Raw genomic sequence first — 82392 nt, forward strand, 5'->3', positions numbered from 1 at the left:
GCGCTGCTGCGCGCCGAGGCCGCGACCGCCGGACCGGCCACCGCTCTGGCGCGCTACGAGACCTACCGGGCCGACCTGGCCGAGCGGCTCGGCGTCGACCCCGAGGCCGCCCTGCAGCGGCTGCACGCCGAGCTGCTGGCCGCCGACGACCCGGTGCGCACCGGGGTGAGGTACGACGCGACCGGGCTGCTGGGCCGCGAGCAGGACCTCGACCGGCTGCGCTCGGCCCTCTCCGCGTCCCGGCTGGTCACGGTGCTCGGTCCCGGCGGCATCGGCAAGACCAGCATCGCCCAGGTGCTGGCGCGCGAGTCGATGCTGCCTCGCGTGCACGTGGTCGAGCTCGTCGGCGTGGGCGCGGGCGATGACGTCGTGGTCGCGGTCGGTGCGGCCCTCGGCGTCCGGGGTTCGGTGACGACCCGGCTCGCGCTCACCGCGACCCAGCAGGCCGACGTACGCAGCCGGCTGGCGCAGGAGCTCGACGCGGGGCCGACCCTCCTGGTCCTCGACAACTGCGAGCACGTCCTCGAGCCGGTGGCCGCGCTGGTGGCCTTCCTGCTCGCGACGACGCGGGACCTGCAGGTGCTGACCACCAGCCGGGCGCCGCTGCGGCTGGCCGCCGAGCGCGCGGTCCCGCTGAGCCAGCTCTCCGAGGTCGACGCGGGGCAGCTGTTCGTGCAGCGCGCCACGGCGACGCGGCCGGACGCCGTGCTCGAGCCCACCGCGGTGCGCGACGTCGTCGAGCGGCTCGACGGGCTGCCCCTCGCCGTCGAGCTCGCGGCCGCCCGCGTCCGGACGATGACGGTCGCCGAGGTGGCTGCTGCGCTCGACGACCGGTTCGCCGCCCTGCGCAGCCGCGACCGCACCACCCCCGACCGCCACCGCACGCTGGAGGCGGTCATCGCCTGGTCGTGGGACCTGCTGGGCGCCGACGAGCAGCGGGCGCTGGCGTGGCTGTCGGTCTTCCAGGACGGGTTCGACCGGGCGACGGCCGTGTCGGTGCTGGGCGCCGACGGCTCCGACCTGGTCGACGCGCTCGCCGAGCAGTCCCTGCTGGTGGTCACGGAGGACGGCGGCACCGCGCGCTTCCGGGCGCTGGAGACGATCCGCGAGTACGCCGCCGCGCGACTCGCGCGCAGCGGCGAGGAGGAGGCCGCCGCAGAGGCGCAGCTGAGGTGGGCGCGCGACCTGTCCGAGCGCTCCCAGGACCTCGTCGTCAGCGGCGACCAGGTCGCGCTCGTGGACCTGCTCGTGCGCAACCAGAACAACCTCACCGACGTGTTCCGACACGCCCTCGCGACCGGAGACCGCGAGACGGTCGCGCGACTGGTGGCGCTGCTCGGCAGCCTGTGGACCGTCACGGGTGACCAGCCGAGGATCTTCGCGGTCTGCGACGCCGCGACCGAGCTGCTCGCCGGTTGGGACGTGCCGCCTGACCTGCGACGGCCCGCCCAGGAGGCCGCCGGCGTCCTGATGCTCCACCTCAGCTGGATGCCAGGGGCCGACCTCGGCGGCTTGCGTGACCTCCTCCTGCAGGGGGACAGGCCCGTCGGTGTGTGGGGACTGATCGCGCACACGGTCCACGTCGCCGACGGACCGGCGCCCGCCCGCCTCGCCGAGGTCGCCGCGCACCAGTCGAGACCCGCGATGGCCAGCGCGCTGCTGCTGTGGGCGGCGATCGTCTCCGAGAACGAGGGCGACGTGGACGCCGCACGGACGTACGCCGAGGCGGCCCTGGACGGGCCGTTGCCGCCCTACCTCCGCGCCTCGCTCCACGCCGAGCTGGGCCAGCTGGCGATGGCCGTCGGCGACCACCACCGGGCGGCGCGCCACGCGGAGGTGGCGTGGCCGCTGCTGGAGCGCATCCACTCGATGACCGACGCCTACAGCCTCCAGGTGGCGACCGCCATCGCGCCGCTGCTGGACGGCGACGTCGACGAGGCGGCGGCCCTGCTCGAGCGGTTCGGCCCGCCGGACGGCGAGACCGCCCAGATCGGCGCCCGCCTGACGTGGCAGACCGCCCAGGCCGAGCTCGCGCTGGCGCGCGGCCACCACGCGGACGCGGTCCGCCGCTACGACGCCGTCGTCGACCTGGTGACCGACGGCGACCTCCCGGGTGGGGGACCGGCCGCCTCGCCGTGGGTCGCCCTGGCGGCGTCCGCAGCCCTCGTCAGCCGGGTGCGCTACGGCACGAGCTCGCCCGACGCTCGCGCCGACGAGCTGCGCGACCTCGTCGCCGGCCCGTCCGGCCGCTCCCCCGAGGGCACGCTGTGGTTCACCGACCTCCCGCTCAACGGCATGCTGCTGGTGGCGCTGGCCGCGTGGGTGCTGAGGTTCGGGCCTGCCGAGCAGCACGTGGACGCCGTGCACCTGCTCGCGGTCGCGCACCGCTGGTCCTACAACCGCAGCATCCCGGTGATGGCGTGGGAGCCGATGGTGGCGCTCGCGGACGCGGTCGAGCCCGGACGGCTCGGCCCGCTCGTCGTGGAGCTGGCCGGTCGTCCGGGCCCTGACCTGGTGCCCGGCGCGGCTGCAGCGGTGGACCGGCTGCAGCGCGCCTGGCAGGTCACATCCGCCGGTTGAACGCCCGGACCGACAGCGGGGCGAAGATCGCGATGATCACGGTGCAGCCGAGCAGTGCCCAGCCGACGCCCGCGGTGACGGCACCTTCGTTGGCGAGGTCGCGGAGGGCGGTGATCACCAGCGACACCGGGTTGAGCTCGGCGAACGTCTGGAGCGGCTCCGGCATGGTGTCGGTCGGGACGAACGCGTTGGACAGGAACGTCAGCGGGAACATCACGAGCAGGGAGATCGCCTGCACGCCCTGCGCATTGCGGCCGAGGATCCCGAAGAGCGTGAAGATCCAGGCCAGCGACCAGCCCGCCAGCATGGCCAGGAGCACGGCTGCGGCGACACCGGGGACGCCACCGCCCGGGCGGTAGCCGATCGCGATGCCGACGGCGAAGGTCAGGACCGACGCGATGAAGTAGCGCAGCAGGTCGGCCACCATCGGGCCGGCCAGCGGCGCGATGCGCGAGATCGGCAGCACCTTGAACCGGTCGAAGACGCCAGTGTCCATGTCGGTGCGGAGCTGGACGCCGGTGGCCACGCACGCCGTCAGCACGGTCTGGCCGATCAGGCCGGGGATGATCAGCGGCAGGTAGCTCTGGACGTCGCCCGAGATCGCGCCGCCGAAGATGTAGGCGAACATCCCGGTGAAGATCAGCGGCTGGATGGTGACGTCGAACATCACCTCCATGCTGCGGCGCATCTTCATCGTCGCCCGCCAGGCCAGGGTCATCGTCTGGGTGACGGTGTCGGCCAGGCCGACGCGGACGGTGCCGAGGTCGGCAGGGTCGGTGGCGGTCGTGGTGCTCATCGGGCGTTCTCCATCTGCAGGTCGTGGTCGTCGGCACCGCTCGCAGGCGTGCCGTCGTGGGTGTCGTGGCCGGTCAGCGCGAGGAAGACCTCGTCCAGCGACGGCTTCTGGACGGTCACCGACTCGATGACGACACCGCGGTCACGGAGCGCGACGAGGACGTCGACGGCCTGGTCGGTGCGGGTCAGCGGCACGTTGGCGCGTCGCGCCTCGGGGGTGAGGACCGCCTCCTCGCCCACCAGTCGCCGGGCCTCGTCCGCGACGACCGGCAGGTCGGCGGGGTCGGCCAGCTGGAGCTGCAGGGCGGACTGCCCGACGGACGACTTCAGCTCGTCGGCGGTGCCCTCGGCGACCTTGCGGCCGCGGTCGATGACGGCGATCCGGTCGGCGAGCTGGTCTGCCTCGTCGAGGTACTGCGTGGTGAGCAGGACCGTGCACCCGGTGCGGACGAGGTCACGGATCGTGTCCCACATCTGCCCGCGGGTGCGCGGGTCGAGGCCCGTGGTGGGCTCGTCGAGGAAGATCAGCGGCGGCCGGGTGAGCAGGCTGGCGGCGAGGTCGAGACGCCGGCGCATGCCGCCGGAGAAGGCGGAGATGGGCTTCCTCGCCGCCTCGGTGAGGTCGAACTGCTCGAGCAGCTCGGCGCCGCGCGTGCGGGCCTCGGTGCGCCCGAGGCCCTGGAGGCGCGCGAAGAGCCAGAGGTTCTCGGTGGCGGTGAGGTTCTCGTCGACCGAGGCGAACTGCCCGGTGACGCCCAGCAGCCGTCGTACGGCGTGGGGCTCGGCGTGGACGTCGTGGCCGAAGATCTCGGCCCGGCCCTCGTCGATGCGGAGCAGGGTGGCGAGCATGCGCAGCATCGTCGTCTTGCCCGCGCCGTTGGGGCCGAGGACGCCAAACACCTCGCCGTGGTGGACCTGCAGGTCGATCCCGTCGACGGCGCGGTGGTCGCCGTACTGCTTCACGAGCCCGGAGGCACGGACCGCGAGTCCTGGTTGTGTGGTCATGGGAGGAACTGTCCGCGCCCGCGGTTTCACCACGGTTCCACGCCGCCTGCCCCGCTGAAACCGGTGGATGGTTGGATCGACGCATGCCGGATCCAGTGCGCCTCGACACGCGGGTCCGGACGGGCGCGGACCCGGACGCGGTCTACGACGCCTTCACCGGCTGGGTGGCCGACCAGGGGCTCGACCTCTACCCGCACCAGGACGAGGCGGTCATCGAGCTGCTCGGCGGCAACCACGTCGTCCTCGCGACGCCGACCGGGTCGGGGAAGTCGATGGTCGCCATCGGCGCCCACGTCGCGGCACTCGCCCGCGACGAGGTGAGCTTCTACACCGCCCCGATCAAGGCGCTCGTCAGCGAGAAGTTCTTCGCGCTCATCGAGGTCTTCGGCGCTGACAACGTCGGGATGCTCACCGGCGACGCCGCGGTCAACCCGGACGCGCCGATCATCTGCTGCACCGCCGAGGTGCTGGCCAACATCGCGCTGCGCGAGGGTCGCGCGGCCGACGTCGGGCTCGTGGTGATGGACGAGTTCCACTTCTACTCCGAGCACGACCGCGGCTGGGCCTGGCAGGTGCCGCTGCTGGAGCTGGTCGACGCCCAGTTCCTGCTGATGTCGGCCACGCTGGGCGACGTGTCCTTCTTCGTGGAGGACCTGAAGAGACGCACCGGCCGCGACACCGCCGTCGTCGACGACGCCGAGCGTCCGGTGCCGCTGAGCTTCCGGTGGTCGATGGAGCCTCTGGACGACACCCTCGAGGAGCTGGTGACGACCGGCCAAGACCCGGTCTACGTCGTCCACTTCACGCAGGCAGCCGCTGTCGAGCACGCGACCAACCTGCTCAAGTCCCGGCTCGGCTCGTCGGGTGGCGGGCCGAAGGTGGACAAGGAGGCGATCGCCGCCAAGATCGGGGCCTTCCGGTTCGGCGCCGGCTTCGGCAAGACGCTGTCGCGGCTGGTGCGCAGCGGCATCGGCGTCCACCACGCCGGGATGCTCCCGAAGTACCGCCGGCTCGTCGAGACGCTCGCCCAGGCCGGTCTGCTGCGCGTGATCTGCGGCACCGACACGCTGGGCGTCGGCATCAACGTGCCGATCCGCACTGTGCTGTTCACCGGGCTGGCCAAGTTCGACGGCACCAAGCAGCGGGTGCTCCGGACGCGGGAGTTCCAGCAGATCGCCGGCCGCGCCGGCCGCGCGGGCTACGACACGGCCGGCTACGTCGTCGTACAGGCGCCGGACTTCGTGATCGAGAACGAGCAGGCGAAGGCCAAGATCGCCGCGCGCCAGGCCGCGGGCAAGAAGAAGTCCAAGGCCCAGCTCAAGAAGGCGCCCGAGGGCACCGTGGTGTGGACCGAGCAGACCTTCGACAAGCTCGTCGCGGGGGTGCCGGAGCGGCTCCAGAGCCGGATGAAGGTCGACAACGCGATGCTCGTCAACGTCGTGACCCGCGAGGAGGACGCCTTCGCCGTCCTGCGCCGGCTTGTCACCGACAACCACGAGGAGCGGCGCGGGCAGCTGAGGCTGGCCCGCCGCGCCCTGCGCCTGTCCCGCTCGCTCGTCCGCACGGGCATCGTGACCCGGCTGCCGGAGGTCGACGAGTTCGGCCGCCGGTTCGTGATGACCGTCGACCTGCCCGACAACTTCGCGCTCAACCAGCCGCTGGCGCACTTCGCGCTGGCCGCCTTCGACGTGCTCGACCCCGAGGCGGAGACGTACGCCCTCGACGTGGTGTCGATCGTCGAGTCGGTGCTGGAGGCGCCGCGCCAGATCCTGATGGCGCAGCAGCACGCGGCCCGTGGGGACGCGATCGGGCAGATGAAGGCCGACGGCCTGGAGTACGACGAGCGGATGGCGCTGCTGGAGGAGATCACCTGGCCGCAGCCGCTCCGCGAGCTCCTCGAGGCGCTCTACGAGACCTACCGCCAGACCCACCCGTGGCTCCCCGACGACGCGCTGTCGCCGAAGTCGATCGTGCGCGAGATGTGGGAGCAGGGCATGGGCTTCACCGATTTCGTGGGTCGCTACCAGCTCGCCCGCTCCGAGGGCCTGGTGCTGCGCTACCTGACCGACGCCTACCGGACGCTGCGCAACTCGGTGCCCGACGCCCACCACGCGCCCGAGGTCGAGGACGTCATCGAGTGGCTGGGGGAGACGGTGCGCCAGACCGACTCCTCGCTCCTCGACGAGTGGGAGGCCCTGTCGGACCCGGACCACGCCTCCAGCGCGGTCGCGCACCACGAGCCGCCGCCCCCGCCTCGGCCGCTGTCGCGCCAGGAGCGCCCGTTCCGGGTGATGCTGCGCAACGCGATGTGGGCACGCGTCGACGCCGTGTCGCGCGATGACCTCGACGTGCTCGTACGCCTCGAGCGCGCGGCCGCCGACCGCACCGACCCGCCGCGGCAGGTCGTCATGGGCCGCTCGGTGTGGGACGCGGCGCTGGAGGACTACTACGCCGAGCACGACCGCGTCCTGACCGACGGCGATGCACGCGGGCCGGACCTGCTGGTCGTGGGGGAGGAGCGGACCGGGGAGCCGGTCGGCGCCGAGGAGGGCACCACGGCCCGCCTGCGCGACGTACGCCAGACGATCCACGACCCCGAGGACCACCACGACTGGGTCATCGAGGCGGTGGTGGACTGCGACGCCACCGACAGCGCCGGTGAGCTCGTGCTGGCGACCGTCGCCATGCGTCGGCTCGGGGACGGGTGACCGGCCACCCTGATGTACGCCGCCGCGAGGGTGGCGGCAGATTGCGCTGGGAGATTGGCCCCGGCTGTGATGTGCCGCCACCTTCCGGGCTGGGATCGCCAAGGTGGCGGCAGTTCGCGTAGGGGGGCCGCCCTTGGCTGGGATGTGCCGCCACCTTCAGGCCCGGGTGAGCGGGCGCGTAGAGTCCCGCGCGGTGCAGGGCAGGATCGGTCTCCGAACCTCTCGTCATGCTCGCAACTGGTGCAGGAACTGTCGACGTGTCGACAAAGTTCGAGGCGTCCGGCGTGGTCCAATCGGGGTCCAGGCCGATGCACGACGGGTGCGCGACAGGTGCGACGAGGAGCAGACATGAGCGGCGCGGGATTCCCCGGTCACGACACGGGCAGCAGTGCCCCGCAGATGCCGCCCCTCGTGCGACCACCGCACCCGCACCAGACCCCCCACCCCGGCCCGACCCCGCGAGACGAGCAGACCGTGACCCAGCCGATCCCCTTCGAGCGCCCGCTCGAGACACGCGCCACGACGACCCTCGAGGCGGAGACGCCCCTCGGTCCGACCGGGCGTCCGATGCCGGTGTTCCCCGAGCCGCGGCCGCTGACCGAGCACGGTGGCGCCCGCGTGATCTCGATGTGCAACCAGAAGGGCGGGGTCGGCAAGACCACCACCACGATCAACCTCGGCGCCTCGCTCGCCGAGCTCGGGCGCAAGGTGCTGCTCGTCGACTTCGACCCCCAGGGCTCGCTGTCGGTGGGGCTCGGCCTGCACCCCCACGAGATGGACCTGACCATCTACAACCTGCTGATGGACCGCGAGACCGTGCTCGACGAGGTGGTGGTCCCGTCCGGCATCGAGGGCATGGACCTGCTGCCCTCCAACATCGACCTGTCGGCCGCCGAGGTGCAGCTGGTCCACGAGGTGGCGCGCGAGCAGACGCTGCAGCGGGTGCTCGCCCCGGCCCTCGAGCACTACGACGTCATCCTCATCGACTGCCAGCCCTCGCTCGGCCTGCTGACCGTCAACGCGCTGACCGCCTCGGACGGCGTCATCGTGCCGCTGGAGTGCGAGTACTTCGCGCTGCGCGGCGTGGCCCTGCTGAAGACGACGATCGACAAGGTGCGCGAGCGGCTCAACCCCAAGCTCGAGATCGAGGGCGTGCTGGGCACGATGTTCGACGGACGCACCCTCCACAGCCGCGAGGTCATGGAGCGCCTCGTGTCGGCGTGGGGCGACAAGGTCTTCCACACCGTCATCCGCCGCACCGTGAAGTTCTCCGACGCGACCGTCGCCGGCGAGCCGATCACGGCCTACGCGTCGTCGTCGACCGGTGCCGAGGCCTACCGCCAGCTGGCCAAGGAGGTGGTGACCCGGTGGCCCGCCGAGTGAGCATGCCGGCCGCGGACGACCTGTTCCGGCCGACGTCCGAGCCCGCGCCCGTCGACCCTGGTCCCGAGCAGCGCCAGCGCCGCGTCCGGGCCGTGGCCGACGACGCCGAGCCCGCCGGACCCCGCAAGCCCAGCGGCCGCGTGCGGCACGACGAGAAGATGACGGTCTACGTCACCTCCGACGAGCTGCTCGACATCGAGCACGCCCGCCTGACGATGCGCCGCGACCACGGCCTCGCCGTCGATCGTGGCCGCCTCGTCCGGGAGGCGCTGGCAATCGTGCTCGCCGACCTCGAGGCCCAGGGCGCCGACAGCGCGCTGGTGCAGCGGCTGCTCGACGAGTGAGCACCGCCCGCCCCGCTGTCCCGGACTCCGCGCCCGGAGACACGCTCGAGCCGGGCAGCGATGCCCCGGCGTTCGCCGTACACCTGGACAACTTCGAGGGCCCCTTCGACCTGCTGCTCGGACTCATCTCCAAGCACAAGCTCGACATCACCGAGGTCGCGCTGTCGCAGGTCACCGACGAGTTCATCGCCCACGTGAAGAATCTCGGCGGCGCCTGGGACCTCGAGCAGACCACGTCGTTCCTCGTGGTGGCGGCGACCCTGCTCGACCTCAAGGCTGCCCGCCTGCTTCCGCAGGGCGACGTGGAGGACGAGGAGGACCTCGCGCTGCTCGAGGCGCGCGACCTGCTCTTCGCCCGGCTCATGCAGTACCGCGCCTTCAAGCAGGTGGCCTCGGTCCTCGAGGAGCGACTGTCCTCGGAGTCGCGCCGGCACCCGCGGGCGGTGGGGCTCGAGGAGCAGTTCGCGACGCTGCTGCCCGAGGTGCTGATCGGGATCGGGCTCGACGAGTTCGCCCGGCTGGCGGCGAGGGCGATGGAGCCCAAGCCGGTGCTCGAGGTGTCCCTGCAGCACATCCACGCCGCCAAGGTGAGCGTTCGCGAGCAGGGCCAGCTCGTCGTCGACCGGCTGCGCCGCAGCGGCACGATGACCTTCCGGGCGCTGTGCGGTGACTCCCCGGACCGGCTCACCACCGTGGCTCGCTTCCTCTCGCTGCTCGAGCTGTTCCGCGAGGGGGCGGTGTCCTTCGACCAGGTGACCCCGCTCGGCGAGCTCACCGTGCGCTGGACCGGCGCCGAGGACGGCGAGGTCGACATCCACGACGAGTTCGACGGCGCCCCACCGGGCGACGATGATGCACCCATGCCGTCGGCAGCCGCCGACGAGCCCGAGGAGGACCAGTGAGCGAGCAGCCCGACAGCACCCAGCCGGACCCGGGTCCCGTCGAGGACGCCGGGGACGACACGCTGGACGTGGCGGTCGCCGAGCTGCGCCCGGCACTCGAGGCGATCCTGATGGTCTCCGACGAGCCCCTCGGCACAGTGCGCCTGGCCTCCGTGGTCGGGCACCCGGTCGAGGCGGTCGAGGCCGCCCTCGAGGCGCTGGCGGGGGAGTACGCCGAGCAGGGCCGCGGGTTCGACCTGCGATCCGTGGCCGGTGGGTGGCGGTTCTACTCGCGTCCGGAGTTCGCGGGCGTCGTCGAGTCGTTCGTGCTCGAGGGCCAGCAGGCGCGGCTCACCCGGGCCGCCCTCGAGACGCTGTCGGTGGTCGCCTACAAGCAGCCGGTGTCGCGTGCGCGGGTGTCGGCGATCCGCGGCGTCAACGTGGATGGCGTCATGCGCACGCTGCTGACCCGCGGGCTGGTCGAAGAGGCCGGCCAGGACGAGCTGAGCGGCGCGAACCTCTACCGGACCACGTCCTACTTCCTCGAGCGCATCGGCGTCACCTCCGTCGACGAGCTGCCCGAGCTCGCGCCCTACCTGCCCGACATGGACGACCTCGAGGACGAGCTGGCCAGCGTCGCCGGGCTCGACGCCGAGCCGGTGCCGGAGCCGGCTGCTGAGCCCGCTCCCGTCGACGTACCGCCCGCTCCCCAGCAGCCGCAGCCGGCTCCGCGCCACGCCTCGCCCCACTCCGGCGACGGCACCGAGCCCGACGGCGGGACCGAGATCTCTTGACCACCCCACGAAACCACTCGCTTCGCTCGCGCTTCCGCAGGGACCCCCAATGAGACCGCACGACGCACCCGACAACGACCAGCCCGCCTCGCAGCGCCCCGACACCGACGAGGACGGCCTGATCCGGCTGCAGAAGCTGCTCGCGCAGTCCGGCGTCGCCAGCCGCCGCAAGTGCGAGGAGCTCATGCTCGACGGCCTCGTCGAGGTGGACGGCGAGGTCGTCACCCGGCTCGGCACGAAGGTCGACCCGCGCACCGCCGTCATCCGGGTCGAGGGCAAGCGCCTGCCCCCGATCAGCGACAAGGTCTACCTGGTGCTCCACAAGCCGCGCGGCGTCGTCTCGACGATGTCGGACCCCGAGGGCCGGCGCACCCTGGGCGACCTGGTCGCCGAGCGGCCCGAGCGGCTCTTCCACGTCGGCCGGCTCGACACCGACACCGAGGGCCTGATCATCCTCACCAACGACGGCGACTTCGCACAGCACCTCGCCCACCCCTCGCACGAGGTCGACAAGACCTACGTCGCCGAGGTCGACGGCGAGGTCCACGTCCGGACGATCCGCGAGCTGCTCGCCGGCGTGACGCTCGAGGACGGCCCGGTCACGGTCTCCCAGGCCCGGGTGCTCGGCGGTGACCCGCGGCGCGAGGGCAGCAACCGGTCGATCGTCGAGCTCACCATCCACGAGGGACGCAACCGCATCGTGCGGCGCCTGCTCGCCCAGGTCGGCCACCCGGTGCGCCGGCTCACCCGCACGCAGATCGGGCCGGTCACCCTCGCCCGCCTGCGGTCGGGGGAAATGCGCGAGCTCACCGTGGCCGAGCTGGGCGAGCTGATGGACAGCGCGCAGCTCTGACTCCGGACGCGGCTAGGCTCGTCGCGTGGCAGTGAGAGCAGTGCGTGGGGCGACCCAGCTCGAGGAGGACACCCGCGAGCACATGCTGGACCGGGTCGCCGAGCTGGTGACGGACGTGATGGAGGCCAACGACCTCGAGGTCGACGACTTCATCTCGATCATCTTCACCGCGACCAGCGACCTGACCAGCGAGTTCCCGGCCTATGCCGCACGGCAGCTCGGCTTCTCCGACGTCCCGCTGGTCTGCGCCCGCGAGCTGGAGATCGCCGGCTCGATGCCGCGGGTGGTCCGGCTGATGGCGCACGTCGAGACCGACCTCCCGCGCTCGGAGATCACCCACGCCTACCTCCACGGCGCGGCCAACCTGCGCCGCGACCTCGCCCGGACCACCAGCCATGACTGACGACGACCTGCCGGCCCTGACCGGGCCGGTGGAGGTCGTCGGTGCTGGCCTGATCGGCACGTCGATCGCCCTGGTGTGCAGCCGGCTCGGCATCGAGGTCGTGCTGCGCGACACCTCCGGGGAGAACCTGCGCACCGCCCATGGCCTCGGGGCGGGACGCGTGGCGACGCCGGACGACCGACCTCAGCTGGTCGTGGTGGCCGTGCCGCCCGCCTCGGTCGGCGACGCCATCGTCGACGCACTGAGCCGCACCGATGCCGTCGTCACCGACGTCGGCAGCGTCAAGGCCGCCCCCTTCGAGGAGGTGGCCGGCCGGGTCGGACCGGACGACCTCGCCCGCTACGTCGGCTCGCACCCGATGGCCGGGAGCGAGCGCTCCGGCCCCCTCGCCGCCAGCGCGGCCCTCTTCGACGGACGGCCCTGGGCCGTCACGCCGCACCGCTACGCACGCCCCGACGCCGTACGCCTCGTCGAGGCACTGGTGCTCGAGTGCGGGGCCGCGCCGCTGGTGATGGAGCCGGGGGAGCACGACCGGGCCGTCGCCCGCATCTCCCACCTGCCGCACCTCGCCGCCGTGCTCGTCGCCGGACGCCTGGCAGCGGCCCCGGCCGAGCACCTCGCCCTCTCGGGCCAGGGCGTCCGCGACGTCACGCGCGTCGCGGCGAGCGACCCGGAGCTGTGGCAGCAGATCCTGGAGGCCAACTCCGAGGCCGTGCTCGACCTCCTCGCCGAGGTCCGCGCGGACCTCGACGCCCTCATGACGGCCGTCGCCTCCGACGGGTCCCCGGACCTCGTCGAGATCCTCACCCGCGGCAACGCGGGGACGGCCGCGATCCCCGGCAAGCACGGCGGCCCGGCGCGACCGACCCGCTCGGTCTTCGTCGCGGTACCCGACCACCCGGGCGAGCTGGCGCGTCTCTTCGGCGACGCCGGCGAGATCGGCATCAACATCGAGGACGTCCACATCGACCACGACCCGGGACGCCCCGTTGGCCTCACCGAGCTCGTCGTCGAGCGCGGCAGCGCCGAGCAGCTGCTGGCCGCTCTCGAATCCCGCGGGTGGACGACCCACCGGTAACCTTCTCGCCCGTGAGCACCGTCGACAGCACCGCACAGACCGGGTCCCTCGTCATCGCCGTCGACGGCACGTCCGGCTCGGGGAAGTCGAGCACCTCGCGCGGCGTGGCCGACCGGCTGGGCCTGCGCTACCTCGACACCGGCGCGATGTTCCGGGCCATGACGTGGTGGCTGCTGCGCGAGGGCATCGACGTACGCGACACGGCGGCGGTCGCGGCCGCCGCGGGACGTCCCACCATCGAGTCCGGCACCGACCCGCTGGGCCCGACCATCACCGTCGACGGCACCGACGTCTCCGTCGAGATCCGCGCCGACGAGGTCAACGCCGCGGTCAGCCCGGTCAGCGCTGTGCCGGAGGTGCGCGCCCGCCTGCTCGACCTGCAGCGCGAGGCCATCGGTGGGGGCGGCATCGTCGTCGAGGGCCGCGACATCGGGTCCGTCGTGTGGCCGCAGGCCGAGGTCAAGGTCTACCTCAGCGCCGACCCCGACGCCCGCGCCCAGCGTCGTACGGCCGAGCAGGGCGGCACGGACGTCGCCAGCACGCAGCAGTCCCTCCTCGAGCGCGACCGCATCGACTCCGGGCGGGCCACCGCGCCGCTGACCATGGCCGAGGGTGCGGTCCACGTCGACAGCACGCACCTGACGCTCGCCGAGGTGATCGACCGGATCGTCGCGCTGGCGGAGGCACGACGAGCGTGACCCGGGCGGACCTGCCTGCCAGCGCCGAGGAGCACCCCGCCACCCGGCTGCTGAACCTGCTGCGTCCACCCGCCGCGCGGCTGGTCCGCACCCGGTGGCCCGTGGTCGTGCACCACGCCGACCGTGTGCCGGAGGCGGGCGGCGTGATCCTGGCGAGCAACCACATCGGGATCATCGACGGGCCGCTCCTCGCGGTCTTCTCGCCCCGGCCCGTCCACGCGCTGACCAAGCAGGAGATGTTCGAGGGACGGCTCGGACGCTTTCTGCGGGCCTCCGGTCAGATCCCGCTCGACCGGTTCCACGCCGACCCGGGCGCGATCCGTTCGTGCCTGCGCGTCGTCCGCGACGGGGGAGTGGCGGGCATCTTCCCCGAGGGCACCCGCGGCGACGGCGAGCTGCACCGCTTCCACCACGGTGCCGCCTACCTCGCCCTCGTCACCGGCGCCCCGGTCGTGCCGGTCACGATGCTCGGCACCCGTCCGCCCGGCGGCGGCGGCAACGCCCTCCCGGCGCGCGGCGACACCGTCGACCTGGTGTTCGGGCAGCCGTGGCGGACGACACAGCAGCCCTGGCCACGCACCCGGGAACACGTGGCGGCCACGTCGGTGTTGCTCCGGGAGCACCTGCTGTCCGAGCTGGCCACGGCGCTCGGCGACACGCGCCGATCCTTGCCCGGGCCGCTTCCTGCGGGACAATCCGAGGACGACCCCGACACCGGGCTCGTCGAGCCATCCAGAGAGCTGTGATCACCCATGACTGAGTACGACGCCGGCGTCGACGCCGCGTCCACCGACGAGCCGACCGGACCCACCCCGGTCCTGGCCGTGGTCGGGCGACCCAACGTGGGCAAGTCCACCCTCGTCAACCGGATCATCGGGCGCCGCGAGGCCGTCGTCGAGGACCGCCCGGGCGTGACCCGGGACCGCGTGTCCTACGACGCCAACTGGAACGGCCGCGCCTTCACCGTGGTCGACACCGGCGGCTGGGACCCTGACGCCCGCGGCATGGCCGAGCGCATCCGCGCCCAGGCCGAGGTGGCCGTCTCGCTGGCCGACGCCGTGCTCTTCGTGGTCGACGCGACCGTCGGGATCACCGACGCCGACGAGGCCGTCGTACGCATCCTGCGCGCGTCGGGCAAGCCCGTCGTCCTGGCCGCCAACAAGGTCGACGACCAGCGCACCGAGGCCGAGGCCTACGGCCTCTGGAACCTCGGCCTGGGCGAGCCGTTCGCGGTGTCCGCGCTGCACGGCCGCGGGTCGGGCGACATGCTCGACGCGATCCTCGCGGCGCTCCCGGAGACGCCCAAGGAGTCCTTCGAGGAGGTCGGCGGCCCGCGCCGCATCGCGATCGTCGGCAAGCCCAACGTCGGCAAGTCGTCCCTGCTCAACATGCTGGCCAAGGAGGACCGGGTCGTCGTCGACAACGTCGCCGGCACCACGGTCGACCCGGTCGACGAGCTGATCCAGCTCGGTGACCGCACCTGGCGCTTCATCGACACCGCCGGCATCCGCAAGCGCGTCAACCAGGCGTCCGGCCACGAGTACTACGCCTCGCTGCGCACCACGACCGCGATCGACCGCGCCGAGGTGGCGGTGCTCGTGCTCGACGCCAGCGAGACGGTCTCCGAGCAGGACATGCGGATCATCCAGACGATCCGCGACGCCGGCCGCGCCATGGTCATCGCCTTCAACAAGTGGGACCTCGTCGACGAGGAGCGCCGCTACTACCTCGAGCGCGAGATCGAGCGCGACCTCGTCCAGCTGAAGTGGGCGCCGCGGATCAACTTCACCGCCCGCACCGGCTGGCACGTCGACCGCCTCGTCCCGGCGATCGACAAGGCGCTCGAGGGCTGGGAGACGCGCATCGGCACCGGCGCGCTCAACACGTTCCTCGGTCGCCTGGTCGCCGAGCACCCGCACCCCGTGCGCAGCGGCAAGCAGGCCAAGATCCTGTTCGCGACCCAGCCGTCGGTGGCCCCGCCCACGTTCGTGCTCTTCACCAGCGGCAAGCTCGACGCCTCCTACGAGCGCTTCATCGAGCGGCGCCTCCGCGAGGAGTTCGGCTTCGTCGGCACGCCGATCGTCATCGAGCAGAAGCCGCGGGAGAAGCGCAAGCGCTGACCCGCGGGTCAGGTCACGGGTCGAGGCCCTGGGCCTGCAGCCAGTCCATCGGGTCGACGGGGCTGCCGGCGGCCGGGCGCACCTCGAGGTGGAGGTGCGGACCGGTGGAGTTGCCGGTGGAGCCCACGCTGCCGATGACGTCCGTGATGCCGACCTGCTGGCCGGCGACGACGGTCGTGTCGGTCTGGTGGCAGTACCAGATCTCGGTGCCGTCGGGGAGCGTGAGGATCGTGCGCAGGCCGTAGGGCCCGGCGTACGCGACCTCGGTGACGATGCCGTCGGCGACCGCGACCAGCGGCTCGCCGGCGTACGCGCTGAAGTCCTGTCCACCGTGCTCGGCCTCCCACAGCGGGCCGGTCAGCCCGAAGCCGGCCGAGAGGTCGTACGACGCCAGCGGTAGCACGGCGTGCACCGCGTCCGGGTCGCCGTCGTAGCCATAGCGGGCCAGCACGGCGCGGTATCCGATGAGCGCCCGGTCGCGGGCGTCGGCGGCCTGGTTGAGGGTCGCCAGGCTCTGCTGGCGCTCGGCGAGCTGCTCCGCGAGGGCGGCGGCCTGCGCGACGGCCTCGGCCTCACCGCTGTCCTCACGCACGACCGCCTCGGGTGCGGCCTGCGCTGCGGGCGCGACGAGGCCCGTCCCGACGATCGCCGCGAGAGCGGCGACCACCAGGCCGATGCGTGGCACAGCTGGCATCAGGGAACCCCCACAGGTCGACGGTCCATGGTCGGACCGCGCGGGTCGGCACTCATGGGGTTCGGCGACAAATGGCCCACTCGGACTACGTCCGTTTCCACCCGGCGAATCGTCGCGAGGACGGGGGAGCGGCGAGGTTGGCGGGTCGATTCCGTGACCGCGGAGGCCCTGCGGTAGTCTTCCCATCGCTCCGCAGGCCTCGTGCCAGGAGCACTCGGGCTGTGGCGCAGCTTGGTAGCGCACTTGACTGGGGGTCAAGGGGTCGCAGGTTCAAATCCTGTCAGCCCGACCGAGAGAACCGGCTCTGAGCAGCGGAAACGCTGGCTCAGAGCCGGTTCGGCATTTGAACCCGAAAACCCACTCATTCACCAAGTATTCGAGCCAGCCTCGGGATGAGCGGCGGCCAGCTCGTCCAGGACGTGAGCCACGTCGGCCGCGATCGCGGGCTTCGAGATGTAGAACTCGTGCCCGCGTCGTCGACGACGACGGCGACTGGTACTTCGAAGGTCGGCTACAGCACCGGCATCGCCGAGAACCGCATCGGCACCTTCCCCGCCGTCTGGGCCCGCCGCCCCGAGCTCACCGACCTCGACGGCATCGTGCCGCCCGCGGAGCTCGAGCACATGCGACGCGAGCCCCGGCGCGACCCGGTGGTCTAGCCCTCATTCACCCCGAACGGTGAAGTTCGAAGCCGACGCCGCTTCGCGGCCCGTCGCCGCGCGTACGGTCACCACGCGATCACTCGTGGGGCGTTGAGGTTGTAGGCCCCGCCGGGCCCGGGCGCCTGGCGGGGCTGACCACCGCCCGGGCGCAGGGGCGACCGCAGAACGCGCCGACGCGGCAAACAGCGGCGCGACCTCAAACGGGGGGATTGGTCGCGCCGCTGCCTCCTGCTGGAGCGACCGCGGCGCCATCCGCATCTCTGCGGGAGGTAGAGACAGGCGGCAACGCGGGGCACTCATTCCCTCCAGCGTCACGGGGCGGGGAAGTGTTACGCATCCGCGGTCCGCGGCCGCAGTGGCGCTGATCCTTGGACAGAGATTGCCCATGCCAAAGGGCGGTCCATCCTTTGGTAAGCATGACCGCGCCGTACCTCGCCCGGCGGCTCGAGCGGATCTGAGCCTCCTGTCGAGGAGATCAGCGGATGAGCCGTTTCGCGCGGTCTACGCGCCGGATTGCGCGGCGGGTCGCCGGACGACGCAGCTTGCGCCGCGGCCGGAGCCAGACTGAGCCAAGGGTCTTTCGCCGTGGCCCTCGTAACGCCTTGCGCCTGCCCCCGTCAGGCAGCAAGGCGCCACTCGACCCGCGCGACGTGTCCACCCCCCTTGAAGGCCTACGACACGGAGCGAGGTCGGCGGCGTACCAACGTTCCTTCAACCGATAGGTTTGCAGCGTGAACTCAGATGATGGGTCACTGCGCTTCCTCGTTGTCGATGACAACGAAGACATCCGCGACGTCCTGGTCCGTATGGTCGAGCGCCTTGGACACACAGCGTCGACCGCTGCTGACGGCGTCGAGGCTGTCGAAATTCTCGCTGAACATCGCTTCGACTTCATGCTGCTGGACCTGACCATGCCACGGATGACTGGCGACGACGTCGTCCGCTGGCTCAGGGCGCACCCGGAACGCGGTGAGGGATTGCGCGTTGTCGTGGTCAGCGCATGGGTGGGCGAACAACGGGGTCACCTGCAGGAGCTCGGCGTGCACGCGGTGCTGCCGAAGCCCTTTCGGGCACAGCAGCTGCGTGACCTCATCAGTGGCACCCTGCCGCTTCGGAACTCGTGACCGATCCAGTCCGTCGGCCGCCTGGCGTGGCTGCATGACCGGGATGATGAAGTCCCACGCACGGCAAGCACAGGTATCAGCGGGGCCGCGCTTACGATCGACGTGCGCCGCAGCCGCAGATGGTGCTGCCCGACAAGTGAGGTAACGGTGAATCAGCCCGACATTGAGGCTGTGTTCGTAGATGCTCTGCAGAACATTGCCGAAGGCGTGACAGAGTTGTTGGGCTTCGAGGTTGCCGCCATCAGCATCGCCCGGGACGACCAGACCTTGGAGATGGTCGCAGTCGCCGGTAGCCCAGCGGCGCGCGACCAGCTGCTGGGTCGCCGCACGCCGATCGCGGAGATCGAGCGAGAGCTCGCCACCGCTGAGGAGTGGGGCGATCTTCGATTCGTTCCGCACGAACGGATGAGCATCGAGGTGGAAGATCTGGGTTGGGTCTCAGATCTCGAACCCACCGATGACCCGGACGCATGGCACCCGTTGGACCTGCTCCTCGCGCCCATCTACGACGAACATCAGCGGTTTCGTGGGCTGCTGTCAGTGGACCTGCCGCACGACGGCAGGCGTCCAGGCGCAGCGCAGCGCGAGCAGCTGCAGCGCTACGCGCGGCATGCCCGCCGCAGTGTCCTCACCGCTGTGGAGCGGGCGGAGCTCGCCGAGCATGTGCGGCTGGCTGATGCCGCCCGCAGGATCGTCCAAGAGGTCAGTTCAGAGTTGTCCATAGGACGGATCGTGGAACTGTGCCAACCGGCGATCACCACGGGGTTCAGCGCCGTCGGCATGTGGCTACAGACGTTCGACGTTGCTGGGGGAGGAGCCGACGCGGTCTACGGCGCCACCGAGAGTGAAATCGTCGTGCCGGATGAATTCAAGTTGGTCGGCCGCGAAGCGGCCCGGCTGCTGTGGTCGCGCCAGGAAGTGGCGGTGATCACCCTTGTCACTGTGCCTGATATCGCGGGCCTCGTCCTGGACGAGGGCCAGGTGCGGCGGCTTCATGAGTTCATGGCCGGCACACTCGAAGCATCCTCGATGCTCTTCGTTCCGATTGGTGCGGGTCTCGAGTGTCTGGGGAGCGTGGCGTTGACGCGACGCGGACCCGGCACCGACTGGAACGCGATGGAGGGACGGACCGCGCTCGAGATCGGTCACGACCTGGGGCGTGCACTGGTCAACGCCCGCACCTTCGAGCGCGAGCGGGAGCTGCTGGAGGAGCTCCGGGAACTGGCCGGCTACAAGAGCCGGCTCATCGCCACGATCGCGCACGAGCTGAAGAATCCGTTGGCATCGATCCTCGCTCACCTGGACCTGGTGGAGCTCGAACCCGACCTGACCAGCTCGGTGACCGCGTCGACCCAGGCGATGGGACGAGCGGTCGACCGGATGCGCAGCATCATTGACGACTTGCTCCTTCTCGCCCAGGTCGCCGACCCCAACACTGCGCTCGACGCGGCACCAGTCAACCTCACGGCTGTCGTCAACGAAGTGCTCGACCTGCTAGGTGTGACCGCCAAGCAGAAGAACCTCAGGATCGTCCTCGACGTGCCCTCCACTCCCGTGTCCGCCTGGGGCGAGACCCACGAGCTGTTCCAGGTGTGTGCCAACCTCATCAGCAACGCCGTGAGATACACGCCCAGCGGTGGAACGATCACCATCGCGCTGGCCCGCATCGCCAGCGGCGTCGAGCTCAGCGTGACCGACACGGGAATCGGCATCTCTGCCACCGACCAGCACCGGCTGTTCGATGAGTTCTTCCGCTCCACCAATCCCGCGGCACTGTCCACGCCAGGCACCGGGCTGGGGCTGAGCATCGTCCACCGCATCGTCGAGCGGCACGATGGGCGGATCGCCGTCGAGTCGGAACTCGGCTCGGGAACAACGTTCAGGGTCACCCTGCCAGCGGAGCCCCGGGAACCATCTGAATGACCCGCGGGGCGGGCACGCAGGTGTTTCGTGCCCGGCCCATCCCGGCGGCCGGGTGCAAGCTTGCCCAAGGTCTGGACACCGGGCAAAGGTTTGCCCCAGATTGCGTTTCCGACCGCGCCGGGGGAGGACCCGCGCTGTCTGGCTCGCTACGGTCCGAGCACCCCACGAGTGCGCGCCTCCGTCCCTCCCCCTCGGGACGGGGGCGCGCGGCTTGAGTCCAGCCGCAGAGACCCAGTCAGTCTTTGCACCGTCGTCGGCCACCGTGCCGTGCCTAGTCTGGGGGCGTGCCCGACCCCGCCGAGATCGATGACCGGCTCGACCGCGCGAGCGCGCGACCGTTCGGACGACGGTTCCACCTGCGCGGGCGCGAGCGGGCCACGGCCGAGCTGCGCGGTCCGCAGACCATGCGGGCTCACGCCGCGGAGATCATCGCGGAGCGGCTGGCGCCGGCCGAGCCGCGCAACGACGGCCGGCAGACGCCGTACCGCAACCACCCGGTCTTCGTGGCCCAGCGCGCCCCTGTCCCCTTGGTGAGGCGCCGCGGCCTGCTCCGTGGCCGACCGGCCTGTCATTCAGGCGGACCGCGGTCCGAACAAAGGACTCCTGTCGTGGCGCCGGGCCTTCGGTGTTGTGCCAACCCGGTCTCGGCAGATCCGCGCTGATCGCGGCATGTGCGGAAACCAGCGTCCCTGGCGCAGGGTGACGGTGCATCCGATACATGGCCTGCAGGAGTCAGAACGCCCAGTCCTTTTGGGCTGGCTTGGCCACCCCAGAAAGGTGATGTGGACGACGACCATGGCGGGGACAATCCGCAACGTGAACGCGCTGCCTATCCGCGTCGCGGTCCTGAGTCCGCAGGCCGTCGTCGTTGAGGGCCTGCGCGCAATTCTTGCCACTAATGACGATGTGAAGTTCGTCGACCTCAACCGTGACGAGACAACTCCCGACCTCGTCCTGTACGACGCAATGTGCTTGCTGGGGGGTGACTCGACCGAACTGGCCAGCATGGTGCACGAGACAAGTACCGCTGTGCTCGTCGTCTCCCGTGACCTGCGGCCGGGCTTAGCCGCACAGGCACTCGCAGCCGGGGCCGACGGACTCGTTTCGGTGGGTGCCTGCCCCGATGAAATCTTTGAATCCATCAGTACAGCACTCACCGGCCGTCGACTCCGCGACGCAGACCGGCGTCCGGGCATCGACACAAGGCCACCAGTGACTCGCGAGAAGCGACGAGACGGACTCCCAAGATTGACTCAGCGGGAGGCACAAGTCCTGGCCATGCTGGGCCGGGGCTGGTCGAACGCTGAAATCGCCGGAACACTCCAGATGAGTCGCAACACAATCAAGACCCACATCCGCATGGCCTACCGCAAGATCGGCGTCAAGGACCGTGCCGAGGCGATCGCGTGGGCACGAACACATCAAACGCACCACGAGTCAGCGACCTGACGCCGCCAAGCGCCAATCAGCTGGTCACCACTTGCGACGTGCCACATGGCCAGCGCAAGGAATGCGACGCCGATGAAGAGGTCCTCCGGTTGCGGTCGCGTCATGTCGGCGACATTCCCACACGCCAATCGCCATGCCGAGCGCCGTGCCCTCGGCTACAAATGGCGGTTGCTGACCGTGCTCGCGGGCGGGGGCACATTTGTCGCCATCGGTTTTGAGGGCGACCGCTCATCGGCATGATCGGATGCGCGCATCGCGGCATGAGCGTGCACTTCGATCTTCGACACCGGCCACAGTCTGACGCGGGACGACGGTTTCCTGGCACGGTGCCCGATCCGTCACCCGCGTCGCGACCAAGCACCTCCGATGGGTGGCCGGAGGTCCTAGGGTGACGAGTAGCCGCTGTGAGGAGATGGCCATGCGGGAAGCGTGGGAGTTGTTGATCGCGGGACCTGAGAATGCGGACCGATCGGTGCTCCTCCTTCCGGGCGGAGCGAACGCTGCCCGCTCCTACGACCTGGTGATGGCCGATCCGGCGCTGTCTGGGGTGCGCCTGCTCGCCACGACCCTGCCGGGCATGGCGGGTGCAGCGCTGACCGGCGACGTGTCCGTCCCGGGACTGGCGCGTACGGCGGGGAAAATGGCCAAGGAACATCGTTGCGACGTGGTCGTGGGCTTCTCCCATGGCGCCACCGTTGCGCTGGAGATGGTCCTGGCCGGTCACTTCCGGGGCCCGGTCGTGCTGCTGGGCATCAGCCTGACCTCTGAGGACGACGCAGCGTTCTTCCGTGCCGCCGTACGGCTGTCGCAGAGAGTGGGGCGCTGGCCGCTGGCGATCCTGCTCCGACTGCTTCCTCTGATGGTCCGGTCCGCCAAGACAACTGAAGCGCACAAGCGGGACCTGGTCGCGGACCTCAAGCAGAACCGGGCCGGTGATTCAGTCCGGGTGAGCGCCGAGTACCTCGATCACATCGCCGCCGACAGGAACTTCGCCGCCCAGCTCGCCGCGTCGAGCAGCCCCGCGTGGGTCGTCCACGCCGAAAAGGGGGGTGACGGCGGCCTCACCGATGCCGAGCGAGCCACCCTCGACTCGGCTGACAATGTGACCCTGGTGACGGTCCCGGGCTCAGTGTTCCTCCTTCCGGACGAGGCTCCTGACCAGACGGCAGCAGTGATCGCCACCGCCCTATCGACGCTGGACTGACCGCGCTCACCGCTCTGGGATGCATCGGGTCCCGGGGCGTGGCCCTGGCCTGGTTTGGGCGAATGGACCTTTCCGCTCATCGGCAGGTCCGGATACCCGACCGACGGCCAAACGACGCAAAGCCGCGACTCCACACCAAGCCAGATGTCGGCGGCGAATGACAAGATGGCCATGTGGCGTCGGACTCCCGCATGGTGGCACTGGGCTTCGGCAAGTTCGCGCGTGCCGACCGCATCTTCGCTTTGGAGCGGATCACAGGGGAGGAGCGCGGAGATGGCCGGCGCACGCGCGTTTGGATCGATGGGGTCACCGATCCCTTGATCGCATCCCGGACGGAGGTCACGATCCTCCGCGACATGGGCCAAGAGGCCGCCGTCGCTGCACCCGTGCTCGATGAGGCAATGGACCTTGCCAGCCGACTAGCGGCCGCGGCCGAAGAGGGTCGTGTGGACTTGAGTGACCTGGGTCGTCGGGCGCGCCGCCTCCTCGCCTCGACAACCTCATCGCCGTAGCGACAGAGTGTCGCGCCTCTCGCGGCGGAATGACGTACATCGGGTCGTACGGATAGCCCTGAGTTCTCATTCGAGTCTTCGGCCATCCCTTGGTCGCTGGCAGCCAGGGCTTGCGAGTGAGGCGGATCGTAATCGGTTTGGGCGACGTAAACTGGAGGACGAGGCGGTACCCATCCCCGGAGGTCGTCATGGACGTCCTGCTCTTTGTACTCGCGACAGTGCTCGTGTTCATCGTCGTGGGCCTGTCGGCCAGCGTTCGCGTGGTCAAACAGATCGAGCGTGGTGTGGTGTTTCGGCTGGGGCGCGCCCAGCCAGAGGTCCGGCGGCCCGGCCCGACCATGCTGATCCCTTTCGCGGACCGGATGACGCGGGTCAATATGCAGGTCGTCACCATGCCGGTCCCCGCCCAGGACGGCATCACCCACGACAACGTGACCGTGCGGGTAGACGCGGTCGTCTACTTCCGAGTGATGGACCCCGTGCGTGCGGTCGTCGAGGTGCAGGACTACCAGTACGCGATCTCGCAGGTGGCGCAGACCTCGCTGCGATCGATCATCGGCAAGAGCGAGCTCGACGACTTGCTGTCCGACCGCGAGCGCCTCAATCAGGGCCTCGAGGTGATGCTGGACAGTCCGGCCGTTCCGTGGGGTATCGAGGTCGACCGCGTGGAGATCAAGGACGTAGCGCTGCCCGAGGCGATGAAGCGGTCGATGTCGCGGCAGGCGGAGGCCGAGCGGGAGCGTCGCTCCCGGGTTATCACGGCCGACGGTGAGTACCAGGCGTCCAAGAAGCTCTCGCAAGCCGCGGCGGCGATGACGGCGACGCCGGGTGCCCTGCAGTTGCGCTTGATGCAGACGATGGTCGAGGTGGCGGCTGAGAGGAACTCGACCCTCGTGCTGCCGTTCCCGGTGGAACTACTGCGCTACTTCGAGGCGGCTGCCCACGCCGCCGACCCCGCCGTGCCTCGGGCAGGCATCCCAGATCGGGAACCTGCGCGGGGGGAGTCCGTCCCAGACCTGGCGTCCGCCGCAGACGAGCAGATCTTCGACATTCCGCCGGACGCGGTGCGCGCTTCGCTCGACCAACTCGGCATTTCACACGTGGAGTGAGCGCTCTATACGGCTCGACGCACCGGTCACGTCCCGATCGGAAGGAGTGACCTTGACTCCTCGGGAAGTTGCGCGCGTCCATGGCCCAGAGTTGTCAGTGCCGATCTCGGGAGCTCGAATAGTCCCCTGTCGCGGCGAAATGACGCAGCCCCGTTCATCGGGTGTGGATGGGGTATCGCAGGTGCGTGACCCCGACCCCCTGGATCGATGACGGGCTGCCGAGGACCGCGGGCGTGCCGTCGAGGTGGTCGAAGAGCCGCACGCCTGAGCCGAGCAGGACCGCGGCGATGTCGACGCTGATCTCGTCGAGCAGGCCGGCGTTGAGCAGCTGCTGGATGGTGTCGGCGCCGTGGACGCCGACTGCCTTGCCCCCAGCGGCGGCCTTGGCTTGTGCCACGGCGCTCTCGATCCCGTCGGTCACGAAGGTGACGGTTGAGTCGGCTCGTGGCCAGCCGGCAGGGATCTCATGAGCTAGGACGAACGCGGGTCCCCACGCATGGTTGCCTCCCCAGCCGCCGGCGACGTCGAACGTGCGGCGACCAGTGAGCACGGCGCCGAGCTCGGACGTGAGCTCCCGGACGTGCTGGGCGCTCGACTCGGACATCGAGAACGTCATGGGGTTCGATCCGCCGGTGTGGATCTGGACATCTCCCGAGCTGGCGTACCAATCGAAGACCGCGGCCACGCCGTCGTCGGGATCGGCAACGAACCCGTCTAGTGACATGGACATGATGGCGACAACCTTGGACATGGCAGTGGTCCTTCCTGTGGTGGAGGTGGAGGCAGCTCGTCGCTCGCCCCTGTCCATCCCACGAACGAAGGTCCGCGGATACGACACGGTAAGCCCGGTCAGATCCACCCCTCACGCGACGAGGAGCGGCGCTAGAGATCCGAGCAGCTCAATGCGCACCAGCTACCGCGGTCGTTGGCGGCGGAAGGACGCGCCTGAGCGGATCGCCCTGAAGAGCTCGCCTCGCCGCGGTCAGCAGCGGGTCACATGTAGGTGGCTGATGCTTCGACGCGCTATGTAGTCATCCGCTAGGTAGGCCACCACGTCTGGGTCGGACGTGTAGTTGACGGGAGGACCGCCTGGTACACCCCGAACACCATCATCAAGTTTCCTCAGGCGAAGAACGGCACCCACGCGCCGGTTTGCGTCGCGCCCGGTGATGGCGGGTTCATAGGGATCTCCAAGTATCTGAATGGGGCGGTGAGCGAAGGATGCGTTACGGCCGAAGGCCTTCATTGATCGTGACGCCATGCTCGTCCGACGCCAAGGGCGGCCGACACACGCGGCCGGGAGTTTCACCACGAATCCGGCGGCGTTTGGTGTGGGTCGGAGGACCGGCGCCAAAGGCGTAAATGCAGTGAGCTTCTCGCTTTAGAATGGGCAGTCGCCGCTCTCGAGGGGTCCCATGTCACCTCGAGGATGCGGTTGAAGGCGTGCGCCGGCACGCGGCGGAAGCACGCTGACCAAGTTCCCGCTCTGCCAGTGGATGGCGCGGGGGTCCGGTCGCGAGGTGGTCGACGGCGTCGGGACATGGTCAGGACATTGCGGCGATGGAATCGGGACTGTGGTTGCGGGACGGTCGGGACGTTGGTTCGAAATCACCCGAGAGGATCCACCATGTCGTCCCACACTGTCTCCTACCCGGTCGTCACTGCGCCGGCCCGCAAGCCGGGAAGGCTCCGCCGTACCGGACTGGGCATCGCCGGCCTCTTGGCCTGCGCCCTGCCGGTCGTCTGGACCGTCAACCTCAGCCGGATGCTGCTGGTCGGTGAGCTCGACGAGCACCGCTTCCACCAGTTGACCGGCCAGGGCCTGTTCCTCTGTGCACTCTGGCTGATCGGCCTGGTTCCGCTGCTACGTGCGGGGTGGGTCGGCCGCCGACCGTCCTCCGCGGCAGGACTGCTTCATCTCACCTTCGTCGGTACGGGGACCACGTGTGCGGTCGCGGCGACGGGCGGCGGCGCCCCTGCGCTGATGGTGGTTATTGCGATCACCGGCGCACTGGTCTGGCTCGCGCTGCCGGTGCGGCCGCGGCTGCGGCTGGCCGTCAAGGTCGACCCGCTTCTCGCTCCGCTCGCGCTGGTCGCCGCGGCGGTGAGCACCCCGTACGTCATCGATCAGATCGCGCTGCAGAACGCCGCGACCGGAAATCACGCGCACAACCCGCACCTCTTCGACATGGCGTGGATGGTGAGCGTCCTGGTCGTCCTGGGGATCTTGGCTGCGGTCTTCCCGGCCGTGCGGAGGCTCGGTCTGCTCGCCGGCGCGGGTTTCGCGTGGACTGGTGCCATGGGGCTGCTGCTCGGCGCGGACCGGCCGTTCACCGGGCTCGCGATGGCGGTCGGGGTCGCGATGGTCGGCGTTTCGGCCCGCCGCGGCCGCGCGCTGATCTAGGCTCACGCGCCATGGCCAGCACCCGCGTGGCGGTCGCGTCCGCGCTGTTCGCGGGGGTGATGACCTTCGCCGCCTTGTGGCTGGTCACCGACGCCGGCCTGTGGGGGCTCACGGGGGCCCGTGAGCTCCCCATCGACGTCGCCATCGGTCTGTCGTACTCCGCCGCGGCCGTCCTGGTGGTCTCGGGCACCGGCGGCAGACCGATGGGCTGGCTGCTGCTCTTCATCGGCCTGTGCGGAGCTACCGCGTCGCTCGGCACAGCTGTGGCGTTGACGTCCACCGGTCCGGCGGCGTTGGTGAGTGCCGCGGCGAACGTCCAGAGCTGGATCTGGGTCGGCGGATTCGTGCCGCTGTTCACCCTGGTGCCGCTGCTCTACCCGGACGGTCGTCTCCCCGGCCCGCGCTGGCGGCCATGGGTCGCCGCCTCCGTCGTCGGGATGGGCCTCCTCGCGGTCGGGTCCGCGACGTACCCAGGCCCGGTGGCGCAGGGGGTCTTCCTTCTCGGGGTGGGACTGCTGGTGCCGTCGTGCATCGCGGGTTTGACCGCGATCGTCGTCCGCTGGCGCCGGTCGGACGGGTTGGTGCGGCGCCAGGTAGCGGTGCTGCTGGTGACGGCCACCATCCTGGTTGTCGACGTCGCGCTTCAGCCGCTCCTCGGTTGGCCCGTGGGTGCGCTCACCCAGGCGGTCGCGGTCGCGCTCGTGCCGGCTGGCATCGCCGTCGCGGTGACCCGGCACCGCCTCTACGACCTCGACCTCGCGGTCTGCCGCGCGATCAGCGGGCTCAGCCTCGCGGTGTGCCTGGCTGCGATCTACGTAAGCCTCTTCCTGCTCTCATCCAAGGCGCTCCCGGGCGGTCCCACGGTTGGAGCGGCGACCGCCGCAGCGGTCACCGGGCTGCTGTTGCATCCGCTCGGCGTGCGACTCAACCGAGGCGTCGACCAGATGTTCTACGGCGACCGCGCGGATCCCGCACGGGTGCTCGAGGCGACTGCGTCTGGGTTGCGTGAGGGCGTCGACCTCGCCGAAGTGCCCGTCCGGGTCTGCCGGGTCGTCGTGGAGTCCCTGCGGCTCGGGTCGGCCGCGCTGGTTCTCGGCGGCGACCGGGAGACGACCCCGCTGGCGGTGGCCGGCACGCCGGCCGGCCCGGTCACCGAGATGCCGATGCGGCACCGCGGCGAGGTCGTCGGCGCCCTGCGGGTCACCGCCCGCCCGGGCGAGCCTGGGCTGACGACCCGGGACGCCGAGATCCTGGCGGTCGTGTGCGACCAGGTGGCACCCGCGGTGGCCGCACTTCGGCTCTCCGAACGGCTCCAGCACAGCCGCGCGGCCCTCGTCACCGCTCGCGAGGAGGAGCGGCGACGACTACGACGCGACCTGCACGACGGCGTCGGCGCCGTTCTCGCCGGCGTGCGCCTGCAAGTGGAGACGGCCCAGTCGCTCGTCTCCGACCCGGCGGCGGGCGGACTGCTCCGGTCGGCGGCCAGCGGCGTTGCCACTGCCGTCGAGGACCTGCGGTCCATCACCGATGACCTGCGACCGGCTGCCCTCGACGACCTGGGGTTGGCCGAGGGCTTGCACGCGCTGGCAAACCGGATGAGCACACCGGGCACGGCGATCGCGGTCGAGGTCCATCTGGAGGGCGCCCTTCCGGCGGCGGTCGAGGTCGCCTGCTACCGGATCGCAGGCGAGGCATTGGCGAACGCCGTGCGTCACTCCGGCGCCCACCGCGTCACACTGCGCGCGGAGGCGACGCCCCACTGGATGTCGCTCCGGGTCGAGGACGACGGCGCCGGCCTGCCCGAGAAGATCCGGGCCGACGGCCTGGGCCTTGCGTCGATGCGCCAACGTGCGGAGGAGATCGGCGGCAGGCTGGGCGTCACAAGCACCGGCACTGGCACGGTGGTGCACGCCGAGTTGCCGATGGAGGCACGATGACCAGGATCCTGCTCGTGGACGACCACCCGTTGTTCCTCGACGGCGTGCGCGCCGCTCTGACCGGTACGGGCGACCTCGAGGTCGTCGGCGAGGCACCCAACGTCGCCGAGGCCGTCGCCCGGGCCGCCGAGCTCGTCCCGGACGTGGTGCTCATGGATCTGAACCTGCCCGACGCCTCCGGGGTAGAGGCCACGGCGCGGATTCTCGCAGCCAGGCCGGAATCCAGGGTGCTGATGATGACGATGAGCGCCGACGACGACGCCGTCGTCGCCGCGATGCGTGCGGGCGCACGGGGGTACATCGTCAAGGGCACCGGCCGCGACGAGCTGCTCCACGCGATTCGGACGGTCGCGGCCGGTGGAGCCGTGTTCAGTCCCACCGTGGCCGACCGACTCGGGCGGTTCTTCACCGGACTCGCGGTCGGTGGCGGCCGAGAGGCGTTCCCACAGCTGACCGGCCGGGAGCTCGAGGTCCTCGACCTGGTCGCCCGCGGCCTCGAGAACCGCCGGATCGCCCGGGAACTGCACTTGTCCGACAAGACGGTGCGCAACCACGTCTCCAACGTGATGGCCAAGCTCGACGTCGAGGACCGCTCCGCGGCCATCGCCCGGGCACGCGCGGCCGGATTGGGCGACGTCTAGCGCAGCACGTCTGCGGCTCGAGCTCGGCAGCAGCGTCATTCTGGGCGCTGTGCAGCGCCTACGGGGCAGGTCCTGTCGGGAGGGTCGGCGCAGGTCCCAGCGGGGGAGTGACGCCCCGCCGGCAATCCGGAGTCGGCCGCAGCTTTCGCCGGCGCGTGACGCCGTTCGAGGTGTCGCCCCTGGCCTGCGGAGACGCGGGTCAGGGGCTGGGCTCATTTCGAGCGGACGTTCGGTGATCGCCTACGCGGTGTCGTCCGTGGGCTTGGGCCGCCGCCGGAACTCAGCGCGAATGCCGCGCGTCAGGTGCCACGAACCGATGACCAAGAAGGCAATCGCTACGACGTTTGCCGCGGGGTCTGTGTCCCACGAGACCCCGCCGAGCACGTATGCCAGGAAGAGCAGCGCCAGCCCGGTCAAGATCGAGTACCAGCCATCGCTCAGCAGCCCCACCGTCATGAGACGCGAGGCGGCGGCACGCAGGGACTTCACGCGCTGCAGGCTAACGGTGGCCGCGCGGCCGCAACACCCATCTGGGAAACGAGCTCGACTCGGCAGATCCGGTCATCCGGACGTTCGAGTCGGCGCCACACGCGAAGCAGGCAACGTCATGGTGTGCGGCTGCTGAGACGACCAGGACCCATGACGTTCCGGCCCGACGATCAGCCGCGCCGCCCGATCACGGGGGAGTGGCGGTATCCGAGCTCGTCGTGCGGCTGGTCGCGGAGTGAGGCGCCCGCGAACGAGTCGCGGCTTGCGAACCGGGCCAACGCAAGCAGGCCGAGGAAGATGATGGCGACGGCGATGAAAGTCATGGCAGGTCCTTCCGTGTGAGTCCCCGCCGGGTGCGGGAAGTGATCGTTAAATACGAAACGCAGCCCGTATCGTTATTATTCCGACGACGTGCACGCTCACGCCCCGAACACGTCCGGAACCATTGCCAGTCCCGACGAGCTCTGCGATGCCCTCACCGCCCAGCCGGTCCTGTCGCAGCAGTCCTTCTCACGGGCGGTACGGCGCTGTACGCGCCAACTGGCATTCGGCGCGAACGTTGCTATGGTCGAGGCCATGGAGGCGAACATGGTGCTCGTGGCGGCTGCGCCCGACCTCGCCCACCTGCCCTCCCACGTGCCGTCCGGCGCCGCTCTGCTCGCCCTCGAGCTCAGCGAAGAAGCGCGCGGCATCCGTGGTCTCGACGTGCTGCGTCGCAGCGTCGACCGCGCCCCTCCCGTCCGCTGAGCTGACCGTCCCCGGGTGCGCCGCGTCGCGGCACCCGTTCCTCGACGCGCTCGACGTCCGGATCGTCCGCCAGCTCCAGGACGCTCGCATCCCTCGTACAGGACGGCACCTCCGGGACCTGCACCCGCTGCGTAGCCCGCGTGAGCCAGCTGCGCTCGAGACCGTCCCGTGGCAGACGACGTGAGCCGGCTGCGCCCACCTCGTCGCCTGCTGTCGTCCACCCGACCCCGCTCGTCTCCACCCTCACGAAAGCCCCTCAGCCATGCCCCAGTCCGTTGCCATCGTCGGAGCCGGAATGGTCGGACTCGCGACCGCCTGGCACCTCCAGGAACACGGCATCCACGTCACCGTCCACGAACGCCATCACGTCGCTGCCGGCTCCTCATGGGGCAACGCCGGCTGGCTCACCCCCGCCCTCACCGCACCCCTGCCCGAACCTGCCGTCCTGCGCTACGGCGTCCGTGCCGTCGTCAGCCCGTCCTCACCCGTCTACGTCCCGCTTCGGCCCGACCCGCGGCTGCTTCGGTTCCTCACCGGGTTTGCCCGCCACAGCACGGAGCGGCACTGGGGACGCGGCATGCGCGCCTACGCCCCCATGAACCGCCGCGCCCTCGAGGCTTTCGACGAGCTCACCGACAACGGTGTCGCGGCCACCACCCGGCCGGCGGAACCGTTCCTCGCAGCCTTCCGCACGCCTGAGGAGCGCGCAGGACTTGTCGACGAGCTCGAGCACATCCAGGACGCGGGCCAGGCCGTGAAGTACGACCTCCTCACCGGCCACGAGGCCCGCGGCATCGAACCGGCCCTGTCCTCAGCAGTCGGGGCAGTCATCCGCCTGCACGACCAGCGCTACATCAACCCGCCGGCCTTCGTCGGAGAGCTCGCTCGAGCGGTCGTGGACCGCGGGGGCCGGATCGTCGAAGGCGCTTCCGTCTCCGGCGTCCATCCCGGGAACGGCGGCGCCTACCTCACCACCCGCGAAGACGTCGACGGCACCAACCGCTACGACGCCGTCGTGCTCGCCAACGGCGCTTGGATCGGGCGCCTCGCTCGCCAGTTCGGCGTACGGCAGCCCGTCCAGGCTGGCCGCGGCTACTCCTTCAGCGTGGCCGGCGAGCACCTTCCGTCCACGCCCGTGTACTTCCCCTCCCAACGAGTAGCCTGCACGCCGCTCCACGGCCCCGACGGAACGCGGCTGCGCGTCGCCGGGATGATGGAGTTCCGCGACCCCGACGCAGCACTCGACCAACGGCGTATCGACGCGATCGTCAACGCCGCGCGCCCTTTGCTGAACGGCGTCGACCTCGACGACCGTCGTGACGAGTGGGTCGGGTCCCGCCCGTGCACCGCAGACGGCCTGCCGCTCATCGGGGGCACCCGCGCACCCGGCGTGTACGTCGCGGGCGGGCACGGCATGTGGGGCATCGCCCTCGGACCGCTGACCGGCAAGCTCCTCGCCCACCAGATCGCCACCGGAGTCGCGCCGCCAGAGCTCGTGGCGTTCGACCCGCTGCGCTGACCCACCCCAGACCGCCCCGAGCCTGACCGTCATCCAGCCAGTACGCCTCGTACCCCGCTGGCAACGCAGGCTTCGCACCGCCGCCGCTCATGGACCGTGAGCGACGCGCGGCGTGAATCTGCCCGCGCCCCCACGACCTCGCAAAGGACATCCGCGTGCGTACGCACACCCATCAGCACCAGCTGGCCACCCCCGTTCCGGACTCGACGCCACCGGAGCACAGACCGAACACCGAGGGCATGCCCGGCGATTGGGATCACTTGGGAGCCCGCGCACATGGGCGGACGGCGGATGCTTCGACCACACCGTTGGACGCGACACTGGCCGCGCTCGAGCTCGAGCGACGAGAGCAGCTCTGCGACTGAGGCCCTCGGCAGGCGCAAACGGCTCTGGTCCGCGCGTGTACGGGGAATAGTCCCCGTTCGCGTGTGTTCAGACTGGGTGTGCGCGCCATCGACCCTTCTGCTGCCGCTGTGACGCGAGGGTCGATGCCCTCGGCGCGTGACACGAGCCGAGCGGGGAACATCCTCGGCACGCGCTACCAGCGGATGCTGGCTGAGCTGGGCCGGTTCCTCACCGTGGGGGGCGTCGCCACGATCGTCGCCTTCATCCTCTTCAACGGGCTGGTCCACGGCTTCAGCACCGGCAACCACCCGCTCCTCAGCGATCGACCGATCCTTGCCTACGTGCTGGCCAACACCGTCGGCATGGTGATCAGCTACCGCGGCGCCAGGAGCTGGGCATTCCGAGACCGCCCGCCGCGTCAAGCCGACGGCGGCCGGTCGGCGTACGTGCTGATCAACCTGGTCACGATGTCGCTTCCCATCGCGTGCCTCATCGTCAGCCGCGACGTGCTGGGTCTCGACGACCCGTTGTCGGACAACATTTCGGCCAACGTCATCGGTCTCGTGCTCGGCCTCGGTGCGCGGTTCTACCTCTTCCGCCGATTCGTCTTCCGGCGTCCGGTCACGCGGCGCAACCAGGTGGCACAGAGGTCGGAGCTCGTCGACGCGCCGTAGATCATCACCGACCGGCGCAACCAGTTTGGCCGGGATGATCTACGGAGAGCATCCGGATCTCGCCAGATCCGCGCACCACCAGCGGCGAACGGGGGTGGAGGAGCGCACGCGCGACAAGTTTGGAGACCGTCGACCTTCCCAGACCGGAGCTGGCGCGCCTACCCAGCACGACAGCGGTCAGTCGTCGAGTACATCCCCGTCGTCGCGGGTCCGCACCCAGGGCGGCGGTCCGAGACCACTGCCGCCCGGAAGGGTCACGGAGACGACCGCGATGGCTCCGTCGTCGTCCTCGAAGAGGTCGATCGTGAGCTGGCACCCGAGCTCCGGTCCGTCGCCAGGACCGGCGCCGCTGACCGTGAGCACGACGCGAGTGGGAGCGTCAGCGACGCCGGCCGGGCTCGACGTGGGGAGGCCGCAGGTGGTGGGCGGTGGTGGTCCACTGGTGATCGAGACGACTGGCTGTCCGAGGTCGTTGGCCACGGGGCGCACCGCGTAGGCCACGACGGGGTCGCGCACGCGCCAACGCCAGTCGGGCGAGGTGGCCGAGTGGGTCCCATCGGCGGTCCCGGCCGCCTCGCCGTCGACGTAGAGCCGCACCTCTGGCGCGAGGCGCGGGCGGGCCGAGCCGGAGACGAGGAAGCGCAGGAACGCCCACGCCTGGACGCGTCCGGCGGCGTCGGCAGGGCAGCTCCACGACGGGGTCGCCGTCGCGATGACGACCACGACCTCGTCGAGCCGGACCGTGTCGCCGGAAGGCGGCACGGACCCCAGCACCTGCCCGGCCGGATCACACTGGGGCACTGGGTCGACCCGCGACGAGATGCCGGCGCGCCCCAGCGCGCTGACGGCCTCGGCGGAGGTGAGGCCTACGAGGGCAGGCACCGTCGCGGCCCTCCGCTCGACCTTCTCGGGGTCGGGCGGACCGGTCAGGATCGTGACCGTGAAAGCCGCCGCGACGACGGCGATGAGCACGACGACGGCGAGCAAGGGGCGGCGAGACGGCCCGCCGAGCACCTCCTCACGCAGGGCGGGAACGACGACCTGGTCGGGGTCGGCGGAGCGCACGATGCGGCGTCGCTGGTCCTCGATCACGCGATCGACCACCGCCGCGGCGCGGTCCGCCGGCACGCCGAGCTCCGTCGCCATCTCGACGAGTCTCCGGTGGCGCGCAGCTCGGTAGTCCTGGAGGTCCATCTACCGCTCCTGGCCCTGGCGTCGGGAGTCGTCGAGCGCGTCGGCCGGGATTGCCGGTTCGGTGCGCGGCCAGCGCCGGCCGTCGACGACGAGCCACTTCTCGTCACCGGTGCGCGCCATCCGTTGAGTTTCGCAGAACTTGGCGGCGCTCCGGTCGTGATCGCCAGCGCCAGCTCGGTCGCCGGGTACCTGGTCGGCATGGGCATCGGCGGCGTCGGTTCGGCATCTGGAGTGGAACGATCCCGGCTACCGCCAATCCGCAGCGATCCACGCCCGCCTCCGTCAGGTCCATGACCTCTTCCGGACAGGCCCGCTCCACAAACTGCGCAACCCGGAACGCAGGACGAGCACGAGTACGGCTTCGTGACGGGCAACGGGGGATCCCACGAGTTCGCTGTGATCGACCGATCCTCCAAACGGCTGCAATTGGTCGTCGCCTCCGACAACCAACAGGACGCGCGCACCGCTCGCTCATCGGCAGATCCGGTCATCCGGACGTTCGACTCGACGCCACAGGCGAAGCCCGGTCGTTCGGGGACCCATGAACTTCGTCAAGCGCACCGTCCCGCCGCCGCCGCCCCCTACGAAGTCAGCTCCTCGAGAACGCTCCACTCGGGGTGCGGGCGCGTCCCCGAGCCAAGTCGACGGCCCGGGTCCTATCCATCGTCGGGGCTCGTTGCACGGAGCAGCACGTGTCTAGAGCGTGCCTGCGCTGGCTGTGTGGCCGATGACGGTGACCGGGATGCCGAGGTGTCCCAGGCGGTGCTGGAGGTCTTGGTGCAGACGGATCGTGAGCGCGTGTTCGTGGACTGCGAGCAGGATCTCGTCGATCGGTTCCGCGTGCAGGACGTGCTCCAGGGTGTCCATCGGATCGTGCTGGACTGAGACGGAGCCGACGACGTGGCCTGCGGCGGCTCGTTCGAGCTCGGGGAGCGTGGCACGCAGGACCTGCTCGGCTGCGGCGGCCTTGTCGTGGCGTTCGGGGTGGAGGAGGTGGACCTCGGCGCGAGCGGGGTTGGGGACGACGACGCGGAACTGCGTCGGGGTCTGCGCCGTCTTGTGCCGGATCGCGTCGAGCAGCTCGGGGGTGGGTTCAGCGGTGTCGGTGACGATCAGCACGCGGCGGGGGTGGGTGTCGTTCACGGGTCTTCTCCTGGTGATCAGGTGGTGTCAGGTGGTGGGCCGGTCCTCGATGAGTCGCGGTTGTTCCTCGGTGCGGTCGACCTTGGTGATGGTGAGGTAGACCACGGTGGCGGTGATGGCTCCCAGGAAGAGCAGGGAGGTCCACAAGGTGCCGAGGCCGAGTCCGCCCTCGTCGCGGGGGGCGGAGAGGAAGTCGCCGATGTTGGCACCCAGCGGGCGGGTGAGGATGTAGGCCAGCCAGAAGGAGAGCACCGGGCCCATGAGGCCGGTTCGCCATCCGATGAAGACGGCGGCGATGAGACCCGCGGGGAGCAGGATCGAGGGGCCGGGGCCCCAGCCGGTGAGCTCGAGGGTCCAGTCGCCGACGGCGGTGCCCAGTGCGAAGGTCACGAGCACGACCAGCCAGTACCAGGCCTCGCGCTGGGTCGTGTTGATCGAGTGGATCGACAACGTGCGCTCACGGGCGTACCAGAGGCTGAAGACGGCGGCGAGGAGGACGGAGAACGTCACCGAGCTGATCCACAGCGGTACGCCTCGCGCGTCGGTGAGGTTGTCGGTGAGCAAGGTGCCCACGACGCTGATCAGCACCACCGCGAGCCAGTAGATCCGCGGGACGTAGCGCGCCTGTCGGAACTGGATCACCAACGCGATGACCAGGGCCGCGCCGAAGAGCAGCGTGGTGTTGGTCAGGCCGAGGCCGAGGGTCTCGTTGATGTAGTCGGCGAGGCTCTCTCCCACGGTGGTGCACAGGATCTTGATGACCCAGAACCAGAGGATGACCTCGGGGACCTTGTTCGCCAGACGGTGGGTGGCGGTGTCGGTGCTCATGCGCACCACGATGGAGCTCGCCACCTGACCGCAACCTGACTGGGTACGACGCGGACTCCAGCGCTCCGTCGCCGACCCTGCGACGCCGGGTCCTCGGGACCGAGTGGTTCCGCGAGGTGGGCCGCACACCCGGGAAGGAGCTCCTCGGCGACATCTTCGCGTCCTGCTCCACCGAGCAGTGTCGGTGAACGCCACAGCGGGCAGGAGCCCGAAGCCTCCTGCCCGCTGTGGGTCTGCTGCCTGCTGCTACTTCAGCCGCACCGTCCGGGGTGAGGCCTTGCTGGAGGAGTAGCTCCCGGTGGCGGCGAAGCTCGTCCGGACGACGACCTTCGCGGGCCTGAGCTTGCCGCCCTTGCCCTTCGCCTTGGTGGGCATGGTGACCGTCACCTTGCCCGAGGCCGGCAGGGTCACCGTCCGCGTGACCAGCCCGCCCCGGAGACCCACCCTCACCGTGCCGGTGGTCGGCACTCCGCTCACGGCGCCGGCGACGGTCACCGTGACCTTGACCTTCTTGCCGCCCTTCCTCGAGACCGCCTTCACCCGGGTGCTCGTCGCCTTCGGCGAGACCGTGTAGGGCGCGGAGGTGACGGCGGACGCGTCCGCGTCGGCCGAGCCCAGGTAGCGGGCCGAGACGACGTACGAGCCGGCGGCGAGCGTGTCCGGCAAGGCGTACGACGCGCGGCCGGCGCCGTCGAGCGGGACGGTCACGGTCGTCGTACCGACGCTCAGCTCGACGTCGCCCCCACCCACGGCTCCGCCGACGGTGACCGAGGCCGTGGCCGCGGGCGAGCCGAAGACCGACGAGGCGTCGCTCAGGGCGACGACGGTCGTCGGCGTCGCCTTGGCGAGGGTGAACGCGACCGGGGCGGACGTCGATCCGGTCGTCACCGCCGTCTCACCGAAGGCAGCCGTGAGGGCGTGCGCGCCCGCACCGAGGCCGCCGGGCACGGTCAGGGTGGCGACCCCGTCGGCGACCGGGCCCGTGCCGAGCACGGTCGCGCCGTCGGTGAAGGTCACCGTGCCGCCGGTCTCGCCCCCGGCCACCGCGGCCGTCAGGGTGAGCGCCTGACGGAGGGTGGGGGCTTCGGGCGAGACCTCCAGCGTCGTCGTGCTGGTGTCGCGGACGCGGAGCTCACCCGTGGCGACCCGGCCCGTGGCCGAGGCCGTCGCCGTGAGCGTGAGCGCACCGCGAGGCGTCTCCGCGGGCACCACCAGGTCGGCGGTCGCGGTCCCGTCCGCGTCGGTGACCGAGGTGACCGACGCCAACCCGGTCCCCGTGAAGGTGACCGCCTCGCCGGCGCGGAAGCCGGTCGAGGAGACGCTCGCGGTGGTGTCCGGGGTCGTCGTGGCGGGCACGGTGATGGTCCCGCCGTCGAGCACGCCCTCGAGCTCGGCGCAGACCGGACCCGGGGTGCCGACCGGAGGCAGCGGGCTCGGCGTGGTCGGCGGCGTGCCGCTCGGCAGCAGGCCGTCGTCCTCCCGGATGCGGGTGAACACGATCGCCTGCTTGCCCTGCACCGCACCCGAGACGTTGATGATGCTCGCCTTCACGCTGGTCGAGGCGCTGGTGCTGTCGGCGCGGTCGCCCTGCACGGCCGCGGTGACGACCTGGCAGGTCTCGCCCGGGGCGAAGGTGACCTTCTCCATGGTCGCGCCGGCCCGGGACGTGGTCGACCCGAGGAGGGAGACCCACCCGGTGACGGGAACCGTCGCGGGCGCGTCCAGGTAGGCCGCCAGGTCGACGGTGCCGGGAGCCGAGCCCTCGTCGACGCTCGGTGCGTAGACGTTCACGACCGGCTCGGTCCTGTTGTCCGCCGTGCCGACCGACGAGCTCTCGAACGCCAGGTCGGAGAGGTAGGCGCCGCCGGTGGCGACGGCATCCACCCCCTCCGCGGCCGTGAACTGGACCTCGCGGATGTCGCTGGTGTCGAGGCCCGCGGTCGCGAGGTCGGCCACCGGCACGTTGACCTGGTGCAGGACGACCTTCTTCAGCGTGCTCGTCGCAGCGGTGCTCGCGGACGTCGGCATCCGCACCAGGGCGTACGGGTTGAGCTCCGAGACGAGCGAGCTCCAGCTCTGGCCCTGGCCGTCGACGACGGTCATGGTCAGGTCGGTGCCGGTCGTGACCGTCTCGTCGGCGGCCATCTTGACCGAGAGCCGCTCGAAGGCGCCGGCGTCCCGCTTGCCGGCAGGCACGGTGACGCGGATCGCGCCGGTCGCGCTGGACCACACCATCCGGGTGACCGGGGTGGCCGGCACGTTGCCGCCGTTCGACGCGGGCGTCCAGTGGGGCAGCTGCGAGCTCGCCATCGTGGTCGTGCACGCCGCCAGGTCCTGCGGGGTGGTCCGACCGCTCATGCTGGCGCACGGGTTGGCCGTCGCGGTCCCGAAGGTCCGGACCAGCGAGGACGCCTTCTCGAAGGTCGTGATCGTCGCGCGTGAACCCGACGGAGCGGTGGCCGTGGTGCGCACGTCCTCACCGGCCAGCGCCTCGGGCACCGACCCGGTGCCGTCGAACATCGGCAGGAACTGGTCCTCGCCGCCGAGGGTCAGTCGGAACCATGCGGCCATGTACGACGTGCCCTGGTCGTACTGCTCGGCCGGGGTCATCCGGATCGAGGTCGCGGACACGGTGGCGTCCGTGCCACACGTGGGCTCGGTCCGCCGGGCGGCGCTGTTGCTCCAGTCGTCGCTGACGCTGTAGGCGTACTCACCCGGCGTCCAGACGGTGTTGTAGAAGTTGTGGTTCGCGCCCATCACCCACGTGCCCGTGCGCAGCACGTCGTCGCCGTACGCGTAGCGCGAGTCGTCGAGCATGTGCTGGCCCTGCTGGTTGGAGACGTCCCCGTCGCAGTAGGGAAGGATCACGTTCATCGGGACGTGGGGCACCGTCATCCGGCCGAAGTCGACCGGCGCGAGCGGCAGGATCGACTCGATCGACCAGGGGTCGGCCAGCGCCTGGTTCAGGGTCGCCGCCGAGGTCACCCCCTCGCCGCCGCGCGAGTGACCCATCATGCCGATGGTGCTGAGGTCGAAACGGCCGACCAGCGATGCCGGCGTCACGGTGTCGAGCTCCGGGGCACCGTTGACGAAGCCCGGTGCGCGCAGGGCGTAGGACGCGGAGCCCTCGGTGAGCGCCTGGGCGAGGGAGACGTCGCGGCCGGTGAAGGCGTCGTGGTAGCTGACGGGCTCCCCGGCGGTGGCCTTCTCGAGCATCGTCAGGGTGTCGAGCAGCAGCTGGCCGCGCGCCTGCGCGCCCTGGTCCGCGGAGAGCTCGTTGTCGTTGGAGTTGACCGCATTGGCCGAGATCGAGACGACGGCGTAGCCGCGGCTCGCCAGCGCGCGGGCGGTGCCGTCGTAGCCGGCGTAGCTCGGGATCGACATCCGACCCGTGTCGTACGGCGCCTCGGCGGGACCGGGCGCGGCCGTGCAGGGCCACCGGGCCGGGTTCGACGGTGTGCCGGCAACCGCGGTGTAGCAGGAGGTGTGACGGCCGTGGAGCAGGATCACGGTGGGTCGAGCCCCGCCCGTGGTCGGGAGGTAGACCTTGCCCTCCATCTCGCCACGCACGCCGCCGATGGCGGACAGCGCGACGGCCTGGTCACCGAACTTGTAGATCGATTCAGTCCACTCGAAGTCACCGGGCGCACTCGGGTCGGCAGCCAGCGGGTCCGCGACCGCCGCGGCGTCGGGCACGGTGACCGCGCGCGACGGCGTACCGTCACCGACGGGCGCCTGGCTGGCCCAGCCCGCCTCGGCGGACGACGCGTCGAGCACCGCCGGGTCGGTCGTGAACGTGGTGAGCGAGCGGCCGTCGGGGGACTGGGTCGCGAGTCCGATCGACTCCCCGTCGACGACGAGGGTCGGGGCGTCCGACCTCATGGGCAGCGGACCGTCGAGGTCCACGGTGACGAGATAGCCGCCCGGGGCACGGGTGACGGACCAGCCGTCTCCCGAGGCGGATGTCCCGGTCGGTTCGGCGGATGCCGGTGCCGCGGTGAGTGCGGCGAGGGGGGCGACGAGGAGGACGGCCGACAGGCCGACTCCTGCTCGACGTCGGAGGGTGAGGCGCACGTACAACTCCTGGGGAGTCCGGTCGCCACGGCTCGCGGCTGCATCGACGCGAGCCGAGAGCGAGACTTGGTGTCGAGGTTGAAACGTTATGAGCGGCCGTTTACGGGCGCGTTTCGTTCCGTTGACGGCGGGGTCACGCCACCGTCGCTCGTGTGAAGATCTCGGTCCTGCGACCTGCGCGCCGTCCGCCCACGAGCGACCCGACGCCGGGTTCGGGGACCGGTGCCTCGAGCACGGGGTGCCGGGGGAGTGGTCAGCCCTTGCCGGCCTGCGGTAGGTCCAGCTCGTGCTCGTCGATGAAGGCGTCGATGTCCGCTTGGCTCGTCTGGCCGTCAGCCAGGGCCTTCCTGGCCGCTAGCAGGTGTTCGTTCGGAGCTGACAGCTCCAACGCGATGTTGTCGGGGTCCCGGAAGTTGAGGTGGAACCCGAACTCCATGTCGCGGATGGGTGTGTAGGTCACGCCCAGCTCGTCGAAGCGACGCTCCCACTCCTCCAGGTCAGCGCGCGACGCTGCGGTGAGGCCGAGGTGATCGAGTCCCGTCGTCAGCTCGGTGAATGCACCGCCGAGTGCCTTGTCGTGCTTCATCAGCGACAGGGTGAACCCGGTGCCGGGGTGCATGAAGATGCGTCCGTAGCCGACGTCCAGGACCAGCACGAAGTCGAGCACGGAGGTGTAGAAGTCCTGGCTCGTGTCGAGGTCGGAGACGGTGAGAGACACGTGGTCGACCCCTGCGAACGTCACCATCGAAAGCCTCCCTCTCGACCAGCGGCGCCTGCCACCACGAGACGTGGCGCGGCAGTCCATCATGACCTCCGGAGGTGCCAGACGGATAGGCACGAGCCGGAGGAGGCCGGGTGCTGCTCCTGGTGGCGCTGGCCATCACGCTCGTGGTGCCAGTGACGAGCTACGCACCCTTGCTCCTGCTCCTAGACGCCGATCCAGCAGCGCGGGCCTGGCGACGACTGCGTACCTGACTGGACCTGCCGGGGAGCGATCTCAGGAGGTCGGGAACGGAGCGGCGTCCGCGGCCCGCTCGAGCCGCCCACGCCACAACGTGCTGCCGGTGCGTGCGAGGGCGTCCAGCCCGGCTGCCGCGGCCTTCGCCGCCCGGTCCGGGTGACCGGTGGCTGCCTCGGCCTCGGCCAGCATCGTGTAGACGATCGGGTCGTGCATCCGGGTGCCCGTCGCGCGGTATCCCTCCGTTGCTGACCGGGCGAGCTCCACTGCATCGGATGCGTGGGTGGCGCCGGCGATCGCATCGCCCCAGCTCTCGTTGAGCGCGGCGAAGTGCCCGAGCAGGTCGGCTCCGGCGAGTCGCCCCAGCCTCGCGCCCTCGACGCCGTCGTCGTGGGCCTTGTGGGGCTCCTCGAACGCGGCGTACATCATCCCGCGGGTGGCGAGGGCGTCGCTCTCGTCCGCCGGTCCCGAGAGGTTCGCCTGGTGCACCATCTCGTCGGCGACGGCGATCGCGTCGTCCCGGCGTCCCGCCTCGGCGAGCGCATGGCACAAGAACATCCGGATGCGTACGGCCGGGTCCCCGAAGGCCATGACGAGCACGCCGACCCCAGCGCCTTGCGCGAGCTGGAGGGCACGCTCGAGCTCCTGCACGGCGGGCTCGGCGTCGCCGAGGCACCACAGGACCGAGCCGCGGGCGAGACGGCCCAAGAGGGTGAAGCGATCGGCGGCCTCCGGACCCTGTGCTGATGCGGCGTGTGCCAGTACGACGTCGGCGAGCTGCTGGACGGCGGCGAAGTCGCCCGCCATGAGCAGCCACAGGTAACGGCGGTAGATCGCTGCGAACACGTCGGGCCCGGGCTCGAGCCCGAGCGCGAGCTCGAGGGCACGTTCGAGAGCGGCGCCGGCCTCCGGCGCGCCGAGACCGAGCCGGGTCATCGCGAGCGTCCCGCGGCGCGCCTGCAGGGCCAGCTCGAGGCCGTCGCGCGCGGCGCCTGCCGGGACCCGCTCGAGAAGGCCGAGGGACTGGTCGATGAGCTCGTCGGCGTGGTCGAAGGCCAGCTGCGTCATCGCCCGGTCGACGGCCTGGGTCGCGGTGGAGATGACGAGCCCTGGTTCGACGAGGTCGCCCCCCGCCATGAGCTGGTGGACGAGGTCGTCGACGTCCACCTCGGGGCGCTGCGCCATTGCTTCGCCGACGGCCGCGTGCAGGCGCATCCGTGCGCGGGCGCCCAGCTGCGCGTACAGCGCCTCACGGATCAACGCGTGCTGGAAGTGGAGGACCGGGGCGGGGGAGCCGACCTCGACGGTGAGTCCGGACGCCACCGCCGCGGCAAGCCCGGCGTCGACGTCGTCCGGGGGCAGTCCCGAGACCACCTCGAGCAGGCCGAGCTCGCAGTCCCTCCCCACCACCGCTGCGACGTCGAGCAGCCGCCGGGCCTGGACCGGCAGCCGGCTCAGTCGATGGGTGAGGACGTCGTGCACCGTCTCGGGGATGTCGTCCCACGCCAGGTGCGGGTGGGTGGAGTCCCGCACCAGCCGGGCCAGCTCCTGGAGGAAGAACGGGTTGCCGCCCGTGCGCGCGGCGGCCCGGGCAGCCAGGGCCTCGTCGGGCTGCCAGCCGAGACGTACGGCGAGCAGGTCCCGCGACGCCTCCTCCGGCAGTCCGGACATGCGGAGGCGTTCGGTGGCCGGCGTCCGCGCGAGCCGAGCGAGCATCGATCCGAACGCTCCTGCTGGCGCTGCGTCCTCCACGCGGTAGGTGCACAGCAGCACGATCGGGGCGTCGCTGACCATCCCGGCGAGCGTCGACAGGAGCAACAGGCTCGCCTCGTCGGCCCAGTGGAGGTCCTCCAGCACGACCAGCAGGGGGCCGGACCGGCGCGCCTCGCCGACGAGGAGGTCCGCCACCGCGTCGTGCAGCGCCGCCTGGGTGAGGTTGGACCCCTCGGCCATCCCAGCAGTGCCCATCACCACACCAGCCGGACCGTCACCCGGGACGCCCGGCAGGTTGCGAAGGACCTGCGCCCACGGCCAGTAGGGCGTGCCGTCGCTCGTCTCGTTGGTCCGGCCGACGGCCACCACCGTGCCGGCGGCACGAGTCCTCGCGGCGACCTCCTCCACCAACCGGGTCTTCCCGATCCCGGCCTCGCCCGACACCACCCAGACCGCACCGTGGCCCTGCGCGCCGCGACGTACGGCCCGCTCGAGGAGGTCGACCTCGGCGTCGCGACCCAGGAGGGGGTGCCTGCCCGCCGGTCCCGTCGTTCCCGCTGCTTCAGGTGGACTGGCCGGCACACCTTCCACGACGGCTGCGGTCCGCAGCGGGGACCAGTCCAGCGTCGGGTCCTGCTGCAGGAGCTGGGCGTGCAGGCGTCGAAGCGCGGGACCGGGATCCACCCCCACGTCCTCGGAGAGCTGGTCGCGCAGTGCGTGGTAGGCGGCCAGGGCGTCGGTCTGTCGACCGCTCCGGTAGAGCGCCAGCAGCCGCAGGGCGTGGAGGCTCTCCCGCAGCGGCTCGCCGACGAGCAGGTGCTCCGCCGCGGTGGCCGCGTCCGGCGCCCGTCCGACCCCGAGGAGGGCCTCCACCCGTGTCTCCCGGGCACGCAGCACCAGGTCGGCGAGCCGCTGTGCCTCGGCGGCTGCCACCGGCCCGAGCGCGTCGACCACATCGCTGAGCGGGTCTCCCGTCACCAGGGCCAGCCCCGCGTCGAGCAGCTCGAGGGCGGCGCCGGGATCGGTGGTCACCCGGGCGCGAGCCGCGTCGGCCAACCGGGTGAGGCGCCAGGCGTCGAGGGCGCCCTCGGGCAGCTCGAGGACGTACCCGGGCGCACGACGCGTCACCCGGACCGACGGGGGCTCGACCCTGTCACCGCTGGCGGTGTCGCCGAGAGCGCGGCGCAGGCGGGACACGCACACCTGCAACGACGAGAGCGCGGACTCGGACGTCGAGTCCCCCCACAGCTCGGTGAGCAGTCGGTCGACGGACACGACCCGCCCGGCGTCGGCTGCCAGCAGTCCCAGCAGGCCGCGCTGCAGCGGCGAGGAGATGCCGCACGCGCGCCCGTCGACCGTGGCTGACACGGGACCGAGCACGCGTACGAGCGTCTGCGGCGCGGGTGCCGCGCCGGGCTCCAGTGTCACGCGATGCTCCGATCGGGGTGCACAGACCGAGACACTAGGGTCGCTCGGGCCTCGGCGGAAGCCGATTCGCACCGCACGTACGTCGAAGGAACGCCGAGGTGGCCACCACACGCCCCCCGACGTGTGGTGACCACCTGGTGGAGCCGGTCAGACGGGCCGGTTGCTGCGGAACACGCCTGCCGGGTCGGTGGAGGCCTTGACCTGGCGCAGGCGCGCCCGAGAGGTGACGGAGAAGGTGGACCCGAGGTCGGACTCCGCGCCCAGGAAGTTGAAGAGCGTCCGTCCGCTCCGCTGCCCGGCCAACGCCGTACGCACCTCGCCGAACGCTGCCTCGATCGCCTCCGGCAGGCCAGGAGCCACCGGGACGCCGAGGCAGAACACGGAGTACTCCTCCGCGATCGCGCCATTGGGTCCGTCCGCGGGGGTGGCCCGGGTGAGGGCGCCGCCGAGGTGGCGGATCTGCACCACCGCCAGGGGGATGTCGGCGTCGGCGCCGGCTGCATCGACCAGCCGGTCCAGCGTCGCGTCGTCCAGACCTCGCAGCAGCTCGGAGTACTCCTGGGTCGGCATCGGGTCGACCGGCTCGGCGGCGATCCCGCCCAGCTGCGACAGCGGGACCACGCCGACCGTGTCGATGACCTGTGCGGGCAGCTGCCGCAGTCGGCTGAGCAACCGGTTGGCCTCAGTCTCCGAGCCGAGGAACGTCAGGTCCACCGACACGAAGGAGCGTCCCCGCAGAAGCTCGGGAAGCTCCGGCATCGGCGGGAACCTGAACAGGTGTGCCCACAGGGTGAGCTCGTCGGGAGCATCCGCCGTGATCTGCCGGAACGCGCGCAGGACAGGGCGGGCCATCTCCAGCGGCCACAGCATCCTGCCGCCGACGATCGGACCCACGTGGTCGAGCATGATCTCGACGGCGAGGACGACCCCGAAGTCGCCGCCCCCACCGCACATCGCCCAGAAGAGCTCCGGGTCGGCGGAGGGCGAGATCCGTCGACGGGCCCCCGTTGCGTCGACGATCTCGAAGGCGACGACGCTGTGCGCGGTGAGCCCGAGGGCACGGCTGAACCAGCTGAGCCCGCCACCGAGGGTGAACCCGACGACACTCGGGTCCGGGCTGCTCCCGGCCAGGGCCATCAGCCCGGTCGGCTCCAGAGCGGCGAGCAGGGTGCCCCACTTGACCCCTGCGCCCACGCGGGCGACGCGACGCTCGACGTCGATGGTGAGGTCCTGGAGCGCGCCGGTGCGCAGCAGGACGGTCCCGGTGAGGGCGGTCGTGGCCCCGTGGCCGACGGGCTGGGTCGAGACGCTCAGGCCGTGGCGGGCCGCGCACCCGACGGCGACGACCACGTCGTCCGGGGTGTGCACGGTGACGACGGCGATCGGGTGCTGGTCGACGTTGACCGACCAGCCCAGCCGGGCCAGGTCCCAGCCCTCGTGCGCCGGCAGCAGCACGCGTCCGGGCAGGAGGGTCTGCAGCTCGTCCAGCGCGGGGCCCACGTCCTCGTGGGAGGGCAGGGGTCGGAGGGCGGCGAGCGGCGAGCGGCTGTCGAGGTCGGTCATGGCAGTGCCTTTCGGGTGGGCGGGTCGCGAGCAGGAGTGAAGGCGTACGCGCAGAGCTGCGGGTCGCGCCCTTCGTGGTCGGCTCCAGGGACTCGTGCCGATCAGATGTCCGGAGCCTGTCGGCACCTGCTTGCCGTCGGCTGACCGATCACTTGCCGCCCGCCAACGTCGGCCCGCGGACCTGATGACGTGCTGGTCGACCGTCGATCCGTACTTCTCGATGGTGCGGAACGGATGGTCTAGCGCTGTTCCACCCCCAGCGGTGAAGTTCTGGGAGTGGCCCGCGTGGGCGCGGGCGCCGACGTACGGTCGCGGCACGACCCCCGCGGGGGCGTTGGGGTCGAGGCCCCGCCGGGCCACGGGGCTTGGCGGGGCTGGCCTCCGAGCATCCGCCTTGCCGATGTCACGGCGGACCAACGGACCTTGTCGGGGCGCTCTTCCGGGACGCCGAGGGGCTCGACGTACCCAAATTGTGGTGGAACGCTGGACAGACGCTCGTCTGCGTGGCGGTGCGTCGTGACCATGGGTGGATCGTGGGTCGCTTCCCAGCCGTGGGCAACGTTGGGTACCGGTCTGGATTGTGCCGTTGAGGGACGGGAGGGCACTCGGGGTGCTGACGTTCTTCGCCGTCATCATGGCGGTTGCCGGGGTTGCGCACGCCGGGCTCGCGACGTACGTCGCCTGGCGTCGGAACGTGCGCATGGGGTGGAGCCTGGCGGTGCTGCTCCTGGCGGTGGCGTGGTGGGGTGTGGCGTACGGGATGGAGCTCGCCGTCGACGACATCGCGCTCAAGAGTCGGTGGGGTGACCTGAAGTATCTCGGCGTCGCGATGCTGCCGCCGGCGTGGCTGACCTTCGTCCTGCAGTACACCGGGCGGGACCGGTGGGTCACCGGACGGTTGCTGTGCCTCCTGGCCGTCGTGCCGGTGTTGACCAACGTGATGCTGGCACTCCCCGCGACCCACGACCTCGTGCGGTCCTACCCACCGTCGGCGGCCCTCGACCCGACTCCGGAGGTGGTGGCGGGACCCGCCTTCAACCTGTTGCTGGCGTACAACTACCTCGTCCTCCTCGTCGCGACGGTGTTGTTCGTCGCCAGCATGGGGCGCCTCGCACGCAGCTATCGCCGGATGGCCGCGGTGATGCTGGCCGCCGCCCTGGTCCCGTGGGCGGCCAACGTCCTGTACAACGCGAACGTGGGCTGGTTCGCCACCGTCGACCTCACGCCCTTCGCATTCACGGTCACTGGCGTGGTGCTGGTCTGGGGGCTCTTCGACGAGCGCCTCGTGGACCTCACACCGCTGGCACGCAGCGCCGTGCTCGAGAGGATGTCGGACGCGGTCTACGTCACCGACCTCTTCGGCCGCATCGTCGACGCCAACCCCGCCGCTGCGCGGCTGATGGGGGCAAGCCGCGCTGCGCTGCTCGGGCGACGATTGGCGGACATCGTCCCGATGGGAGGTGCTGACACTGCGCTGGACGAGGTCAGCCTGCCCGGAGGAGACGCCGACGCGGGAAGCCGCACCTTCGACGTCTCCCACGAACGACTCGTCGACGGGTCGGGGCGGCCGGCCGGGACGGTGGTGGTGCTGCACGAGATCACCGAACGTGTGCGCGACCGCCGGCGCCTCCAGGAGGTCCTCGACGACCAGTCCCGCGTCGCCTCGGAGCTGCAGGCGAGCATGGTGCCCCCAGCGCTTCCCGAGATCAGCGGCATCGAGCTCGCCAGCCAGTACCGTCCGGCCGGCGATGGTCGAGAAGTTGGCGGTGACTTCCTCGACGTGTTCGACCTGGGTGAGCACACATGGGGCTTCGTGCTCGGCGACGTCAGCGGGAAGGGTGCAGCTGCCGCGACGGTGAGTGCGGCTACTCGCTACTCGCTGCGGGCCTTGGCCGACGCGCGCTCCCTGCCCAGCGACACGGTGCGCAAGGTGAACTCGACCTTGCTGAGCCAGACCGACCTGGAACGCCACTGCACGCTCGTGTACGGGACCCTGCGACCCGAGGACGACGGATTCGCTGTGGTGTTCACGCTGGCCGGTCACCACCCGCCCATCGTGCTGCGCGCCACCGGAGAAGTGGAGGAAGTCGGTGCCCTCGGCACCGCCATCGCGCTGTTCGACCAGCCCGACCTCCACGACACCGCCCTCCACCTGGCCCCCGGAGACCTCCTGTGCGTCTTCACCGACGGTCTCGTGGAGGCCAGGCAGCGGGGACGCGGGATGTTCGGTACCGAGCGGGTGGCCGAGATGCTCCGCAGCCACGCGGACCGGCCCGCCGTGGAGCTCTCCGCCTTGCTCGTCGACGCCGTCCAGCAGTTCCACGGCGACCAGCTCGCGGACGACCTGGCCATCCTGATCCTCGGCTGCAGCAAGGACGTCTCGGGAGTGTCCAGCACGAGCACGGCGCGCAGGTGCTCGACGCCGGCGTGAGCCTGGCCCCGACGGTGCTGCCGGCCCTTGCAGGTGCACCCCGGCGGCCTCACTCACCGAGGGTGAGGTGCGCGGCGGTGCATGCGGTGACGCTGGACGCGATCGCCCCCTCGAGCGAGGACACCAGATGCCAACCGTTCGCGAGCTCCCACGACCTCCGCGGCGCCCCGGGGGAGCGCGATGAACCTGGTGGTCGGGATCCTCGTGGTCGTCGTTGCCACGGCGGTGACCGTGACTGCGATGCTGGCGGTCCGTCGTCGCGCTCCGGCCGGCAGCTACTTCCAGGACGGCGACCGCGCGTCCGGTGTCTTCGGGGTGCTCGCCACGGGCTTCTCCGTGCTGCTCGGCTTCATCATCTTCCTGTCCTTCCAGTCGTACGACTCCTCCCGTACCGGCGCCGACCTGGAGGCGACGACGGTCCTGCAGCAGACGCAGACCGCGCAGTTCCTCCCGACCGAGGTCTCCGGTGAGCTGACCGCCGAGCTGGCCTGCTACGCCCGATCGGTCGCTGGTCCCGAGTGGGAGGCGCTCGAGGCCGGGACGCTCGGCGATCGCATGAACCCCTGGGGCGTGGAGATGTTCCGGACCATCTCGGACGTGGTGCCGCAGGAGGCTACGGAGCAGTCGGCGTACGACCGCTGGATGGACCAGACGATCCAGCGCGAGCAGGCGAGGATCACCCGGGTGCACGGTGCCGAAGGCATCATCCCGCTCCCGCTGTGGCTGGCCCTGTTCCTGATCACGGCCGTCATCTTCGGCTACCTGCTCTTCTTCGCGGACCCGACGGAGGGACCGGTCACCCAGGGGATGCTCATGGGGAGCTCGACGGCGGTCATCGCACTGCTCCTGCTCCTGCTGGCGTTCTTCGACCATCCGCACGGCGGCGGCATCGGACGACTGCATCCGACTGCGATGGAGCGGACCGTGCGGTTGATCGACACCGAGCTCGAGATCCTCGACCTCGACGTCCCGCTCCCGTGTGACGCCGATGGCAACCCGCTCTGAGGCGGCGACGGACCGCCGTCGCGACTGGCAGGAGGGCGTGGCGACGGTGCTCCTCGTCGTCGCCGCCGTGGCGACGTCGTGGAGCAGCTACCAGGCGACGCGTTGGAACGGCGAGCAGGCCGCCGCTGCGGGGCGCACCAACGCCATCAGGATCGAGGCGTCGCGCGCCGACAGCCTCGCTGATGCGCAGACCGAGATCGACGTGGCCACGTTCATCGCGTGGGCCGAGGCCGACGTGACCGGCGACCGCGAGCTCGCCGACTTCGTGATGGATCGCTTTCGCGCCGAGTTCCGCCGCGCGTTCGACGCCTGGACCGTCACCGCTCCGCTGACGAACCCCGACGCTCCGCCCACTCCCTTCGCGATGGACGAGTACCACCTCGTGTCCCAGCAGCAGGCTGACGAGCTGGACGCGCGAGCCGAGGCGTCAGCCGCCGAGGTCCGCGCCAACATCCAGCGGGCCAGCAACTACGTCCTCACCGTGGTCCTGTACGCCGTGGCCCTCTTCTTCGCGGGCATGAGCACGCGTGTCAACGCGCCTCGGCTGCGGTGGGTCCTGACACTGGCCGGCTGCGCCGTCTTCCTCGGCACGCTGGGCTGGATCGCCACCTTCCCCGTGAGCATCGCTGTCTGACCCGCGGGCTCGACCACGTGCATTGACCCGTGGACCCCGTCGGGCGAGGCTGGAGCCATGGACACGCCGCGGCTGGTGCGCTGGACCCGCAACCTCGAGGACACCGCAGCGCTCGACGGCGCCGTGCGCGCGCTCGAGCCACTCGTCGACGCCGCGTTCGCGACCGGGAGGCGGGGCGAGGTCCTGCGCGGCGACTGGCTGGGGCACGCCGTCCACCCGGTGCTGACCGACGTCGTCCTCGGGACCTGGACCTCTGCGACCATCCTCGACCTGGTCGGCGGTCGCGACTCGCGGACCGCCGCGCAGCGCCTGATCGGCGTCAGCCTGCTGGCCGTCGGCCCCACGGCCTGGACCGGCTGGGCCGAGTGGGCGAGCGCGGCCGATCGCGACAAGCGGGTCGGGGTCGTGCACGCGGCGACCAACGCCGTGGCCATCGGGATCTTCGCGTCGTCCTGGCTCGCCCGCCGACGCGGCGACCACGCTGCGGGCGTACGCCGATCGCTGACGGGCGCGGCGGTCGCCACCGTCGGTGGCTACCTCGGCGGACACCTGGCCGCCGCTCGCAAGGTCGGGACGCACGACCCCGCGTACGCCGACTGAACCCGCGGGCCCGACCGGCCCCGCGTGATCACGACGAGGGGCGCGTGCCCGGGCCCGCCGTCGTTCCCGACGTCCTGAGCCGGGAGTCCCGGTCCGCACCGGGATCCCAGGACGCCGGGACGGCGCGCGGCCGACGGGGGTCGTCGACCGAGACTGCCCACCCGGGTGCGTCCGAACCGTCCCGCGGCAGGCGAGACCGTAGGCCCGTGCCCGGGGAACGTCCGCGGCGGGACTGTCGATCCACGGGGCAGGAAGCCCCCGTCAACGGGATCGGGTGGTCGGGATGCGAACCAATCTGCTGGTGGGAACGGTGGTCCTCGGCGTCGCGGCAGCGGTCGCCACCCCGGTGCTCGGCGCAGCGTTCGGGGGAGCGACGGCAGGCTCGGCGCAGCACGCGGACGGCGCACGCCTGTCGGCCGCCGCGGCTGCCGAGGTCGTCCTGGCCCCCGCGGCAAGCGTGCTGTTCAACGACCCGACCGGAGGCGTGGCCGCCCAGGACCGGATCGCCGACCACGTGCTGGAAGCCATCGACGCCACGCCGGACCGCGGCACGATCCGCATGGCGGCCTACAGCTTCGACCGTCCCGACATCGCCGACGCGCTCCGCCAGGCGTGCACCCGCCGCCAGGTCACCGTCCAGGTCGTCCTGAACGACAACTTCGTCTCTCCACCCGTCCGGCGCCTGCAGCGGCTGCTGGGCACGGCCCCGGACGCGAGCCTCGGCGCCTGCGACGCGTCGGGCCGGACGGGCGCGGAGCCCAGCTTCGTCAAGGTGTGCCACGCCAGCTGCCGGCTCGGCGACCGCGGCAACCAGCACATGAAGGTCTACCTGTTCTCCGGAGGAGGCGATGAGGCGGACGACGCGTCCGACGTCGTGATGCTGGGATCGGCCAACCTCACCGGCTACGCCGCGGGTGTGCACTGGAACGACCTGGTGACCTTCACCGGGAGCCCGCAGCTGTACGACGACTACAGCGGGGTCTTCGCCGAGCTGGCGGCGGACCGCCTGGTCGAGGCGCCGGCGGTCGACGTCACCCACGGCGACGTGACGACGAGCATCTCGTCCGGACGGCCCGCGGACGCAGACGACGACCCCGTCGCCCAGCGCTTGGCGCGGGTGGACTGCCGGGCGCTCCCCGGGAGCGGCGTCGCCGGGCGGACCGTGCTCCGCATCAGCATGTACGGCTGGCGCGGCGCCCGTGGCGCGGACCTGGCCCGGCGGGTCGCGGGACTGCGTGCCCAGGGGTGCCGGGTCCAGGCCCTGGTCAGCGCCGCGGGACCGGACGTCGTCGAGATCCTGCTCGCGGCCGGCGTCCGCGTCCGGAGCGCCTCGCTGGACGTCGACGACAACGTGGCGACGGGGTTCGAGACCTCCGGGTGGGAGCACTTCGTCCACGAGAAGTGGATGTCGGTCGACGGCACCTGGGACGGATCGGCCACCCGGGCGGTGTGGACCGGCTCGGAGAACTGGTCCGACGTGTCGCTGCTCAACGACGAGCTCGTCGTGCTGATCCCGCGGGCAGCCATCCACGACGCCTACGTCGCGCACTTCGACGCCGTCTGGGCCGACCACTCCATGTCTATGCATCTGACCGCCGCCGGGATGTGAGCCTCGTCTCGCCAACCAGACACCCGGAGCCGACAACTTTGTCGGCCCGGGCGTCGTCACCCCATGGACGGGACCGGACCAGCGCACGCCGCGGGTCCGGTCGACATGCCCTGCCCGCGCCCGTGACAGCGGATCCGCGCGTCGGGGCCCGAGCGTGACGACGCCACCGACGGTGGCGGTCGGGAAGGCGAGTTCGTGCCGAGGTTGTTGGTCCTGTTCACCCTGTGCCTGGTCCTGGGCGCCCCACTGGCCGCGGTTCCCGCAGCGGCGGCCCCGGTCGGGGGGGTGGCTCCGACGGTCGCCCCGGCCATGGCGGCCGCGAAGGCGGCGCCGTCCGCTCGCAAGCGGTGGAAGGCACCGCAGGGCCCGTTCTTCAACGATCCACGCCGCAAGAAGGGCTGGTTCCGCATCGAGCGGAGGGTCATCGACACGATCAAGCACACACCGCGGGGTTCGACGATCCGGATCGCGGTCTACTCGTTCGACCGGATGCCGGTCGCGAAGGCGCTCATCGCTGCGCACCGTCGCGGAGTGAAGGTGCAGATGATCCTCAACGACCACCAGTACACCAAGGCGATGCGAGCGATCCGCAAGGAGATCGGAGCCAAGCGCTATCGCTCGAGCTTCATCTACCGGTGCGCGGCCGGGTGCCGGAGCAAGCAGAACCAGTACAACAACATGCACACGAAGTTCTACTCGTTCTCGCAGGCCGGCAGGTCCAAGGACGTCATCGCCGTGGGGTCGGCCAACATGATGCTCAACGCCGACATCCACCAGTGGAACGACCTCTACTTCACCTCCGGGGACCACGAGCTGTTCCGCCAGTTCGTCCGGCTGTTCAACGACATGCGCAAGGACCACGACACCCGTCAACCACCGCAGTTCTTCTGCGGCACGCCCGCCAACGGCGTCGCGTGCGACGACTCGGTCGACAAGCACACGGTGTGGGCCTGGCCCAAGCCGTCGGGCCCGAGGAACGACCTCGTCCTCGACCTTCTCGGCAAGGTCCAGTGCCTGACCCCTGACGGCGCGGGCGGGCAGAAGCGGAGCCGCATCGCGGTGTCGATGCACACCATGCGGGGCAGGCGCGGCGACTACCTGGCCGCGGCGATCCGGCAGAAATGGATCGAGGGGTGCAAGGTGCGCGTGATGTACGGCCTGATCGGCTACCACACCAAGCGCGTCGTCGGCGCTCCGACGCCGCGCGGGCGGATCCCGCTCCGCTCGACCGGGCTCGACTACAACCCCGACGACGACTACGACCTCAACAAGGACGGCAAGCCCGACCTGATCCTGAGCTACTACAGCCACCAGAAGTACGTCGCGATCCAGGGCAACTACAACGGCAACCCCGACACGGACATGGTCGTCACGGGCTCCGCCAACTGGGCGAGCCTGAGCCCCGGCAACGACGAGCTCTGGATGACGATCCGCGGCAAGAAGCTGACGCGGAAGTACGTCGCGAACTTCAACTACCAGTGGCGGAACAAGCGGAACTCACGCAACGCCTACACCACGACGTACGTCAACTTCCGCGTCGCCCGGACGGTCCTCGACGAGGACGGCACCCCTCGCACGGTCTGGAGGACCGTCCGCCGGCCGGTCACGACGATCGAGCGGGACCCCTACCGCAAGGGCCCCTACTGGGAGGCCGACTGAGGGTCGCTCGAGCGGTCCGAACCAGCACGGGAAATTGTCCGACGAACCCGTAACACCCGGGACGGCATCGGCGCTGTTGAAGTAGGCGGCCGCGTTCCGCCGGGCCCCTCACTGCTCACCCGTGCCCCGACCTCCCGCCGAGGCACGGATCCCCCCAGAGGCAGTGGGACGGCTCGAAAACGCGCAGAACAGCGGCGTGGCCCTCCGGGGCCGCGCCGCTGCTGCGTTGCGGGGTCGGGCGGGCATCAGCGGATGGCGATGGTCGCAGCCGTCACACAGGCCGCGGCGCAGATCGCCCCCCACCCCGCGAGCTTCAGGAGCGGGATCCGCAGCCCGGCCGATCGGCAGCGCTGCAGCCACAGGAGCGTGGCGAGCGAGGCCCAGGGCGTGACCAGCGCACCGGCGTTCACGCCGACCAGCGTCGCCATGAGGCGGCGTACGTCGTCGGCCGCCGCCGGCTCGACGAGCAGGTAGGCGGGGAGGTTGTTGACCAGGTTGGCGCCGACCGCCGAGGCCGCCGACAGGTGCAGCAGGTCGATCGTCCGCAAGCCGGTGCCGACGGCCGGCGCGAGCCAGTCGAGGAGGCCCTCGCCCTGGGCGAGGCGGAGCAGGCCGGCGACGACCACGAAGCCGCCGGCCATCAGCCAGGGCGGGCGCACGTCGTGCAGCAGGCCGGGCGCGCGCCACAGCAGGGCCGCCAGCAGGACGAGTGCTGATCCCACGGCCACGACGGCCGGCTCGACCCCGACGGCGAACAGCGGTCCGATGGCGAGGCACACGACGGAGGCGACGACGAGCAGGACGCGGTCGTGCGGCTCGGCCGGCGGTTCGACGGCGTAGGTCCCGCGCAGCGCGCGCCGCTGCAGGACGGCGATCAGGACGAGCGTGACCACCACGGCGGTGAGGGCCGGGGCAGCTGCCGTGCGCACGTAGTCGCCGTGGCCCGCGCCGAGGTCCTCGAACCGGTGCACGGCCAGGAGGTTGGTCAGGTTGGACACCGGCAGCAGCAGCGAGCCGGTGTTGGCGATCCAGAGCGTCGTGAGCGCGAAGGGGAGTGGCGCTACGCCGGTCTGGCTCGCGATCGCGAGGCCGACGGGCGTGAGCAGCACGGCGGTGGTGTCGAGGCTCAGCACGATCGTGCAGACCACGGCCAGCGAGGCGAACGTCAGCCACAGCAGCACCACCCGGTGGCGGGCACGGCGGGCGAGGGCGTGGGCGGCCACGTCGAAGACGCCGGCCAGCTGCGCGACCTCGGCGGTCACCGTGATCGCGAGCAGGAAGACCGCGACCGGCAGAACCTGGGACAGGACGGGGTGCAGGGCCTCGCTCACGGCGTCACGACGACGGCTCGCGCGCCGCGGTCGTCACTGGCTCGGGGACGGGGCCGAACTGCTGGTTGCAGGTCCAGCCCGCGCAGTCGACCAGCTCGCGACGGCGCAGCTCCAGGGTGGACCGGACTCCCGCGTAGGCCGGGTCGTCGACGAGGTTGACCATCTCGTCGGGGTCGAGGAGGTGGTCGTAGAGGAAGGTGTCGACGCCGTCGGTGCCGTAGAGGTAGCGCTCGGTGCGCACCCCGCGGTGCGACCAGCCGTCGCCGAGGGTGCGGCCGGTCTGGATGAGGGTCGTGTCGCGGAACGCCTGGTCCTCGCCGCGCAACGTCGGGGCCAGGGACGTGCCGTCCACCTGCCACTGCGGGGTGACCCCGGTCAGCGCCGCGAAGGTGACGGGCAGGTCGACCAGCGTCACCGGCAGCTGCGACGTGGCGCCGGCGACCACGTCCGGGCCCCGCACCAGGAGCGGGACCTGCAGCGCCTCGTCGGTGAGCACGTCCTTGCCGACGAAGCGGTGCTCGCCGAGGGAGTAGCCGTTGTCGGAGGTGAAGACGATGTAGGTGTCGTCGAGCACGCCCTCGTCGTCCAACGTCTCGACCAGGGACCCGACCGCACGGTCCACGGACTGCAGCGTCTGCAGCCGGGCGGTGTTCTCGGCGGAGACCTCGTCGCGCGAGACCGGGGTGCGCCGGCGCAGGTAGGCGGGCTGGTCGGACACGTCCTCCTCGTTGAAGGCCGGGTCGTCGAAGGCCGACGGGCGCTCGTCGAGGAACAGGTGCTCGTCCTGCGGCTCCGCGGGGGGCAGGCCGCGACCGCCCTCGGGGCTGATCCGGTAGTGCGGAGCGAGGTGCCACGCGTAGACGACGAACGGGTCGCCGCTGCGGGCGAAGTCGCGCACGGCCTCGTTGGTGTGGTCCTCGATCACCGAGGTGATGTAGCTGTCGGTGTAGCGGCGGGGGTCCCCGTCGCCGGTCATCGAGAAGTCGACGTAGTCGTAGACCCCCCGGGTGAGCGCGTCCCAGCGCGTCCAGCCGTCGGGGCGGACGTCGCGTGGGCCGTAGCCGTTGAGGAACTTGCCGACGAAGCCGGTGCGGTAGCCGTTGGTCCGGAACCAGGTGCTGGCCTCCTGGGTCGGGTCGAGCGCCTGGAACCCGCCGTGCACGCCCCGGTTGTGCTGGACGCCGTTGTTCTGGGCGTACTGGCCGGTGGCGAGCTGTGCGCGCGCCGGGCAGCACAGCGGGTGCGGCGAGATCGCGTCGGTGAACTCCATGCCCTGGTCGGCCAGCAGGCGCCGGGTGATCGGCATGTGGTCGAGGTCGTCGTCGCGCATGTCGTCGGTGAGCACGAAGACCAGGTTGGGACGGGTCGGCCCGTCGGCCTCGGCAGTGGGGGACTGGGTGCCCTGCACCATCCGCACCGAGCCGGGGCTGCCGGCGTCACCGGTGTCGCTGGTCGCGGTGACCGTGGCGAGGGTGGCGACGAGTACGACGAGCAGGGCAGCCGTGATCGACTGTGCCCACGCTCGCATCATGCCCCTCGCCGAGACCCTGAGGGTCCTTGTCGCTCGCCCCTGTACCGGCGCAACACTAGGGCGCTGCCACCCGCCTCCCCAAAGCGACACGACGACTGGGGCGACAATGGTCCCGACCGCTACCCTGTGGGCGCCCGGGCGAGGCATCCACGGCCCGGCAACGACCTCGACAGCACGAGACGAAGGAACCCGCAGCAGCGCCATGGACGAGAGTCAAAGTCCCCGCACGACCGCACTGATCGCCTGGTGCGCGTCGTGACCCCCCTCCTGCTCCTGCTCGTGTCGTTGGCCCTCGTGGCCGCCTGCGGCCTGTTCGTCGCCGCCGAGTTCTCCCTGGTCACCGTCGACCGGCCCAGCGTCGAGCGCGCCGCGGCCTCCGGTGACGAGGGCGCCCGTGGCGTCCAGCTGGCGCTCCGCTCGCTGTCGACGCAGCTCTCCGGCGCCCAGGTCGGCATCACCGTGACCAACCTGGCCATCGGTTTCCTCGCCGAGCCGGCGATCGCCGACCTCATCGACGACCCGTTGGCGTCGGCCGGCGTCCCCGACAGCGTGGTCACGCCGCTGGCGCTCGCACTCGGCCTGGTCCTCGGCACCGTGGTGACGATGATCTTCGGCGAGATGGTGCCCAAGAACATCGCCATCGCCCGGCCGCTCCAGACCGCCCGCAGCACCCAGGGCTTCATGCGCGGCTTCACCGCCCTCACGCGCGGCCCCATCCGGGCGCTCAACGGGTCGGCCAACGCGATCGTCCGCCGCCTCGGCATCGAGCCGCAGGAGGAGCTCCGCTCCGCCCGGAGCTCGCAGGAGCTCGCCTCGCTCGTGCAGCGGTCGGCCGTCCAGGGCACCCTCGACGCCGACACCGCCGAGCTCGTCGAGCGTTCGGTCGAGTTCGGCACCCGCACGGCCGGGGAGATCATGACGCCCCGCGTGCGGACCACCACCGTCGAGGACGGCGACCGGGTCTCCGCCGTCATCGACCTCGCGCGCCAGACCGGCCACTCCCGCTTTCCCGTCCTCGACGCCGAGGACACCGTCGTCGGCACGGTGCACGTCAAGCACGCGGTCGCGGTGCCCGTGCACGAGCGGGCCACGACCCGCATCAAGCACGTCATGGTCAGGCCCGTCGTCGTGCCCGACAGCCTCCGGCTCGACCCGCTGATGGCGCTGCTGCGCCAGGACGGGTTCCAGATGGCCATCGTGCTCGACGAGTACGGCGGCCACGCGGGCATCGTGACGCTCGAGGACGTCGTCGAGGAGATCGTCGGCGACATCTCCGACGAGCACGACCGACTCGGCGCGCGCATCCGCCAGCGCCGCGACGGGACGTGGACCCTCTCGGGCCTCCTGCGGCCCGACGAGGTGGAGGACGTCACCGACATCGAGCTGCCCGACCACGACGACTACGACACCGTCGCCGGCCTCGTCATGCGCGAGCTGGGCAAGATCCCGGAGCCGGGCGACCGCGTCGAGCTGCCGGTGCCCGACCGCAGCGACCCCAACGAGGTGCGCGAGCGCCTCGTGACCCTGACCGTGCAGCGGATGGACGGCCTGCGCATCGACCGTCTCGACCTCGTCCTGGTGGGGGAGGTCGACCGTGAACAGTGACCTCTTCGGCGTCGGCCTGGCTGTCGTCCTGCTCGCCTTCAACGCCTTCTTCGTGGGCGCCGAGTTCGCCCTGCTCGCCGCGCGGCGCAGCCAGATCGAGCCGAAGGCGCAGGAGGGCTCCCGCGCCGCCCGCACCACCCTGCGGGCCATGGAGAACGTCTCGCTCGTGATGGCCGGCGCCCAGCTCGGCATCACCGTCTGCTCGCTGGGGCTCGGTGCCATCGGCGAGCCCGCGGTCGCCCACCTCCTGGAGCCGGTGTTCCACGCCGCCCGGATGCCCGACGACCTGCTGCACCCGGTGTCGTTCGTGGTCGCGATGTCGGTCGTGGTCTACCTGCACGTCGTCCTCGGCGAGATGGTGCCGAAGAACATCGCGCTCGCCGGCGCCGACCGGGCGGCCATGGTCCTCAGCCCGCCCATGATGGTGATCGTCACCGTGCTGCGCCCGCTGATCGGCGCCATGAACATGGCCGCCAACGGGGTGCTCCGCCTCCTGCGCATCGAGCCCAAGGACGAGGTGCACTCGAGCTTCACCCGGGAGGAGGTCGCCGCCCTCGTCGAGGAGTCGCGCGGCGAGGGCCTCATCGAGGCCGACGAGTACGACCGGCTCGCCGGCGCGCTCGGCTTCACCGAGAAGTCGGTCGCCTCGATCGTCATGGCTCCCGCCACCCTGGCCACCGTGGCGCCCGGCTCCACGGTCGCCGACGTCGAGGCGGTGTGCGCGGCCACCGGCTTCAGCCGCTTCCCGGTCGCCGGCGACGACGGCACCCTGCTGGGCTACCTCCACATCAAGGACGCGCTCGAGTCCGACGACGACAAGCGCTCGCGCGTGATCGAGGACAAGTGGATCCGTCCCTTCGCCTCGGTGCACCCCGGCGACCTCCTCCACGACGCGCTGGAGAGCCTCCAGGTCAAGGGGGCCCACATGGCGCGGGTCGTGGAGCGCGACGGGAGCGTGATCGGGCTGGTCACGCTCGAGGACGTGCTCGAGGAGCTCGTCGGCGAGATCCGCGACGCTGCGCACCACGACGTGTCCGGCGTCGAGGCGTACTGAGTGCTGGATAGGGTCTGACCGTGTCCGAGGAAGCCTCTCGCGTCTGGACCGTGCCCAACATCATCAGTGTGGTGCGGCTTGCCGGCGTGCCCCTCTTCCTGTGGTTGGTGCTCGGACCGGAGGCCGACGCGATCGCCCTCGTGGTGCTGATGGTCGCCGGTTTCACGGACTTCCTCGACGGGTGGCTCGCGCGACGGCTCGACCAGTACTCCAAGCTGGGGGAGATCCTCGACCCGGTGGCCGACCGGCTCTACATCCTGGCCGTGGTCCTCGGCCTCTACCTGCGCGACATCATCCCGTGGTGGGTCGCCATCGCCCTGCCGCTGCGCGACCTGCTGCTGTGGGGTCTCGTCCCGATCCTGCGCACCCGCGGCTTCTCGGCCCTCCCGGTGCACTTCCTCGGCAAGGCCGCGACCTTCAACCTGCTCTACGCCTTCCCTCTGCTGCTCCTCGGCGAGGGCGACGGCATCGTCGCCACGCTCGCCCGCAACTTCGGGTGGGCCTTCGCGTGGTGGGGGATCGGGCTCTACTGGTGGGCGGGGGTCCTCTACGCCTGGCAGGTGCGCACCCTGGTGCGCGACACCCCACGTCGTACGTCGCCGGCGACCGACCATGGCTGACACCAGGACGGGCACGCCGACGGCGTCGGACGAGCCCGATGCCGGTCGCCGGCTCCCCGAGCACGTCACCACCCCGCTGCTGACGTTGATCACCGCCCGGTCCATGGACGAGGACTACGCCCACGTGGCCCAGAAGCGGGCCTTCGCGGGCGACGCACGACCGCGTGCTGTGCGGCCGCACTGGTCGAGCTTCCTGGCCATCGCGGCGCTCGGCGTGATGGCGGCGGTCGTCGCCGTGCAGACCGACCGGGAGGCGCCCGCCAACGAGCTCAGCCGGGCCGCGCTCGTCCAGCAGATCGACACCCGCAGCGACGACGTCCGTGCCCTGCAGGCCGACGTCGCACGGCTGACCCGCTTCAACGCCTCGGTCGCCAGCAACAGCACGAGGACCCAGACGGAGCTCGGCGACGCCGAGACCCGGGTGCGCCGTGCCGAGCTCACCACCGGGTTCTCGGCCGTGCACGGCCCGGGCGTGCGGATCACGGTCGACAACCGTCCCGGCGACGAGGTGGACGGGGAGGTGCTGGACGAGGACCTCGCCACCCTGGTCGACGGGTTGTTCGAGGCGGGCGCCGAGGCCGTGGCGATCAACGACCAGCGGGTCAACGCGCTGGGCGGCATCCGCAACACCAACCGGGCCGTCCACGTCAACGGGCGCCCCGTCAACGCGCCCTACACGGTCTCGGCGATCGGTGACCCGCGGACGCTGCAGGCCCGACTCGTGGAGACCTACCAGGGCCAGCAGTGGTTCGGCCGCGTCAACAACTTCGGGTTTGTGTACGAGGCCCAGAATGTCGACGACATCCGCTTGCCGGCTGCGCCCGAACGTGTCCTTCGTGATGTGATCGAGCTCGACGCCGAACCCTACGGCGGACCAGCACAGGAGGGGAGCTCGCCGTGATCGCCGCACTTGGCCTGCTCCTGGGCATCATCGCCGGGCTGGCCTTCGCCCCCGACGTGCCGCTCAGCCTGCAGAACTACCTGCCGATCGCGGTGGTGGCCGCCCTCGACGCCGTCTTCGGTGCGCTGCGCGCCTACCTCGACGGCATCTTCGACGACAAGGTGTTCGTCGTCTCCTTCGTGAGCAACGTCGTCGTCGCGGCGGCGATCGTCTACCTCGGCGACCAGCTCGGCGTCGGGTCCCAGCTCAGCACGGGCGTCGTCGTCGTGCTCGGCATCCGCATCTTCTCCAACGTCGCCGCGATCCGCAGGCACGTCTTCCACGCCTGATTCCCATGCCTGACCACGAATCCGATCCCCAGCCCGGTCACGAGGGCGAGCACGAGGCCGCGCACGAGGCACACCACGCCCCCGCGCACCGCACCGACCCCGAGCCCGAGCCCGGCCGCGAGCGCCTGCGCCACGCGCTCATCCGGCCGTCGCGGCGCCAGGTGGTCGTCGCGGTGCTGCTCGCCATCCTCGGCTTCGCCTTCGTCGTGCAGGTGCGCGACACCAAGGCCAACGACACCTACTCCGGGCTGCGTGAGAGCGAGCTGATCGAGGTGCTCGACGGCCTGACCGGCACGGCCGAACGAGCCCGGCGCGAGGTCGGCCGGCTGGAGTCGCGGCGAGACGAGCTGACCAACGAGAGCCGGGCGCGGTCCGCGGCCCTCGACGAGGCCGAGCAACGGGTCCGGACCCTCAACATCATCGCGGGCCTGGTGCCCGTCACCGGCCCCGGCCTGCGGATGACCATCAACGAGTCGTCCAGCCGGGTCAACGTCGGGTCGCTGCTCGACACCGTGCAGGAGCTCCGTACGGCCGGCGCCGAGGCGATGGAGTTCAACGACTCGATCCGGGTCGGCGCGGACAGCTCGTTCGACAACGCCGTGGGCGGCATCGAGCTCGACGGCCAGCTCCTCGAGCCGCCCTACGTCCTCGAGGTGATCGGCGACCCGCACGTGCTGAAGACCGCGCTCACCTTCTCGACCGGGCCCGTCGAGACCCTGGAGACCTACGACGGAGCATCGGTCGAGATCGAGGAGCTCGAGGCGGTCGACATCACGAGCGTCCGCGACCCCTCGCGACCTGAGTATGCGGAGCCCGGCACCGGCCAGTAGCCTGCCGGACACCCCCGCACCCCACCCACCCCGTCGCCCCACCGCACCTAGGAGTCCTCGTGTATCCGGAGAACCTCACGTACACCAGCGAGCACGAGTGGGTCCGCACCCCCGGAGACACCGAGGGCTCGGTCCGGGTCGGGATCACCGACTTCGCGCAGGACGCGCTCGGCGACATCGTGTACGTCTCCCTGCCGCAGGTCGGCGACCAGGTGACCGCGGGGGACACCTGCGGCGAGCTGGAGTCCACCAAGTCGGTCAGCGACATCTACGCCCCCGTGACCGGTGAGATCGTCGCCACCAACGGCTCCCTCGACGCCACTCCCGAGCTGGTCAACAGCGACCCCTACGAGGCCGGGTGGCTGTTCGAGGTGTCGGTCGCCGACAGCTCGCAGCTCGACGGCCTGATGGACGCCGCGGCGTACCAGGCCGGCCTCGAGGGCTGAAGCCGCACCACCTGTCGTTCGGTGTTCCCCGACCGCCCGTCGTCGCCTCGAGCGGGCTGGTAGGTTCGGGGAAACCGTCAACCTCAACCCTCGGCTGAGGGTTGGGCGTCGATCCGTCGAGGAGCTTCCAATGCCGTTCTGCACCGCCTGTGGCCAGCAGAACCCTGACGATGCGCGCTTCTGTGCCCAGTGCGGCACCAAGCTGCACGCTGGGGAGGACACGGGCGCGAGCCCGGTCGAGACCACTGCGACCATCACCTTCGGGGCCCCGGACCAGCGCGAGTCCTCCGACCGCCAGCTCAGCCCGGTCGACGCCGCCGCGGTGGACGCCCTCCCCGAGGGCCACGCCCTGCTCGTCGTGCAGCGCGGGCCGAGCGCGGGCAGCCGCTTCCTCCTCGACGTCGACGTCGTGGGCGCCGGTCGCCACCCCGACAGCGAGATCTTCCTCGACGACGTCACCGTCTCCCGCCGTCACGCGGAGTTCCGCCGCACCGGCACGGGCTACGACGTCAGCGACGTGGGCAGCCTCAACGGCACCTACGTCAACCGCGACCGGATCGACTCCGTCGAGCTCAACGACGGCGACGAGGTCCAGATCGGCAAGTACCGCCTGGTGTTCTTCTCCTCCCACCCGGACAGCTGATCCGTGAGTGCCTCGACGGCCGCGGGCTCGAGTCGCGGCGCCCGCTACAACATCGGTCAGGTGCTCGACCAGCTGCGAGCGGACTTCCCTGGCGTCACCATCCCCAAGATCCGCTTCCTCGAGGACCAGGGGCTCGTCAAGCCGGAGCGCACCGCGGCCGGTTACCGCAAGTTCTCCGCCGACGACGTCTCGCGCCTGCGCTACATCCTGACGATGCAGCGTGACCACTACCTGCCGCTGAAGGTGATCGGCGACCACCTCGACGCCATCGACCGTGGTCTGGAGCCGCCTGCCATCGACTCCGTCGTGCCCACGGTGCCCAAGGTGGCGCTGAGCGCGGACGGGCTGCCGAGCCCCGAGTCGTTCCGGCGCACCAGCGACCTGCGCCTCTCGCGCCGCGAGCTGCTCAAGGTCGCCGAGATCACCGAGGAGCTGCTGGTCGAGCTCGAGCAGTACGGCCTGCTCAGCGCGCGCAGCGGCACCGGTCACTTCGACAGCGATGCGCTCGTCGTCGCCCAGACCGCACGTGAGCTCGCCGACTTCGGCTTCGAGCCCCGGCACCTGCGTGCGTTCAAGACGGCCGCCGACCGGGAGGTCGGCCTCGTCCAGCAGGTCGTCGCACCCCTCGCGCGGGGCCGCGACGCCGCCGCCCGGGGGCGAGCCGAGGACGCCACGTCCGAGATCGCGGCGCTGTCGGTGCGCCTGCATGCGACCCTCGTGAAGGTCGGTCTCGACCGCGGCTGACCCGCCCGACCCGCCGCCGTGGTGGCATCAGGGCACATGAGTAGGGTGGACGCATGCGCGAAATGGACGTCGTCGGAGTCCGCGTCGAGATGCCCTCCAACCAGCCGATCGTGCTGTTGCGAGAGGTGACGGGGGAGCGCTACCTCCCGATCTGGATCGGAGCGGTCGAGGCGACCGCGATCGCCTTCGCCCAGCAGGGCGTCACCCCGCCCCGCCCGCTCACGCACGACCTGCTCCGCGACGTGCTCGAGGCCACCGGCCAGCGCCTCGACGAGGTCCGCATCGTCGACATGAAGGACGGCGTGTTCTTCGCGCAGCTGGTCTTCGACGGCGGGGCCGAGGTCGGTGCCCGCCCCTCGGACTCCATCGCGCTGGCACTGCGCACCGGCTCACGGATCGTGTGCGCCGAGGCGGTGCTCGACGAGGCCGGCCTGGCGGTGCCCGCCGAGCAGGAGGACGAGGTCGAGCGGTTCCGCGAGTTCCTCGACCACGTCTCACCCGACGACTTCGAGTCCCACTGACCACGGCGAGACCCTCACCCTCAAGTTGAGGTTGAGGGTTGCGACACGCCGCTGCGTGGATGGACAACCCGGAGGATCGGGCTTAGTTTGAACTGTCTCTGTTGTAACTCCACCGTTGTGGTTGTCGGGTCCTCCCGGCACCGGGCGGGCCCTTCCCCCAGGAGTTACCGCTCAGCGGAGGAACTGACCTGGAGGGTCACTGTGGCTAGCAACGAGAACGAGAAGGGCGCCGACGCCGCGCGCATGAAGGCCGAGGCCGAGGCCACCGACCTCGCCGAGGAGCAGGGTCTGCTCTTCGCCGACGACGTCTCGCCGCTCCCCAGCGACACCGGCTACCGCGGCCCGACGGCGTGCAGCGCCGCCGGCATCACCTACCGCCAGCTCGACTACTGGGCTCGCACCGGCCTGGTGGAGCCGAGCGTGCGCGGGGCCGCCGGCTCCGGGTCGCAGCGGCTCTACTCCTTCCGCGACATCCTGATCCTCAAGGTCGTCAAGCGGCTCCTCGACGCCGGCATCTCGCTGCAGCAGATCCGCACCGCCACCGCCCACCTGCGTGAGCGCGGCACCGACGACCTGACGCGCGTGACCCTGATGAGCGACGGCGCCTCGGTCTACGAGTGCACCAGCAACGACGAGGTCATCGACCTGCTCCAGGGCGGGCAGGGCGTCTTCGGCATCGCCATCGGCGGTGTGTGGCGCGAGATCGAGGGCACCCTCGCCGAGCTGCCGTCCGAGCGCACCGCCGAGCAGGCCGCGCCGTCGGCCGGTGACGAGCTCGCCGCCCGCCGCGCTGCCCGGCAGACCGGCTGACCCCGGCTCCGACCCTCCCGTTCCACCCACGAGGCCGCCCGTGAACCGGGCGGCTTCGGGCATTTCTGCCCTCCCCGGCTAGACTCGGTGCCGCCGACATCCCATGCGGGAGAGTCGCGGCGCGCGGTCCCCGGACCGGACGTCGCGCGCCGAAGGGGCAATTCCTCCCCGGAACCTCTCAGGCACCCGGACCGCGCTGGGTTGGCACTCTGGAGGTCACCGGACCGACAGAGGGGGAGGTCCAGCGACGCGACCTCAGGGAGCCTGCGTGCCCGACCTCACCCCGACCTCCGCCTCCAGCGCCGTCGAAGGGCTGGGCGAGTTCGTCGCCCGCCACATCGGCCCGGACGACGCCGCCGTCGCCCACATGCTCGAGGCCATCGGACACGAGTCGCTCGAGTCGCTGATGACGGCGGCGGTGCCCGACGGCATCCGCTCGGCCGCGGCGCTCGACCTCCCGGACGCCCTCGACGAGGAGGCCACGGCCCGCGCGCTGCGCACCCTCGCCTCGCAGAACCGTCCCGCAGAGGCCATGATCGGGCTGGGCTACCACGCGACCATCACGCCGGCGGTGATCCGGCGCAACGTGCTCGAGGACCCCTCCTGGTACACCGCCTACACGCCCTACCAGCCGGAGATCTCCCAGGGCCGCCTCGAGGCGCTGCTCAACTTCCAGACCGTCGTGGCCGACCTGACGGGCCTGCCCACCGCCAACGCCTCGCTGCTCGACGAGGGCACCGCTGCCGCGGAGGCGATGACGCTCGTACGCCGAGCGCAGCGCAACAAGACCGGACCGTTCGTCGTCGACGCCGACGCCCTCCCGCAGACCATCGAGGTGGTCCGGACCCGTGCCGAGGGGATGGGCATCGAGGTCATCGTCGCCGACCTCGACGAGAGCCTGCCCGAGGGAGACCTCTGCGGCGTGCTGGTCCAGTACCCCGGTGCCTCCGGCGCGGTGCGTGACCCGCGTCCCGTCATCGAGGCCGCCCACGAGCGCGGCGCGCTGGCCGTCGTCGCGGCCGACATCCTGGCCCTCGCCCTGCTCGAGGCGCCCGGCACCTTCGGCGCCGACGTCGTGGTCGGCTCGTCGCAGCGCTTCGGCGTACCCCTCTTCTACGGCGGTCCGCACGCCGGCTTCATGTCCGTCTCGGCCGGCCTCGAGCGCCACCTGCCCGGCCGTCTGGTGGGCGTGTCCGTCGACGCCGAGGGTCGCCCGGCCTACCGCCTCGCACTCCAGACCCGCGAGCAGCACATCCGCCGCGACAAGGCCACGTCCAACATCTGCACCGCGCAGGTGCTCCTCGCCGTCGTCGCGTCGATGTACGCCGTCTACCACGGTCCCGAGGGCCTGCGGCGGATCGCGCAGCGCACCCACCACCACGCCAGCCGCATCGCCGAGGCGCTGCGGGCCGGGGGAGTGGAGGTCGTCAACGACACCTGGTTCGACACGCTGACCGTGGCGGTCCCCGGCCGAGCCGGCGACGTCATCGCGGCGGCCCGCCAGGTCGGGCTGCACCTGCGGGTGATCGACGCCGACCACGTCGGCCTGTCGACGTCCGAGCGCACCAGCCCGTCGACCGTCTCGGCGGTGCTGCGCGCCTTCGGCGTGGCGCCCGGCGGCGACGGTGCGTCCACCGGCCTGCCCGAGGACCTGCGCCGCACCACCGACTTCCTCACCCACGAGGTCTTCAACTCCCACCACAGCGAGACGCAGATGCTCCGCTACCTGCACCGGCTCTCGTCCCGCGACTACGCGCTCGACCGCGGCATGATCCCGCTCGGGTCCTGCACGATGAAGCTCAACGCGACCACCGAGATGGAGCCGATCAGCCTGCCCGGCTTCGCGGACCTCCACCCCTTCGCGCCCGCCCAGGACGCCACCGGCTACCGCGAGCTCGTCGACGACGTCGAGCGGTGGCTGGCCGAGGTCACCGGCTACGACCGGGTCTCGGTGCAGCCCAACGCGGGTTCCCAGGGTGAGCTGGCCGGCTTGCTGGCGATCCGCGGCTACCACCGGGCCAACGGCGACACCGGGCGCGACGTGTGCCTGATCCCGTCCTCGGCCCACGGCACCAACGCCGCGTCGGCCGTCATGGCCGGGATGAAGGTCGTCGTGGTGAAGGCCTCCGACGACGGGTCCGTCGACCTCGACGACCTGCTCGCGAAGTGCGACCAGCACGCCGAGACGCTCGCCGCGATCATGGTGACCTACCCCTCCACCCACGGGGCCTACGAGGACACCATCACCGACCTTTGCAAGATCGTCCACGACCACGGCGGCCAGGTCTACGTCGACGGGGCCAACCTCAACGCGCTGCTCGGCTGGGCGCGTCCCGGTGAGTTCGGCGGTGACGTGTCCCACCTCAACCTGCACAAGACCTTCTGCATCCCGCACGGCGGCGGTGGCCCCGGCGTCGGCCCGGTCGCCGTACGCGCCCACCTGGCGCCGTACCTGCCCTCGCACGCCTGGCACCCGGAGACCGAGAAGCGCGACGGCATCGGCCCGATCAGCGCCGCGCCCTACGGCTCCGCCGGCATCCTGCCGATCACGTGGGCCTACATCCGCATGATGGGCGCCCAGGGGTTGACCCGCGCGACGGCCGTCGCGGTCCTCTCGGCGAACTACGTCGCCCACCGCCTCGGGGAGCACTTCCCGGTGCTCTACCGCGGCCACGGCAACCTGGTGGCCCACGAGTGCATCCTCGACCTGCGGGGCATCACCAAGGCCAGCGGAGTGAGCGTCGACGACGTCGCCAAGCGGCTCGTCGACCACGGCTTCCACGCGCCCACGATGTCGTTCCCGGTGGCCGGCACGCTGATGGTGGAGCCCACCGAGTCCGAGGACCTCGCCGAGATCGACCGCTTCTGCGACGCGATGATCGCGATCCGCCAGGAGATCGCCCGCGTCGAGGCGGGGGAGTGGAGCCCGGAGGACTCGCCGCTGCGCCACGCGCCGCACACCGCACGCGCGCTCGTCGGCGAGTGGGACCGCTCCTACTCGCGTGAGCTCGGCGTGTTCCCGCGCGGCATCGACCCCGACAAGTACTGGCCGCCGGTGGCTCGCATCGACCAGGCCTACGGCGACCGCAACCTGGTCTGCGCGTGCCCCCCGCCGGAGGCGTTCGCACAGGACTGACCGGGCGGCGCTGCTCTAGGGTCGCACTCGTGAGCGAGCGGAGCGAGCGAGCCATTCGGCGCAGCGTGACACGTGCCTCATGTGCGCACGGAGCGAAGCGAGTACGTGCATGAGTCTGCAGCGTCAGCGACTGCTCGACGTCGCCCAGGCCGAGGGGCGGCTGACGTCCGTCGTCGGTGCGGTCTTCGACCGCTACGGCGCGGTGTGGGCGGGCGGGGCCGGGCAGGCGCCCGGCCTCGACGGCCAGTACCGCATCGGGTCGATCACCAAGACGATGACGGCCGTCCTGGTCGTCCAGGCCCGCGACGAGGGTCTGCTCGACCTCGATGACCCGCTCGCCGCGCACCTGGGCGACGTCGGCTACGGCGACGTGACGGTCCGCGACGCGCTCGCGCACTCGTCGGGGATGCAGAGCGAGCCCCGCGGCCCGTGGTGGGAACGCACGCGGGGAGGTGACTTCACGGCCCTCGCCCTGGCCAACGACGGCAGCGGCCGGGTGGCGCCGGCGGGCGCCTGGTTCCACTACTCCAACCTCGGCTACGGCCTCCTCGGCGAGGTCGTCGCCCGACGGTTCGGGACGCCCTGGCGGGCGCTGGTGTCCGAGCGCCTCCTCCAGCCCCTCGGCATGCGGACGACGTCGTACCTGCCGCGTCCCGGTGCCCAGCCGGGCTGGAGCGTCGACCACTTCACCGGTGTCCGGGTCCACGAGCCGCTCACCGACACAGGGGCGATGGCTCCGGCCGGTCAGCTGTGGTCCACCCTCGCCGACCTCGTCACGTGGGGCCAGGCGCTCGGCGGTGCCCGCCCCGACGTGCTGGCGACCTCCTCGTTGGTGGAGATGCAGCGACCCGTGACCGCCGACTACGGGCTCGGGCTGATGCTGGGCATCCACCCCGGCGGGCGGCTGGTGGGGCACAACGGCTCGATGCCCGGCTTCCTGGCCGCCCTCCACGTGGATCCCGACAGCGGCATCGGGGCGGCGGTGCTCGCCAACGCGACCACGGGCATCGACCCGCGCGACCTCGCCGTGTCGCTCATCGAGGGCGACCCCGATGCCGAGGACTCCCGGCCGGCGCCGTGGCGCCCGACCCTCGCGGTCCCGGTGGAGGCGCAGGACGTGCCGGGGCTGTGGTTCTGGGGCAACACCGCCTACGACGTGCGCTGGCACAACGACGGCGTCGAGATGCGGGCGATGGCGCGTGGCAACGTGGTGACCGACCGCTTCGAGCTCGTGCAGGGGACGCTGGTCGGCGTCATGGGCTACCACCGCGGCGAGCGGCTCGACGTCGTACGCCGTCCGGACGGGTCGATCCGCAACCTCGAGTGCGCGACCTTCATCTACACGCACGTGCCCTACGACCCCGACGTGGGCATTCCCGGGGGCCACCCCTGAGCGTCACGCCGCTCGAACCTCACCAGTTCGGCGTCGCCTCGGGCGGAGTCGTCGCAGTGGGTTCGATGCCGACCGACACGAGCGGCCGCGAGTCCGCCTCCTCCCGCACGACGCGTCGTGCAATGCGAGCAACGACGGCGTCGACAGCCGCGGTGTCGGCCACGTCCACGTCCCGCAGGTTGCCGATCACCCAGCTGCGGAAGGTGTCGATCAGCTGGGTGACGGCCGCCCCACCCGTCGCGGTCATCCGAAGGTCCTGAAGGTCTCCCCGGACCAGGCGTCGGTCCAGCAGGTCCTCGAAGGCCGGCTGGAGGAGGATGGGAGGTACCGCGCGCGCCATCGAGATGTCCCGCACCGATGCCGTACGACCGCCCGCGGTGAGGCCGTCGACCTGCAGGAGCGCCCACACCCGGCCCTCGTCCATCCCCAGGTCCGCCTGCTCGAGCATCTCCAGGACTCCCTCGCGGCCACGCGCATAGAGGAGGTTCGCGACCCGCTGGGAGATCCGGTCCTCGGCGTTGCGGGCCTCGGGGAGACCGAAGCCCTCGCCGAGGTCCCGGGCACTCGGCTGGAGATCGTCGCTGAGCTTGACCTGGGGGAGGAACAGGGCGAGGACGAAGGCGATCAGGGCCACCGGCACCGCCCACAGGAACACGTGGCCGATGGCGGACGCGTAGGTGTCCAGGATCGGCGCGATGAGCGCGTCGTCCAGCTCGTGGAGGGAGGAGGGGGTCGCGAGGTCAGCGGGAGTCACCCCGGGAGCCTGGGCAAGGGCACCAGGCAGCTCACGGTCCAGGAAGTTGGAGTAGAGGGTGCCGAAGATCGCGGCGCCGAACGAGCTGCCCAGGGTGCGCAGGAAGGTGACGCCGGACGTGGCGACGCCGAGCTGGGCGTAGGGCACCGAGTTCTGCACGATGATCGTCAGCACCTGCATCGACATGCCGATGCCCAACCCCAGGATGAACATGTAGAGCGACGACAGGCCGGTCGATGTGGATGTGTCCATCCGCGACAGGAGGTAGAGACCGAGCGCCATCACCAGGGAGCCGACGACCGGGAACATCTTGTATCGGCCGGTGCGGCTCACCGCTATTCCGGAGCTGATCGAGGTCAGCAGCAACCCGGCGACCATCGGCAGCATGCGCAGACCCGACTCAGTCGCTGAGACGCCCTCGACGTACTGCAGGAACGTGGGAAGGAACGTCATCGCGCCGAGCATGGTGAAGCCGACGACGAAGGCGAGCGCCGAGCACACGGAGAACACCTTGCTGCGGAACAGACCCATCGGAAGGATCGGATCGGTGCCGCGGATCTCGACCAGGACGAACGCGGTCAGGGCGACGGCGCCGCCGATGAACAGGCCGATGATCGTGGCCGAGTCCCAGGCGTAGGTCGTGCCGCCCCAGCTCGTGGCCAGGATCCAGGCACCGGCACCCAGTCCGACCGTGACGATGCCCGGCCAGTCGATCTTCACCTGGCTCTGGCGCTCGACGGCGGGGATGGTCCGGTGGGCGGCGATGATGACGATCAGGGCGAACGGGACGTTGATGTAGAAGGCCCAGCGCCAGGAGAGCTGGTCGGTGAAGAACCCTCCGAGCAAAGGCCCGAGCACGGTGGTGACGCCGAAGACCGCGCCGAGTGCTCCCTGGTAACGACCACGCTCGCGCAGCGGGATGACATCGGCGATCAGCGCCGTGGCGGTGACCGTCAAGCCACCCGCACCGATCCCTTGGATGGCCCGGGACCCGATCAGCCACTCCATGCTGCCGGACAGGCCGCACAGTGCGGATCCGGTGATGAAGATGATGACGCTGGCCTGGAGGACGAGCTTGCGTCCGAAGAGATCGCCGAGCTTGCCGGCGACGGCAGAGGTGATCGTCTGCGCCAGCAGGTAGGACGTCACCACCCACGAGACATGGTTGCCCCCGCCGAGGTCGCCGACGATGGTCGGCAGCGCCGTCGAGACGATCGTGCTGTCGAGGGCCGCGAGCAGCATCCCCAGGGCAACGGTCGCGAACGCGATGGTGCGGCTTCGGCCGTAGAGAACGTTCGACCGCTGCGCGCCACCCTGATCAGGCTCTGCCTGCGCCAGTGCCGTCATCAGGCCCCCGAGTGAGCTCGTCCGGTGTGACCCGCACATCCTGCTGCCTGAAGGGCGGCGGAGGCTAGACCCCCTGGCTCACGCTCGACATGTTGAAGTCGGGGATCCGCAGGGCGGGCGTGGCCGTGCGGGAGAAGTAGTCGTCGCCCCACTCGCGGCTGAAGCTCGGCACCGTCGCGGTGGCGGCGCTGAACCGGTTGAGCAGGTCGATCGGGCTCTCGTTCCAGCGGAAGTTGTTGGCCGCGCCGACGATCTCGCCGTCCTCGACGACGTAGACGCCGTCGCGGGTCAGTCCGGTGAGCAGCATCGTCTGCGGGTCGACCTCGCGGATGTACCACAGGCAGGTCAGCAACAGACCGCGCTGCGYGCCGGCGATCATGTCCTCGATCGTGCCGGCACCGTCGCCCACCTCGAGGACGAGGTTGTCGATCATCGGGGTCACCGGCTGGCCGGTCATCCCGGCGGAGTGGCGGGTCTGGAGCAGGCCGGTCAGCAGGCCGTCCCGAATCCAGTCGGTGCGCTCGAGGGCCAGGCCGTTGTCGAAGACGGAGTCCGTGTTGTCGGACGCGCCGGCGATGGCGAACGGGGCGCACTCGAGTCCCGGGTGGGCCGGGTCGGAGAAGAGGCTGACGCCGGGGGCGGCGACCTTGTCACCGATCCGGGTGCCGCCACCGCGGCGGCTGTAGACCGACTCGCCCTCGTGGGCGACGCGGGCGCCGGCGCCCCAGTAGGCGTCGATCATCAGGTCGGCGACCGACGACGGCGGCAGGATGGTGTCGTAGCGCCCGGCGGGCAGGTCGATGCGGCGCTCGGCCCAGGCGAGGCGCTGGGCGACCGTAGCGGCCATCGCCGCGGCGTCGACGTCGCGGAAGTCGCGGGTCGCGCCACCGGTCCAGGCGCTCCGGGTGAGTGAGGTGTCCTTGCCGGTGCAGGCGTAGTGCCCGGTCGGCTGCACGTGCCGCAGGCGGAGGCCGCGGCTCGACCCGAGGTAGGTGGTGGCGACGTCGTGGTTGACGAAGCCGTAGAGCAGGCGGTCCTCGCCGGCGGCCTGGGCGAACGCCTCGCCGAGGGCCGGTGCGAACGCGTCGTAGACGCCGATGTCGGTGGTCTCCGGCTCGGTGTCCCAGTCCGGCGAGGTGGAATCGGCGACGAGCTCGGCCGCGTCCTCCGCGGGGGATCCGGCGCGAGCGGCCGCGTCGGCGGCCTGGACGAGGGCGGTGACCTGCTCGGGCGTGGAGGCGCTGCCGGACACCGAGCCCGTGGCGACGCCGCCCTGCACGGCGGCGAAGCTGATCACGGTCACCGACACCTCGGTCATCACGCCGTTGGTCGTCAGCGTGTTGTTGGCCCAGCGCAGGTTGGCGCTGGTGACGTCGCGGACGATGGTGATGCAGTCGTCGGCGGTCGAGGACGCGAGCGCGTGCTCGACCAGCTGCTGGGGGGTGCTGCGCTGTGAGGTCATCAGTGGCCCGCCTCGTCGATGGTGTTGAGGATGTTGACCCCGCGGAAGAGGGCGGTGGGGCACCCGTGGCTGACGGCGGCGATCTGCCCGGGCTGGGCCTTGCCGCAGTTGAAGGCGCCGCCGAGGACCCAGGTGTCGGGTCCGCCGACGGCCTCCATGGAGCCCCAGAAGTCGGTCGTGGTGGCCTGGTAGGCCACGTCGCGCAGCATCCCGGCGAGCTTGCCGTCCTCGATCGAGTAGAACCGCTGGCCGGTGAACTGGAAGTTGAAGCGCTGCATGTCGATCGACCACGACTTGTCGCCGACGACGTAGATGCCCCGCTCCACGCGGGAGATCAGGTCGTCGGTGCCGAGGTCGTCGGCGCCGGGCATCAGCGACACGTTGGCCATCCGCTGGATCGGGACGTGGCCGGAGGAGTCGGCGTACGCACAACCGTTGGACCGGCCGTCGTTCAGCTCCGGCTTGAGGTGGCCCATCGAGCGGTCGAGCTGGTAGCCCACCAGCACGCCGTCGCGGACGATGTCCCACTCCTGGGTCCGGACGCCCTCGTCGTCGTAGCCGACCGTCGCCAGACCGTGCTCCTGCGTGCGGTCGCCCCGGACGTTCATCACGGGGGAGCCGTACTGGAGGTTGCCGAGCTTGTCGTAGGTCGCGAAGGACGTGCCGGCGTAGTTGGCCTCGTAGCCCAGCGCGCGGTCGAGCTCCGTGGCGTGACCGATCGACTCGTGGATGGTGAGCCACAGGTTGGACGGGTGCACCACGAGGTCGTAGGTGCCGGCCTCGACGCTTGGCGCCTTCAGCTTCTCGGCGAGCAGCTCGGGCACTTCCGCGAGCTCGGCGTCCCAGTCCCAGTGCGCCCCGGTCAGGTACTCCCACCCACGACCCACCGGCGGTGCGACGGAGGCCATCGAGTCGAAGATCCCGGTCTCCGCGTCCTCGCCCGTGGCCTCGAAGCCGGGCTGCAGCCGCACCCGCTGCTGGGTGGTCCGGGTGCCGCTGAGGTCGGCGTAGTACTTGTTCTCCTGCACCTGCTGCAGGAAGGCGGTGGCGTGGGCGACGGCGGTGCCGGTACGCAGGCGCTCGGTCCAATCGACCAGCAGCGCGCCCTTCTCCGGAGTGGGTATGTCGAGCGGGTTGATGTCGTAGCCGGAGACCCAGGTGACGTCGTCGTGCACCGGCTCGGGCGCCAGCTCGACGGGCGTCGTGGTCATCGTCGCGGCCACCCGTGCGACCGCCACCGCCGTCTCGGTGACGCGACGGGCCTCGTCGTCGGTCAGGACGACGCCGGAGGCGAAGCCCCAGGCGCCCTGGTGGACGACGCGGACGGCGAAACCGAGGTCCTCGGCGTCGCTCGCGGTCTGGAGCACGCCGTCGCGGGCACCGAGGTACTGGTAGCGGTTGCGCTCGAACCGGAAGTCCGCATGGCTGGCGCCCAGCTCCTGGGCGCGGGCGAGGGCCACCTCGCCGAGCCGGCGGTGCGGCAGGTCGCTGAAGGTCGGGTCGAGCCCGGGCGCACTCATGGCGTCGAACCTATCGGAGGGTGTGCGCGGTGCCCCGTCACCTCCGCTCGACGCGTCGCCGGCACCGGGCTGGAACGTCATGGGTCCTGGTCGTCCCAGCAGCCGCCCACCATGACGTTGCCGGCTTCGCCTGCGCCTCGACCAGAACGTCCGGATGCCCGGATCTGCCGATGAGTGCTCGCTCGGGCAGGATGTCCGCCATGCCGTGCCCAGAGGTCGTGACCGGCGCGATGGCACGTCGGCGGTCGGTCTTCGTGCAGCTTGTCGTCTTTGCCAGTGTGGGCGCTGCATTCAACGTGCTCTACGGACTGCTCTACCTCGCCTTCCGCGAACAGCTCAGCGCCCAGCCGGCGAACGCTCTCGCGCTCATCCTGTCGACGATCGCTGGAACGTTCGGGCACCGCTACATCACCTTTGGCGTCCGTGGCACGGACCGAACCGTGCAGCACCAGGCGCTCGGGCTCGCCCTTCTGGGCTTCAGCCTGGCCGTGACGGCAGGCTCCCTGTGGCTGCTCGACGCCGTTGTCGCCCAACCGTCTCGCCAGCAGGAGCTGGTAGTCCTCATCGCGACGAACCTGGGCACGGGGTTGGTGCGTTTCTTCCTGTTCCGATTGGCGATGGTCGGCCAGCGGGGCGCGGCTCATGCAGACGACACGACCGGGTTGGAGCCTTCGTCCACCCGACCTCGGCCCTAACCGGCGCATGGACAGGGACGGGAAACGCTCAGTTCCTGTTCGATGTGGAAGGCGACCACCTGGCACGCGGGAGCTCGTAGGCCACCTCGCCGTGCTGCCAGTCAGGAACCTGTTGCCTGTCCGGAGACACCGCCCACGCGGCGTACTGCGTCATCCCCAGCTTCTCCAGCACGCGACGCGACCCGGTGTTCGCCGCCATCGTGGAGGCGACAACTCGGTCTATGTCCGGGCACGAGAACGCCTGGCGGATCATCGCCTGCGCGCCCTCCGTGGCAAGTCCGCGGCCCCAGCTCGCGGGGCGCAGTCGATAGCCGATGCCGGAGATGTCGGACTGTCCTTCGAATGACGACGCCGACCACCAGCCAACGAAGGTGCCAGCCTCGAAACCGGCCCAGTATCCGAGTCCGCGCCCTGCATCGCTCTGGTGGGCAAGGCGCTGCCGCCACTCAGCGGCGGACTCGTCAGGGCTTGCGGGGCGCCCTCGAACGTAGGACATGACTGCTGGGTCGGAGTTCAGGTCGACCATCAGATCCAGGTCCCCGACTCCGACTGGTCGGAGCACGAGACGACCTGTGGACAGGGAGGAAAGCTCACACAGCTCCGATGCGTGGTCGACCACGCGGCGACCATAGCGCTCGGAGAGTTCTCAACGACGCTCGATCAGACCGTCCCCACGGGCCGATGATGATGCACGGGTCCCGTCCGCCGGCTGGTCGAGGACCGCCACCCACAGCTCCTCGGCCGGCCACGCCGTCGCCCACTCGGGCGACACGATCTCGTAGAAGGGGTGGTCGTGTCCGTCGGCCGGCGCGTAGAGCTCGTGCATCGCCTCCACGACGAAGCCGGAACGGCGCAGCTGCCTGATCCACTCACCGTGCGATGGATGGAACTCGAATCCGCCGCCCGGCCACTGAACCCGGTGGACCTCGCGCTGCCCGCGTAGCAGCCGGTCCTGCGCCACGCCGCCCTCGGCAGGAACGCACAGCGTCGACAGGTTGCTGTTGGTCAGGAAGGCCAGCCGACCGCCGGGGCGCAACAGCCTCGCCGCCTCGGGCAGCCAGCGCCCCGGGTCGCACCAGGCCGCCGCGCCGTGTTCGCTCACGATGAGGTCGAACTGCCCGCTGACCAGCGGGATCCGCTCCGCGTCACCCTGGACCACGGGGAAGTCGGGGCCGAGCTGGGCCTGGAGCCGGCGTGCCGTTCCAAGCTGATCACTGGAGAAGTCCAGCGCGACCGGCCGGGCACCTGCGCGTGCGAGCCAGGCGGCGACGTAGCCGGTGCCGCAGGCAAGGTCGAGGACGTCCAGACCGCGAACGTCGCCCAGGACGCCCAGCTGCTCCTCCGGTACGGCGAACAGGCCCCACGCCATCTCCGCCCGGCGCCACATGCTCTCGGCGGCGGCGTCGGTGTATCGCTCGTTCACGATCGCCCAGAGCCTCCGGTTCGCGGCGATCTCTGCAGCTCTGTCGTCCGTCACCGATTCAGTCTCTCAACATCCACGCAGCCAGCAGGTGCTGCTCGGCCAGTGGCCGTACGCAGAAGCGGCGGAAGTCCGCGTCGGCCGCGCTGCGGGCACGACCCGACGCATGGTCAGCGCGGGGCAGGCGTCTCGTTCGGTCCACCGTGCTCGACCTCCACATCGTGGCCCAGCTCGACGACGGGTTCGGTCGTCGTGCGGCTCAGTCGCGGATCGGCCACGAGGGCGGCCAGGTCAGCCAGCGGCACGCCGAGGTCGAGGTCGCGCGGATCGTCGGTGACGGAGGCTCCACTCACTTTCACCAAGACGTCCTCCTCCTGACGGCGGTCGATGACGTAGACGACCCCGGGGTCCTCCTCAGGCTCGAGCTGCTGCCACGCGATCGTCACCTCGTGACCGTCAACGGAGTCGGTTACGCACTCATCGAAGAACGCGGCTGTGGCACATACCAGCGGACTCGTGCTGGTGGGCGCCACGCCGACGGTGAGCGACACGTCGGCATACTCGAGCCACACGCCCGTGGACTGGTCCCCGAGCTCGCGAGCCAGGACCTCCGACTCCGCGATGCGCCTCGGCTCCACGTCGACGTGCTCTTGCACGATGGCAGCAATCGCCGCGGGCGTGATCGGTTCATCACCGGGGACCTCGTTGTCGCCTGCGCCGCAACCGACGAGCAGCACACAGACCATCACCACTACCGTCCCCCGTGTCATCCGGCGAGGGTACGGCGGTCGTCGCCAACGCCACCGGCCCGCAGCCAGAAGTCAGCTTGGTCGACCTGACCTGGCGTACCCACCTCGACCAACTGGAGTTCGTCGTCGAGAGCCCCACACTTCGCCGTTGCGCTCAGCGCGGGAATCAGTGCTGCACTCGGACGAGCGGTCACCGTCGTAGCCCACCATCAGTGGCTGTGAGGAGCCACCGCCCGACCCTCGCTGGCCTGGACGACGACGAACCCCTGTCCGCTGAACTCGAGCTGGAAGGCCTCTCCCGAGCCACGGCCGATGAGTGCACCGGCGCCGGCGGTGCGTCGTACGGCCGTGCTCAGCGACGAAGACCACGCGATCGCTGCCTGGATGTCGGCGTACGTCGGCGCGTCGACGTCGAGGACGACAGGACTGCCGTGCGAGGTGATGGCGACGGTGCCGGTGCCGGTGAACGTGGTGTTGAAGACGCCGCCGGCCATCATCGATGCCCCCTCGACCCGCTTGATGTCCCACGCGAGGGTGGAGTCGAAGGCAAGGACATTGCTGCCGTTGACCGTCAATGCGTCGTTCTCGAGGTTGACGAGGTGGATCTCCATCGCGTCGTCGGCGAAGAACACGTCACCGCGTCCCGAGACCTTCATCAAGGGCATGCCCTCGCCGGTGAAGGTCTTCTTGAGGAACTTCCCCATGCCGCCCGCGCCTTGGTAGGCGAAGTCGACCTGGCCCTGGTACGCGACCATCGCGCCTTGTCGCCCCATCACCTCGCCATCGAGGGCTACGCGGAGCATGCGTGGGTTCTGCAAGGCGAACCGGCCGGTGCCGGACGACTCGAGGTTCGTGCCGAACAGTTCGCTGCGCATGGGTCTCCTCTGAGCGGTGGTGGACGTCAGTGCGTAGGGCAGGCACCCGCTCCAACGTAGCGGTGGGGCCACGGGTTCCGGACGGAGACGAGCTGACCGTTCGATCTGCCGATGGCAGCGCCCATCCGTCATCCTTGACCCGTGGACCCCGCGAACGACTACGAACGTCTCGTCCGGGACCTCGACGGGTGGACCTCGGCCTCACAACCGGCGCCAGGGCGCATCCGGGTGGAGGTCCCGCAACCCGGGCGCGGACACCGGACGGTCGTGATCGTGATGACCACGGCTCAATGGGAGGACATGTCCAGCGTCGACTACGGCAGCTTCGAGGCCGCACTCGACGGGGTGAAGCGGACCCTGCTCGCGCTGAAGCCGCACGAGCGTTTTGCTGTCTACGCCCAGTACCGCCTGGAACCGTCCACTGCAGCGACGCTGCCTGAGCCCGTCCTGCCCGAACCCGGGAGCGACGAGTGGGTGATCCACGACCGTCACGGCGTGGAGCGGAGATTCGGCGACTACCCGGAAGGCTCTTCCCGACACTGAGGTGCCTCCGCGGACCCGCTGGTTCAGGTGTCCCGGCCGGTCAGCACGTCGCGAAGCGCCGACACCAGGTGGTCGGCGTGACGCTCGGCGAGAACCAGCGGGGGGCGGACCTTGAGGACGTCGCCGCGAGGGCCGGTGTTGCTCATGAGGACGCGCCGAGCCTTCATGGCTTCGACGATGTCGATGACGGGGCGGGTGGGTCCGTCGCGCACGACCTCGATGCCGGCGATGAGCCCAGATCCACGGGTGCGGACGTCGACGCCGATGTGGTCGGCCATGTCGGCGATCCCGGACCGGAGGTGGTCGCCGACGGTGGCGCTGCGGGCGATCAGGTTCTCGTCCTCGATGATGTCGAGGACGGTGAGTGCGGCGGCGGCGGAGACGGGGTTGCCGCCGAAGGTGGAGAAGTACTCGTCAAAGGCGAGGAACGTGTCGACGATGTCGCGGCGGGTGATGAGTGCGGCGATGGGGTGTCCGTTGCCCATCGGTTTGCCGAGGGAGACGAAGTCGGGGGTGAAACCCATCCCGGCGAAGCTCCACAGGTGCCGGCCGGAGCGGCCGAACCCGGCCTGGACCTCGTCGGCGAGGAAGAGTCCGCCGGCGGCGTGGACGGCGTCCGCGAGGCCGGCGACGAAGCCGGCGGAGGGGTCGAGGATGCCGCCGCTGGTGAACAGCGGGTCGGCGAGCGCGAGCGCGAGCTCGTGCCCCTGCTCCGCCAGGTCGCCCACGCCGGCTCGCACCCGGTCAGTGGCGTCCTCGCGTCCCGGGCGCCGGAGCATTCCATCGCTGGCAGGGATGGGCGCCGGAGCGGGGTAGGTGGCGATGCCGTCGGGCCGGTAGCCGTTGCGCCACGTGTTGGAGGACTGGCGGGCGGTGACGGTGGAGACGCCGTGGTAGCTGGAGTCGCTGACGAGAGCCCCGGTGCGGCCGGTGTAGTGGGCTGCCAGGCGCCAGGCGAGGTCGTTGGCCTCGCTGCCGGAGCTCATGAAGACGACGGTGTCGAGCCCGGGCGGCATGGTGGCGACGAGGCGTTCGGCCAGCTCGACGGTGTTCGCGTGCAGGTAGCGGGAGTTGACGTTGAGTCGCTCCTGCTGGGTGGCGATGGCGCGGGCGACGGCCGGGTGGGCGTGGCCGAGCACGGGCACGTTGTTGTAGCTGTCGAGGTACGCGGTGCCGTCGGCGTCGTAGAGCCACACGCCCTCGCCACGGACGATGTGGAGTGGCCGGTCGTAGAACAGCGGGGACAGGGTGCCGCCCATCGAGCGTTGCCGCCGCTCGTGCAGGTCGTGCGCCGGCTCGGTGGTGGAGCGGCCGCGGGCCAGGCCAGTGGCCCGGGCGATGGCGACGTCGTAGCGGTCCCGTTCGGACCACAGGCGGGTGAGGGCGCGGACGCTGCCGTCGGCCATCGCCGCGGCGGTGGCCGCGTGATCGGCATCGCCGCTGACGAGGGTGGCGGTGATGAGCAGGGAGGCAGCCAGCCGCGCGAGCACCAGGTCGCCCAGGACTTCGACCTCTCCCTCCTCGAGGGGCTGGACGCGCTGGTAGCCGCGGAGGAACTCGATGGTCGCGGCGTAGGGGTCCTCGCGGACGCGGAGGAGGGAGGTGAGGGCGATGGCGAGGTCGGCGACACGGGCGGTGTGGTGCAGGTCGCCGAAGTCGATGACGCCTTCGACGGTGCGCCCGTCGACGGTCATGACGTTGCTGAGGGTGATGTCGCCGTGGAAGGTGCCGGCAGGCAGCCCCGCGGCGCGCGCGGGCAGGTCGCCGAGCCCGTCGAGCACCGCTGCGACCAGGGCCCGGAGGTCGGGGGCCAGTCGGTCGAGCCGGCCGGCGAGCGTGTGGACGCGCCGGGGGTCCCACTCGAGGTCGCGGATGGCGGCCGGGTGCGCGAAGCCGTACATCGCCCGGGCGGCCCGCGCGCACGCGCGGCCGAATTCCTCGTCGAACCCGTCGAGCAGCTCGACCTCGTCGGACGCGCTGCCGGCCACCACGGTGATGAGCCGCGCCTGGTGGGTGCGGCCGTCAGTCCCGACGACCTCGGTCACGGGCTGACCGTCGACGGTGGGGTGCAGCGCCGGCACCCGGAGGTCCTCGGTCTGGCGGGCGAACCACGCCATGGCCTGGTTCTCCATGTCGAGCGTCGCGTCGGTCTCCACGACGCCAGACACCTTCAGGACCCACCGCTGGTCGTCGGCGGTGACTGAGAAGTTGCGGTCGCGCTCGCTGCGCAGCGACGTCACGTGACCGGCGACGCCGTAGACGTCAGCGAGCGCCCGCTCCGCCTCCGGGACCCCGAACGCGGGGACCTCGGCGTCCAGCACGCCGGTCGAAGGAGTGGGCGAGTCCTCAGGCGTGGTCATGTCGGTGTCCCGTCGGTCCGGTGGGTCAGTCAGCTCAGTGAGGCCGTCGAGTGCTGCGGCGGCACACCCCTACGCGAGGACGAGGCTAGTGCGGCTGCCGTGGCGGCCGCGGTGGACCCGGAGCTGGGTGGGGATGCGCGTCTGCAGCTCGGGCACGTGGCTGACCACGCCGACCACCCGCCCTCCGTCACGGAGCGTGTCGAGGGTGTCCATCACGTCCTCGAGGGTCTCGGCGTCGAGCGAACCGAACCCCTCGTCGACGAAGAGGGTGTCGAGGTCGGCGCCGCCCGCCTCCTGGGTGATCACGTCGGCGAGGCCGAGGGCCAGCGCGAGGGACACGACGAAGGTCTCGCCGCCCGAGAGCGTGGCCGGGTCGCGGCTGTCGCCGGTCCAGTCGTCGCGGACGAGCAGGCTGAGGCCACCGCGGGTCTCCCCGGCGCCGCGCTGCCCGGTGTGGACCAGGGAGTAGCGCCGGTCGCTCATCGTGGACAGCCGCAGGTTGGCGGCATCGACGACCTGGCCGAGACGGTGGGCCAGGACGTAGGCCGACAGGCGCATCTGGTGTCGGTTGTCGGGGTGCTTGCCCTCGACGAGGGCGGCGAGGTCGGCGACCAGGTCGAGGTCGGCCCGCACCGGGGCCCACGCGGAGAGGGCGGTCCGGACGTCGCCGGTCAGGGCGCGGAGCCGGCCCACGCGCTCGCGCAGGACCAGGTCGCGGTGGCGCGTCGTCGCAGCCTCCTCCTGGGCGCGGCGGTGGGCCTCGGCGAGCAGGTCGAGGTCGGGCGGCCGCGCTGCAGCGGCCACGACGAGATCGGCGTCGGCCAGCAGCTCATCGGTGCGGGCGAGCTCGCGCTCGTGC

At 71.0% G+C, this 82392-nt stretch carries 71 protein-coding genes, 1 tRNA gene and 1 riboswitch; of the genes, 48 read left to right on the forward strand and 24 right to left on the reverse strand.

Annotation, left to right across the window (positions count from 1 at the left end):
* Positions 1–2580: ATP-binding protein (locus ACXJKB_RS15165; RefSeq protein ID WP_457189747.1), on the forward strand; the 2580-nt coding region annotated here is incomplete at its 5' end.
* Here the strand turns inward: ACXJKB_RS15165 and ACXJKB_RS15170 are convergent.
* Positions 2564–3376 (reverse strand): ABC transporter permease, encoded by an 813-nt coding sequence (locus ACXJKB_RS15170; protein ID WP_457189749.1) that lies wholly within the window; start codon positions 3374–3376, stop codon positions 2564–2566. The two genes, ACXJKB_RS15165 and ACXJKB_RS15170, sit on opposite strands and share 17 nt — an antisense overlap.
* On the reverse strand, positions 3373–4380 hold the full coding sequence (locus ACXJKB_RS15175) for an ATP-binding cassette domain-containing protein (protein ID WP_457189751.1): 1008 nt from the start codon (positions 4378–4380) through the stop codon (positions 3373–3375). Before ACXJKB_RS15175 ends, ACXJKB_RS15170 begins: the two co-directional genes overlap by 4 nt.
* Positions 4381–4463: 83 nt before the next feature.
* Between ACXJKB_RS15175 and ACXJKB_RS15180 the strand changes: the two genes are divergently transcribed.
* The 11 genes from ACXJKB_RS15180 (at position 4464) to der (ending at position 15642) form a co-directional block, all read left to right on the forward strand.
* Positions 4464–7088, forward strand: a complete 2625-nt coding sequence (locus tag ACXJKB_RS15180; RefSeq protein ID WP_457189753.1) for a DEAD/DEAH box helicase — start codon at positions 4464–4466, stop codon at positions 7086–7088.
* Between the two features lie 348 nt (positions 7089–7436).
* Positions 7437–8471, forward strand: coding sequence for a ParA family protein (locus ACXJKB_RS15185; protein WP_457189755.1), 1035 nt, complete (start codon positions 7437–7439; stop codon positions 8469–8471).
* Positions 8456–8815: a hypothetical protein gene (locus ACXJKB_RS15190; RefSeq protein ID WP_457189757.1), complete on the forward strand. Its 360-nt coding sequence runs from the start codon at positions 8456–8458 to the stop codon at positions 8813–8815. Before ACXJKB_RS15185 ends, ACXJKB_RS15190 begins: the two co-directional genes overlap by 16 nt.
* A complete protein-coding gene (locus ACXJKB_RS15195) occupies positions 8812–9717 on the forward strand; it encodes a segregation and condensation protein A (RefSeq protein WP_457189759.1) in 906 nt (301 codons plus the stop codon). Before ACXJKB_RS15190 ends, ACXJKB_RS15195 begins: the two co-directional genes overlap by 4 nt.
* Positions 9714–10490, forward strand: coding sequence for an SMC-Scp complex subunit ScpB (gene scpB / locus ACXJKB_RS15200; protein ID WP_457189761.1), 777 nt, complete (start codon positions 9714–9716; stop codon positions 10488–10490). The genes ACXJKB_RS15195 and scpB overlap by 4 nt, the downstream gene beginning before the upstream one ends.
* 49 nt (positions 10491–10539) lie before the next feature.
* On the forward strand, positions 10540–11343 hold the full coding sequence (locus tag ACXJKB_RS15205) for a pseudouridine synthase (protein ID WP_457189763.1): 804 nt from the start codon (positions 10540–10542) through the stop codon (positions 11341–11343).
* 25 nt (positions 11344–11368) lie between these two features.
* Positions 11369–11746, forward strand: a complete 378-nt coding sequence (aroH, locus tag ACXJKB_RS15210; protein ID WP_457189765.1) for a chorismate mutase — start codon at positions 11369–11371, stop codon at positions 11744–11746.
* On the forward strand, positions 11739–12824 hold the full coding sequence (locus ACXJKB_RS15215) for a prephenate dehydrogenase (protein WP_457189767.1): 1086 nt from the start codon (positions 11739–11741) through the stop codon (positions 12822–12824). Before aroH ends, ACXJKB_RS15215 begins: the two co-directional genes overlap by 8 nt.
* A gap of 11 nt (positions 12825–12835) precedes the next feature.
* A complete protein-coding gene (gene cmk / locus ACXJKB_RS15220) occupies positions 12836–13522 on the forward strand; it encodes a (d)CMP kinase (protein WP_457189769.1) in 687 nt (228 codons plus the stop codon).
* Entirely contained in the window at positions 13519–14268 is a 750-nt protein-coding gene (locus ACXJKB_RS15225) for a lysophospholipid acyltransferase family protein (protein ID WP_457189771.1), read from the forward strand. Before cmk ends, ACXJKB_RS15225 begins: the two co-directional genes overlap by 4 nt.
* 6 nt (positions 14269–14274) lie before the next feature.
* Positions 14275–15642 carry a ribosome biogenesis GTPase Der gene (der, locus tag ACXJKB_RS15230; protein ID WP_457189773.1) on the forward strand — a complete coding sequence of 456 codons (1368 nt, stop codon included), beginning with the start codon at positions 14275–14277 and terminating at the stop codon, positions 15640–15642.
* A 13-nt stretch (positions 15643–15655) separates the two neighbouring features.
* On the opposite strand, the gene ACXJKB_RS15235 is transcribed toward der, so the two are convergent.
* Positions 15656–16336: a M23 family metallopeptidase gene (locus tag ACXJKB_RS15235; protein WP_457189775.1), complete on the reverse strand. Its 681-nt coding sequence runs from the start codon at positions 16334–16336 to the stop codon at positions 15656–15658.
* A gap of 215 nt (positions 16337–16551) precedes the next feature.
* On the opposite strand from ACXJKB_RS15235, the gene ACXJKB_RS15240 reads away from it, so the two are divergent.
* The 9 genes from ACXJKB_RS15240 to ACXJKB_RS15280 all read left to right on the forward strand — a co-directional run bounded on the left by ACXJKB_RS15240 (position 16552) and on the right by ACXJKB_RS15280 (position 24319).
* A tRNA-Pro gene (locus tag ACXJKB_RS15240) sits at positions 16552–16625 on the forward strand.
* Positions 16626–16728: 103 nt separating this feature from the next.
* Positions 16729–16995, forward strand: a complete 267-nt coding sequence (locus ACXJKB_RS15245) for a hypothetical protein (RefSeq protein WP_457189776.1) — start codon at positions 16729–16731, stop codon at positions 16993–16995.
* A gap of 734 nt (positions 16996–17729) precedes the next feature.
* A complete protein-coding gene (locus ACXJKB_RS15250) occupies positions 17730–18122 on the forward strand; it encodes a response regulator (RefSeq protein WP_457189778.1) in 393 nt (130 codons plus the stop codon).
* Positions 18123–18269: 147 nt separating this feature from the next.
* Positions 18270–20045 carry a sensor histidine kinase gene (locus ACXJKB_RS15255; RefSeq protein ID WP_457189780.1) on the forward strand — a complete coding sequence of 592 codons (1776 nt, stop codon included), beginning with the start codon at positions 18270–18272 and terminating at the stop codon, positions 20043–20045.
* 284 nt (positions 20046–20329) lie between these two features.
* Entirely contained in the window at positions 20330–20707 is a 378-nt protein-coding gene (locus ACXJKB_RS15260) for a DUF4186 family protein (RefSeq protein ID WP_457189782.1), read from the forward strand.
* Between the two features lie 154 nt (positions 20708–20861).
* Positions 20862–21494, forward strand: coding sequence for a helix-turn-helix transcriptional regulator (locus ACXJKB_RS15265; protein ID WP_457189784.1), 633 nt, complete (start codon positions 20862–20864; stop codon positions 21492–21494).
* Positions 21495–21912: 418 nt separating this feature from the next.
* On the forward strand, positions 21913–22698 hold the full coding sequence (locus tag ACXJKB_RS15270) for an alpha/beta fold hydrolase (protein ID WP_457189786.1): 786 nt from the start codon (positions 21913–21915) through the stop codon (positions 22696–22698).
* 191 nt (positions 22699–22889) lie between these two features.
* Positions 22890–23210 carry a hypothetical protein gene (locus ACXJKB_RS15275; protein ID WP_457189788.1) on the forward strand — a complete coding sequence of 107 codons (321 nt, stop codon included), beginning with the start codon at positions 22890–22892 and terminating at the stop codon, positions 23208–23210.
* 188 nt (positions 23211–23398) lie between these two features.
* On the forward strand, positions 23399–24319 hold the full coding sequence (locus ACXJKB_RS15280) for a slipin family protein (RefSeq protein WP_457189790.1): 921 nt from the start codon (positions 23399–23401) through the stop codon (positions 24317–24319).
* Between the two features lie 154 nt (positions 24320–24473).
* Here the strand turns inward: ACXJKB_RS15280 and ACXJKB_RS15285 are convergent, their stop codons facing one another.
* Positions 24474–25070 (reverse strand): dihydrofolate reductase family protein, encoded by a 597-nt coding sequence (locus ACXJKB_RS15285; protein WP_457189792.1) that lies wholly within the window; start codon positions 25068–25070, stop codon positions 24474–24476.
* Positions 25071–26084: 1014 nt separating this feature from the next.
* Between ACXJKB_RS15285 and ACXJKB_RS15290 the strand changes: the two genes are divergently transcribed.
* Genes ACXJKB_RS15290 through ACXJKB_RS15300 form a run of 3 tightly spaced genes read left to right on the forward strand, consistent with a single transcriptional unit; the run spans position 26085 to position 29301 of the window.
* Complete coding sequence (locus tag ACXJKB_RS15290; RefSeq protein WP_457189794.1) at positions 26085–26723, forward strand: hypothetical protein; 639 nt, start codon at positions 26085–26087, stop codon at positions 26721–26723.
* Positions 26724–26734: 11 nt separating this feature from the next.
* Positions 26735–28660, forward strand: coding sequence for an ATP-binding protein (locus ACXJKB_RS15295; protein WP_457189796.1), 1926 nt, complete (start codon positions 26735–26737; stop codon positions 28658–28660).
* Positions 28657–29301 carry a response regulator gene (locus ACXJKB_RS15300; protein WP_457189798.1) on the forward strand — a complete coding sequence of 215 codons (645 nt, stop codon included), beginning with the start codon at positions 28657–28659 and terminating at the stop codon, positions 29299–29301. The genes ACXJKB_RS15295 and ACXJKB_RS15300 overlap by 4 nt, the downstream gene beginning before the upstream one ends.
* A 240-nt stretch (positions 29302–29541) precedes the next feature.
* Here ACXJKB_RS15300 and ACXJKB_RS15305 read toward each other — a convergent pair whose 3' ends face one another.
* Positions 29542–29790, reverse strand: coding sequence for a hypothetical protein (locus tag ACXJKB_RS15305; protein WP_457189800.1), 249 nt, complete (start codon positions 29788–29790; stop codon positions 29542–29544).
* A 170-nt stretch (positions 29791–29960) separates the two neighbouring features.
* Positions 29961–30113, reverse strand: a complete 153-nt coding sequence (locus ACXJKB_RS15310) for a hypothetical protein (RefSeq protein WP_457189802.1) — start codon at positions 30111–30113, stop codon at positions 29961–29963.
* A gap of 253 nt (positions 30114–30366) precedes the next feature.
* On the opposite strand from ACXJKB_RS15310, the gene ACXJKB_RS15315 reads away from it, so the two are divergent.
* The 3 genes from ACXJKB_RS15315 (at position 30367) to ACXJKB_RS15325 (ending at position 33075) form a co-directional block, all read left to right on the forward strand.
* Positions 30367–30537 carry a hypothetical protein gene (locus ACXJKB_RS15315; protein ID WP_457189804.1) on the forward strand — a complete coding sequence of 57 codons (171 nt, stop codon included), beginning with the start codon at positions 30367–30369 and terminating at the stop codon, positions 30535–30537.
* Positions 30538–30799: 262 nt separating this feature from the next.
* Positions 30800–32056 carry an NAD(P)/FAD-dependent oxidoreductase gene (locus tag ACXJKB_RS15320; protein ID WP_457189806.1) on the forward strand — a complete coding sequence of 419 codons (1257 nt, stop codon included), beginning with the start codon at positions 30800–30802 and terminating at the stop codon, positions 32054–32056.
* Between the two features lie 488 nt (positions 32057–32544).
* Positions 32545–33075 carry a GtrA family protein gene (locus ACXJKB_RS15325; RefSeq protein ID WP_457189808.1) on the forward strand — a complete coding sequence of 177 codons (531 nt, stop codon included), beginning with the start codon at positions 32545–32547 and terminating at the stop codon, positions 33073–33075.
* Between the two features lie 177 nt (positions 33076–33252).
* Here the strand turns inward: ACXJKB_RS15325 and ACXJKB_RS15330 are convergent, their stop codons facing one another.
* From ACXJKB_RS15330 to ACXJKB_RS15360, 7 genes are all read right to left on the reverse strand, one after another.
* Positions 33253–34269 (reverse strand): PASTA domain-containing protein, encoded by a 1017-nt coding sequence (locus ACXJKB_RS15330; protein WP_457189810.1) that lies wholly within the window; start codon positions 34267–34269, stop codon positions 33253–33255.
* 696 nt (positions 34270–34965) lie between these two features.
* Positions 34966–35412 carry a hypothetical protein gene (locus ACXJKB_RS15335; protein ID WP_457189812.1) on the reverse strand — a complete coding sequence of 149 codons (447 nt, stop codon included), beginning with the start codon at positions 35410–35412 and terminating at the stop codon, positions 34966–34968.
* Positions 35413–35439: 27 nt separating this feature from the next.
* Positions 35440–36240, reverse strand: coding sequence for a COG4705 family protein (locus tag ACXJKB_RS15340; protein WP_457189813.1), 801 nt, complete (start codon positions 36238–36240; stop codon positions 35440–35442).
* 246 nt (positions 36241–36486) lie between these two features.
* Positions 36487–40314 (reverse strand): Ig-like domain repeat protein, encoded by a 3828-nt coding sequence (locus ACXJKB_RS15345; protein WP_457189815.1) that lies wholly within the window; start codon positions 40312–40314, stop codon positions 36487–36489.
* A 253-nt stretch (positions 40315–40567) separates the two neighbouring features.
* Entirely contained in the window at positions 40568–41056 is a 489-nt protein-coding gene (locus tag ACXJKB_RS15350; RefSeq protein WP_457189817.1) for a VOC family protein, read from the reverse strand.
* Positions 41057–41311: 255 nt separating this feature from the next.
* Positions 41312–44413: a BTAD domain-containing putative transcriptional regulator gene (locus ACXJKB_RS15355; RefSeq protein ID WP_457189819.1), complete on the reverse strand. Its 3102-nt coding sequence runs from the start codon at positions 44411–44413 to the stop codon at positions 41312–41314.
* Between the two features lie 147 nt (positions 44414–44560).
* Positions 44561–45976 (reverse strand): FAD-binding oxidoreductase, encoded by a 1416-nt coding sequence (locus tag ACXJKB_RS15360; RefSeq protein WP_457189821.1) that lies wholly within the window; start codon positions 45974–45976, stop codon positions 44561–44563.
* 610 nt (positions 45977–46586) lie between these two features.
* On the opposite strand from ACXJKB_RS15360, the gene ACXJKB_RS15365 reads away from it, so the two are divergent.
* The 6 genes from ACXJKB_RS15365 to ACXJKB_RS15390 all read left to right on the forward strand — a co-directional run bounded on the left by ACXJKB_RS15365 (position 46587) and on the right by ACXJKB_RS15390 (position 53914).
* The gene (locus ACXJKB_RS15365; RefSeq protein ID WP_457189823.1) at positions 46587–48407 is read left to right on the forward strand and encodes a histidine kinase N-terminal 7TM domain-containing protein; all 1821 of its coding nucleotides are present in this window, start codon (positions 46587–46589) and stop codon (positions 48405–48407) included.
* 180 nt (positions 48408–48587) lie between these two features.
* Positions 48588–49412 (forward strand): bestrophin-like domain, encoded by an 825-nt coding sequence (locus ACXJKB_RS15370; protein ID WP_457189825.1) that lies wholly within the window; start codon positions 48588–48590, stop codon positions 49410–49412.
* On the forward strand, positions 49396–50046 hold the full coding sequence (locus ACXJKB_RS15375; protein WP_457189827.1) for a hypothetical protein: 651 nt from the start codon (positions 49396–49398) through the stop codon (positions 50044–50046). Before ACXJKB_RS15370 ends, ACXJKB_RS15375 begins: the two co-directional genes overlap by 17 nt.
* Positions 50047–50103: 57 nt before the next feature.
* The gene (locus ACXJKB_RS15380; protein ID WP_457189829.1) at positions 50104–50646 is read left to right on the forward strand and encodes a DUF2231 domain-containing protein; all 543 of its coding nucleotides are present in this window, start codon (positions 50104–50106) and stop codon (positions 50644–50646) included.
* A 283-nt stretch (positions 50647–50929) separates the two neighbouring features.
* A complete protein-coding gene (locus tag ACXJKB_RS15385; protein WP_457189831.1) occupies positions 50930–52255 on the forward strand; it encodes a phospholipase D-like domain-containing protein in 1326 nt (441 codons plus the stop codon).
* Positions 52256–52450: 195 nt separating this feature from the next.
* Complete coding sequence (locus tag ACXJKB_RS15390; protein ID WP_457189833.1) at positions 52451–53914, forward strand: phospholipase D-like domain-containing protein; 1464 nt, start codon at positions 52451–52453, stop codon at positions 53912–53914.
* A 245-nt stretch (positions 53915–54159) separates the two neighbouring features.
* Here the strand turns inward: ACXJKB_RS15390 and ACXJKB_RS15395 are convergent, their stop codons facing one another.
* The gene (locus ACXJKB_RS15395) at positions 54160–55245 is read right to left on the reverse strand and encodes an SLC13 family permease (RefSeq protein WP_457189835.1); all 1086 of its coding nucleotides are present in this window, start codon (positions 55243–55245) and stop codon (positions 54160–54162) included.
* 4 nt (positions 55246–55249) lie between these two features.
* Positions 55250–56773, reverse strand: a complete 1524-nt coding sequence (locus ACXJKB_RS15400) for a sulfatase-like hydrolase/transferase (protein ID WP_457189837.1) — start codon at positions 56771–56773, stop codon at positions 55250–55252.
* A 258-nt stretch (positions 56774–57031) separates the two neighbouring features.
* On the opposite strand from ACXJKB_RS15400, the gene ACXJKB_RS15405 reads away from it, so the two are divergent.
* The 13 genes from ACXJKB_RS15405 (at position 57032) to ACXJKB_RS15465 (ending at position 69808) form a co-directional block, all read left to right on the forward strand.
* On the forward strand, positions 57032–58381 hold the full coding sequence (locus tag ACXJKB_RS15405; RefSeq protein ID WP_457189839.1) for a hemolysin family protein: 1350 nt from the start codon (positions 57032–57034) through the stop codon (positions 58379–58381).
* The gene (locus ACXJKB_RS15410; protein WP_457189841.1) at positions 58371–59435 is read left to right on the forward strand and encodes a hemolysin family protein; all 1065 of its coding nucleotides are present in this window, start codon (positions 58371–58373) and stop codon (positions 59433–59435) included. The genes ACXJKB_RS15405 and ACXJKB_RS15410 overlap by 11 nt, the downstream gene beginning before the upstream one ends.
* Positions 59436–59449: 14 nt before the next feature.
* Positions 59450–60055: a CDP-alcohol phosphatidyltransferase family protein gene (locus ACXJKB_RS15415; RefSeq protein WP_457189880.1), complete on the forward strand. Its 606-nt coding sequence runs from the start codon at positions 59450–59452 to the stop codon at positions 60053–60055.
* Positions 60048–60956, forward strand: coding sequence for a DUF881 domain-containing protein (locus tag ACXJKB_RS15420; RefSeq protein WP_457189843.1), 909 nt, complete (start codon positions 60048–60050; stop codon positions 60954–60956). The genes ACXJKB_RS15415 and ACXJKB_RS15420 overlap by 8 nt, the downstream gene beginning before the upstream one ends.
* Positions 60953–61285 carry a small basic family protein gene (locus tag ACXJKB_RS15425; RefSeq protein WP_254182985.1) on the forward strand — a complete coding sequence of 111 codons (333 nt, stop codon included), beginning with the start codon at positions 60953–60955 and terminating at the stop codon, positions 61283–61285. The genes ACXJKB_RS15420 and ACXJKB_RS15425 overlap by 4 nt, the downstream gene beginning before the upstream one ends.
* Positions 61286–61290: 5 nt before the next feature.
* Positions 61291–62115 carry a DUF881 domain-containing protein gene (locus tag ACXJKB_RS15430; RefSeq protein ID WP_457189845.1) on the forward strand — a complete coding sequence of 275 codons (825 nt, stop codon included), beginning with the start codon at positions 61291–61293 and terminating at the stop codon, positions 62113–62115.
* A gap of 59 nt (positions 62116–62174) precedes the next feature.
* Positions 62175–62561: a glycine cleavage system protein GcvH gene (gene gcvH / locus ACXJKB_RS15435; protein WP_457189847.1), complete on the forward strand. Its 387-nt coding sequence runs from the start codon at positions 62175–62177 to the stop codon at positions 62559–62561.
* 130 nt (positions 62562–62691) lie between these two features.
* Positions 62692–63204, forward strand: coding sequence for an FHA domain-containing protein (locus ACXJKB_RS15440; protein WP_457189849.1), 513 nt, complete (start codon positions 62692–62694; stop codon positions 63202–63204).
* A 3-nt stretch (positions 63205–63207) separates the two neighbouring features.
* Positions 63208–63948: a transcriptional regulator FtsR gene (gene ftsR, locus ACXJKB_RS15445; RefSeq protein ID WP_457189851.1), complete on the forward strand. Its 741-nt coding sequence runs from the start codon at positions 63208–63210 to the stop codon at positions 63946–63948.
* A gap of 53 nt (positions 63949–64001) precedes the next feature.
* On the forward strand, positions 64002–64469 hold the full coding sequence (locus tag ACXJKB_RS15450; protein WP_457189853.1) for a bifunctional nuclease family protein: 468 nt from the start codon (positions 64002–64004) through the stop codon (positions 64467–64469).
* A 243-nt stretch (positions 64470–64712) separates the two neighbouring features.
* Positions 64713–65279: a MerR family transcriptional regulator gene (locus tag ACXJKB_RS15455; protein ID WP_457189882.1), complete on the forward strand. Its 567-nt coding sequence runs from the start codon at positions 64713–64715 to the stop codon at positions 65277–65279.
* Positions 65280–65375: 96 nt separating this feature from the next.
* A riboswitch (glycine riboswitch) is annotated at positions 65376–65483 on the forward strand.
* 64 nt (positions 65484–65547) lie between these two features.
* A complete protein-coding gene (gene gcvP, locus ACXJKB_RS15460; RefSeq protein WP_457189855.1) occupies positions 65548–68415 on the forward strand; it encodes an aminomethyl-transferring glycine dehydrogenase in 2868 nt (955 codons plus the stop codon).
* Positions 68416–68524: 109 nt separating this feature from the next.
* Positions 68525–69808: a serine hydrolase domain-containing protein gene (locus tag ACXJKB_RS15465; RefSeq protein ID WP_457189856.1), complete on the forward strand. Its 1284-nt coding sequence runs from the start codon at positions 68525–68527 to the stop codon at positions 69806–69808.
* A 19-nt stretch (positions 69809–69827) separates the two neighbouring features.
* Here ACXJKB_RS15465 and ACXJKB_RS15470 read toward each other — a convergent pair whose 3' ends face one another.
* The 3 genes from ACXJKB_RS15470 to ACXJKB_RS15480 all read right to left on the reverse strand — a co-directional run bounded on the left by ACXJKB_RS15470 (position 69828) and on the right by ACXJKB_RS15480 (position 74891).
* A complete protein-coding gene (locus ACXJKB_RS15470) occupies positions 69828–71909 on the reverse strand; it encodes an MDR family MFS transporter (RefSeq protein ID WP_457189858.1) in 2082 nt (693 codons plus the stop codon).
* Positions 71910–71973: 64 nt separating this feature from the next.
* Positions 71974–73371: a metallopeptidase TldD-related protein gene (locus tag ACXJKB_RS15475; RefSeq protein WP_457189860.1), complete on the reverse strand. Its 1398-nt coding sequence runs from the start codon at positions 73369–73371 to the stop codon at positions 71974–71976.
* Positions 73371–74891, reverse strand: a complete 1521-nt coding sequence (locus ACXJKB_RS15480) for a TldD/PmbA family protein (protein ID WP_457189862.1) — start codon at positions 74889–74891, stop codon at positions 73371–73373. Before ACXJKB_RS15480 ends, ACXJKB_RS15475 begins: the two co-directional genes overlap by 1 nt.
* Positions 74892–75061: 170 nt before the next feature.
* On the opposite strand from ACXJKB_RS15480, the gene ACXJKB_RS15485 reads away from it, so the two are divergent.
* On the forward strand, positions 75062–75586 hold the full coding sequence (locus ACXJKB_RS15485; RefSeq protein WP_457189864.1) for a GtrA family protein: 525 nt from the start codon (positions 75062–75064) through the stop codon (positions 75584–75586).
* A 28-nt stretch (positions 75587–75614) separates the two neighbouring features.
* Here ACXJKB_RS15485 and ACXJKB_RS15490 read toward each other — a convergent pair whose 3' ends face one another.
* From ACXJKB_RS15490 to ACXJKB_RS15505, 4 genes are all read right to left on the reverse strand, one after another.
* Positions 75615–76205: a GNAT family N-acetyltransferase gene (locus ACXJKB_RS15490; RefSeq protein ID WP_457189866.1), complete on the reverse strand. Its 591-nt coding sequence runs from the start codon at positions 76203–76205 to the stop codon at positions 75615–75617.
* Positions 76206–76232: 27 nt separating this feature from the next.
* Positions 76233–77063, reverse strand: coding sequence for a class I SAM-dependent methyltransferase (locus ACXJKB_RS15495; RefSeq protein WP_457189868.1), 831 nt, complete (start codon positions 77061–77063; stop codon positions 76233–76235).
* Positions 77064–77176: 113 nt separating this feature from the next.
* Positions 77177–77776 carry a hypothetical protein gene (locus ACXJKB_RS15500; protein ID WP_457189870.1) on the reverse strand — a complete coding sequence of 200 codons (600 nt, stop codon included), beginning with the start codon at positions 77774–77776 and terminating at the stop codon, positions 77177–77179.
* A gap of 188 nt (positions 77777–77964) precedes the next feature.
* Positions 77965–78630 carry an AIM24 family protein gene (locus ACXJKB_RS15505; protein WP_457189872.1) on the reverse strand — a complete coding sequence of 222 codons (666 nt, stop codon included), beginning with the start codon at positions 78628–78630 and terminating at the stop codon, positions 77965–77967.
* Positions 78631–78771: 141 nt separating this feature from the next.
* Here ACXJKB_RS15505 and ACXJKB_RS15510 point away from each other — a divergent pair, with 141 nt between their 5' ends.
* Complete coding sequence (locus ACXJKB_RS15510; RefSeq protein ID WP_457189874.1) at positions 78772–79173, forward strand: hypothetical protein; 402 nt, start codon at positions 78772–78774, stop codon at positions 79171–79173.
* Between the two features lie 23 nt (positions 79174–79196).
* On the opposite strand, the gene ACXJKB_RS15515 is transcribed toward ACXJKB_RS15510, so the two are convergent.
* Both ACXJKB_RS15515 and ACXJKB_RS15520 read right to left on the reverse strand, forming a co-directional pair.
* Positions 79197–81533, reverse strand: a complete 2337-nt coding sequence (locus ACXJKB_RS15515) for an aminotransferase class III-fold pyridoxal phosphate-dependent enzyme (protein ID WP_457189876.1) — start codon at positions 81531–81533, stop codon at positions 79197–79199.
* Between the two features lie 69 nt (positions 81534–81602).
* Positions 81603–82392, reverse strand: a 790-nt coding sequence (locus ACXJKB_RS15520) for an SbcC/MukB-like Walker B domain-containing protein (protein ID WP_457189878.1), incomplete at its 5' end; no start/stop codon positions are given.

The organism is Nocardioides sp. P5_E3, assembly GCF_054049275.1.

Coding starts and splice junctions, on each gene's coding strand:
- ACXJKB_RS15420 (WP_457189843.1), top strand. CDS start 60,048: ATGGCTGACACCAGGACGGGCACGCCGACGGCGTCGGACGAGCCCGAT.
- ACXJKB_RS15295 (WP_457189796.1), top strand. CDS start 26,735: ATGGCCAGCACCCGCGTGGCGGTCGCGTCCGCGCTGTTCGCGGGGGTG.
- ACXJKB_RS15380 (WP_457189829.1), top strand. CDS start 50,104: ATGGACACGCCGCGGCTGGTGCGCTGGACCCGCAACCTCGAGGACACC.
- ACXJKB_RS15270 (WP_457189786.1), top strand. CDS start 21,913: ATGCGGGAAGCGTGGGAGTTGTTGATCGCGGGACCTGAGAATGCGGAC.
- ACXJKB_RS15290 (WP_457189794.1), top strand. CDS start 26,085: ATGCTGCTGGTCGGTGAGCTCGACGAGCACCGCTTCCACCAGTTGACC.
- ACXJKB_RS15275 (WP_457189788.1), top strand. CDS start 22,890: ATGGTGGCACTGGGCTTCGGCAAGTTCGCGCGTGCCGACCGCATCTTC.
- ACXJKB_RS15375 (WP_457189827.1), top strand. CDS start 49,396: ATGGCAACCCGCTCTGAGGCGGCGACGGACCGCCGTCGCGACTGGCAG.
- ACXJKB_RS15485 (WP_457189864.1), top strand. CDS start 75,062: ATGAGTGCTCGCTCGGGCAGGATGTCCGCCATGCCGTGCCCAGAGGTC.
- ACXJKB_RS15500 (WP_457189870.1), bottom strand. CDS start 77,776: ATGACACGGGGGACGGTAGTGGTGATGGTCTGTGTGCTGCTCGTCGGT.
- ACXJKB_RS15430 (WP_457189845.1), top strand. CDS start 61,291: ATGCCTGACCACGAATCCGATCCCCAGCCCGGTCACGAGGGCGAGCAC.
- ACXJKB_RS15175 (WP_457189751.1), bottom strand. CDS start 4,380: ATGACCACACAACCAGGACTCGCGGTCCGTGCCTCCGGGCTCGTGAAG.
- ACXJKB_RS15340 (WP_457189813.1), bottom strand. CDS start 36,240: ATGAGCACCGACACCGCCACCCACCGTCTGGCGAACAAGGTCCCCGAG.
- ACXJKB_RS15400 (WP_457189837.1), bottom strand. CDS start 56,773: ATGCGAGCGTGGGCACAGTCGATCACGGCTGCCCTGCTCGTCGTACTC.
- ACXJKB_RS15370 (WP_457189825.1), top strand. CDS start 48,588: ATGAACCTGGTGGTCGGGATCCTCGTGGTCGTCGTTGCCACGGCGGTG.
- ACXJKB_RS15170 (WP_457189749.1), bottom strand. CDS start 3,376: ATGAGCACCACGACCGCCACCGACCCTGCCGACCTCGGCACCGTCCGC.
- ACXJKB_RS15285 (WP_457189792.1), bottom strand. CDS start 25,070: ATGTCCAAGGTTGTCGCCATCATGTCCATGTCACTAGACGGGTTCGTT.
- ACXJKB_RS15515 (WP_457189876.1), bottom strand. CDS start 81,533: ATGACCACGCCTGAGGACTCGCCCACTCCTTCGACCGGCGTGCTGGAC.
- ACXJKB_RS15455 (WP_457189882.1), top strand. CDS start 64,713: ATGAAGGCCGAGGCCGAGGCCACCGACCTCGCCGAGGAGCAGGGTCTG.
- der (WP_457189773.1), top strand. CDS start 14,275: ATGACTGAGTACGACGCCGGCGTCGACGCCGCGTCCACCGACGAGCCG.
- ACXJKB_RS15450 (WP_457189853.1), top strand. CDS start 64,002: ATGCGCGAAATGGACGTCGTCGGAGTCCGCGTCGAGATGCCCTCCAAC.
- ACXJKB_RS15320 (WP_457189806.1), top strand. CDS start 30,800: ATGCCCCAGTCCGTTGCCATCGTCGGAGCCGGAATGGTCGGACTCGCG.
- ACXJKB_RS15360 (WP_457189821.1), bottom strand. CDS start 45,976: ATGACCGACCTCGACAGCCGCTCGCCGCTCGCCGCCCTCCGACCCCTG.
- ACXJKB_RS15280 (WP_457189790.1), top strand. CDS start 23,399: ATGGACGTCCTGCTCTTTGTACTCGCGACAGTGCTCGTGTTCATCGTC.
- ACXJKB_RS15325 (WP_457189808.1), top strand. CDS start 32,545: ATGCCCTCGGCGCGTGACACGAGCCGAGCGGGGAACATCCTCGGCACG.
- ACXJKB_RS15315 (WP_457189804.1), top strand. CDS start 30,367: ATGGAGGCGAACATGGTGCTCGTGGCGGCTGCGCCCGACCTCGCCCAC.
- ACXJKB_RS15300 (WP_457189798.1), top strand. CDS start 28,657: ATGACCAGGATCCTGCTCGTGGACGACCACCCGTTGTTCCTCGACGGC.
- ACXJKB_RS15205 (WP_457189763.1), top strand. CDS start 10,540: ATGAGACCGCACGACGCACCCGACAACGACCAGCCCGCCTCGCAGCGC.
- ACXJKB_RS15440 (WP_457189849.1), top strand. CDS start 62,692: ATGCCGTTCTGCACCGCCTGTGGCCAGCAGAACCCTGACGATGCGCGC.
- ACXJKB_RS15180 (WP_457189753.1), top strand. CDS start 4,464: ATGCCGGATCCAGTGCGCCTCGACACGCGGGTCCGGACGGGCGCGGAC.
- ACXJKB_RS15480 (WP_457189862.1), bottom strand. CDS start 74,891: ATGAGTGCGCCCGGGCTCGACCCGACCTTCAGCGACCTGCCGCACCGC.
- ACXJKB_RS15185 (WP_457189755.1), top strand. CDS start 7,437: ATGAGCGGCGCGGGATTCCCCGGTCACGACACGGGCAGCAGTGCCCCG.
- ACXJKB_RS15505 (WP_457189872.1), bottom strand. CDS start 78,630: ATGCGCAGCGAACTGTTCGGCACGAACCTCGAGTCGTCCGGCACCGGC.
- ACXJKB_RS15330 (WP_457189810.1), bottom strand. CDS start 34,269: ATGGACCTCCAGGACTACCGAGCTGCGCGCCACCGGAGACTCGTCGAG.
- ACXJKB_RS15245 (WP_457189776.1), top strand. CDS start 16,729: ATGAGCGGCGGCCAGCTCGTCCAGGACGTGAGCCACGTCGGCCGCGAT.
- ACXJKB_RS15470 (WP_457189858.1), bottom strand. CDS start 71,909: ATGACGGCACTGGCGCAGGCAGAGCCTGATCAGGGTGGCGCGCAGCGG.
- ACXJKB_RS15385 (WP_457189831.1), top strand. CDS start 50,930: ATGCGAACCAATCTGCTGGTGGGAACGGTGGTCCTCGGCGTCGCGGCA.
- ACXJKB_RS15215 (WP_457189767.1), top strand. CDS start 11,739: ATGACTGACGACGACCTGCCGGCCCTGACCGGGCCGGTGGAGGTCGTC.
- ACXJKB_RS15465 (WP_457189856.1), top strand. CDS start 68,525: ATGAGTCTGCAGCGTCAGCGACTGCTCGACGTCGCCCAGGCCGAGGGG.
- ACXJKB_RS15235 (WP_457189775.1), bottom strand. CDS start 16,336: ATGCCAGCTGTGCCACGCATCGGCCTGGTGGTCGCCGCTCTCGCGGCG.
- ACXJKB_RS15310 (WP_457189802.1), bottom strand. CDS start 30,113: ATGACTTTCATCGCCGTCGCCATCATCTTCCTCGGCCTGCTTGCGTTG.